The organism is Flagellimonas oceanensis, from assembly GCF_003992595.1.
Taxonomy (GTDB): domain Bacteria; phylum Bacteroidota; class Bacteroidia; order Flavobacteriales; family Flavobacteriaceae; genus Flagellimonas; species Flagellimonas oceanensis.
The window spans coordinates 1-115,343 of record NZ_RZNA01000008.1; the positions used below are offsets into that span (position 1 = coordinate 1).

Here is a 115,343-nt window from a genome sequence, read left to right on the forward strand (position 1 = left end):
CAACGGTCTCCTTTACTTTGAATTTATAAATTGAATAAGAGAAAGAGGAGAACTAAAACGGTCTCTAAGTTAAGCCTTACTAGACGTATCAGTCCTCTTTTCTCCTAAAAGTTGCATAGAACCAATTGGAATACCAGGTGTTGTAGCACCCAATAAAGGAAATAGTTTTTGCAACATAAATTAACTGTCAATTTTAAAATTATGAAAAATTACAAAGAAGCCATTGGTATCGATGTATCAAAGAAGACTTTGGACGTTAGCTGTCATCTATTGGGCAAGCACAAGGTATTTGCGAACGACATAAGGGGGTATCGTTCCATGTTGTCCTGGGTGGGAAAAGAAGTGAAGGAATCCTTTTTTTACTGTTTTGAGAACACGGGGAACTATTCCTTGAAACTGTCCTGCTATTTAAGTGGGCAAGGTGTTGATTATGTAGAGGAGAATCCGTTGAGGATAAAAAGGTCCCTTGGTCTGGTACGGGAAAAGAGCGACAAGGTGGATTCCCGGCTCATAGCAAGATATGCCTGGTTGTGCAGGGAAGAACTGACCATGAGCGAGGCAAAGAGTTTGGTTTATCAGGAGTTGGGGAGGTTATTGGGCCTTCGTGATCAAATGGTACGCAATAGGGCGGGGCTATTGGGCACCTTAAAGGAGATGGAACATTTGTTGGGGAGTCCATCCACGGATATAGGCTGTATTTGCATTAAGAGGACGATAGCTTCACTTGATAAACAGGTCAAGGCCATTGAGGCCAGAATGGATCAGATACTAAGGGAGGATGAGGAATTGTCGGGCAATTACGGACTGTTGCTTTCTTTACGTGGGATTGGTTTTGTGGTGGCGTGCCAGCTGCTCTATCACACCCAAAACTTCCGGCAATTCGATTCATGGAGAAAATTCTCGAGTTATTGTGGTCTGGCTCCCTATGACCACCAATCCGGTAGTGGTTTGAGAAGGAAGAGACAGTGTCATTGGATCGGGGACAGAAAGATGAAGACTTTGTTGAGTATGGCAGGTATATCGGCAATACAACATGATCCGGAGCTCAGGGCGTACTATAAACGAAAAATAGCGGAAGGGAAGCCTAAGATGCTTGCCTTGAACAATGTCAGGAACAAACTTTTGGCAAGGGCATTCTCAGTAGTAAAAAGAGGAACGCCATATGTGGTTTTACAGCAATACGCGGCTTGACAATAAGATCTAAATAAGTTTGGATTTGATCTTGGAATACGGCTATGATTTCGTTGTGGCTGGCGGCTGGCGAGCGACAGCGTGGGCCGGTGCGATTTTCCAGCGAGCCAGGGCCGCTTTACGAAAGCATTCCCGTGGTTTTTGTTTTCTTAAAAGTAGGGAATTTAGATCAAGGCAGGAGGAAACAATGAATTATAGCCAGTGTTAGCAGCTGGCTTTTTTATTCTGTTCGTTTCCTTAATTCTTTTATCTCATTCTCCAAATCCGATTTTGCTCTTAATCTCCATTCTGTTATTTTTCTCTCAATCTCCGATTCCGTTTCTTTTTCATTTGGTAAAGGTGGTTTTGGAGGTTTTGTAGCAGAAATATTGTCTTCAGGACTATTGAGGCTTCGTGTTAGTCCACAATGATTTATTACAACTTGATTCTCATCGTTGAAATTCCCATAAATCAGCCAATTTCCAGTTTTATCAATTATTGGACCGCACATTTGGTCATATGCTCCAGTATAAACCGTACCGTTTTCTTAGCCTTTAAAAGATTCTACAACTTTAAACTGAAACAAACTATTTATAGGGTCAATTTCTATTACCTCTCCAATGAAGATGCATTCTGAATTTTCAAATTCATAATCTTGAATAGCTTTTAAACTTTTTGGGATTGAGCAAGTGCAAGCAATTATGTTAGTTGATGCTAACATTAAAACCCCGATCAATATTTTGATTGTAAATTTCATTTTAAGCTTGCTGCTAACGGTTCTCGGCTATGATTTCGTTGTGGCTGGCCGGTGCGATTTTCCAGCGAGCCAATGCCGCATTACGAAAGCATTCCCGTGGTTAATAGTTTTCTTAAAAATAGGGAATTTAGTTCAAGGCAGGAGGGAACAATGAATTATAGCCAGTGTTGTACACCGTTTTTATAATTTTTCCATTTCTCCAAATCCATAAGTTCGGTCAGATAAATTTGAATAATAGACATAATTTCCGTTTTCTAGAACGTCAATAATTTTGACATCTATTTTTTGTCCAATTAGGTATTTATGTTCAGGTTTTGAAACTTTTAAGTAGGTCAAAACATAATTGCAAGGTGAAATCCACTCGATTTTAAAAACCAATTTCGAGTCCTTTGTTTTTTCAATTTGCTTTCGTTTCCGTCTTTTGATTTTCACATCTCGATATTCGGGATTTATATACCGATATTTTCCCTTTCCAAATTCGGTGAAACAATTTGAATCCGTTTCAGCCATCGATTCATACTTTGAATTCACAATGGTAAAGGGATAGTCGAAACATTGGTTGCTAAATTTACTTTCAGGTAAAAAGTCAATTCCTTTCCGATATTCTATAATTTGTTGAATAACATCTTTGTTTTTATAAGTCGTTCTTTTTGGAATTTCAGTTACAGATGTTGTTTCTCCGTTTTCTCCAATGCAAATTTGGACATATAGATATTCAACGACTTCTACATCATCCACAAAAAAGTATTGTTGAACTTGTGAAAAAGTCAAAGACGATTGTAAAATTAAAATCAGGAATATAATTTTTCGCATAGGTTTTGGTAAAATGGTGTACAACTTGTTTATATACTGAACTTTCTTGTACATATACTACCTATTTGGATGCTGCGCTAAGTTACTATCAATAGGAAACGATAGCAGCGTTCAAATTACAAAATCAATTTGAATTTTTTCTGAAAGATACCTTTCGCAGGCGCATTGGCCAACAAAATGAAGCTATTACAGGTCCTTCACATAGGTACGCCTACGTTTGATGACCTTGGGGTCAAAATGCTTCCACATTTGCTGTATGGCGATATTGTCCTCCAATTCCGGGGTACGAATACAGTTGACCACCCCACGCTTTTTAAAGGTATGATAGAACTCGTTGAAAATAATGGAAGTAACCCCTTTGTTTTGATACTTCGGATGGATGCCGATCAGATAAAAAATAGCATCCTTGCTATGCTTTCGGGCATGTAACAAATGAAAAATCCCAAATGGGAACAATTTACCGTTCGCCTTTTGCAACGCTTCGGAAAAAGAGGGCATCACAATGGCGAAGGCAACCAGATTATCCTCTGCATCCACCACAAATTTGATGTATTCCGGATTGATGAAGCTGATATATTTCTTTTTGAAATACTCCTTCTGGATATCCGTGATCTTCACAAAAGAGGATAGCTTGGCATAGGTGTCATTAAAAAGGTCGAACATCTTGTCCACCCAGGGCATGATCTCGGAACTCTTTTCAAAGTTCATCTCGCGGAGCCCATAGCGTTTCTTGATCAGTAAATTGGCCTTCGCGAACAGTTTTGGGTCAGCATTGGCGGCTAAGAACTTGCTTTCGCGGTATTCTTTTTCCTTGGTAAAGCCGTGTTGCTCAAAATGTGACTGATAATAGGGGTGGTTGTACCAGGTAACCATGGTTCCAATATGGTCAAAACCTTCGGTAAGTACGCCAACCTTATCCAAATTGGAAAAGCCTACGGGCCCTTCCATATATTCAAGCTGGTGTTCCTTTCCAATCTCACGGACTTTGTCCAACAAGGCTTTGGAAACCTCAAGGTCGTCCACAAAATCGAACCAACCGAACCGCATTTTTTTAAGGCCTTGTTCCTTTACTTCCAACCAGTTGATGATGGCTGCTACGCGTCCCACGATTTTACCGTCTTTGTAGGCCAAAAAGAATTGGGCCTCCGCCGATTTAAAAACAGGGTTTTCGTCCTTGTCAAAAGAAGCCATTTCATCTTTGATGATAGGGGGTACCCAATAGGGGGAATCCTTGTAGAGCGAAAATGGAAATTTCACAAATCGCTTAAGGTCGGATTTGGACTGAACCTGTTTAACGGAAACCATACGTGCAAATTAATGCCCAATATTATGAATATTACTTGCAGTAGAAAAATGAAGTTGATGCAAAACTTAAAAATCTATGGTGCCACCTTTGTTTTTCTTTCGTTTTCTCGATTTTTTTCGGTTGGCGTTCTTTTTGATTTTTCCATTCACACCGGATTGCTGTTCGTTGATAGGAATAAGTTCATCCTTATGAAAGTCCAATCGGTAAGAAAAACCCAGCACCACAAACAATCGGGATGGGTCATTTTTAAAGCCGGAACCCAAATGAAAATCAGCCTGGAAATTCGGATTGATCAAACGGGCAACCCCGGTTCTCAAGATAATATCCGAATAGCGGTCCCCGGAAATGCCTTGTCCTTCAAAAAAGACACTCCATCTAGGATCACGGAAAGAATGGGTAACGGATAGGGCGTAGCGCCATTCCGGAAAATCGGTGGTAATGCGGTCGTAGGCAATATTGGAAATCAACACGAACCTTGGCGAAAGCCTGCTCTGTGTCTGAATACCACCACGGTAGGAGACTGTAGGCTCATTGGGGTAAAATGGATTGTCGCCCAATACAAAATTGGCTCCACCATACACTGATACGGCAGGAATCAGATTTTTCCATTGGAATACATTGTTGGCCCTCCAGCTGTACAAATTCGGTTTGTTGCGTTCCGGATTTTTGAACGGGTCAAAAACCAAATATTTTAAACCTACGCGGTTTCGTGAAAAATTCGTCAGGTTGCCCTCAATGCCCAAATCGGGATACGTGATATTTTGTGTGATGAAAGATCCTTCGGCAATCACTTCCAGTTCCTCAAAAAGCAATCCGTACCTAAACGCATAATCCGCCCCAAAAATGTTGGAGTCGGAATTCAAATCGGCATTGTCTTGCTGTTCGTACAACATTCCCACCTCGGCCTGAATCACGTTTTTACCAACAGCGTAAGCACTCGCGGCCCTTCCGGGTCGGTTGGAATTGATCACATCGGTATATTGCGCAAAAATGAAGGTTGGGAATAGAACGAAAAGAAAAAAAGACTTTTTGATCATGGAAATGTCCATATAACTGGGTTTTTAATACTATTTTAAGATACGTTTGATGGGTTTACGCTACTAACAGTGTAAATTTGATTCAATAACTAAGGTTATATGGTTTTACTACAAACGATTTTAATTGTCATATTAGTATACTACGGGCTCAAATTCCTTATGAAGTGGTTGGCCCCGAAACTACTGAATTATGCAGTGAAGAAGACAAACGAACGTTTTTCACAGCAGTTTGGAAACGCTCAAGATTTTGGCAATGAAGCACCTAAGGAAGGGGAGACCTCCATTTCCAAAAAACCGCCCCGCAAATCCAATCCCTCAAAAAAAGTTGGAGAATACATAGATTTTGAGGAAATTGATTAATATTTGCCGAATCAAAACCTATCCATGAATCTTTCTCCAAAAGCCATTATCACCCATATTTGTGTTATTGCTTTATTTATCCTTGCCTCGCTGGTCTATTTTTATCCAGTTTTGCAAGGAAAAGCCATTTATCAATCCGACATAGCCCAATACAAGGGCATGGCCCAAGAACGTGATGCCTACAAAGATGTAACGGGCGAGGAATCCTACTGGACCAATAGTGCTTTCGGCGGAATGCCCACGTATCAGTTGGGAGCCAATTATCCGCACAACTACGTAAAGGAGCTGGACCGTTTGATTCGGTTTTTGCCACGACCTGCCGATTATCTGTTCTTATATTTGATAGGGTTTTACATACTGCTTTTATGTTTGAAGGTGGATTTTAGATTGGCCGCTCTGGGAGCTATTGCTTTCGGCTTCTCTACCTACATGATCATTATTCTTGGCGTGGGACACAATGCCAAGGCACATGCGCTGGGGTACATTCCCATGGTGTTGGGAGGCATTGTGCTCGTGTTTCGAAAAAAATATATTCTGGGATTCATACTGACCGCATTGGCCATGGCGCTTGAAATCAGTGCCAATCACTACCAAATGACTTATTATTTTATGCTTTTGGTGCTGGTGATGGGTTTGGTGTATCTCATTTATGCCATCAAAGAAAAAGAGCTCAAACATTTCTTCGCTTCGGTGGGTATTTTGGTCGTAGCGGTTGTACTGTCCATCTTTACCAATGCCACAAGTCTTTTGGCCACTAAGGAATATGCGGATTGGAGTACCCGTGGTAAATCAGAACTTACGGTAAACCCAGATGGAAGTGAAAAAGAGATTTCCACAGGGCTGGAGAAAGAATACATAACACAATACAGCTACGGAATCGCAGAATCCCTGAACCTGTTTGCACCCCGACTGTTCGGAGGCTCGGGAGGTGAGGATTTGGGCAAGGATTCCAAAGCCTACGAATATTTGACCAATCAAGGGCTATCGTCCACCAAGGCCATGGAATTTTCGAGCAGTTTGCCTTTATATTGGGGAGATCAACCCATTGTGGCCGCACCTGCCTACGTTGGGGCCATTGTATTTTTCCTGTTTATGTTGGGTGTTTTTCTGGTGGATGGTAAAAAGAAATGGTGGTTGTTATCCGGAGCTATTTTATCGTTAGTGCTCTCTTGGGGTAAAAACTTCCCCTTGCTTACCAATTTTATGATTGATTATTTCCCTCTCTACAACAAATTCAGGGCGGTTTCTTCCATTCAAGTGGTGTTGGAGCTTTGTTTGCCGGTGTTAGGGATTCTTGGAATTCGGGAACTGTTCAAATCATCGGTTGACCAAAAGGAAAAACTAAAAGCATTAAAACTGAGTTTCTTTGTTTCGGTAGGACTTGGCATCGTCATTTTCCTGCTGAAAGGTTTCTTTGACTTTGAGGGTATGCGCGACGAAATGTACCGCGGCTACTTTGGCGATGAATTGATGACCATGATCCAGCGAGATCGTGAAGCGGTCTACGTGAACGACACCATCCGTTCGTTGATTTACGTAGCCTTGGCCGCTGCCGCTTTATGGTTTTTTATCAAAGATAAAATCAACAAAAATATATTGGTCTTCGCTTTGGGTGCCCTGATCCTGTTTGATTTGGTCGGTGTGGACCTCCGATATGTCAATGAGGACGATTTTGTACGTCAGCGTCAAGTAAACGAACCTTTTCAAGCGAATCAGATAGATCAGATGATTCAACAGGATGATTCCATTTTTCGGGTTTTCGACCCACAAGAAGGCTTGAACGGTGCCCGAACTTCTTACTTTCATAAATCTGTGGGCGGGTATCACGCCGCCAAACCTAGGGCACTTCAAAATTTGTTCGAGTACCATCTGTACCAGAACAATCTTCAGGTCATGAACATGTTGAATGTGAAATACGTCATTCAACAAGATGAGGAAGGGAACAGTTATCCTGCTGTAAACCCCGATGCCAACGGTAACGCATGGTTTGTGAATCAGTTGATACCTGTTGCATCTGCCAACGAGGAAATTTTGAAACTCAAGGATTTCAATTCCAAAACCCAAGCGGTGGTCAATACCAAGGAGTATCCAGAATTGACCAAGTTACGGTATTCGGTGGATTCTACCGCAAGCATCGATTTGGTGGAGTATCGTCCCGATTATTTAAAATATAGTGCCAACAATGCCAATGATGGTTTTGCGGTATTCTCCGAAATGCATTACCCATCGGGTTGGAATGCCTTTATTGATGGGGAGCCACAGGAACATTACAAGGTGGATTATGCCCTACGTGGTATGAAAGTACCTGCCGGTCAGCACGAAATCGAGTTCAAATTTGAGCCCGAAGTGGTGGAAACGGGAAGCCAGATTACGTTGGCATCCAATATTCTTTTGGGATTGATTATTGTTGGGGGATTGGGCTTTACCCTGTTCCGCGGTAAAAAGGAAGAATCCTAATGCGAAAAATCTTGGTCATAGCGTACTATTGGCCTCCAGCAGGGGGACCAGGGGTACAGCGTTGGCTTAAGTTCACGAAATACTTACCGGAGTTTGGCTTGGAACCCATCGTTTATGTTCCAGAAAATCCAAGCTATCCCTTGGTGGATGAAAAATTGGTAGCGGAAGTTCCGTCCTCGATCAAAGTCCTGAAACAACCCATAAAAGAACCGTATGCTTGGGCTTCTTTGCTCTCCAAAAAGAAAACGAAGACCATTAGTTCGGGAATCATAAAAGAGAAAAATCCTTCTTTCATAGAAAAGGTGCTGCTTTGGATTCGTGGTAATTTTTTTATTCCCGATGCGCGGAAACTTTGGGTAAGACCATCCATTTCTTACTTGGCAAAAGTGATTGCGGAGGAAGGCATTGAAACCATTATAACCACAGGCCCACCACACAGCCTGCATTTGATCGGGCTTGGCCTTAAAAAGAAGTACCATATTCAATGGATTGCCGATTTTCGGGATCCTTGGACCTCCATAGGTTATCATAAAAAATTACGTTTGACGGAATACGCCAGGTTAAAGCACAAAGCTTTGGAAAAAGGCGTGCTGTTGAAGGCTGACAAAATTGTGGTGACCAGCAACACGACCAAAACTGAATTCGAGGCAATCACTCCAAAACCCATAAAGGTGATCACCAATGGTTTTGATGAAGAATTATCCCCAACGGAACTGGATTCTAAATTTACTGTTTCGCACATAGGCTCCTTGCTAACAGGAAGAAACCCTTTAGGGTTTTGGCAAGCATTACAGGAATTAATTGCAGAAAACGAAGTGTTTGGAAAAGCACTAAAAGTACAATTGGCGGGCGTAGTGGGGGAGGAAGTGCTGCATTCCATTAAAGATTTTGGACTGGATGCTCATGTGGAACAGTTGGGCTACCTCTCACACGATAAGGTCTTGGAAACCCAGCAAAAGTCGCAGGTGCTATTGTTATTGGAAATTGATTCCGAAGAAACACAAGGCATCATCCCAGGAAAATTATTCGAATATTTGAATGCAAAGCGCCCCATTCTGGCCATTGGCCCAAAAGGGTGGGAGGCAGGCGCCATGGTGGAAGAACACCATGCAGGCACGATGTGTTTACATACCGAGGTTGCGCACATAAAAAGAGTACTTTTGAAAGCATTCCACCAATACGAAAACGGTACATTGGTCTGCAATTCGGAAGGTGTGGAGCAATACCATAGAAAAGCATTAACGGAATCTTTGGCTAAATTTATCTAATGGGCGTTGTTCTAAAACAATCCATACAGAATACTGTGGTAACGTATTTAGGGTTCTTTTTTGGGGCCATAAATACATTGTTCCTCTACACCAAAATTTTACCTGATGAATATTATGGACTGGTCACGTTTATTTTGGCATCGGGTGCCATCCTTATGCCTTTAATGGCTTTTGGTGTGCACAACACCATGGTAAAATATTATAGCAACCATCAGGAAGTGGAAAAAGACGGTTTTTTTACGTTGATGTTGTTGATTCCTTTATTGGGGATTTTGCCGGTAGCCTTGGTCGGCTTTATTTGGTACGATTCCATTGGTGATTGGGTGTCACAAGTAAATCCTATGGTAAAGGACTACTTGTGGTATGTCTTTTTTGTGGGATTGGCCATGGGCTATTTTGAGGTATTCTATTCGTGGGCCAAGGTGCATTTAAAGTCCGTTTTCGGAAATTTTATGAAGGAGGTTTTCGCTAGGATAGGGGTATCCATTTTGCTTGTCCTTTTTTATTTTGATGTGATTTCGTTGGATACGTTCTTCAAATGTTTGGTGGGATTGTATTTGTTGCGGACTGTTATTATCAAAATATATGCGTTTACCCTAAGGATGCCCAAATTGGATTTTAAGTTTCCGCCCTTTACCAAGGAAATACTGTCCTATTCCTTCTTGATTATCTTAGGCGGCTCAGCAGCATTGATTTTGCTGGAAATCGATAAGGTCATGCTGAATCAGTTCATCAGTATTGAAAATGTGGCGTACTATGGTGTTTCGGTGTATATTGCCACGGTAATTATCGTGCCCTCCCGTGCCATGCACCAAATTACCTATCCTTTAACGGCGGAGCTGCTGAACACCCATAATGATGCCGGGCTCGATAAATTGTACAAAAAGAGCTCGCTGACCCTGTTTATTGCCTCGGGCATCCTGTTTGTGCTGATTATCCTCAACCTGAACGACTTGTATTTAATGTTGCCGGAGAATTATAGAAATGGTTTTGTTATCGTATTCTTGATCGGCTTGGCCAAAGTGATGGATTCGTTGTTGGGGAACATCAATTCCATTCTGTACAATTCCCACTATTATAAAACGGTTTTGATTTTCGGGGTGTGCTTGGCCGCGTTGACCATTCTCCTGAATTATATATTGATTCCGAAATTTGGTCTTGAGGGTGCCGCATTCGCCAGTTTTGTCTCCATTTTTATCTTCAATTTGGTAAAACTGATTTTTGTGAAGATAAAGTTTGGTATTATGCCCTTTACTGCGGCTACTTTTAAGGTGTTCGCTACCTTGGTGCTGTTGGCTGTTCTTTTTGATTTGGTGCAGTTTCAATTTCATCCCATCATCAATATTGGCCTAAAGTCATTTCTCATTGTGGTCATGTACGTGGGCATTCTGTACCGCTTTAATATTTCTGAAGATGTGACCGGTTTCTTATCCAAATGGCTCAAAAAAAATACCCCGTAGCGAATAAATTCAACTACGGGGTAAACAACTAACCAACCTAAAAAAATCTATCTAATTATTTCTCCTGGAAGAACCTCTAGAACTTCTTGAGGTTCTAGCACTACTTTTTCTAGCACTTGAACTTCTGCTTACGCTAGGTCTAGAACTGCTCTTTCTGCTTACAGAGCTTTTGCGCACGCTTGGCCTAGAGCTTCTGGAAACGGCTTTCCTTGAAGAGCTTCCTCTGCTTACCGTGGACCTACTTGGTGTTCTCGATGTAGTCTGCGGTTTTCTATAGGTACTTTGCGCAGAACGTTTTACGGTTCTACTGCTTGTACGCGGAGTCGCTTTTCTGGCATTGGAACTTCTATTGTTCGAAGCTCTTTGTGCCTTGTTATTGGAAGCCGTTGTTCTTCCAGATCTTGTTACATTATTTGACTTTCTATTATTATTGCTTCTAGAATCCCTGGAAACAACTTTTGGTCCTCTTACGGAATTACTTGAACGGTTTACAGTACTATTTCCTCTTCTTGAAGAATTTTTAGCCACTGTTGCATTGCTTCTTCCGTAATCTGCTCTTCTTGCTCGGTTGTCTCTCACCGAAACTCTTCTATCATTTCTATAGATGTTTTCCCTTCTATATCTATTATTGTTGTTTCTGTACACCTTACCCAATCTGGCATAAGCCCTTCTGGTATTTTGTCTGTAAGGAGCATAATAGGTATATCGGATAGGGCTGTAATACCTTCTATATGGTCTTGCGTATACATTACAGAAACCTACGGCGGGTCTAACAAAATACCTGTGGAATGGTCTGTACACATATCTTCTATTATATATGTTGATATATCCAGTATAGTGACTAAAAACACCACCATTATAGTAAATATTCAATCCACCGACTCTTCGAACCCTACCATTGTTGTACCAGATATCCACGCTACCAATTTGAGATACGCGACCGTAATAGTCATAATAAATAGGGGTGTTCTCAACTTGGATTACGGCACCGTAATCATCGTACTGAACAAAGGGGTTATAGTTGTACCCTGAATTAAAGGTGATGCCAACGTTTCCGATTTGTGCACCAACACCTACATTAACCCTGTTGTCCATATAAAAATCGAACTCACCATCAGGGTATACGGAAAATGTTACACCACCTTCTACAAAGATGAAAGAATTTCCATATCGGTAATTTGTGGCGGTGGCCACTGTATTGGTTGTTTCTGCTTGGATACTTGGTATTCCGAAAACAACCGCTGCTATAATGAGTACTAACTTTTTCATACTACAAGGTTTTAAGTTCTAGATGCAACTATTTACATCCACCCTATAATAAGCAATCAGCGTGCCAAAAATTGTAAAACACTGATTATCAGCATAAAAAAACTAGATAGAACTACTTATTTAATGATAAACATAGATCTTCGGTTCAATTGATGGGCCTCTTTTGAGCAGTTTACTCCATTACTGAAATTGTTGATCAACTGTGATTCTCCATACCCTTTTGAGGATAATCGATCTCTATCGATACCTTTTTCAACCAACCATTCAAGGGTGGATTTTGCCCTTCTCTCGGACAATCGCATGTTGTAGGCATCGTTCCCTCTAGAATCGGTATGGGATTCAATATGAATATTCAATTGTGGGTATTCCTTCATGGCCTCCAATATTTTGGCCAGTTCCACTTCAGCGTCAGGTCTGATGTTGTGCTTGTCAAAATCAAAATAGATAGGTTGTAAATCCAATCTACAGCCAAGGTCATCAACTGGACAATCGGGTGGGGTAAGGGCCAAGTCCACCTGAAGCATCATAGTTCCTTCTGGGGTCATCACAACTTTTTCAAGTGGTTCGTATTCCTTCTCTTCGTTGGAAGCCCTGACTACATATTGTTTTTCACAATCCATATCGTCCTCAAATCGGTAGTTGCCGTTTGCTAGGGTAATTTTTTGGGATATCACTTGATTGTTTTCATCCATTAAATAAACCATTGAACCTTCCAAGGGTTCTCCGGTTTTTGCATTGGTAATAGCACCATAGATGACAGGATTGCAGTTTTCGGTCAAGAGATAGATATCATCTGAACTACTACCGCCTCCCCCGTCTCTATTGGAGGACAGATATCCGATTTTTTCTTTTTCTTTCACGATAAATCCAAAGTCATCTTGATTGGAATTGATGGGTTGTTCCAGATTGGTTACTGCATAAAACCCTTCGGAATTGTTGTGTGAGGCCCTGAAAATGTCCAAACCTCTAAGTCCCACATGGCCATCGCTTGAGAAGAACAATCCGTTTCTATCGCTTATAAATGGAAATGTTTCTCTTTCCGCAGTATTGATGACTGGCCCGAGATTAACCGGTTGGCCATACGTATCGTTTTACAAAATATCTATATACCAAATATCGGATTCGCCCAATGTTCCCTCCATGTTTGAGGAAAATTACAATCTTGTTTCTTCCAGGTTCAGAGCTGGGTGGGCCACAGAGTAGGAGTCATCGTTGAAAGGGAGTTCCTTCACGTTGTCCCAAGTTCCATCGTCGTTTTTGGTGTCGGTTCCATCAACAGGTCCAGGCACCTCGCCACCAAGGAGTTCGTCCTCCAAGGTAATTTCGTTAATGTCAACGCTTCCTGTGTTGGTCAATGTGAAGGTGTACAGAATACTTTCAATACATCCATCGCCATTGATGTCCACGGCTTGTCCGACTTTGATCAAACCAATATCTGCTCCTGAGCAAAATGATAGATCAATGATAGTTGGGACATCCTCCAGTACACTATCATCATCGGATAGGTCTATGGCCATTTGATTCAGTCCTTGAATATCTGCCGATACAATTGCTTGATTCTCAAAAAAGCCATTGTTAATGTCTTCTTGTGTAATATTGTATTGGGCAGTGTAACGCCACACTTCGTTCAAATCAAGGAATCCATCATAGTTGTCATCCCCTTCAAAAGGACCAGCAATTACACCTCCCAATAAAGGGTCATTAAGAACAACATTCCCCAGAATGTTCTCTCCTTCGTTGGTAACTGTAAATTCATATAGTATTAAGTTACATCCTGGGCCTTGTTCTATCCCTTCGATTGCTGCACCTGCTTTAACCACAGCTATATAATCTTTAGATGGACAAGAGGGCAATGATACTGCAGTAGGGTCATTTTCCGATACACTGTCATCATCGGATAAATCAAGAACCAGAGGGTTGGGGTCCCCTTGAATGTTTGCAGTTACAACCGCCTGATTGATAACCTCTTCATTGAACTTATCCAGTATGGTTGTATTATAGGGAACGGTAATAGGTCCATTCTTCACCATCTTCCAGTAAACTGTTGTTGTTTGGATCTGAGACAGCATCGGGAGCTCCAAGGTCCCCGCCCAATAAAGGGTCCGTGAGTACTACATTTCTAACGTATTTCCTCCTTCGCTGGTTACCGTAAATTGGCAGATTATTAAGTTACATCCTTGTGCTCCACTATCAATACTCCCTAGGGGGTTACCTGTCTTTACCACGGCTATTTCCGAACTTAAAGGGCATGAGTCCAAGGCGACGGTTGTGGCATCGTCATCGTTGACATTTTCGTCAAATTGACCTACAACATTCGCAGTGACCGATGTCAGTGTTTCCATTTGATCATCTATTTTTTCTTGTGGTGTTGTAACATGGGCAGCGCTATAGGTCCATACTTCCCCAATTTCCAGAATATTATCAGGATTGAGACTTTCCGTAGGGCCCCTAATGATTCCCTCCAACAAAGCATCGCTGACCACAACATTTTCCAAGTCATCCGTACCTGTATTGGTTACAGTAATCTCATACAATACGAGATTACACCCAGGGCTACCTTCCAAACCGTCCAAAGGGGTGCCATCCACGGTAATGGAAATTCCTGGCGCAAAAGGCATATCCCCGAATGAATTGAAAATTTCATTTTTGGTAGAATGATTGATAATCTCTGCAAAACAGCTGTGAGTAATTAGTAAGGCAAAAATGGGAATTAAACTTCCCTTGATAATGTTCTTCAGTGAGTTTGGGAGGGTAGTATTGTTCATGTGGAATGGTTTAATACAAAAACATAGAAAGTGTTTCGTTATATGGAGGATTACAGAAAACCCCTTTAAAAGCCAATGGAACTGATTTAAAACTTTTGGTAGTCAGTACTTTATAAGAGTAATTTTCATTGTATTATGGGTCCAAATATCTACTTAAACATTTTTATATGTTGTCCTGAATTGACGAACGGGTGGATTCAATTGACGTAGAGTGGATATGAATTCACGAATGGTTTTTACGGAAAGTTATAAAAGGCGATATTTTCCGTTAATCTGAAAATAACAGTAAGAAAAAAGACACCTATTTCACTTAAATGGGTGTCTTTTTTTTAATTGTCGAAATGGTAATTAAAGACTGTTCTTTAAATAATTAGCGGTGTAGGATTTTGAATTTTTGACGATTTCCTCAGGAGTACCCTCTACCACCAAATTTCCTCCCTTTTCACCGCCTTCAGGACCGAGGTCGATAATATAGTCTGCACATTTGACCAGTTCCATATTGTGTTCGATAACAATTACCGAATGGCCTTTGTCAATGAGCTCATCAAAGGATTTTAGCAGTTTTTTGATGTCGTGGAAGTGAAGCCCTGTCGTAGGTTCATCAAAGATGAACAACGCTTTTTCCTTTGTATGACCTTTTACCAAAAATGAAGCAAGCTTTATGCGTTGTGCCTCACCACCGGAAAGGGTAGAGGAGGACTGCCCAAGCGCTACGTAGCCTAATCCGACATCTTGCAAAGGCTTTAGTTTGGTTACGATTTTATCCTGCTTGTGGGTTGAAAAGTGCTCAATGGCATCATCAATGGTCATGTTAAGAATATCATCGATGTTCTTTCCTTCAAACTGTACTTCGAGGATATCTTTTTTGAATCGTTTGCCGTCACAAGCATCACATTCCAAATGCACATCGGCCATAAATTGCATCTCTACAGTGATTTCACCTTCGCCCTTACATTTTTCACAGCGCCCACCATCCACATTAAAAGAAAAGTGTTTGGCCTTGTAGCCACGAAGCTTGCTCAGTTTTTGTGATGCAAATAGACTACGGATATCATCGTAGGCCTTTATATAGGTAACGGGATTGGAGCGTGAGGAACGTCCAATGGGGTTTTGATCCACAAACTCTACGTGTTTAATGTGAGCATACTTGCCTTCCATTGCCGAGAACTGACCGGCCTTTTCACCATAACCTCCTGTTTCCTTTAAGATGGACGGATACAGTATTTTTCTGACCAAGGTACTTTTTCCACTCCCTGATACGCCCGTTACCACGGTAAGCACATTCAATGGGAATGTGACATCTATATTTTTAAGGTTGTTTTCACGGGCGCCCTTGATTTGAATGTAATGTTTGGAATTTCTTCGCTCTTTGGGCACCGGAATTTTCATGGTCCCATTAAGGTACGATGCTGTAAGTGAATCAGCTTGGAGGATGGTTTCCCAATCTCCAGTGGCCACAACGTTTCCGCCCAAGGTCCCTGCTTCTGGACCAATATCGATAATTTCATCGGCAGCTTTCATAATGTCTTCATCATGTTCGACTACGATTACGGTATTGCCCAAATCACGAAGCGATTTTAAGACTTCGATCAAATTCTCGGTGTCTCGAGGGTGCAATCCAATACTGGGCTCGTCCAAGATGTACATGGAGCCAACCAAACTGCTTCCCAATGATGTAGCCAAGTTTATCCGTTGACTTTCTCCGCCAGATAGCGTATTGGATTTTCTATTTAAGGTAAGGTAGCTCAAACCAACCTTGTCCAAAAAGTCCAAGCGCGTAGTAATTTCCTTCAAAAGTCTTTTAGAGACTGAGGTGTCATGCTCGGAAAGTTGCAATGCTTCAAAAAATGGCATCAACTGGTTGATGGGCAGTTCTATCAAATCTGAAATGGACTTTCCGCCGACTTTCACATAATCTGCTTCTTTTCGCAGTCGCTTTCCTTTACATACAGAACATCTGGTTTTACCACGGTAACGGGAAAGCATCACCCTGTTCTGGATTTTATAACTTTTCTCCTCTAGCTGCTCAAAAAACTTATGGATTCCTATAAAATGTTCGTTTCCGTCCCAGACCAATTGTTTTTGTTCTTCGGAAAGTTCAAACCAAGGTTTGTGGATTGGAAAATCAAACTTGTAGGCAGCATTTACCAATTGATCTCGGTACCAGCTCATACTTTCGCCACGCCAAGGAAAAACGGCATTCTCGTAAACCGATAAGGCTGTGTTGGGAATCACCAAATCCGCATCAATACCGATTACATCGCCATAGCCTTCACATTTTGGGCAGGCTCCATATGGATTGTTAAAGCTGAACAAGTGGACATTTGGTTCCAGAAACTTCATCCCATCCAGCTCAAACTGGTTACTAAAGGTTTTGATCTCATCTGTTTGAAGATTCTCGATGGAGCATTGCCCTTTGCCTTCAAAAAAAGCATTGTCTACCGCATTGGCCAAACGATTGTAAAAGTCTTCATCATCCTTTACAATGATACGATCTACCACCAAATCAAATTCCCTACCAATATCTTCAGGAGCTTGATCAATTCGAATGACTTCTCCTTTATATTTAATACGGGCATAACCTTGCTTGGAGAAAAGCTCCAAGGATTTCAACGGTTCACGTTCTTCGCTGATGGTTATGGGAGCCAATAATAAGAGCTTGTCCCTTTCGTTGAGTTCCTTTATATAATTAATGACGTCGGTAACGGTATGCTTTTTCACTTCCTTGCCCGAAATAGGGGATAGGGTCTTCCCGATTCTCGCATACAACAACTTTAGGTAATCGTAGATTTCCGTAGTGGTCCCGACCGTAGATCGTGGATTGGTGGAATTTACTTTTTGTTCTATGGCAATTGCGGGGGCTATACCTTTAATATAGTCAACCTTGGGTTTGTCTAGCTTTCCCAAAAACTGGCGTGCGTAGGAGGAAAGACTTTCCACATACCTACGCTGTCCTTCGGCGTACAGTGTATCAAAAGCTAAACTGGACTTCCCTGAACCTGATAAACCCGTGATAACCACCAATTTATTCCTCGGGATAACAACATCTATATTTTTAAGGTTATGCAGTTTGGCACCCTTTATGATAATATTCTGCTTGGGATCTACGTTGATATTGATTGCCATCTGTTAAAATTAGGGTCTCAAAGATACGATACACAACACTTAATACGTATATTGCATCAGTTAACATATAAAAATCGTCAACTCACAACATAGATTTTAGGTCGCCTACCTGTTTATCTATATTTGGTGTGTAATTAAAATCCTGATAGGCCTATACAGAATAATTACTTTTTAAAGATTAAAAACTGAATAACTAAAGTCTTTCTTGGTAAAGGGAGGACTGTGATTTTAACCCAAAAAAGTAATTTGTATGGAACAACTACAGATTAAAGACTCGATTTTAGTAAGGAACTACATTGACGGAGACGAAAAAGCTCTTGAAATCCTGATCAACAGGCACAACCAAAGAATCACCAGCTTCATTTATAGCAAAGTTTTGGACAGGGATGTTGCAGAGGACATTTTCCAGGACACTTTCATCAAGGTGATCAAAACCCTTAAAAAAGGAAAATACAGCGAAGAAGGTAAATTTTTACCCTGGGTAATGCGTATAGCGCACAACCTGGTAATAGACCACTTCCGTAAGAACAAAAGAATGCCCAAATTCGAGGGTAGCGATGATTTCAATATATTCTCCGTAATTAAGGACGAGAAATTGAATGCCGAAAAGCAAATCATCAAAGATCAGATTGAAAGTGACCTTACCCTTTTGATCGATGAATTGCCAGACGATCAAAGAGAAGTGTTGATTATGCGTATTTATAAGGATATGAGCTTCAAGGAGATATCCGAAAACACCAACGTGAGCATCAATACAGCTTTGGGAAGAATGCGATATGCCCTTATCAACCTTAGAAAAATCGTAGAGCGTAGAAATATCGTTTTAACGAATTAATTGGCATTACGTCGAAGCCAACAATATTTCCAATCTAGTGCCGTTATATAATGGAAACAATTACTTACGCTAGAATATGGAAAACATTTACTCTGAAGAACAAAAATCCGTTAGAACGGTAAAAGCGAGTCAGAAAACAGTAGATTTCTTACTTAGCTTTTCAAAATCGATTCATGTAGTTGACTACAAAAAACACCAGTTTGAAGTAACATTGAATTAATTTAAGGATCAAACTGATGAAAAGAGCCGCAATTAGCGGCTCTTTTTGTTTTTATAGTATTCGTTGATCACTGATTTGCGTCCAATGGTCTTGGTAATAACATCTTTTTCCAAGTCCCAGCCCCTTGCAGGGGAATATTCCCTACCGTACCATATAATTTGGAGATGCAAACGATTCCAAATCTCTTCAGGGAACAATCGTTTGGCATCACGTTCCGTTTGCACCACGTTTTTACCACTACTGAATCCCCAACGGTACATCAACCGGTGAATATGGGTGTCCACAGGGAATGCAGGGATTCCAAAAGCTTGTGAAACCACTACACTGGCCGTTTTATGTCCTACGGCAGGTAATTCCTCAAGTAAAGCTATGTTCCGAGGTACCTCGCCGTTATACTTTTCAATCAATATTTTGGAGAGCCCGTAAATTCCTTTGGATTTCATAGGGGAGAGCCCCACGGGTTTGATGATTTCCCGAATTTCCTCCTCTGAAAGTTTGACCATATCAAAGGGATTATCCGCTTTCTCAAATAATAATGGTGTAATCTGATTGACCCGAACATCGGTACTTTGAGCTGATAACAAGACAGCAATCAACAAAGTATAGGGGTCTTTATGGTCAAGTGGAATGGGTATGGTCGGATAGAGTTCATCCAGAGTTTTTATAGCAAAATCAACCTTTTCTTGTTTGGTCATATTTGTTTAACTTTGATAAAGTAAATATTAAACAATTAATTCAAGAGCAACGCACATGAATATGTTAAAAGTAGGGGATAAAGTACCTGATTTTTCAGCAAAAGACCAAGACGGCAACACAATTAATCTAAGCGATTACAAAGGCAAAAAATTGGTTGTATTCTTCTATCCCAAGGCAAATACCCCAGGTTGTACGGCCGAAGCTTGCAATTTACGGGACAATTATAAGGAATTGCAAGACCAAGGTTATGAACTTTTGGGTGTTAGCGCCGATTCGGAAAAAAAGCAATCCAATTTTAAGAACAAATATGAGTTCCCTTTTCCATTACTGGCCGATGAAGACCATACGGTAATCAACACCTTTGGTGTTTGGGGACCGAAGAAGTTCATGGGCAGGGAATACGACGGCATCCACCGAACCACTTTCGTTGTTGATGGTGATGGTAAAGTGGAAAATGTGATTGAAAAAGTAAAGACAAAAGATCACGCAGCGCAGATATTGTCTTAATATACTATTTGTCACATCGAGCTCAGTTGAGATGTCTTAAAACAGGAAGCATTTTAAAGTTTTTGACTATGCTCGAACTGACAATTTTAAATAAAAAAGGCGCTGATTCAGCGCCTTTCTTTATTTCTATTCTTTTTCTTCCAGAACTTTTCTGGTAAATAAGTCCTTTTCCTTGATGATTTCAGCAATACCCTCGGGAAGTTCTTTTTCCCATCCTTCATCTTTGTTGATGATTTGCTTGAGTACATCCCTCGAGAAAATATGGAGAATATCAGGATCATAATCAATAATGTCCATTACCTTGCCATTGTACTTGAAGAATTTGTACAACTCCTTCATTCTTGGATGAACTTTTACATTGTTGCTCGTAAGGATTTGTCCGGTTTCAGGATCTTTCATCGGATAGAGATACACCTTCAAATCCTTAAAGAACAATTTACCGAATGCCTCCAATATACCACCACTTAAGTGACGATAGTATTTCTCATCAAATACATCCACCAAGTTGTTGACACCCATTGTCAATCCAATCTTGGCCTTGGTATAATTATTAAAGTATTCTACAAGTTTATAGTACTCCTGGAATTTGGATATCAGTACCGTATGGCCTAGGGAACAAAGTAGTTCTGCCCTGTCCATAAAATCCTGCTCATCAATCTCCCCAGCTGCTTTTAAGTTGGACAAGGTAATCTCAAAAACCACAATGGCATTTTCCATATCCACCGTTTGCTCCCTAACAAAGATGTCGTATGATTTCTGGAACATGTCCATATTCACCTTGGTAACCGGTCTAAAACTACCGCGCAATGCCAAGATATTTTTCTTGTAAAGAACAGCTGCAGGAAGCAAGTTATTTCCATCCGGGCCGAACATTACGGCATCCGTCATGTCATTTTTAATCAGCTGAAGGCTCATCAAACGGTTATCGACGTCGGCAAAATTAGGCCCCGTAAAGTTGATCATATCAATCTCCAAAGTATCATGGTCGATATGATCGTAGAGGTATTTCAAAAGCTTTTTGGGCTTATGGAACTTGAAAAAAGCCCCATACATCAAGTTAACCCCTAAAATACCTAAAGTTTCTTGCTGTAACCTAGCTTCATTTTGCTTAAAACGGATATGTAGAACAATCTCATCATACTCTTTTTGATCAGGATCCAACTGAAAACGAAGTCCTACCCAACCATGTCCCTTGTATCTTTTGGAGAAATCTATGGTGGCCACGGTGTTGGCAAAACTGAAAAACAGATAATCAGGATTACTTTCCCTGCTGATTCGCTCCTCGACCAATTTCATTTCGTGGTCCAGCATCTTTTTCAAACGTGACTGCGTAACGTAGCGTCCATCTTCCTCAATACCATAAATAGCATCACTAAAAGATTTGTCATATGCGCTCATCGCCTTTGCAATGGTCCCGGAAGCTCCTCCAGCTCTAAAGAAATGTCTGGCGGTTTCCTGCCCAGCACCAATCTCGGCAAAGGTTCCGTAAATATCACGGTTCAAGTTTATCCGAAGGGTTTTCGCCTTGATGGAAGGAATATTCTCAAAAGCATTTTCTTTGCTTGGTAAGCTAGGCATGTCCGTTTTTTTAATGTGAAGCAAAGTTACACTCTTCACGCAATCTATTAAATAAATAAGTTATAATTTTGGATTTAATGGATGATAAGATGACCATTACTTTTTTGGGCACGGGAACTTCACAAGGAATACCGGTAATCGGAAGCAACCATCCCGTTTGCCTCAGTAAAGACCCCAAAGACAAAAGACTTCGCGTATCCATGTTGATTTCATGGAAAGATTACAATTATGTAATTGATTGTGGCCCAGATTTCAGACAGCAAATGCTGACCAATCCCATAGATAAATTGGATGGGATTCTGTTTACCCACGAGCACGCCGATCACACCGCGGGGATTGATGACATTCGCCCTTTTTTCTTTCGACAAGGAGACATTCCCATCTATGCACATCCAAGGGTGCTGGATTCCCTCAGAAGACGTTTTGACTACATTTTTGCAGATGAAGACCGTTATCCAGGAGCACCAGCCGTACAAGTGCACGAAGTTTCAAAGAACGAGAACATTCCTTTGGGCGATTTGGATGTGGTACCTATTGAAGCTTATCACAACAGATTACAGGTCTTCGGGTATCGTTTTGGTGAGTTCATCTACATGACCGATGTGAAACGGGTAGAGGAGGAGGAAATCAAAAAAATGAAAGGAGCCAAAGTATTGGTAATAAATGCGCTTCGGCTCGAGCCCCATCACTCCCACTTTAATTTAGAGGAAGCTTTGGAATTTGCTGAAAAAGTGGGGGCAGAGCAAACGTATTTTACCCATATCAGTGCTTTGTTGGGATTTCATGAAGAAGTGGAAAAAAGTCTTCCCAAAAACATACATTTGGCCTACGATAATCTAAAGATAAAAATATAGAAGTTCTTAATTCGTTATGATAACATATTACAAAGTGTTGGATTGTCATCTTGCGCCCAGTCGAAAGAAAGACAAAACATCTCGACTGCGCTCGATGTGACATTAATTGGAATTAAGGATTTATAAAATTTTCAAATCCATGAAAAAAAACATATTTCTATACCTATTTGTTTTTGCCGCTTTGTTGGCCCTTTTTCAATATGTAACGGGAAACAATATGCAAAAAGCATTGACTTCAGATGTAAAACAGCTTGAGGAAGAGGTGGTGGAATTGAAGGATTCACTCCAAACCATGCATTTAAAGGTTTTGGATATACAATACTTCACTTTGGATAACAATGATGATGCTTTGGCGTATTATGATCATTTAAACTTGGAAAATCCATCGCTCTACATTCAAGATAAATTGTTGGAAACCAATGAGCAAAAAGGAGATAATCCTTTGATTCCCTACGAAGGAATGGAAAGTGATTTTAAAATCAATAAAATCAAAGTACTCAACCATAAATGGATATTGGCCGATTTCTCTGACGGTAAATATTGGGGCGACCTGATTATAAAGTATGAGTTGAAGGATGATTTGAGTGTTGACTTTACTCTGGTAGACCACCTACTTTATACACGTAGCAATTGATTTTTTTGACATTCGAAATTGCTAGCTCTTAAAAAAGGATTCTTCAGTCCTACACACCTTCAGAATAACAAAGTGGGTTTCAAGTTCAATATCACAACAACAAAATAACTTAATAACAGAGTAACTTTAGCATCGATTGTTATCATTCACTCAAGTTTCACGAATTTTTGCTCTTGAACTTTAAACTCAAGTCAAACACGTTCCTCCAACCACTTTTTAAAGGAAAAGAAATTCTGTTGTGACACACCGTGCCCCACGGGAAACTCTTCATAAGTAGTCGGAATATTCAGTTTTTTCAGGAATTCCGGGGATTTCTCGGCCCATTCCAAAGGAATTACTTGATCCACTTGCCCGTGTGATACATAAAAATTAAGATTACTGTGGTCTTTATCAACATAGCCTTCCACCAAAATATTTTCGTTGATGTAACCGCTCAATGCCACTACATTCTTCACTTTCTCTGGATAAGACAATGCCACAGCATAACTCAAAATGGTTCCTTGGCTGAAGCCTAACAGGGTTATGTTCTCCTCATCAAGATTGTACGCTTCGGTAGCTTCATCGATAAAAGCCACAATCTTTTCCCTAGACTCCTTGGCCTGTTCATCATCACTCCATTTTCCTTGTTCCGCATCAAAATTAATGGCATACCATGCATGGCCAAAGGGCTCTAAGTTATACGGTGCCTTTACGGAAATTACCATTAACTCACCAGGCAATTCCGATGCAAATGAAAAAAGGTCTTCTTCATTACTGCCATAACCATGAAACATGAAAAGAGCTGGGATTTTCCCAGAAACTTTGGATGATGGTCGAAGTAAGTATTCTAGTGATAAGGATTTTAGGGACATTGTATTAGTTTATGATATGAATGTAAACCATTTTTGAAAGTATTTACCCAAAACGGGCAATGGTTTTGTTTTTTCGTTTAGCGCCTGTAAGAAGCCGAATACCCATATAACTATATAAAAAAGATAAACCGGAACAGCAAGGGATGCATATCCAGCATAGGTCATCAAAATCGCCAATGCATGAAAAAGGACGTGAATGCCAAATGCCTGCCGAATATGGAAACGAGCAAACGCATTTTTAGGTTCAATATTCATGGTTATTGCAATTAAGCAACCGACTATGGTTATGTAAGCCACAACTGCGGTCGTTTTTCCAGGGGTGGAATTACTCATTATAATGTACTTTGATTATTGTTGATGACTCCGTAAACTTTTCCTTTTAATTCAGCACCTACGAACATGCTGTTTTTTGATGTGGAAAGAATGTGTTTTGTATCAAAAGTATACTCCCCATCAGGATTGAATAGGGTAAGACAAGCTTTGGCACCCTCTTCCAATTTTGGGGAATCGATTTGATATCGTTCTCGTCCCTTGGTCAATAAGGTGATGGTTTCATCCAGTTCAAAAATGGTGTTCAAACTGCCAAAAGCGGATTCCAATCCAAGGCTGCCACTTTTTGCATTATCGAATTCCACTCGTTTGTGCTCAATATCCATGGGAATGTGGTCCGAAGTCACAAAATCAATGGTCCCGTTTTTTACCCCTTTGATCAATGCCTTACTATCGGTTTTTGTGCGCAGGGGAGGGGACACCTTAAAATGGGTATCAAAACCTACTAAAGTCTCATCCGAAAAAAAGAGATTATGCACAGCGACACTACAGGTTACATCCAATCCTTTTTTCTTGGCATCTGCAATCAGTTTTACCGAGCCAGCCGATGAAATGGTGGGAATATGAAGTTTTCCACCTGTGTATTCCAATACGAACAAATCCCTTGCAATCTGAAGTTCTTCAGACAAAGCGGGGATACCTTTCAGTCCCAGTTTTGTGGACACCTCGCCTTCGTGCGCAACCCCTTTTCCTTTGATGTCGCCGTCCTGAGGAAAGGAATACACCAATCCGTCAAAGTTTTGGGCATACAACAATGCTATTTTCAGCAGATTGGGGTTGGAAATCTGTTTTTTGAAATCATAAAAGGCAACCGCACCGGCATTTTTCATATCAAAAAGCTCAGCAAGGGCTTCGCCATCAGAATTTGTGGTCAGGGAGCCTATCGGATGGACTTTCGTAGCCTTTCCTTGTCCGCGTTCCTTTAAAAACACCACATCGGAACTTGTATCTGGAACTGGATGGGTATTGGGATTGAGAACAATATCGGTAAAACCACTTTTCCCTGCCGTAAGCAATCCATTGGCAATCGTTTCACGTTCCTCAAACCCAGGTTCGCCGAAACTCACGCTGCTATCAAACCATCCCAAAGAAACATGCAGATTGTCTTTCTCCACGACCTTACTGTTACTGGGAGCTTCCACAGAGGCACCAATTTTTTCAATAATTCCTTTTTTGATAAGGATATCCCGCTTTTTCAAGTGTAGTTCCTTGTTCTCTGGGCATACAATTTTTGCAGACTTCAGCAGAATGTTCATGTAACAAATTTTTGAATGAGTACCTCTATAAGCGCCAGAAGCAATGCTAAAATAACAAACCATTTCCAATATGCGGTAATGTTGTTCTCTGCTTCCAAATATTCGAATAACTCCGGTATGGAGTCCATGTTGTTTACATTTTCCAAAGTTCCAATATCCAGATATTTAAGCTGGCTTTCCGTTCTTGGGTAGTTGAAACTAATATTTTGTAATACTTGATCGTTCTGTACAATCGTGTAAATCCCATCTTCGGTAGGGTTTTGGTCAAAAGTTAGGCGAACTCGATTGGGAAACGTTTGTTGGAGCGGAATAAACTCATAGCCTTCTTTGGCGACTTTCAATATATCGTCCGTTCCGATTTCTGCTGAAATATCTACCGTAGTGACAGTTCCAAGTGTCTGGTATGACTTGGGAATCTGTAAACTCGATAGCGCCATATTATAAAAAGTAGGTACAATCAACGGAGAGTTGATGAAATTTGAGTTTTCCAATTCCAATGGAGCGGTAAACACGTACAAGCCGTCATCACCGACTAAAAAGGCATTACCACCATCCATGGACAGCGCAACAGAAAGACCAGTCTGTAGGTTAAAATGCTCTTTTACTGATGGATACTGAAAATTTGTTACTTCTTGCTCAAACACATTACGGTACAACGGATGGGAAAAGCTTATGGTGGTTAATTGTTGGTCGGCAACAATCTTTTCGGAAAACTGGGTGGCAGATAATGCGGACAACAAGCTGTTGTAGGATGAAATATCGCTATTGCTATCAGGTACTACAATCAGAGTGCCACCATCATTCTTGAATGTTCGCAGGATATTCTGGAGACTGCTCGGTATTGATAGTTGAGTGTCCAAGATCACCACATTTTGGTTGCCCAAGTTGCTATAATCCAATTGATTTAAACGGTACTTTTGAAATTCAAACTCTTCTCCCCGAAACAAGCGGTTTAAATAATCGCTATCCGATTCGCTAATGGCCAATACCTTGATCTTCTCTTTGGAATTGATATTGAAGTAAAAACGATTATCATACCCCAAAGCATTATCGATGATGCTCAAACGCCCGTTCAAGGCTTCATTGGCAGGTATGGTAAATTCGACCGTTCCCTCTCCATCCGATTTAAATTTTGCCGCTGTTTTAGCAATTAATTCATCCCCATCGTACAGTGAGATTGGTAATGCCTCCTCTTGATTGCCACCAGAAAGAAAAACCTGTAGGGTAGCCTGATCATTTACATTGGCTTCCACAAAAACAGAATCGATGGAAATGTTTTGAACTTCCCGCGCTTGCATGGGAACAAAATACGTCGATAGTGTGGAATCCAAACCGGTATCTCCCGCAGCTATCCGTTCTTGAAAATCTGAGATTACGATTAGATTTTTGACGGTGCCATTATTTTGGGAGAACATGCTTTTGGCCTTTAGGCCAATCTCATTAAGATTGAGTTGTTTATACGAATAGGGTAGGGACAACAACGTATTTTGGATGTCAGATTTCCTGACATTGGAAAATGTTTTTTCATTGGTAAACAGACTGAATTCAGATTCCCCATCCATATTCTTGATCAAATCCTGAACGGCTTTCTCCAACAGGGCGATGCCATTGTTTTTGGCCTGCATACTAAAGGAGTCGTCCAAATACACTACGGTTTCTTTTTCTTGAAGTGCTGTGTTGGCCGAAGAAAAAGGTTGCGCGAATGCAACAATAATAGCAGCTAGCAGTAGCAAACGTGTAAGCAATAGCAGCCATTTTTTAAGAGTGTTGCTTTTTCTTGACTCAGAAACCACCTTTTGGAGCATGGCCACATTGGTAAATGGGGTCTTGGTAAAGCGGCGTAACTGGAATAAATGAATTAAAATGGGTATGACTAGAAGAAAAAGTGCCCAAAGAATTTCTGGATGTTTAAACTGCATTCCCAACGTTGCTTGATCAAAGATAGGCATTAAAACATTCTGATTTCAAACTTCATTTATCAATTGTCAATGACCAATTAACAATTAGCAATGAACAATTATTATCAACCTGTTGTAATTTTGGCGAAAGTAATTCATCTTTTTTGACAGGTATTTTACGAATGCGTCGAATTTAACTTGTTGTTATTTCGAGCTGCTAACCTGAGCGGAGTCGAAGGGCAGTCGAGAAATCTATTTTAAAGAAGCGTTGAATCAACAAAAAAAGAAATAATCCTGCATTGGGGATTGGCCCAACTCGGTAAAATAGCTTCGAATTTCGTTTTGCGCATCTTCGTTGGCCACGGTAATGATACTTTGGGGCTTTTCTAAGTTCTGCAAAGCCTCAAAATGAACCAGTTCTTTACCGTAGATTTTTTTACCGATTTTCTTTGGATTGTCGCATAGCCAAACAAAGTCCAAACCATGCTTTTTTAGTCCTTTGGCAATCTTTTTGCCTTTAAAACCTGCACCCCACACCACTAGAGGTCGATTGATATCGTGATTTAGTTTAAGAAAATAATGCAGTTTAATATCCAAAAAATAGTTCTGGGCATAGTGCTCATGCGTTCTAGAGGTGCGGGTGTCGTAATCGCGCCAAAGATGCAGCACTTGATCGCAGGGGATAATTTTTAGTTCGTGCTCATAAAATCGAAACGTGAGGTCATAATCTTCAGGATAGCGCTGGGGCTCAAAACCTTTGCATTTTTCAAAATCATCACGATGGGCCATCCAGCATGGAGAGGGGATGACACATTCCTTATATATCTCATCAAAATTGCTCCCTGTTGATGTCAAACGGTTCAGCCATTCCTCGTACCTTTCGTAGCCATTGCTGATACCTCGGCTCGAAAAATACTTTACTTGCCCCACGGCAATGTGACCGATGCCTTTTTCTTGTAAAGCATTGACCATTGCTTCCAAACGATTGGATTTCATGATATCATCCGAATCCATCCGAGTCACAAAGTCTCCACTACTTTGAGCATAGCCCGTTTGAAGTGCAGGAATGATTCCGTTTCCCTTATTTTGAAAAACTTTGATGCGTTCATCTTTTTGGGAATAGGAGGTAAGAAGTTCAAAGCTATTATCTGATGAATGGTCGTTCACGGCCAAAACTTCCCAATCGGAATAGGTTTGATTCACAATGGAATCCAGACATTCGGGCAAATAATGTGCGGTGTTTTTAAAGGGAATAATGATACTGACCTTGCCTTTTTGCATACCGCAATGTAACTAAATTCGCAACAAGCCACTTAAGTGAAAGGAAGCAAATCGGGCTCCAAATACGTTGTTTTTGCTTTTGGGTCAGCAATCACTTTATTATCATAATGTTGAAGTAGTAATTCTTTGAATGATGTGATCAATCTTGGATACTCCGCGACAAATTCATCAAATGTAGCTGCATTTGATTTTTGCCTGAAATGGTGAACCACTTTTACCGCAGCCACTGTCAATGTAGTATGGTACTTGGTGCCATCCCCGTGAAGTTTATCAAAATCTTTGATGGCTACACATGTTTTGGAAATGGCAGTTTCTTCATCAAAGAAATTCAGGTATACCCAAGCTAATTTTATATGCGCTTTGTGGTCGAACGCTTCAGGTGGAAATTTCCCGCTTTCAAAAGCCTTTATAAAATCAGCGTCGTTCATTCTACTCGTTTTTGTGAACTTTAGCAATGGCGTCTTTCACCATCTCTTCCATGACTGCGTATCCGGCTTTGGTCACATGCACTTCGTCTGTGGTCAATTCTGATGGAAGTCCATTTCTGTCATCTGCCATTTCAGAGAAGTAGTCCAAGTACAACACATTCTGATCTTCGGTCATATCCTTGAGCATTTTGTTCAGTTTTGGAATTTTGATATTGGGTTCTAAACCAGGTCTCCAAGGATAATCGTAAGCAGGAAGCACAGAACAAACAATCGGCTTAATGCCGTTGGCTTTTGCTAGTTCTACCATGGATAAAATATTATCATGGATTTGCTCCAACGTCATAGGGCCTGTGTTTCCCGCAATATCATTGGTTCCGGCCAAAATCACCACCACTTTGGGGTTTAGGTCAATAACATCTTGGCGAAAACGTAACAACATTTGTGGTGTGGTCTGTCCGCCAATGCCACGGTTTACATATGGATTTTCAGCAAAAAATTCTGGATGGGTACCTATCCACATTTCTGTAATGGAATTTCCCATGAACACTACTCGGTCCTCTCCATCTGCAGGGGCAGACAGTTCTGCATTAGCATCTTTATACTTTTCCAAATTGGGCCAATCTTGGGCATTGATTTTTGAAGTGCTCGATAATCCGAGGAACGATAGCATAATCCAGAGTATGGTTTGTTTTCTCACGATGTGTGGTTTTTGTTAAAAATAGAAAATTATCATAGCACAAAAAGTAAATACACTATAAAAAAGAGTAGTATCGTGGTTATAATGGCATAAAACATTATCCTCTTTTCCTTTTCTTTCTGGATGAACATCATTTTACGAATACGAGCTATATCGCGTGGGGTGGACTTTTTAAAGTGTAATTTTGTGACACTTTTTTTGCCATAAACTTCATCCTTGGATTTAGGCTCTCTTTTTTTTAAAAGTCCCCGATTAAATTTATCTGCTATTTTTCCGTGAAAACCAAAGCCCATATCAAATGATAAGTGCACAAAATTCATAATTTGTTACAAAAAAAGCGGCATAACCTAAAAAGTCATACCGCTCTGATAAGAATAAATATTATGTGAATCAATACTTGGCGCTCTTCCCGTTAGCTTGGGTTCTTAGGATAAACGCTCTAATATCTTCATTGGCTGTTTTTAAGTCTTCTTTGCGCAAATACATCATGTGCCCGGAACGATAGCCCTTCCACTCGAATCTATCCTTCATTTTACCGCTCGGGTCTACTTGTGACATGGTATACTTAGCTGCAAAATAGGTACACGCACCATCATAATAACCGGATTGAATCAAAACGTTCAAATATGGATTCTGTGCCATGGCTTGACGTAAATCATCCCTAACATTGTCATTGCTATCATCCCAAGGGTGGACAGGACCAAACATATTGTATTTGATATCGGTTTTAAAATCAAGCTCTTCCTGAAGGTAATAGTTGATGGCTGGGGTAAAGCTGTGCAACCAAGAGGTCAATTCTGGAGAGTAATCCGGTCGGGTACCTGCCAAGGTTTTGTCGATTCCCAAATAGCGGCTATCCAAACGCCCAATGGTATATCCGCTTTTGTCCCTTAACAATGCTTTCCAGAAAAATTGTGTAGGCACATCCAAGTTGTGATCTATGATGTCCTTGGCTTCCAATCCAGAATAGCGAGCCATTTTATTGGCAATGGCCTTACGTTCAGCATCTGGGATAAAGCCACCTTTGGCAAGAGCGGGCAATAATTCATTGATGGTAAACTCTTCTACTTCGGGCAGTACCTCAAGTAAGTCTTTGCTTTGCAAATCAGAAGGTAGAGCTTTGTGGTGCCATGCCGTAGCGGCAAAATAGGGCAGGTTCAATGCACTCGAAACAGGGTCGTTGTCCCGGAACACCTTGTAATCAGCAGGAGAAACCATGATGACACCGTTCAGGTACATCCATTGTTGGTTCTGAAGCGCCAATGAAAGCCCCATTACTCGAGTACCTCCATAACTTTCTCCCACAATATACTTTGGGGAATTCCAACGGTTGTTTCTGGATACAAAGGTGTTCAACCATTCAGCCAAATATTTGGTATCGGCATTGATTCCGAAGAATTTTTTACGATCTACTTCTTTTCCTGTTTCTGGAATAGTTCGTGAGTAGCCTGTGTTTACTGGGTTTACATACACAATATCAGTCACATCCAAAACGGAATAAGGATTTTCCTTGGCACCATAAGGCTGCACAGGATATCCTTCGTCATCGATTTTAAGGATACGCGGACCTGTGTAGGCCAGATGCATCCAAACAGAACCGGAACCTGGGCCTCCGTTGAAAGAAATCAATAAGGGTCTGGACGATCGGTCCTTTACATCATTTTTAGTATAATAGGTGTAATGCAATGATGCGATGGGTTCTCCCAATTCGTCCCAAACGGGCTGTGTTCCTGTGGTTGCGGTATAATCGATTCGTGAACCGTTGATGGTCACGGAATGTTGTGTGGTCACAGTAGTGTCAACTGGGAGCTTTCGTTTTTGGGCAAAGGTCAATGAGGTACAAAGTACTATCCCCAGTAGTAAGAGTTTTTTCATTATATAGAGTTGAATTAGTAGTTCATAAAAATAAGGAATTTGAGAATTCCTGTTCCACTAAAAGGAATACAAATGATGTTGTTAAGGTATTTATCGTTATTTTTAAGTTCATACGCTAAATCCATTTTCCATGAAGAGTTTTACCCGAAGAAAATTCAATAATCTAACCGTAAAAGGAATAGGGGGAGCCGCCTTGATGTCCTCTATGCCGTTTGCCTGTGCCATGGGTGCTGGCCAAGACAAGAAAAAATTGGGTATTGCTTTAGTGGGACTAGGCAGTTACAGTACTTATCAATTGGCACCTGCTCTGCAGGACACACAACATTGCTATCTGGCGGGCATTGTCACAGGAACCCCTGAAAAGGAGAAGATTTGGGCGGATAAGTACGGAATCCCCAAAAAGAACATCTACAACTATCAAAATTTTGATGATATCGCCAACAACGAGGATATTGATGTAGTATATGTGGTACTTCCCAACAGTATGCACGCCGAATTCAGTATTCGTGCTGCACAATCAGGCAAACATGTTATTTGTGAAAAGCCGATGGGTATCAGTGTAGCTGAGTGCACGGCCATCATTGATGCTTGTGATAAAGCTGGTGTAAAATTGGGAATGGGCTACAGATTACATTCCGAACCCTACACACAACAGGTCAAAGAATTCGTGAAAGAAAAGACCTTTGGTGATATCTTGTTTGTATCAGCGGATGCTGCCTACCGTTCCACAGGCAATCCAAACCAGTGGCGTTTGAATAAAAATCTTTCAGGAGGGGGTGCTTTAATGAATATGGGGGTGTATGCCCTGCAAAGTACCATTTATGGTACGGGCGAAAATCCAATTTCTGTTGCGGCGCAGGAATTCAGTACCCGACCGGAATATTTTAAAGATACCGACGAGACCATAACGGCACAATTTGAGTTTCCGAGTGGGGCAGTGGGCAATATTTCCACTTCGCATAATTTCAATGCCAATGCAATGTACGCTTCGGGAAGTTCAGGCTGGTTTCGGTTGCAGCCTGCGAACAATTATGGTCCGTTGAGCGGAGTGACCTCCAATGGGGATGAAATCAAGTTTCCGCACGAGAGTCAGCAGAAATTGCAAATGGATGATTTTGCACGGCACGTGTTATTTGATGAGCCCAACAAAGCTCCGGGGGAAATGGGCAAACGCGATATGATGATCGTGGAAACCATATACAAGTCCATCGCGAACGGGGGAGAGACTATTGCCTTGGATTTTGAACCTGGTTATGGGTTTGGTGGATGATTTACTTTGGGGATAATCCAAACGTTTTTGTCCAAGTCAACTTTGCCTGACGCTTCTTCAGAAACAAACTTATCAATGATAGTTATTCCTTTTTCCGCCATACTTTCAAACGTATCTATGCCATTATCAGGGAAGTTTTGCCTCGTTCTATGAATGTTGTACTTGTTTGAGAAACCTCTTCTGAATGCTTTTTCAACACCATCTTTTCCTAGCATAAATCCTAGCAACCCACCCCAAGTTGCAGTTGGATTGTCCGAATCCCAACCTGTTAATGTCCCGATTTTTATGGTTTCTTTGATGTCCCCCTCTCCATAGAACAAACTGACTAAACTTGCAGCAAAATTGATTCCGGCAGCAAAACAACCGTTGCAGTACAAATTCTTTGAAGTAATATCGTAACCATCTTGCTGATTTACTTGGTAGCGTACATAAATGGAATCCCTGGTTTGTTCCCACGGAATTCCGGATTCATATAATCGCTGCGTGTAATCAAACATTTTGGCAGGGTAGGTATCATCAGGAAGTACTAATCTGGCTTGGTTTGCCATCCAGTTTATCTGCTGTTTAATACTTTGTTCCTTGTTTACCGAACTGGCCAAGGAATACATGTAAACATAAAATTTTGAAATCTGTTCCGACTCGTTCCGTGCAGTGGTTTTAATGGGTAAGTCGGCCATTTTCAATGCAATATCAGGTCTACCGGGCGAGAACAGTCCAAAAATCTCCGTAGTCAGTTGTGCATCAATCATTTCATAATGCTCGTTGTTTTCAGGATTGCCCGTTTCCGGTGGAAGAACTCCTTCTTGCATTAAATCAAATGCTCTTTGGTTGGAGACCCATAAATAGTTTTCTTCTTCAGATTTGATATGCTTTAACCAACCGTCACGGATTTGTTCCGGTGTCAAAATACTGGTTTTGTTTTCGTAAAGAAGATATTGGTAGATATACTCGATATCGGTATCATCGTCCGAGCCCCATATTTCAGTGGATTCTTTAAAAACAAAATCAATAGTTTCCGAAAGCTCGCTGGGCACACCTTCTCCCCAAATGCTTGGTTGATCCGGTTGCCCCCAATCTTTTCGAGTGTAAAAATTACCAGCTTGTATTTCGCCAACATTTCCGATTTTATCCATTTCGGTGACCAAGCCCGTCCAATTTGCTATACACTGACCCAGCCAAAACCCATACAATTGAGAGCGGTATTTTTCCCTTGAGATTATTAACTGTTCTTGTTCTGTGTCATTTCGAACATTTTGTTTTTTAATGTCCGGTCCACACGAAAGACAAGTGAGGATACAGAAAAAAATAAAGGCAATTTTCATTTAAATAGATTGTACTTTTAATATGAACAACAATATAAGTGTATTTGTCCTCTTACATTGAAGAAAACTCAGTTCAATCCCTAAAACCTTTCAAAAACCCCCAACCCAAATAGCGCAAAATCATATTTTACGGGGTCGGTAGCATCCAGTTTTCTTAAGTTTTTGTCCAGTTCCTGTAGGGCTTTGGCATCGTTCTGTTTGCGTTTGAGTAGTTTGAGCTTGCGGGCCACATTGCCGGAATGCACATCCAACGGACAAGAGAGCTTGGCGGTGTCAATATCTTTCCACAGTCCAAAATCCACGCCCGTGCTATTGTCGCGAACCATCCATCGTAAAAACATATTGATGCGCTTGGCTGCGGAACCTTTATTGGGGTCGGACACATGCTTTTGCGTTCGGCTTTGATGCGGCAATTCAAAAAACAGTTCTTTGAACCTGGAAATGGCAGGCTGCATAGAATCTTTGGTTTGATGCTCGGTAAAAACAGCCTCCAGACCACCGTGATTTTCATAGATATTCTGCAGACTGGTTATAAAGTAACCAAGGTCGATACTATTAAAGGTGCGGTGCACAAAAGGGGAGAAGCGCTCCAGATCATCTTCAGAATGGTTCATGACAAAGTCGTGTGGCGTGTTTCCCATCAACCCCATAAGTTTTGTGGCATTGTTGATGATGCTCTTTCGGTTGCCCCAGGCAATGGTAGCCGTTAGAAATGCGCTGATTTCAATATCGGCTTTCTGCGTGAACAAATGTGGAATCTGCAAAGGGTCATCCTCTAAAAACTTGGGATGGTTATATTCCGACACTTTGACATCCAAAAATTCTTTGAGCTCCGCCTTGGTCATATCAGTCCTTGGAAACGATCAATCCATCCACCATGGTGAGCTTTCGGTCCGCCATATCGGCCAGTTCAAGGTTGTGCGTTACCAGAACAAAGGTTTGCCCAAACTCATCCCGCAATTGAAAAAACAGCTTATGCAAATTATCCGCACTTTCGGAATCCAAATTTCCGCTGGGCTCATCGGCCAAAACCACAGAAGGGTTGTTCATCAAGGAACGAGCCACGGCCACACGTTGTTGTTCTCCTCCTGATAAGGCATTCGGTTTATGGTCGTAGCGATCTTTCAACCCTAAAAAATCCAATAATTCCTTGGCACGCTTTTCAGCTTCAGCTTTTGGAGTTTTTTTAATAAAAGCTGGAATACAGACATTCTCCAAAGCTGTAAACTCGGGTAGCAACTGATGAAACTGAAAAATAAACCCAATATGCTCGTTTCGGAATTGAGCCAAACTCTTGTCATTGAGCTGGTTGACGTCCGTATCATTGATCAATAAAGTGCTTTCCCCTTTGTTGGTAGGTGTATCCAGAGTTCCTAAAATTTGTAATAAGGTGGTTTTGCCTGCACCTGAGGCTCCTACTATGGAAACTACCTCTCCTTTTTTTATTTCCAGATCTACCCCTTGTAAAACCTTGAGGTCTCCGTAACTTTTCTGAATATTTGTGGCCTTTATCATAAGTACAACTTCGCAGGTCGAAGATAATCATTACTGTGGTATCGCAAAGATTGTATTTTCAGAATATAAATGAAGTAAAGGCTTTATGTATAATTTCGACCAAACATCATATAAAGTTTTGTTAGAATTAATTTTACCAATTAAATATTGTTTAACTTTGAACTCAAATGAATAAACAAAATAATTCATCATTGGAAACCGCTATTTTTGCCGGGGGATGTTTTTGGTGTACCGAAGCTGTTTTCCAACGGCTTGATGGGGTTGAGGAAGTAGTATCCGGCTATACTGGCGGAACCATTAAAAATCCTTCTTACCGAGAGATTTGCACTGGACGAACCGGTCACGCTGAAGGCGTTAAAATCACTTTTGATCCATCAATTATATCCTATGCAGAGTTATTGGAGGTGTTTTTCGCGACCCATGACCCCACAACACTGAACCGACAGGGCAATGATGTAGGTACACAATATCGTAGCGAGATTTTCTACACCAATCCTGAACAGCGGCAATTGGCCGAAGACTTCATCAAACTATTGGAAAAGGAAAACATATTCAATTCCCCCATTGTAACTGCCTTATCTCCCGAAAAACCCTTTTATTTGGCGGAGGAAGCACATCATAATTATTATAATGAAAACCGGGAGCAACCGTATTGCCAGATTATAATTGATCCCAAAATCAAAAAACTGAACAACTCTTTTTCAAAAAAATTAAAGCATGGCACCATATAGAAACCTCGAGGAATACAACATTGAAATTACCAATGAGGTAAAAGAACATTTCTCCAAAATTGTGGACGATATTGGGGAAGACGTTACCCGGGAAGGACTGATAAAAACCCCAGAGCGTGCTGCCAAAGCTATGCTTTTCCTTACCCAAGGTTACAAACAGAATGCAGAGGAAATCCTGAAGGGGGCCATGTTTGCCGAGGATTACGACGATATGGTCATTATCAAGGATATTGAGCTGTATTCCCTTTGTGAGCACCACATGTTACCATTTTTTGGAAAAGCACACGTTGCTTACATTCCCAATGGACATATTGTTGGGTTGAGCAAAATACCTCGCGTAGTTGATGTATTTGCCCGTAGATTGCAGGTGCAAGAACGATTGACGCATGATATTTTGGAGTGCATCAACAAAACATTGAAACCCAAAGGTGTTGCTGTGGTCATAGAAGCGGCCCATATGTGCATGATGATGCGTGGAGTACAAAAACAAAACTCTGTTACCACAACTTCTGGATTTCGTGGACAGTTTGAAAAAATCGAAACCCGAAATGAATTTTTGAAGCTGATCAGCGCCGATTTGTCCTAAACCTCTTTCCCATTTAAGTTGGAATTGCTATTTTTCCCCTATGGCAGAAGAAAAAGATAACAAGTACCGCAATCTCTTATTGGGTTTGTTGTTAGATTGTATTGGTATGCTATCCTTTGTGATTCCAGGCATTGGTGAGTTTTCGGATGTTATTTGGGCCCCTGTTGCAGGTTGGCTTATGACGCGCTTGTACAAGGGCAGGGTAGGGCAAGCAGCAGGCTTGATTACGTTTACCGAAGAGTTGGTGCCTGGTATGGACGTAATTCCCACCTTTACCCTTACTTGGATTTACACCTATTTATTGAGCAAGAAAAAAGGTCAACCTATAAAAGATTGACCTTGATTTTATGTTGATAAACTTTCCGTTTGCTATAATGGCACATTCAAATTAAAAGAAATATTCCTTCCAATATTGGCAATGCCATCTGCCTTTAATCTAGATAGGTGCGAGATATAGTTCTTGTCAAAAAGGTTGTTTCCGGTAATGGAATACCCCACTTTTTGATTGAAGATTTTCATATCACCACCAACGCCTACATTAAATAGGTTATATCGACCAGTTGGTGTTTCAAAATCGGCCACTTTGTTCTGGTCAAAATGCGTTTGAAGCGTCACGAATGCATAGCATTTGTAATCTTGGTTCCTTTTTTTCCATTCCACTCTAAACGTGTTTGTCCAGCGGTTGGCAGGAATCAGAGGCAAGTTGGAATTGTCTTCCAATTCACCAAAAACAATGTCGTAGCTACTTTCCAAGTGCAACCAATCAATCGGGTGGGGGTGTAAGTGAAATCCAAACTCTCCACCATACAGAATCGCATTTTGTTGTTGGAAATCATAAATCGGGTCCATTTCCCTAAACTCTCCGGTCGGCTCAAGATAAATGTAATCGTTTACAATATTGTAGAACGAGTTGATATAGGCTTCAAGGTGCTTGTTCCCATATTCAAGAGCCAAATCAACCTGAAAATTTTGCTCACTATCCAAATCCGGGTTACCGATTTCCACGCGGTTGGCCCCACTGTGCAATCCGTTGGAAGATAATTCAGATAAGTTAGGAGCCCTGAATCCCGTGGCCAAGTTCAAACGGCCCATAATATTTTGGGTCAAATCCATACGGTATCCCACTGCTGCATTGAAACTATTGAAATTCTTGTCCAAAGCAGGAATGTATTCTTCATCCCCTTCAATACCACTTGCTTCGCCGTTTATGGATCTGAGGTCATACCGCAATCCAATTTGAAGGTCACTTTTATCAAAATGAATGTGTGAGGTAGCCAACACTCCAAAATCGTTGGTTATGGCATTTGGCACCAATACTTCTTCCCCAAAGTTTTCATTGGTTTGATGCATCCCTTGCACACCAAAAATGGTTGTCATTTTACCCCATTGTGGGTTGAACTGGATGTTGTAATTGAACGTGCTCAGTCTCATGTCCAAGGCAGCACCTTCGTGCCCCTCTTCTTCATGATGTTCTTCTTCCTCAGCATGTTCCTCGCCTTCTTCGTGCTCGTGCTCTTCCTCTTCTTCATGGTGGTGCTCTTCAAACTCTTTTCTGTTATTTACCGTATAACCAAAAGTGGCCTCCAAACTCGATTTTTTGAAAAAGAAGTTGTTCTTGGAGCTCAAAATATGAGTGGATAACTCTTGATAGGGCATCAAGGGGTCACGGTCGTTGTTCTGAACTCCTATTTCTTCGGGTATGCCTAATTCTGAAGTGTTGTAGTTGTAGCGCAGCTCCGTTTTAAATGTAGAAGCTTGATACGCCAAGCCTGTTTTCAAATCGGCTTCGTTGAATCTGGAGTTGGTAACGCTTGTTCCATCCCCAGTTTCGTAATCTGCATTGGAAGCATAGGCGCCACGCACCAAAAATTTAAGCTTTTCCCCTGATGTTTTGAAGCCAGCATTGGCATTGTAGCCCAAGGTATTGGTAAAATACCTCATATTTACATCGCCCGAAGTTTCTCCTGCAGTTTCAAATTTCTCGGGATTCAAATAGAGTACTCCACCCAAGGCATCAGAACCATAAAGTAAGGATGCAGGTCCTTTGATAACCTCTACGCTGGAGACACCGGCATCGTTGATGCCCAAACCGTGTTCGCCTCCATATTGTTGGTTTTCCAAGCGAACACCTTGTGTGTACACCAATACACGGTTAAAACTCAAACCACGGATAACGGGCTTTCCAATTCCCACACCTGTAGAAACGGAGGATACCCCTGGAATGTTGGTAATTCCTTCGGATAGTGTTATCCCTCCTTGTTGTTTGAGTTCTTCTATGGATTTTTGTTCCACCTTCATCACGTTTTCGCGCTGTAATTTGTGGAATGGGGTAGAGAGGACCACTTCATCCATTTCTATGGCCGATGGAGCCATCTGATAATCGAATGAATTGCTTCCAGCATTGATTTCGATGGATGTGGAATAGGTTTCAAATCCTATATAGGAAACAACCAGTTTATAATTTCCCTCAGGTAAATTTTTCAAGGTAAAATTACCATCCATGTCGGTTATGGTTCCGTTTTCCAATTGTGGAATATAGACTGAAACCTGTTCTAAGGGTTCGCCTGTTTCGGCATCGGAAATGTTTCCTGATAGGGTGTTTTGTGAATAAGTATAAATAGATGTCAATGCCAAAAGCATTGAAATATAAAATTGTTTCATTGTAAAAAATAAATGGTTTAAAAGACTTAAATCAATCGGTAATTACTATGAAACTGAGGGAGGACCGCGTAACGCCCGGAAAGAAACTTCTTTGGGCTTATAAATAAAGGTGTAGACTGATGTCGTGTACCTTATTTCCGGTATTTCGACGGGAAGGTAAGTGAACGATGAGTTGAAAAGTACTTTATTGGCAAGAGTGAAATCATGGAAATCACAATCCAAATTGCCATCGTGAATATGATTTGTACCATACGCAATACATTTCTCCTCTTGATTGTGCTCATATAGAGCGTGCCCTAGTTTTATAATGGAAGGAGCCAATATGGCTACCGTCATTAATAGGGAACTTAATATGAGTATGCGTTTGTGGAGGTTGGTAATCATACTTTCGCAAAGTAACCAAGCTTACCTCTCTTTTTATGTTAAAAAAACCATAAACTATCTAAGGAAAGCCCCTAAACCCATACGTTTCAACATCTTTTTCTCAAAAGTCCAGAAAAATTGATATTGTCCGAATAACCAGCCAATACATACAAGTAAAATTTGGTAAATGGGGAAAATAAGAAGAATCCGGAGTGTCCAATAAATTGCTGCATGAACATTTTCACTATCCAGCCCAATCCAATGAACAAGAGGGCCTGCCAACTTTCCAGCAGCACTCCCGGTCAATGCAAAAACGATGAAAATGGCTATCATTTCCCATTTGTAGTCCACTTTCCATTTGTTTTCCACCTTTTTGAAGCACCAAAGAAAAAACTTAACCAATATAAAATAAAGGGCAACAGTACCACCAATAGTGAAAATCCATTCAAAAACGGAATTGTTCAGACCGAAAAAATGTAAAAAGCTTCTAGATATCGTGTAGGCAGTAAATACAACCAATAGTGCTCCTAAAATAGGAAAGATGGTTTGCCAGTTCTTTTGGATTTCCCAGCGCTGTTTTAATTTTTGCATTGCTCAAAGGTAATTGCTGCAAAAATAGCATATTAAATTCTTGGGAGAAAAGGACCTAAGCGTTGATTGTATTTTCTTTGAAAATAAATGAAGTAATTATAAAGCTTATAGTTGACCTCATAACCGTAATCAATGCTGGGGTCATAATTGATTTGCATTTCGTACAGGTTGGGATTCCATCTGAGCGGTTGCATTGCTCTTTGGTTCCAAGTCGTTACCATTATAGCATTTCTATTTTCCAAGAATGATTGTGAATAATATCCCTCTGGGCGAGCAATCGAATTTAGCCAGGTATTGAAGCCTGGTTCTATGATAATGATTTCATATTCCGTTTCATCATCAGCAATCTCAACGGGTTCTTCATCACTGGAATCAAAAAGGGCTTTTTCCTCGCTGGACACATCCAATGCTGCTTTTTGTGAAGTACAGGAAACCAGTCCAAAGCAAAGCATCAAACCAAAAAGCAACGGATTTATAAGTTTCTTTTTCATAATCTTAAAATACAAAAAAAGCCACTTGAATTTTCAAGTGGCTCTGTTAAATATCGTTAAGCTGATGTTTTTACTTCCCAAAAAGACCGCCCAGCACTCCGCCAAGACCACTTTTTTTCTGACCACCGCCATTCAATACCATACCTGCCAAATCATCGATGACGCTACCGTCTCCATCACTATCCAAAAAGGTCTCGACCAAGGATTGTTGCTTAGCAGCGGCTTTGTTGCCTCCCATCAATCCACCCAATAATCCGTTTAGGCCTTCGGGACTGCTTACATTTTGTTGTCTGGTCTGTTTGCCCAAATATCCCAAAAGGATAGGTGCGGCAATTTTCAGAATCTGAGCAATGGACCCTGCATCAATTCCTGATTTGGTACTCAAAGCATTTTCTACTTGTGGTTGTTTGGAGCCCAGCACATGACCGAGAATTCCAGCACCATCATCCATTACGTTTTGGTCAACACCTCCGCCAAAGAGTCCGCCTAAATCATCCAAAATACCACCATCGTGTTTGGAGGATAGGGCATTCATAAGACCTTGCGCACCACCTGGCGTGGATGCGTTCTTTTTCATGGCGCCCATCAACAGGGGCATGGCCATACTCAAAACTTCTGCTGTTTTATTTTCGGGTTGCCCTGTTTGCCCAGCAACTCCGCTGACCAACTGTTTGCCCACAGGGCTGTTGATCAAGTCTAATAATCCTGACATTGTGTTAGTGTTAAGGTTAAAGCGACAATGTACGAAAAAGTGGGTTTTGAAAGTAGCAACAAGCTTAAAAAACCTATGGTTTTAGCAATTTGATAACCTTCTCGGCCAATTCCACTCCAATGCGTTGTTGTGCCTCAATAGTGGAGCCACCAACATGCGGGCTGAGTGATATTTTGGGATTCATCAATATTTTGATTTCTGGATTGGGCTCGGATTCGTACACATCCAATCCCGCAAAGGCCAGATGGTCTGTGTCCAGAGCCTCGACCAGGGCCACTTCATCCAAAACACCTCCTCGAGAGGTATTGATGATGCCAGCGCCCGGTTTCATCAAGCCCAATTCCTTTTTACCAATAACGTATTTGTCTTGTGATGGGACATGTAAGCTTACAAAGTCTGAATTTGCCAACACTTCGTTCAATGCAACGCTTTTCAATGTAAAGTCAACGGATTGTCCATCAAAAAATGAAAGGGTTAAATTGACTTCTTTGTTTTGATGGTCGGTAAAAATAACCTCCATACCCAAAGCCAATGCCATTTTTGCTGTCGCTTGACCAATTCTTCCAAACCCAACAATCCCCAAGGTTTTGCCTCGAAGTTCTACGCCACCAGCGTAACTTTTCTTAAGCTGTTTAAATTGGCTGTCTCCTTCCAACGGCATATTTCTGTTGGAATCGTGCAAAAACCGGACGCCATTCAACAAGTGTGCAAAAACCAATTCAGCTACGGATTCCGATGAGGCCTCGGGTGTATTGAAGACATTTATTCCTTTGGATTCAGCATGTTTTACATCTATATTGTCCAAACCAACCCCACCACGACCAATCAATTTTAAGCTAGGGCAACTATCAATAAGTTTTTTATCGACTTTGGTTGCGCTACGCACCAATAATCCCTCAATATTGTTTTTGTTTATATAATTGGCCAATTGTTCCTCGGCAACACGGGTATTTTTAACTTCGAAGCCTTCTTTTTCAAGCAGGTCTATTCCTTCTTGAGCAATTCCGTCGTTTGCTAAAATCCTTCCCATTAAGTTATCCTTTCTTTTCAAGTTCACTCATAATATCCACCAATGCGCCAACACTTTCCAAAGGAAGTGCATTGTACATGGAAGCTCGGTATCCACCAACGGACCTATGCCCATTTATTCCACTGATTCCTGCTTCTTTGCACATATCGTCGAATACGTCCTTTAGTTCGTCATCTGTAATGTTGAAGGTCGCGTTCATGTTGGAACGGTCTTCCTTAGCGGCAATCCCAGAGAAAACCGGGTTGAGTTCAATTTCGGAATAGATCAAGTTGGCTTTGCGCTCGTTGATTTCCTCAATGGCAGCAATTCCTCCTAAATCTTTTAACCATTGCATCGTAAGCATGGAAACATACACAGCGAAAACCGGAGGCGTATTGAACATGCTGTCTTTGGCCACATGAACCGAGTAATCCATCATGGAAGGTATTTTACGGGATACCTTTCCTAAAATGTCCTCTTTTACCACCACAAGTGTAGCTCCTGCGGGACCCATATTTTTTTGGGCTCCAGCGTAGATCAAATCAAATTGAGAAAAGTCCATTTGCCTGGAAAAGATATCCGAGCTCATATCGCAAACCAATGGCACATCGGTTTTTGGGAATTCCTTGAACTGTGTTCCGTAAATGGTATTGTTGGAGGTAAGGTGCAGATAATCCAAATCTGATGGAATATCGAAACCTTTGGGGATGTATTTAAAATTATCTTCTTGCGAAGAAGCCACTTCGATAATATCGCCGAACAACCGCGCCTCTTTGATTGCTTTTTGGCTCCAAGTCCCCGTATTTACGTATCCTGCTTTCTTATCCAATAGGTTAAAGGCGGTCATTAAAAACTGCATACTGGCACCACCTTGAAGAAATAAGGCTTGATATCCTTTGCCTTCCAGCCCCAAAAGCTCAAGAGCAAGGGAACGTGCCTTTTCCATAATGGCGACAAATTCTTTGCTACGGTGCGAGATTTCTATAAGTGAAAGTCCAATACCGTCCAATTCGACAACGGCTTCGGATGCCTTTTGCATGACCTCTTTGGGCAATATGCAAGGGCCTGCGCTAAAATTGTGCTTTTTCATTGACTAGGTTTAAGGAGTAAAGGTCTTAAAAAATGTTGGATCTATAAACGATTCCGATGGTTAGGATTATCTTAAAGTTTCAATAGGAATTCCATGGTGTCGATTCCGTCCGCATAGTCGCTTAAACTGGGTTTTTGAGTGTCTCCGAAATTGATATCACTCTCTTTGATGGAAACCACACATTGAATTTGCTCTTCCATGTGTTGCAATTTTTCTCTTAAGGTCGATTCATCGTCATAATACGAATAGAACAAAGCGGAAATAGGGGAGGTTAGTGCCTCATCTTCTTTCAAAATCAAAAAGCCGTTATCCAAAATCTTGAATTCACTCATCAAATAAACAGCTTTGTTGTAATCGTAATTATTGGCGTATTTATGCTGATGGATAATATCCTTGTAATGAAAGAGCGCATTGAACAAGGTATCAAATTCATAACCCTTCGGCACATAGATCTTGGACACATTGCGGCAACCCAACCCATAATACCTGAAAATATCTTCTCCGAGCGCCTTTAATTCTTCTTCGCTCTCATTTCCGGTAAGTACGGCTACGGAATTTCTGTTTTTTCTGATAATATTCGGTTTCTTTCCAAAATAGTACTCGAAATAACGACTGGTGTTGTTGCTACCGGTGGCAATTACCGCATCAAAGTTTTCGAGTTTTTCATCCACAAATTCGATTTTATCCGACAGCGATGGTTGTTGTCCCATCAAATATTTAGATAGATAGGGCAGTAGTACTTTATCATTGGAAGATAGTTTGGCCAATACCTTATTCCCCGAAAGCAACACCGATATAAAGTCGTGAAAGCCCACCAATGGAATGTTCCCAGCCATAACGATGCCGACGGTTTTTGATGAGCCATCATGACTAAAAGAATAGTTATCCAACCAATCCTTTATATTTTTCTCCGTTAGCAAATCGCCCCATTGTTGTAGCGAAAACAGAATGTTATCTTCGGTAAACCATCCGTTGTGATGACCTGCCCGCGCTATAATTTCCTTTAAATCTTGATCAACTTCCGGGTCGTTGGAATAACATTTATCACAAAAATCCGTTAGGTATTTTCCAAGTTTAACAAAAGCATCTATGGTATTTCTATCTGGTGCCATTAAATTTGTACACTAATTTACTAGGGTTTATTTTTGTCAAAAGTAAGCATGCTGATAAAAATCAGCCCAAAAGGAAAAGAAAATTATGGCAATTATTATAACTGATGAGTGCATAAATTGTGGTGCTTGCGAGCCAGAATGCCCCAACACAGCAATTTATGAAGGTGCAGATGAATGGAAATACAGCGAAGGAACTTCGTTGACCGGTGATGTGGTTTTGCCCAACGGTAAAGAGGTGAATGCGGATGAAATTCAAGAACCTGTTAGCGATGAACTTTATTATATAGTTCCAGATAAGTGCACCGAGTGCAAAGGATTTCATGAAGAACCACAATGTGCGGCGGTATGCCCAGTGGATTGTTGCGTTCCCGATGAAGACCATGAAGAAACCGAGGAAGAACTATTGGGTAAGCAAAAGTTTATGCACCCCGATGGTTAGGCAATAAAAAACATTTAATTTAGCCCCGAACCAATGTTCGGGGTTTTTTTATGCAAGAAAAAGAGAGAGCATACAACGGTATTTGGAAGCAGGCGGGATGCATACTGTCCCTGATCGCAATTTTAGGCATCATTGCCCTAGTGGTTATGGGTTTCTATTTATTGATTCAAGGATATTAGTCCCCAGTACCAAAACTTCAACTTATATTTGCAGCCTCAAAACACAAAGAATTAGATGAAAGCAGGTATTGTAGGATTACCAAACGTAGGAAAATCAACACTTTTCAACTGTTTATCCAACGCAAAGGCACAAAGTGCCAACTTCCCCTTTTGTACTATTGAACCCAATATTGGCGTGGTAAACGTGCCTGACCAACGTTTGGAAAAATTGGAAGAATTGGTAAATCCCGAACGTGTCCTTCCTGCTACCGTAGAGATTGTTGATATCGCAGGTCTTGTAAAAGGAGCCAGTAAAGGAGAAGGGCTTGGGAACCAATTTTTGGGAAATATCCGGGAAACCGACGCCATTCTTCACGTACTTCGCTGTTTTGACAATGACAATGTGGTTCATGTTGATGGTTCCGTAGACCCCATCAGGGACAAGGAAACCATTGATATGGAATTGCAGCTAAAGGATTTGGAAAGCGTTGAGAAAAAGCTTGATAAAGTAAAACGTGCTGCCAAAACTGGTAATAAAGAAGCCCAAAAAGAAGAAGCTGTTCTTTCTGCTCTGAAAGAGGGATTGGAAGCTGGTAAATCCGTTAGGGCCATACAAGTAGGCAAAGACGACTATGAAGAGTTCGTAAAGCCACTCCAATTGATTACGGACAAACCCGTAATGTATGTTTGCAATGTGGACGAAGCTGCAGCGGTCGACGGCAATGCTTATGTTGAAAAAGTAAAAGAAGCTGTATCCGATGAAAATGCCGAGGTTATATTTTTGGCCGTTGGCACAGAAGCAGACATTACCGAATTGGAAACCTACGAAGAGCGTCAGATGTTCTTGGAAGACTTAGGACTTTCTGAGCCAGGGTCTGCCAAATTGATTCGTGGCGCTTACAAATTACTTGACCTCGAAACTTACTTTACGGCAGGGGAAAAGGAAGTCCGTGCTTGGACCATTCCCGTTGGTGCAACCGCTCCGCAAGCTGCAGGTGTTATCCATACCGATTTTGAAAAAGGCTTTATCCGCGCCGAAGTCATCTCCTACGATGATTACGTAAAATATGGCAGCGAAGCCAAAGTCAAAGAAGCGGGCCGTATGCGTGTGGAAGGCAAGGAATACATTGTTAAAGACGGTGATGTGATGCACTTTAGGTTCAACGTGTAACCACTGGGCATTGTAATCCATATACCTTATGATTTTCCAATTTCTGGATATAAAATAGCTTTGTTCTATGTCCAGTAAAAGTTTGGGGATTTTATACGGAGTCTTGGGAGTAGTGCTATTCTCCTCTAAGGCCGTAATGGTAAAATTGGCGTACCGCTACAATGTCGATACGCTCGATTTGTTACTTTTTCGAATGTTGTTTTCACTTCCATTTTACATTTTTATCTTATTCCTAATTCGAAAAAAATCATCAAAAGCAGCGATTGAAACCAAAGATTTTGCTTGGCTCTTTCTTTTTGGCTTTGTGGGCTATTATCTGGCCAGTTATTTTGATTTTTTGGGCTTGAACTACATCAAAGCAGGATTGGAACGTATCATTCTTTTCGTGTACCCGACCATTGTGGTATTCCTTAGCTGGTTGATTTTTAGGCAAAAGATAACCAGAGTACAATTTGTTGCTATTCTCATAACGTATGTTGGCGTTCTCATTACCTTTTGGGATGAATTGGATGTCTCGGGCAACGAGGTCTTGTTGGGTGGATTTTTGGTTTTGCTGAGTGCAATTACCTATGCATCCTATTTAGTGGGCAGTGGCTGGTTGATTCCCGAGTTTGGCGTGCTTCGATTCACTTGCTACGCCATGATCGTATCCACCATCTGCATAGTGATGCATTATTTGGTGTCGGGCGATTGGGGATACATGGATTATCCTTGGCCGGTATATGCCTACGGTTTGGCCATGGCCATTTTTGCAACACTGATTCCATCTTTTTTGGTATCGGCCGCCATCGAACGATTGGGCGCTTCCAACTTTTCAATTTTGGGAAGCTTGGGACCTATTTCCACAATTTTGCTCGCCTTTGTGTTTTTGGACGAAAAACTCACATATTGGCAGTTGGTTGGAATGTTGGTTGTTATTTTTGGGGTGACATACCTGTCAATCCAAGGCAAAAAGCGGGCTAAAGGCTGATATATATTAACAATTATTGTTTTTCATTGTTGATTACTTTCTACCGTACACCCTTTTATTTTTGCTCCTAAATTTTATATTGCAATGATTAACCCTTAACTCATGGCAGATACCCAATATACTGAGGATAATATCCGTTCGCTGGACTGGAAGGAGCATATTCGTATGCGTCCGGGGATGTACATCGGAAAATTGGGCGACGGATCCTCCGCTGATGATGGTATTTACATTCTTTTAAAAGAAGTACTCGATAACTCCATCGACGAATTTGTGATGGGGTCGGGGAAGACCATCGAAATCAACATCAAGGAAAACACGGTACATGTTCGCGATTACGGTCGTGGTATTCCGCTTGGAAAAGTGGTGGATGTTGTATCCAAGATGAACACAGGTGGTAAATATGACACCCGTGCCTTTAAAAAATCCGTAGGATTGAACGGGGTGGGTACCAAAGCGGTAAATGCCCTTTCCACCTATTTTAGAGTGGAATCCAATAGGGATGGACAGTCCAAGTCAGCAGAGTTTGAAACGGGGAACTTGGTCAACGAAGAACTTTTGGAGGAATCATCCCGTAGAAAAGGGACCAAGGTAAGTTTCACACCTGATGAATCCATCTTCAAAAAATATAAATACCGCAATGAGTATGTGGAACGCATGCTCAAAAATTATGTCTACTTAAATCCCGGCTTGACGATTGTTTTCAATGGTGAAAAATTCCATTCCGAAAACGGTCTGAAGGATTTATTGGAGGACAATAACAACAACGAGGATTTTCTGTACCCTATCATCCACCTAAAAGGGAATGACATCGAGGTGGCGATGACCCATAGCAAAACCCAATACAGTGAGGAGTACCATTCCTTTGTGAACGGACAGCACACCACTCAGGGTGGAACACATCAATCTGCATTTAGAGAAGCTATCGTGAAAACCGTCCGTGATTTTTACGGGAAAAACTACGACGCTTCGGATATTCGAAAATCCATCATATCTGCAGTTTCCATTAAAGTGATGGAACCTGTTTTTGAGAGTCAGACCAAGACCAAACTCGGTTCTACCGATATGGGAGGCGACCTGCCAACGGTGCGTACCTACATCAATGATTTTATCGGTACGCAATTGGACAACTATCTCCATAAGAACCCTCAGACTGCGGAGGCGCTTCAAAAGAAAATTGTTCAGGCTGAGAAAGAACGGAAAGAACTCTCTGGAATACGAAAACTGGCGAGGGACCGCGCAAAAAAAGCGAGTCTTCACAATAAAAAACTACGCGATTGCCGTGTGCATTTGCAGGACATGAAAAAGGACCGTCGATTGGAAACCACACTCTTCATTACCGAGGGGGATTCCGCATCGGGCTCCATTACAAAATCCAGAGACGTGAATACACAAGCGGTGTTCAGTTTGCGAGGAAAACCGTTGAACTCCTACGGCATGTCCAAGAAAATCGTTTACGAGAACGAAGAATTCAACCTGTTGCAAGCTGCACTCAATATTGAGGACTCCATGGAGGACCTTCGCTATAACAATATTGTGATCGCAACGGATGCCGATGTGGACGGAATGCACATTCGTTTATTGCTGATTACTTTCTTTTTGCAATTTTTCCCGGAATTGATCAAAGAGAATCACTTATATATTCTTCAAACCCCATTGTTCCGGGTACGCAATAAAAAAGAGACCATTTATTGCTATAGTGATGAAGAAAGAAAACAAGCTATCGAAAAACTTTCCGGAAAACCAGAAATCACTCGATTTAAGGGATTGGGTGAAATTTCTCCGGATGAGTTCAAAAACTTTATCGGTGATGATATCCGCTTGGAGCCCGTGATGCTGGACAAAGCCATGAGTATCGATGCCCTGTTGAAGTTTTACATGGGCAAGAATACCCCGGATAGGCAGGAATTCATCATCAACAACCTTAAAGTGGAGCTTGATCTTGTCGAAGAAAACCAACTACAACCCAAATAAATGCCGCCTTTCTAAATGGAAGAGAACGAAGAACTGAACGATGAAAGTTTAGAAAACCAAGACGAGTCCCAAGATAGCCTGGTAAAGGTAACGGGGATGTACAAGGATTGGTTTTTGGATTACGCTTCTTATGTTATTTTGGAGCGTGCCGTACCCGCTATCGAAGATGGATTCAAGCCTGTGCAGCGAAGAATCATGCACTCGCTCAAAGAGCTGGACGATGGTCGCTATAATAAAGTGGCGAATGTGGTAGGGCACACCATGCAATACCACCCCCACGGTGATGCCAGTATTGCCGATGCCATGGTCCAAATCGGCCAAAAGGATTTGCTTATCGATACCCAAGGGAACTGGGGGAATATCCTTACCGGCGACGGAGCAGCGGCACCACGTTATATCGAGGCAAGATTGTCCAAATTCGCTCTGGAAGTAATTTATAGCCCAAAAATTACGGAGTGGCAACTTTCCTATGATGGTAGAAAAAAGGAACCTGTTAATTTACCCGTTAAGTTCCCGCTTTTGCTTGCACAAGGAGCAGAGGGAATTGCGGTTGGACTTTCGACCAAAATATTGCCGCACAACTTTAATGAACTCATCGACGCCTCGATAAAACATTTAAAAGGGAAGCGATTTACCTTGGTGCCGGATTTCCCCACGGCCGGTATCATTGATGTGACCAACTACAACGATGGTATGCGTGGCGGTAAAATCCGAGTAAGGGCGAAAATTTCAACCTTGGATAAGAATACCTTGGTCATCAACGAAATACCCTACGGAACCAACACCTCCTCTTTAATTGACTCCATCTTAAAGGCTAACGATAAGGGGAAAATCAAAATAAAAAAGATTGAAGATAACACGGCTGCGGAGGTAGAGATTCTGGTGCATTTGCCTAATGGAATTTCTCCAGACAAAACCATTGATGCGCTTTATGCATTCACAGCTTGCGAATCTTCTATTTCTCCATTGGGATGTGTCATCGAGGACAACAAACCATTATTCATCGGTGTCAAGGAAATGCTGGAAAGATCCACAGATAATACCGTGGAGTTACTTAAAGCAGAACTTCAGATTCAGTTGGATGAACTAGAAGAGCAATGGCACTTTTCTTCCTTGGAACGAATTTTCATTGAGAACCGAATCTACCGTGAAATAGAAGAGGAGGAAACTTGGGAAGGTGTAATAGAGGCCATTGACAAAGGCTTGAAGCCACATATTTCCCATTTAAAAAGGGAAGTGACCAAGGATGACATTGTCCGGTTGACCGAAATCCGGATCAAACGTATTTCAAAGTTTGATTTAGACAAGGCACAACAACTTATCGAAAGTTTGGAAGATAGAATTGCACAAACCAAGCATCACTTGGAGCATTTGGTGGATTTTGCCATCGACTATTTTAAAGAACTTAAAAAGAAATACGGAGCAGGACGGGAGCGTAAATCAGAAATAAGGATTTTCGACGAAATCGAAGCCACCAAGGTGGTCATCAGGAATACCAAACTTTACGTAAACCGTAAAGAAGGGTTCATCGGGACTTCCTTGAAAAGAGATGAATACGTTACCGATTGCAGCGACATAGACGACATCATCGTTTTTACCCAAAAAGGGGAAATGATGGTCACCAAAGTAGATTCCAAGGTTTTTATTGGTAAAAACATTATCCACGTCGCCGTCTTTAAAAAGAAGGACAAGCGCACGACCTACAATATGATCTACAAGAGCATGAAGGGTGGTCCGAGTTACGTGAAACGTTTCAATGTCACCAGTATGACGCGGGACAAGATTTATGATCTTGCAGGTGACAAAGGATCATCAGAAGTACTGTATTTCTCTGCAAATCCCAATGGCGAAGCAGAAGTGGTCACAGTAATGCTGCGTCAATCAGGAAGCATCAAAAAACTGAAGTGGGACCTTGATTTCTCCGATGTATTGATCAAAGGACGAAGCTCCAAAGGGAATCTGGTTACCAAATATCCGGTCAAACGCATCGAACTGAAAGAAAAAGGCGTATCCACTTTGAAACCGCGTAAAATTTGGTTTGATGATGTGGTCAGCCGACTGAATGTCGACGGAAGAGGGGAGTTGCTCGGTGAGTTCAAGGGGGACGACCTACTATTGGTCATCGATCAAAAAGGAATTGTAAAAACCATTCCGCCCGATTTACTGACTCGCTTCAGCGATGATATGATTGTCTTGGAAAAGTGGAATCCGGACAAACCGATTTCAGTAGTACATTATGTGGGCGACAAAGAACGCTTTTACCTCAAAAGGTTTTTAATAGAGAATCCCAACAAGGAAGAAGTGGTTATTGATGAGGATTCCAGATCCTACATGGAATTGGTTTCCACGGACTGGAGGCCACAATTGGAAATCGAGTTTGTAAAACCTCGCGGGAAGGATCCCAAGCCAAATTTAGAGGTGGATGTTGAGGAATTTATAGCCATCAAAGGAATCAAAGCGCTTGGAAATCAACTTACTCCCGAAAAGGTGAAAAACATCAATGTTTTGGATCCACTTCCTTATGAAGAACCCGAGGAACAAGAGACCGAGGACATTGAAGTTTTTGATGAAGAAGAAATAGACAGTGATGATAATGATATAGGAACAAAGAATGATAGTTCTGACCAAACCACTTTGTTTTAAAGGTTTTTATGTCTAATTTGCCCAATTGAGTTACACACCAAAAAAAAGCAGACTGCTTAACATATCTTTATGGATTTCACAAACCCCCTGGTATATGGCGTGCCAGTTTTCATTGCCTTTATTTTATTGGAATTGACCTACAGCAAAACCCACGATCATGAAAAACATGATTTATACAACTGGAAAGATTTAGCTGCAAGCGGTTTTATGGGCATTGGTTCCGCAATTCTTGGTCCTTTGTTCAAGGTAGCTTTTGCGATTCTCCTTTTTGAAGGCACCTATGAACTTTTCAACCCTTTGGTGGATGGAGTAAGAACCAATATTATGGGGTATGCATCCTTTGGATATGCTTGGTATGTTTGGATTTTGTGTCAATTAGCGGATGATTTTACGTATTACTGGTTCCACAGAGCCAATCACGAAGTGCGTATTTTGTGGGCCGCTCACATTGTCCATCACTCTTCGGATAATTTCAACTTAGGAACCGCTATTAGAAATGGTTGGTTTACGATTTTGTACAAACCCTTCTTTTATATTTGGATGCCAGCTATTGGGTTTCCACCAGAAATGGTATTGGTATGTTTGGGCATTGAAGCTTTATGGCAATTCCAATTGCATACGGTATATGTGCCAAAACTTGGGTTTTTGGAAAAAATATTCAATACACACACCATGCACCAAGTGCACCACGCACAAAATGTGGAGTATTTGGATAAAAACCATGGGGGCTTTCTCAACATCTTTGACAAAATGTTCGGAACCTGGAAAGAATTGGATGATGATGTCGATGTCAAATATGGCGTGATTCACGCACCAAACTCCTATAATCCCGTGGTCATACTCACCCATGAGTTCAAGGACATTTGGAACGATGTAAAGAAATCGAAAAAACTCTCACATAAATTAATGTACATCTTTGGACCACCAGGATGGAGCCACGATGGGAGCACGCTTACCGTAAAACAACAACAACGATTGTTCAAAAAGCAAAAGGAAACCAGTCCGGAACTGGCGTACCAGAGGCCTAATTAGTCAGTCACTTTATTTAATGACTGAATAACGATCAGTCAACTTTTTTTGCAGTTCCTTTAAATTTCTTGTTATCACCAACGATATTGTATTCAAAGGTGTATGAAGATTCAGAGGTGGTAAGTATTTTAATGTGAATTGGTTTTTCCTCTGCTTTGTTCTTTGGGTTCAAATTCTTGAGCACATACTCACAGTCATTTATCCACCGAATGGACGAGGAATCCACTTTGCCTTCGTATTCATCGACCTCCAATTCCAAAGTTCTATGAAAGGTGGTTTTTTTCTCCTCGCCATTTATTGTAGCGGTAAAAGAGAATTTACCTGTTTTAAAATCTTCGCAATTGCGTTGTGGCGGTTGGCCACAGGCGAAAAATAACAGTACAACGAGTCCGAAAAAGAAGTATTTTATCATACCTGCAAAGTAACGGAAACTACCTGAAAGGGTCAATCCTTTTTTGGCTGGAATGCCTCAAATGTACCATCGGAATAAAACATAACTATTTTATAAGGCTCCTTGGATAATTTTGAGTTTTTGAGGTGTTTTACTGAATAACTTTCAGACAAGGATTCCGTAGTGTTTTCTTCTAGCTTCTCCTCAACAATGGAAGCTGGAGCATCCTCGATTTGATTTGCTTCCTTTGGAAAACTCCCTTTTCCTTTCAGTAACCAATAGAGGTCAACCTCGGGGTAGGTGTCCACCAATTTCATCACGAAATCAAGACTTGGTTTATTCCTTCCATTCAGTAAATGTGACATACTTGAACGCTGTACACCAATCTCATCAGCGAAGGCGGAGACAGATATTTCCAGATGATCCACAACGGTTTGAATACGTGATACAATTCCTTTATTCACAAATGTAAATTTACTTGCTACTAAGTTAATGATTTGTGTGGAAATTTATGGGGAAATAATGAACCAGACACACGTATATATAATCTAATACTTTATATAAAAACATATATCTTATTGAATAATAACAATATACTAGTATCGGTTAAATTATTATTCACAAATCTGAATATTCAAACTAAATAGGGTGCAAATCAATTACAAATGTATACAAGATGTATTTTGAATTAGTTTACATTTGTAAAAACATGTATAGTTACTTTTGTAAACTTTAATCAGAATCTTACATGCCCAACTATTCATTATATAAGGAAGAATCCATTCAAGGACGATATATTAACAGGGATGCCATTCAACCATGTTTTGACAAACTTTCCACACCTATAAACTCTATTGGGAAATCTGTAGAGAATGTTGACATCAATGCTTTTGAAATGGGCCACGGAAATAAAAAAGTGCTCATGTGGTCGCAGATGCACGGCAACGAATCCACAACAACCAAAGCGGTTTGGGATCTTGTGAATTTCTTGCAATCGGAAGATGAGTTGGCCAAAGCCATTTTAAAAGAATGTAGGCTTACCATTATACCCATGTTGAACCCTGATGGGGCAAAAGCGTACACCCGGGTCAATAGTAATGAGATAGACCTTAACCGTGATGCTAAAAATTTGACGCAGCCCGAAAGTGTTGCTTTTCGAAAACTGTTTGATGCATTCCAACCGGATTTCTGTTTTAATCTTCACGATCAGCGTACCTTATTCAGCGCGGGTAAGACCAATAAACCTGCAACGGTTTCCTTTTTGTCCCCTGCAAGCAATAAGGAAAGGCATATTACGCCGTCCAGAGAGGTTGCCATGAAGTTGATCGTGGCCATGAACCGCATGCTTCAAGAACGTATACCCGGCCAAGTTGGTCGATATGATGATGGTTTTAATGACAACTGTATTGGCGATACGCTTCAAATGTTGGGCGTACCCACTATTTTGTTTGAATCTGGGCATTACCCGAACGATTATCAAAGGGAACAAACACGGGAATTGATTTTCTTTTCGATAGTGGAGGCTTTGAAGACCATTGCACTGGATAAAATCGATGACTATAAAACTGGCGATTATTTCTCCATTCCAAATAACGACAAATTGTTTTTTGACATTCTGGTAAAGCATCCAGAGGTGGTGAACAAGGAGTTTGAAGCCGGACATTCTGTCGGAATCCGATATAAGGAAGTATTGATCGATAAAAAAATAACATTTCAGCCTGAGGTCGCTGAAATTGGGCCGCTTGAAGGTTTTTATGGGCACATGACCATAGAATGCGTTGATTCCAAGGATTTTGGCTTTACATCCAATCAAAGGGAAGTTCTTGATTTACTCCTGAATTTCAATAATTAAGGGTCATTTTTCAGAGGTTCTTGCATATTATTTAAAAAAGAACCATTTTTATTACGTAAATTTCCTTTTTTAACTACTTTTGCTGCAAAATTCAATGTAATGAACAAAGTAAAGCTAGACGAGATAGATCACCAGATATTGGATATGTTAATCGATAACACCCGTACACCATTTACGGACATCGCAAAAAAGTTGCTGATTTCCGCAGGTACGGTTCATGTCCGAGTCAAAAAAATGGAAGAGTCAGGAATCATTAAAGGTTCTTCCCTTACCCTAGACTATGTAAAACTAGGCTACTCCTTTATAGCCTATGTCGGTATATTCTTGGAAAAAACCCACCAGACCAAATTTGTTTTGGAAAGGTTGAGCCAGATTCCTTATGTAACCGTGGCCCACATCACTACAGGTAAATTCAATATTTTCTGTAAAATCAGGGCAAGGGATACCACTCACGCGAAGAACATCATTTTTAAAATAGATGATATTGAAGGTATCAGCAGAACGGAAACCATGATTTCCTTGGAAGAGAGCATCAACGACAAGCGACGTTTGATGCACACCATCTTCAACGAGCTGTAATTCTTTAGACATATATGGTACTTTCAGAACTTCCGTCTTCTGAATACAATCCATTCTACCAGACCTATATCATGGCCTTGGGCGATGTGGAATTGATAGAAGAATTGAAAAATGGAAGAAAGGTTCTTTTGTCCCTTTTTGAAGAAATCCCAGAAGAAAAACTCAATTATGCTTACGCCGAGGGCAAATGGTCCTTGGCGGAAGCATTGGTGCATATGATAGATACCGAACGTATTTTTCAGTATCGTGCGCTTTGTATTGCCAGGAACGATAAAACCCCCTTGCCCGGGTTTGATCAAGATAATTACGTGCCGTTCTCCAATGCGGCCAACCGTTCCAAAAAAGACTTGACCGAAGAATACAGGGCCGTAAGGGATGCCACAATAACACTGTTCAACTCTTTTGATGACGAAGCCATTAATAGAATCGGTATTGCCAGTGGTTCAAAAATGAGTGTTCGTGCCCTTGGATTTATCATAAGCGGGCACCAAGCCCATCATGTACGCGTATTGAAGGAGCGGTATTTAGCCTAAATCAATATTGGTCATCTTCTTCCGCATCCTCCGAAGAAGATTCAAGCCCTTCAAAAGAGTCTTCCTCAAATTCAGAAGCCACTAGTTCTTTGTCAAGTTCCTTTTCTATGGTTTCCTCAAAATTGGCTATGAAATTGGAGAGACTCTTACTGATTTTTACCATGTAGATGGTATCCGTTGTTTTTACTTCAACAGCCTCAATCACTTCCCCGCTCGGTTTTTTTATGGTCAATATATCATCATCCCCATAGCCATCTGGATAGGAGTCTATTAATTTGGCGGCCACCTTGTGGTCCACCTTTTTGTAGTCTATCAGAATTCGTTTCATAATGGTTAGTTATTAAAGTCATTCCTAAACTAGAAATTTTTACAACCAGTGGGGCTAAAGAGTTGTAAACGGAAAAAATAAGTATGCGAACCTGTTATTCGCTGTAGTAAGCAAAGGCTTTTTGGAACAGTTCCTCCGGAATTTTAATATCCGTGACAGCATCACCAATTTCCTGAAGCAACACGAAGTTTACGTTGCCATGTGAGTTCTTTTTGTCATACTTGAGCAATTGTAGGATGTCATCGATATCATTTGCTGTAAAGTCTACTTTGTCAAAATGTTGAGAGAACCCTTTTTTGATTTCATCCACCGATAATTTGGATAGTCCACGCATCTCGTGAGATAAATACCCTTCCAAAATCATACCCGCAGCAATGGCTTCTCCATGTAGCAAGGTCTTTTTGTCGTGATTGTCCAAACAGTAGGATTCAATGGCATGACCTAAAGTATGCCCAAAATTCAAAATTTTGCGCAGTCCTTGTTCTGTAGGGTCCTGGAGCACCACTTCATTTTTTATGGCAATCGAGTGTTGAATACAGGCTGGGTCGGTAAAATTTCCTTTTTCGACAAGGACGTTCCAATAATCCCTATCCTGTATAAGACCATGTTTCAGCATTTCAGCATATCCGCTTTTTGTTTGCCGCGGGTCCAATGTTTTCAAAAACTCAGGGAAAATCAGTACCATTTGTGGTTGATTGATTATACCAATCTGATTTTTCAAGGAACCCAAATCCACGCCTGTTTTTCCTCCAATGGAAGCATCCACCATGGAAAGTAGGGTAGTGGGTATGTTGATGAAATCAATACCTCTTTTAAATGTAGAGGCCACGAATCCTCCCATATCGGTAAGTACGCCACCGCCTAGGTTGATGAGCAAACTTTTGCGATCACCATCCAAATTGGATAGATCTTCCCAAAGCTGCAAGCACGTATGAATATGTTTATTCTTCTCGCCAGATTCAATCTCTAATAAGGAATCAATGGGGAAATCGATTATTTTATTGAAAATGGGCAAACAATGTGCTTTGGTGTTTTCATCGACCAAAAGAAATATTTTGGAATAGCTTTTTTTAGCAATATGCTGATTAAGAGAAGCTTTTGCCAATTCATTGATGTGTACCTCGTAATGCTGTGATTTTACCGACTCCATAATATAATTTACGTTGCTAAGTAAAGACTATTTTTTGTTTTAGGGTTCCTGAGGTTGCGATTTCCATGAAATCCTCAATAGTTGACTCTTTTTTTATTGATTCTGTTATATCCAGAACAAAAGATTCGTGATGAAACTAAAGGCAAGTGCTGGATGTTCTAATTACTAAAATAATTTGTTTTTTACATTGGGGCACCATCAGAAGATTTGATTCACTCCATCAATCTGGCTAAACTTAATGTATTCCGTCAATTTTTATCTTTTTAAACACAAAAATATAACGCAGCCGTCATTATATTTGACCCTGTGAATGCATTGGTATGGCTGGTTGTGCCGGTCTTATGGAATGTATTCTAAAAACAAAAAAAATACTGTTCTGGTTTTCAGTCCTTTGAGTTGAAAAAAATAGGATGAGTCTAAAATTTCAACTATCAAGAGCGCTAGCAAAGCATTGGGAATCGGGAGAATTAGAAATATTGACCTTGGGTCTTAATGCTTAGTTTTGAATGCGACCAAATTTTGAGAACACTGAAATAGCTTTTGAGCTAAAAACAGACGCCCAATTAGAGCGTGCTTACTTCCTTTTTAAAATGATTTCCATTGAACCGCTGGTTCGTATTGGTACAGCCTTGACAAATATCGCCATCAAGGCACATCTGCCTGTGGAAGGGCTTATTAGGACTACTGTATTCGACCACTTTTGTGGTGGGGTAAATGAGAAGGACTGTCTTCCCATAATCGACAATATGTATGGAAATGGGGTCTGCTCGGTCTTGGATTACTCTGCTGAGGGCAAATCTGTGGACAATCAACTTGATTTTGCCATGGAAAAGACCTTGGAGATTTTGGATTTCGTAAAGGAAAAGGATGCCATGCCTTTTGCTGTCTTTAAACCAACAGGCTTTGGACGATTCAAATTGTATGAAAAAGTATCTGCTGGGGTCAAACTAACAGAAAAAGAACAAGCTGAATGGGGCAGAATTGTTAACCGGTTTGAGAAAGTTTGTCAAAAAGCGCACAAACTCGATGTGGCTCTTTTGATTGATGCTGAGGAAAGTTGGATGCAGGATGCCGCAGATGACCTAGTATTGGAAATGATGCGCAAATACAACAAAGAGAAAGCCATCGTGTTCAATACCTTTCAAATGTATCGCTGGGACAGGATGGGATACATTGTTAAATTGTTCAAGCAAGCTGAAGAGGAAGGTTTCAAAATCGGGGCCAAGGTGGTTCGTGGAGCCTATATGGAAAAAGAGAACGACAGGGCAGAAGACAAAGGGTACAAAAGCCCTATTTGCGAAAACAAAAAACTCACGGATGAAAACTTTGATGCCGCCATCGACTACATGATGGACCATATAGACTATTTTACCATATTCGCTGGCACCCATAATGAGAAAAGTACACTTCGGCTAGTGGATTTAATGGAAGAAAGGGGCATCGCTTCCGATGATGGCAGAATTTGGTTTGGTCAATTATTCGGTATGAGCGACCACATTACCTATAACTTGGCAGCCCATGGTTTTAACACCGTAAAATATGTGCCATACGGTCCTGTTCGGGATGTGATGCCTTATTTGATCAGAAGGGCAGAGGAAAATACTTCGGTTGCTGGGCAAACGTCAAGGGAACTTACCTTGATTACCAAAGAACGAAAGCGAAGGAAGTTGGGGGGTTAATTCTCTGGGGTTATTTTTTCCACAGTAATTCCTTCCTCACAATTCATAGCTTTTAGTTCCAACTCTTCTCCATTGTATTCGTGCGAGATAAAATACGTTTTGCATGGTTCGGATTTGGTATCACTTTTGCCAAAATCCACATTGCCATCTTCCAAAAACGATTGAATCATAAGGGTGTCTCGGTATTCTTCCGGTAGGGATTCAGAAAAAGTCAATGGTTTGGAACGCATATCCTTAAGCACCCTGCAATTGGGCAAATAGCAAAAATCAATGCCCTCTTCACCTGATTTTTTTTTCAGGATAAAAACCAAAAAAATCAATCCTATGGACAGTCCAACCAAGTACCATCCCAATCGTTTCAAAAATGCCATTTACTTTAAAAAATAAGAAAGTTAATATCGTTATAACTCAGCCCAAACCAATCGCCCACCGATTTATTGGTCAAAATGCCGTGGTACATGTAAAGCCCGTTGCGCAAACCTTTGTCAAACCGAAGGGAATGCTCCAAACCACCTTCTTCGCCAATTTTCAATAAGTAAGGCGTAAATATGTTACTAATGGAAATGGAGGATGTTCGTGGGTATCTGGATGGAATATTAGGAACACCATAATGGATTACCCCATATTTCTCAAAAGTGGGTTTTCTGTGGGTAGTCACTTCCGAAGTTTCAAAACAGCCGCCCATATCAATGCTCACATCAATGATGACAGATCCTTTTTTCATGTTTTCCACCATGGAGCTGGAAACCACTACTGGAGAACGGTCTTTACCTCTCGTTGCACCGATGGCCACATCACAGCGTTTTAAGGATTTGATCAAATTCTTGGGCTGTACGGTTGACGTGTACAAGGTTTGGTTCAAACTGGTCTGAAGACTCCTTAATTTACTAATGGAATTATCAAACACCTTTACATTGGCACCTAGTCCCAGGGCAGACCGTGCAGCAAATTCGCCGACGGTTCCTGCTCCTATGATCACAACTTCCACAGGAGGGACTCCACTGATGTTTCCAAACATCAATCCATTGCCGGTGTTGGGGTTCGACATTAATTCCGAAGCGATCAAAATAGAGGAAATTCCTGCAATTTCACTCAAAGAGCGAACGGCTGGATAATTGCCGTCATCATCCCGGATATATTCAAAGGCAATGGCCGTCAATCGCTTCTTGGCCATAATCTCAAAATACTCCTTGTTCTGGGTCTTTATCTGCAGAGCAGAAATAACAATGGTCTGTGGATTAAGCAAATCTATCTCCGAAAGGGTAGGGGGTTCCACCTTCAATATAATGGGGCAGGAGAATACTTTTTTGGTGTCCCTGGTTATTTCGGCTCCTGCATTGGTGTAGTCGAGGTCGGAAAAATTAGCCCCTTCTCCTGCACCCGTTTCCACCAATACCCGGTGTCCGTGGGCTGTAATGGCATTCACGGCATCAGGAGTAAGACAAACACGCTTTTCTTGATATTGGTTTTCCTTTGGAATGCCAATAAACAGTTCTCCCTTCTGTTTTACGATTTCTAGGGTTTCTTCTTGGGGAAGCAGTTGTTGTTTGCTAAATGGGGAGGCAGCGTGGCTCATAAAATGTAAATCTAATCAGGATACCATAAGGTACGGGCAAATTTACATTTTTTTTGAAGCAGTCTTTTGGCGTTGTTCCAATTTCTCTCGCTCCTTTCGTAATTCCTCTTTTTCCTTTAGAATCTGCAGCTCGGTGTCCATAGCCTCCAAATCTATTCCATGAACATGTTTGTCTACGAGTTTTACCCTAATAAAGTAGACCACAGGAACAATAACCATGGTCACGGCAATCACATAAAGTATTTCGTTTTCATCGATTCGTTCGCTATTGGAATAATTTAGTGCCGTAAACAACTGGAAGCTATACATGGAAAGAGGAATCAAGATGGCATGGTACCACCAACTTTTAGAAGTAACGAACCAAATTACCAAAAGCAACAACGGAACGAACTTATTGAAATAGTAATAAACAGCTGTAGACACATCCCCAAAATTGTTTTCGGTTAAAGTAATGCCTAAAAAAGTCCAAGATGTTGCTTCTTGCGGCAAGTACTTGTAACTATAAAACAACAAAGGAGATATAGCAATAAATAGGGCGATAGCCCCTTCGATTATAAAGCGCTTCTTAAATGTAGATTTTTTGCTCATTAGTTTGATAACTCAAAAAACCCAACATTATTGTAAAAAAAATCCCTTTTCGAAAAAAGGGATTTTAGCTCGTGGATAAAAGTCTAAGTTAAATCTTAACTAGTTTAGACTTCTTGATACTAGTTGTTTGATTGCCGTCAATAGTTACTGTAGTTGATACAGCAGTCATTGCCAAAAATGCAACAGCTAGCAATCCAAAAAAAACTTTTTTAGTGTTCATCGTAAAAGAGTTTTTGGTTAATAAATGAATTAATTCACAAAGCAAATGTAGGAAAATATTTCAACTTACCATGCCATTTGTCGATAAAATTGGTTTTTTAACGTAAAAAAATTGCTTTTCATCGAAATCAGCTTGCTCTGTGCAATAATTTCCCTGAAGATAGAGGGATTGCTATTTAAGAAACATTTAACTCGATTGAACGCGTGCTTTCCTCGATAAAGTGCAGGAATACCCCCACAGCATCCTTAGGTAGGAGCGAGGAAATTTTATCGGGCCATTCAATAAAGAGCCATGCATCGGAATTCAAATAATCTTCAAAGCCCATGTCCAAAGCTTCCATTTCATCATTGAGTCTATAAAAATCAAAATGGTAGGCCAAGGGCATATCATTTTCATCGGAATATTCATTCACCAAACCAAAAGTAGGACTGTTGGCTACATCAACGGCTCCAAGCTCTTTTACCAAAGCTTTTACCAGCGTTGTCTTGCCTACGCCCATATCTCCGTATAAACACAGTACCTTGTTCGGAGCATTCGTCAATAGCTCTTGGGCCACTTCGTTGATTTCATCCAATTGAAAAGTTCTCTTCACACCAGTTTTATTTTGGGTCCAAAACTACGAAAGGAACAATCATTTCTTCCAAGGAAACACCGCCATGCTGATACGTGTTGCGATAATAGCTCACATAATGGTTGTAGTTGTTCGGATAAGCAAAGAAGAGGTCGTTCTTCGCAAAAATGAAACTGCTGCTCAAGTTAATGTTCGGTAAATGAATCTCTTGGGGATTTTTGGTGGCCAAGACATCTTTATCTTGATAGGTAAGGCTTCGTCCGGTTTTGTAACGGAGATTCAAGCTGGTTTCTCTATCGCCGATTACTTTTGAAGGTTGCTTCACATTAATGGTGCCGTGGTCGGTGGTCAAAATCAGCTTCATGCCCAAATCCTGTGCCTGCTGGATGATTTCCAACAAAGGGGAGTTCTTGAACCAGCTCAAGGTAAGCGACCGGTATGCCTTATCGTTTGAGGCAAGCTCCTTAACCACTTCCATTTCTGTTTTGGAGTGGGAGAGCATATCCACAAAGTTGTAAACCACCACGGTAAGGTCATTATCCTTTTGAGATTTAAAGTTGGAAGCCAACTGTTTTCCTTGCTTTAGATTACTGATTTTATGGTATTCCCAATTGAGGTCCAATCCCAGTCGTTTCAATTGTTCCCCTAAGAATTCGGACTCATGGAGGTTTTTACCGCCTTCGTCGGTATCGTTTTTCCACCAGTCCGGATAACGTTTTTCCATTTCGGCGGGCATCAGGCCGGAAAACAGTGCGTTACGTGCATATTGGGTGGCCGTTGGCAAAATACTAAAGTAGGCGCACTCCTGTTTCTTTTTATAGTGAACCGACAAGGTCTTCTCAAAAGCCAACCATTGGTCATACCTTAAATTATCAATGACCACCAAAAGGGTCTTGTTGCCTTCCAGTTCTGGCTGGATTTTGTTCTTGAAAAGGGTGTGGGACATCACGGGAGCTTCGCTTTCCTTGAACCAAGCTTTGTAGTTTTTATCCACAAACTTGCCGAACTGCGAATTGGCCTCCACTTTTTGGGATTCCAATATTTCGAACATACCGGAATCTTCGATTTGCTCCAACTCCAATTCCCAGTAAATCAATTTTTTATATAGGTCTACCCATTCCTCTTGGGTATTGATCATGGAAAGATCCATGGCAATCTTCCGAAACTCCTGCTGATAATTGGCGGTGGTTTTTTCCGATACCAAACGGGAGTTGTCCAAGCTCTTTTTTAAAGAGAGCAAAATTTGATTAGGGTTGACAGGCTTTATGAGGTAATCGGCGATTTTAGAGCCAATGGCCTCATCCATAATGTATTCCTCTTCGCTTTTGGTGATCATGACCACGGGTATGGAGCCGTCATACTTCTTTATTTCGGTCAAGGTTTCCAGACCTGAAAGCCCGGGCATGTTTTCATCCAAAAAAACAATGTCGAAAAAGGTATCCTTGATTTCTTCAATGGCATCCTGTCCGCTTTGACTGGTTACTACTTTGTAGCCTTTGCTTTCCAGGAATAATATGTGGGGTTTTAATAGGTCTATCTCATCATCGACCCAAAGAATTGTTATCTTGTTCATATAGTGATTATCTTTGTGGGAATTAAAACAAAAAACTTTGGTAAAAACCAATAAGCTTAATGTTTTCAACGATCCAATTTACGGTTTTATTGGAACTCCCAACGAACTAATTTTTAGTCTTATCTCGCACCCTTACTTTCAAAGGCTGAGACGAATATCCCAAATGGGGCTCTCTTATTTGGTCTATCCCGGTGCACATCATACCCGATTCCACCATGCGCTCGGTAGCATGCATTTAATGACCAAGGCCATTCAGGTTTTAAAATTAAAAAATGTTGAGATCACCGAAGAGGAAGAGAAGGGGCTATTGTGTGCCATTTTGCTTCACGATATCGGCCATGGACCATTTTCACATGCCCTTGAAGGCTTCGTTGCCAAAGAAATCAGTCATGAGCAGATTTCCTTAAAATTCATGTTGGAGCTCAATAAGGAATTTGATGGTCAATTGGATACCGCTATTTCCATTTTCAAAGGAGATTACCAAAAATCGTTTTTAAATCAATTGGTTTCAAGTCAATTGGATATGGACCGCCTGGATTACCTGAAACGGGATAGTTTTTATTCTGGGGTTACCGAAGGTAATATCAACTCAGAGCGATTGATTTCCATGCTCAATGTGGTAGATGGCAACTTGGTCGTAGAGGAAAAGGCCATATATGCCGTAGAAAAGTTTTTGATGGCTCGTAGGTTCATGTACTGGCAGGTATACTTGCACAAGACAGGACTTGTGGCCGAACAGCTTTTGGTCCGCATTATGCAACGGGCAAGATTACTATTGGTTCAAGGAGAAGATTTAACAGGTAGTGGTCCGCTTTTATTTTTTCTGAAGAACAATGGAACTTTGGATTTTGATGCTGAAGTTTTAAAAACTTTTGCCGAACTTGACGACATTGATATTCTTGGTGCTTTGAAGGGTTGGCAATTCCATGAGGATTTTGTGCTCTCCAAGCTCTGCAAGATGTTGCTGGACCGGAGGTTGCTACATGTAAAAGTGAAAAAGAGACCTATTACTCCGGAAAAACTTGATGAAAAGATGAATTGGATGATGCAACAGCATGACCTTTCCGCTGAAGAAGCATCCAATTTCGTTTTTCAAGGGGAGATATCCAACAAGGCTTACAGTAAGGATGAAGCCATAAGAATTTTAAAGAAGAACGGAAAAATTTCAGATGTGCTCAAGGAGTCGGATCAACTTAGCTTAAAAGCTTTGGCCAAAACCGTCACTAAATATTACAGCTGTTATCCGAAGAAAGCCGTTTAACAAATTTTGTTACTTTTGCACCAATGAAATTTACAGCTACCCAAATTGCCGGAATCTTAGAAGGGGAAGTTGAGGGAAATCCTCAAATCGCTGTCCACAAATTATCCAAGATCGAAGAAGGGGAAAAAGGTTCGTTGACCTTTTTGGCCAATCCAAAATATACCTCTTATATCTATTCCACAAAGGCTTCCATTACCATTGTAAATAAGGATTTTGTTCCTGAACAGTCCGTCTCCACCACATTGATAAAGGTGGATGACGCCTATAAATCCTTTTCCAAATTGCTGGAATACTACAATCAGGTAAAAAATAACAAGGTGGGGGTTGAGAACCCTTGCTATATCTCTGAAAGCGCAAGCTACGGAGAGGGTTTTTACCTTGGAGCATTTGCCTATTTGGGAGAGAATGTGAAAATTGGGGACAACGTAAAAGTTTACCCGAACGCCTATATTGGCGATAATGTAAGCATTGGCGATAATGTTATCGTCTTTGCTGGGGCCAAGATATATTCCGAAACCATCATCGGTAACAATTGTGTTATCCACGGAGGAGCTATTATTGGTGCAGATGGATTTGGATTCACACCGAATGCCGAAGGAGAATATAGCAAAGTGCCCCAAACCGGCAATGTGATCATAGAAGATAATGTAGACGTAGGTGCCGGTACCACGATTGATCGCGCCACTTTGGGCTCCACCATTTTACGAAGGGGTGTAAAGCTGGATAATCAAATACAGATAGCGCACAATGTTGAAATAGGTGAACATACCGCCATTGCTGCACAAACCGGCGTGGCAGGTTCTACCAAAATCGGCAAGAACTGCCTGATTGGAGGGCAAGTAGGTATCGTAGGGCACATCACTATTGGTGATAGGGTCCGTATTCAGGCCCAATCCGGTATTGGAAGAAATGTAAAAGATGATGAAGTACTCCAAGGATCTCCAGCATTGAACTACGGAGACTTCAACAAATCATATGTACACTTTAAGAATTTGCCGAAATTGGCAAATCAAATCTCCAACATAGAAAAAAGAGTTGAAGGTGAGCAAACCAAGTAACAAACAACGCACCATAGCCAAAAAAGTAACGCTACAAGGTGTAGGACTACATACAGGCGAGAATGTAACCATGAGTTTTCTTCCAGCGGATGAAAACCATGGTTATGCGTTCAAGAGAATTGATTTGGAAGGGGAACCCATAATCGAGGCAGATGCCAATTATGTGGTGAATACCCAACGTGGAACCAATTTGGAAAAGAACGGAGTGAAAATTCACACCTCGGAACATGTGCTTGCTGCACTAGTGGGGTTGGATATTGACAATGTTTTAATCGAATTGGACGCCCCTGAACCTCCTATTATGGATGGTTCTTCAAAATTTTTCGTAGAAGCGCTGGAAGAAGCAGGCATCGTAGAGCAAGAACAGGAGCGTGAAGAATATGTGGTTAAGGATGTGATTTCCTATAAAGATGAAACCACTGGTAGCGAAATTACCATCATTCCCGCAGATGAATACCAAGTGACCACCATGGTGGATTTTGGAACCAAAGTATTGGGTACCCAGAATGCCACTTTGGAAAAAATGTCCGATTTTAAAGATCAAATTGCCGATTCAAGAACATTTAGCTTTTTGCATGAACTGGAAATGTTGTTGGAAAATGGTCTGATCAAAGGCGGAGACCTAAACAATGCCATTGTGTATGTGGACAAGGAAATTTCCGGATCCACCATGAAGAAGTTGGAAAAAGCATTTGGTAAGGAAAAACTCTCCGTAAAGCCAAACGGTATTTTGGATAATTTGACCCTGCACCATCCCAACGAAGCTGCACGACACAAATTATTGGATGTAATTGGGGATTTGGCCCTGGCCGGAACTCGAATTAGAGGTAAGGTCATCGCTAATAAGCCTGGACACTTTGTAAATACCCAGTTTGCGAAAAAACTGTCCAAAATCATTAAAATAGAGAAAAGAAACAAGGTTCCCAGCTATGATTTGAATCAAGAGCCTTTAATGGACGTGAATGAAATCATGGCAAGGTTGCCGCACCGACCACCATTCTTATTGGTGGATAAAATTTTGGAACTCTCCGACACCCATGTGGTAGGAGTGAAAAACGTGACCATGAACGAACCGTTCTTCGTAGGTCACTTTCCTGGAGCTCCGGTAATGCCCGGTGTTTTGCAAGTGGAGGCCATGGCGCAAACAGGAGGAATACTGGTGTTGAGCACAGTTCCAGATCCCGAAAACTACCTGACCTTTTTCATGAAGATTGACAAGGTAAAGTTCAAGCAACAAGTAGTTCCGGGAGATACTTTAATATTTAAGTGCGATTTGATTTCTCCCATCCGTAGAGGGATTTGCCACATGCAGGCTTATGCTTACGCCAACGGAAAATTGGTATCCGAAGCCGAATTGATGGCCCAGATCGTAAAAACAAAAAATACAGATTCGTAGATGAACCAACCATTAGCATATGTACACCCAGGGGCCAAAATTGCCAAAAATGTGGTCATTGAGCCCTTTACAACAATACACAACAACGTCACTATTGGCGAGGGTACGTGGATTGGTTCTAACGTAACCATCATGGAAGGCGCGCGAATTGGAAAAAACTGTAGTATTTTCCCGGGCGCCGTAATTTCCGCAATGCCGCAAGACTTAAAATATCAAGGCGAGGACACCACTGTTCAAATAGGGGATAACACCACCATTCGTGAATGTGCCACAATTAATAAAGGTACTTCGGACCGTATGAAAACCGTAATCGGCAACAACTGTTTGATTATGGCCTATTGCCACGTAGCGCACGATTGCTTCGTGGGCGATGGCTGCATCTTCAGTAACAACTCTACTTTGGCAGGACACGTAACCATTGGCCAGAATGTGGTTTTGGCTGGAATGGTCGCTGTGCACCAGTTTGTATCCATCGGAAATCACGCCTTTGTAACGGGTGGTTCCTTGGTTCGTAAAGATGTACCTCCCTACGTGAAGGCAGCAAGAGAGCCACTTTCCTATGTGGGCATCAATTCCATAGGATTGCGTAGAAGAGGTTTTGAATCCGACAAGATTCGAGAGATTCAAAATATTTATAGACTACTCTATCAACAAAATTATAATAATTCCCAAGCGGCATCCATTATTGAAGCCGAGATGGAGGCAACTCCCGAGAGAGACGAAATCCTTCAATTTATAAGAGATTCGCAGCGTGGAATTATGAAAGGTTATTTCAGTTCAAATTAAATTTATGGCAAGTACTTCTGATATAAGAAAAGGGTTGTGCATTAGATACAACAACGATATCTACAAGATTGTAGAGTTTCTTCATGTAAAACCAGGTAAAGGACCAGCTTTTGTCCGTACCAAACTAAAAAGTGTGACTACGGGTAAAGTAGTCGACAATACATTTTCAGCAGGTCACAAGATTGAAGATGTTCGTGTGGAGACACGTTCCTATCAATTCTTGTACAATGATGGGGAGACCTATCACTTTATGAACACGGACGATTACACCCAAATTGCTTTGCAAAGAGATGCTCTTGATGCTTACGATTTGATGAAGGAAAGTGAAGTGGTAACCATCATTTTCAATGCAGAGGACAATATGCCCCTTTCCGTTGAGATGCCTGCCAGTGTGGTATTGGAAGTAACACATACCGAACCTGGTGTGAAAGGAAATACCGCTACAAATGCCACCAAACCTGCTACGGTAGAGACTGGAGCAACGGTCAATGTACCGCTTTTCATCAACGAGGGCGACAAAATAAAGATCGACACGGAAAAAGCAGCCTACTTGGAACGTGCCAAAGAGTAGCCTTAGATGAAATTCCCTAAAACCCATACCTTAAAGGAAATATCGGAAATCATCGATGCCGATTTCGTTGGGGATGCTGACTTCCCTGTTTTGGGCATGAACGAAATTCATGTGGTGGAAGAAGGCGACATAGTATTTGTGGACCATCCCAAATATTATGACAAAGCACTACAATCCAAGGCTACGGTTATTCTCATCAACAAAGAAGTGGAATGTCCAGAAGGCAAAGCTTTGCTTGTCTCGGATGACCCCTTTAGGGATTTCAACAAGTTGACCCGTCATTTCAAACCTTTTGAAACAGCGGCATCATCCATTGCTGATTCAGCCGAGATAGGGGAGGGAACCATAATTCAGCCCAATGTTTTTATCGGTAATCATGTGAAAATAGGTGAAAACTGTGTGATTCATCCGAACGTAACCATTTATGATGGATGTATCCTTGGCGACAATGTGACCATTCATGCAGGAACCGTATTAGGAGCGGATGCGTTCTATTACAAAAACAGACCCGAAGGTTTTGATAAATTGCTTTCTGGAGGAAATGTGGTAATCGAGGACAACGTGGATATAGGAGCAGGATGCACCATTGACCGCGGAGTAACAGGTTCAACTACCATAAAAGAAGGAGCCAAATTGGATAACCAGATTCAAGTAGGGCACGATACCGTTATCGGAAAAAAATGTTTGATTGCATCCCACGTAGGTATCGCGGGTTGTTGCATTATTGAGGACGAAGTTACCCTTTGGGGCCAGGTAGGTATCACGAGTGGAGCCACCATCGGTAAAAAAGCGGTTATCTTGGCGCAATCGGGTATTTCAAAATCACTGGAAGGTGGTAAAACCTACTTTGGTTACCCAGCTGAGGAAGCACGGGAAAAACTCAAACAAATCGCATACATCAAAAGGATTCCAGAAATCTTGAAAAAACTGAAAAAGATTTAAGAAATCAATAGAAAAAAACTTTAGTAAACCATATTTTTGTATCTCTACATTAAGTTAAATATATGAGCGTCTTAGTAAACAAGGATTCAAACATAATTGTACAAGGATTTACCGGTAGTGAAGGAACCTTCCATGCCGAACAAATGATTGAATACGGAACCAACGTAGTTGGTGGTGTGACCCCAGGAAAAGGTGGTCAGGAACATTTAGGGAAACCAGTTTTCAACACAGTGGAAGATGCTGTAAAAGAAGTTGGTGCCGACACCACTATTATTTTTGTTCCACCCGCATTTGCTGCGGATGCCATTATGGAAGCTGCCGATGCAGGAATCAAAGTAATCATTACCATTACCGAAGGCATTCCTGTTGCTGACATGGTAAAAGCCAACGATTACATTAAGGATATGGATTGTACATTGATCGGTCCAAACTGTCCGGGTGTAATTACTCCAGGTGAGGCAAAAGTTGGTATTATGCCAGGATTTGTCTTCAAAAAAGGAAAAGTTGGTATCGTTTCAAAATCTGGAACATTGACCTATGAGGCTGCAGACCAAGTAGTTCGTCAGGGATTGGGTATCACTACAGCTATTGGAATCGGTGGTGACCCTATCATCGGAACCACAACCAAAAAAGCTGTTGAGCTTTTAATCAACGACCCGGAAACGGAATGTGTTGTAATGATTGGAGAAATCGGTGGTCAATTGGAAGCCGAAGCAGCAAAATGGTACAAAGAAAGCGGAAGTAAAAAACCAGTTGTAGGTTTTATCGCTGGTGAAACTGCTCCTGCCGGACGTACTATGGGACACGCTGGTGCTATTGTGGGTGGAAGCGATGATACAGCACAAGCCAAGAAAAAGATTATGCGCGACTGTGGTATCCACGTGGTGGATTCCCCTGCAGAAATTGGCGTAAAAGTGAAAGAAGTGGTTGGGTAACCAACCGTTAAAACCATACTAAATCCCGTTTTATGCGGGATTTTTTTTCGTCTAAACATAAAACAACAACTATATTTGGTTAATAACCATTCAAACACCATCATTATATGAAACTTTTGGAAGGGAAAAACGTAATTATAACTGGAGCCAGTAGAGGAATTGGAAAAGGAATTGCCGAAGTATTTGCAAAACACGGAGCAAATGTGGCATTCACGTACAGTTCCAGTGAAGCTCCAGCCTTGGAATTGGAAAAGGAATTGACCGAAATGGGCGTAAAAGCCAAGGCCTATAAAAGTAATGCAGCCAGTTTTGAAGAATCCGAAGCCCTTGTTGCCAAGGTTTTGGAAGATTTTGACGGGAAAATCGATGTGCTGATCAATAATGCTGGAATTACCAAGGACAATTTATTGATGCGCATGGGCGAAGATGATTTTGACAAAGTGATCGAAATCAACCTGAAGTCCGTTTTTAATATGACCAAAGCCGTACAGCGTACCATGTTGAAGCAACGTAAAGGCTCTATCATCAATATGAGTAGCGTTGTGGGCGTAAAAGGTAATGCCGGACAGACCAACTATGCGGCCTCTAAGGCAGGTATGATTGGTTTTACAAAATCCGTAGCCTTGGAATTGGGGTCTAGAAACATCCGTTGCAACGCCATTGCTCCCGGTTTCATCGAAACTGAAATGACCGAGAAATTGGACGAAAAAACGGTTCAAGGTTGGAGGGAAGGCATTCCGTTGAAACGAGGTGGAAGCCCAGAAGATGTTGCCAACGCCTGTGTATTCTTGGCATCCGACCTATCCGACTACGTAACAGGACAGGTATTGAACGTTGATGGTGGAATGTTAACATAGATGAATGGAGTTGAGCACGGTACTTCTTATTGTCTTAGCAGTTGCTGCCGCGCTTACCCTTGTCTATTTTCAATACTTCTATAAAAACCCAAGAAAGGGTTCACTTAAAATAATATTGGCCGCATTGAGGTTTGTTACCTTGTTTTGCGGCCTTTTACTTTTGATTAACCCGAAGTTTGTCAGCAAGGATTATTTTGTTGAGAAAGCGAATTTGATTCTGTTAGTGGATAATTCCACTTCCATGCAAGATGCTTCATCCGAAGCTGATATTTCCCAAGCTATCGAGGAAATTAAGCAGCATGAGGCTTTGCGCGATCGCTTTACCATGCATCAATATGGGTTTGGTAATTCCATTTCCGCCACCGATTCTATTCAATTTGATCAAGGCAATACCGATGTTTCCAATGCGCTGGCTACTTTAAATGATGTTTTTGTGAATGGTAACAACGCCATTTTGCTGTTTTCGGATGGAAATCAGACCCTGGGCAGGGATTATGAATATCTCACATTAAGTGAGAATACATCCGTAAATCCTGTTGTGATAGGGGATACAACGCAGTATGAGGATATTTCCGTTGGACTCATTAACGTGAACAAATTTGCCTTTTTACGAAATAGCTTCCCCATTGAATCCACGATTAGATACCAAGGGAACAGACCAGTATCCAGTACAGTAACTATTTCCATCAACGGGAACAGGGTGCATCAAGAAAGGGTAAACCTCAGTGCAACCAAGAACAGTCAAACGTTGAATACCTTGGTCGAGGCGCAAAGCGTGGGCATCAAAACCATTAAAATTGAAGTGGGAGCTTTTGAAAATGAGCGTAATACCGCTAATAATTCCAAGGAAACAGCCATTGAGGTGATTGATGAAAAAACAAATGTTGCCATCGTTTCCGATATGCTCCATCCGGACATAGGTGCATTGAAAAAGTCTATTGAATCCAATGAACAACGCTCCGTAACCCTTTTAAAACCAAACATCGGTCAATCAGAACTGGAGGATATGGGATTGATTATTCTGTATCAACCCAACCGAAACTTTAGAAACATATTCAAGTTTTTGAATAATTCAGGCGCTAACTATGTTACGATTACCGGAAGCAAAACGGATTGGAACTTTTTAAATCAGATTCAAGAGAGCTTTACCATTTCAGGGAGTCGACAGTCTGAGGATATTCTACCCGTATTGAACAACGCCTTCGGTTTATTTGGGTTGGGCAATTTTGCTGTGGAAGGATTTCCGCCTTTAAAAGGCACCCTTGCTGATATTCAATTGAACAAAGAAAGTGAAATCTTGATGTTCCAACAATTACAGGGCATCAACTTGGAAAAGCCTTTATTTGTGATTTTGACCGAATCCAACATAAAGGAAGCCGTGCTTTTTGGAGAGGATATTTGGCGCTGGCGTGCACAGGTGTACCGAAACGAGCAGAGTTTTGACACTTTTGATGAATTTATCGGGAATTTGATGGTGTATTTGGGCTCCAACAAGCAACGAAATCGTTTGGAGCTGGATTACGAATTGGTTTTTGACAATGCAAGCATGGCTAAAATCAGGGCTTCATATTTTGATGAAAGCTATCAGTTTGATGCCAATGCAAACATTTCCATCACAATTGAAGGAAAGGAAACCGAATTTTCAAGAGTGTCGCCCATGTTATTGAAAGGCTCCTTTTATGAAATTGACTTAAGTGACCTGGAAACAGGAGCGTACGAGTTTACCGTGACCGTTCAGGATGAAAACTTGAGCCAATCTGGAACTTTCAGGATTTTGGATTTTAACCCTGAAAAGCAGCTCATTTCTGCAAACTATAAAAAAATGGAGCGTTTAGCCTCCAAAAATAGAGGGCAGGTCTATTATTTGGACAAGCTGGAAGAACTACAGTCCGATCTATCATCGTCCCAACAGTTTTTACCTGTTCAAAAAAGCAGGGATAATGTTGTATCTTTAATAGATTTCCGTATTTTACTCGGACTCATCATTATTTCGCTCGCAGCGGAATGGTTCATCAGAAAATATAACGGTTTAATATAAATCAAAGTAAATAACATGGATAAATTACCAAAAATTGCATTGCCCGTATTAGCGGGAATCATCATTCTGATCATTTTTATATCTAGGTCCACAGTTACCATTGAAGCTGGTGAGGCCGGGGTACTTTGGAAACGATTTGGTGGTGGTGTTGTAACCGAAGAGCCGCCATTGAGTGAAGGTTTTCATATTGTGGCACCTTGGAACAAGGTATATGTATACGAAGTAAGACAGCAAGAAAAGCTTGAAAAAATGAACGTGCTTTCTTCCAACGGTCTGGATATTAAATTGGAAGCTTCCGTATGGTTCCAGCCTAAATATAATGAGCTTGGAAAGTTGCATCAAGAAAAGAGTGAACAATATATAGAGCGCGTTCTGCTCCCCGCAATCCGTTCCGCGGCCCGTAGTGTTGTTGGTAGATATACTCCGGAACAACTATATTCCAGCAAGCGTGATGCTATTCAACAGGAAATTTTCGAGGAGACCCAAAAAATTGTGGATGACCAATATATTCAACTCAATGAGGTGCTAGTAAGAGATGTGACCTTACCGCCCACCATCAAGGACGCAATCGAACGTAAACTTAAGCAAGAGCAAGAGTCGTTGGAGTATGAATTTAGATTGGTAACTGCCGAGAAAGAAGCCGAAAAAGTTCGAATTGAAGCCCAAGGTAAAGCCGATGCCAACCGTATTTTAAGTGCTTCGTTAACGGACAAAATATTGCAGGACAAGGGTATAGATGCCACATTGAAATTGTCTGAATCTCCCAATGCAAAGACTGTAATTGTAGGTTCAGGAGACAGCGGATTGCCATTAATTTTGGGAAATAACTAAATTCCCCTTTTTTGATAAAAAAATATACCCTACTTTTGAAGCATCATGAGAAACAAAAACACACATCATCATTTTTATACTTGCCCTCAAGCGAGATAGAAATGTATTGTTGTTTTTAAAATATATTCTAACCCGTTTGAGAAATCAAACGGGTTTGTTTTTTGTGCCCATTTGGTTTTTCAGACAAAACGATTGAAAAATGACAAAAATTAGAATTGCTGTTCAAAAAAGTGGCCGTTTAAACGAGGATTCCCTTGCCATTTTAAAAGATTGCGGTATTTCCATCGATAACGGAAAAGACCAATTAAAAGCTACCTCCCGGAATTTCCCATTGGAAGTGTTTTATTTACGTAATGGTGACATCCCCCAATACTTACGGGATGGCGTGGTGGACATTGCCATTATCGGCGAAAATGTTTTGATTGAAAAAGGAAAAGACATTTCCATTGCGGAACGTTTGAATTTTTCCAAATGTCGTGTCTCCCTTGCTGTACCAAAGGGCGTTACCTATAATTCCATCAAGGATTTTGAAGGGAAAAAGATAGCCACTTCGTACCCGAATACAGTGAAAGAGTATTTGGCCTCAAAAGGGGTGACTGCAGATTTGCACATCATCAATGGGTCAGTGGAAATTGCACCCAACATAGGCTTGGCCTACGGGATTTGCGATATCGTATCCAGTGGCAGCACTCTTTTTAAAAACAATTTGAAAGAAGTGGAGGTAATGTTGAAAAGCGAAGCGGTATTGGCCGTATCTCCCACCATTTCCGAAGAGCGCAAAGAACTACTGAAGAAAATTCAGTTCAGGATCAAGTCGGTTTTACAAGCAAGACAGAACAAATACGTGTTGATGAACGCCCCAAACGACAAGCTGGATGAAATTATTTCCATTCTCCCTGGAATGCGCAGTCCCACGGTTTTACCTTTGGCAGAAGAGGGGTGGAGCTCTGTGCACACGGTAATCAATCGTGAAACCTTTTGGGAAGTTATCGATGAGCTTAAGGCAGCTGGTGCCGAAGGAATCTTGGTTTGTCCTATTGAAAAAATGGTATTGTAATGCAGCATATCAATTATCCACAGCGCACCGAATGGGAGCAAATTCTTAAACGTCCCACCCAGACCGTTTCTGACATTGAGGAAATTGTCAACAATATTTTTAAAGAGGTAAAAATTGATGGTGATACTGTCATCAAAAAATATACATCTCAATTTGATAAGGTAAAATTAGATTCCCTTTTTGTATCCGAAAGTGAAATTGAACAAGCAAGCAATGCTGTTTCCGATGCTTTGAAACAGGCTATTGCCCTAGCAAAATCCAATATTGAAAAGTTCCATGCCGCCCAGAAAACATCAAAAGTTGAAATGGAAACACTGCCAGGGGTGGAGTGTTGGCAGGAAAAACGTCCGATTCAAAAAGTGGGATTGTACATTCCAGGAGGCACAGCGCCACTATTTTCTACTATTTTGATGTTGGCCATTCCAGCAAAACTGGCGGGATGCCAAGAAATCGTGCTCTGCAGTCCACCAGACATAAATGGTGATATCAACCCAGCCATTTTATATACGGCCCAATTTTGTGGCGTAACAAAAATTGTTAAGGTTGGAGGCATTCAGGCCATAGCAGGGATGACCTTTGGCACGGAGAGTATTCCAAAAGTGCACAAAATATTTGGACCGGGCAACCAATATGTAACGGTTGCCAAGCAATTGGCTACGAAATATGGTGTGGCCATTGATATGCCGGCCGGGCCTAGTGAATTGCTGGTTGTTGCTGATGATTCTGCTAATCCAGCCTTTGTTGCTTCGGATTTATTGAGTCAGGCCGAACACGGGGTGGACAGTCAGGTAATTCTGGTTTCTACTTCAGAAAAATTGATTGATGCTGTTGAGAAGGAGATAGAAAGTCAAATTCAACAGTTGCCACGGGTGGAGATAGCTCAGAAGTCCGTTGGGAATAGCAGAATGATTTTAGTGGAAAACGACCAAGAAGCGTTGGAACTCATTAACGAGTATGGCCCTGAACATTTTATCGTTTGTGTTGAAAATGAGGGTTTTTATCTGGAAAACATCCAGAATGCCGGTTCTGTTTTTATTGGAAATTACACCCCGGAAAGTGCGGGCGACTATGCTTCCGGAACCAATCATACCCTGCCCACCAACGGTTATGCAAAACAATATAGCGGTGTAAATCTGGACAGTTTTCTGAAAAGTATGACTTTTCAGAAGATATCGGAGAAAGGTATCAAAGGTATCGGAACCGCCATTGAGTTGATGGCTGAGGCAGAAGGATTGCAAGCGCATAAAAATGCCGTAACCCTTAGACTTAAAAGTTTGAAATAATGGAGGGGTTTTTTGTAAATAAATTGGTTAGGGAGTCGGTTAGCAAGCTTCAACCGTACTCTTCGGCACGTGACGAGTATGTTTCCGATGGCTCTGAAATGGTATTTTTGGACGCCAATGAAAATCCTTTCGATAATGGGGTCAACCGCTATCCTGACCCTTATCAACGAAGTTTAAAATCACTGTTGGCGGAGCAAAAAGGAGTATCTGAAAACCAAATATTGCTCGGGAACGGGAGCGACGAGATACTGGATTTAATTTACCGAGCTTTTTGCGAACCGAATCAGGATAATATCATCACTTTACCGCCTACTTACGGTATGTACAAGGTGCTGGCAGGGATTAATGCAGTAGAGAACAAAGAGGTTCTTTTAACTGCTTATTTTGAGCCCAATGTGGATAAAATTCTAAACGTCGTTGACGACAATTCCAAGTTACTTTTTATTTGTTCGCCCAATAACCCCACTGGTAATTCCTTTAAAAAAGATGGGATTGAAAAACTATTGAAATCGTTCAAAGGACTAGTGGTGATTGACGAGGCATACATTGATTTTTCAAAAGATGAAAGTTGGTTGTCACAACTCGACAATTATCCCAATTTAATTGTGACCCAAACCCTATCAAAAGCCTATGGTTTGGCAGGCATTCGCTTGGGTATATGCTATGCATCCGAAGAAATCATCCGTATTTTGAACAAGATTAAACCTCCCTACAATGTCAATCAATTAACGCAGCAAAGAGCATTACAACGCGTTTTAAACCAAGATTTGGTCAACCAAGAAGTACAAAGTATTCTGAACGAAAGAACAGAGCTAATCAAAGCATTGGACAGTTTGGAATTTGTTTCAACATTATATCCCACCGATGCCAATTTTGTATTGGCCAAAGTGGATGATGCCAACAAACGCTACCAACAACTATTGAAAAAACAAGTAGTGGTACGCAACCGAAGTACACAACCACTATGTGAGAACACCCTACGGTTTACCGTGGGTACACCTGAGGAGAATAAAAAATTGATAGCTATCTTAAAAGAATTGAACTAATGGGCAAAAAAGTACTATTCATTGATCGTGATGGAACCATCATCAAGGAAACTGCCGATGAGCAGATAGATGCCTTTGAAAAAATGATTTTTTATCCCAAGGCCTTTACTTATTTGGGTAAAATTGCCAATGAGTTGGATTATGAGTTGGTGATGATTACCAATCAGGATGGGTTGGGCACCGATATTTTTCCAGAAGACACCTTTTGGCCCGTGCACAACTTTATCATTAAATCTTTTGAAAATGAAGGAGTAGTATTCGATAATGTGTTTATCGACAGGACATTCCCAAAAGAGAATGCGGATACTCGAAAGCCCGGCACTGGCATGTTGACCTCTTATTTTTCGGATGAATATGATTTGACGAATTCATTTGTAATTGGTGATAGGTTAACGGATGTGGAGTTGGCCAAAAATCTGGGTGCCAAAGGTATCTTTATTAATGATGAAACTAATTTGGGCACAGGGGAAATCACGGTAAAGCGTGAAGAATTGGATGACCATATCGCTTTGGAAAGTAACGATTGGCAAAAAATTTATGAATTCTTGAAGCTTGAGAACCGCATTGCTGAAATTTCCCGAAAAACCAACGAGACCGATATTCAAATAAAAATCAACCTGGATGGAACTGGGAAAAGTGACATCAACACGGGCTTGGCCTTTTTTGATCATATGTTGGACCAATTGGCTCGACACGGACAAATGGATTTGGATATCAAAGTAGATGGCGATTTAGAAGTGGACGAACATCACACTATTGAAGATACGGCTATTGCTTTGGGTGAATTGTTCTCCAAGGCACTTGGAAACAAACTGGGCATCGAACGCTATGGTTTTGCGTTACCGATGGACGATTGCCTCGCACAAGTGGCCATTGATTTCGGCGGACGAAACTGGTTGGTTTGGGATACCGAATTCAAGCGAGAAAAAGTGGGGGACATGCCTACGGAGATGTTCATGCACTTTTTTAAATCCTTTACAGATGGTGCCAAGGCCAATTTGAACATTAAAGCGGAAGGAACCAACGAACACCATAAAATCGAAGCGATATTCAAGGCCCTTGCCAAGTCCATTAAAATGGCAGTGAAACGAGACGCAGAGAAAATGGTATTGCCATCAACTAAAGGAATGCTTTAAATGAAAATAGTAATAATCGATTACGGTGCCGGAAACATCCAGAGCATCATGTTTGCCATAAAACGGCTAGGTTTTGAGGCTATTTTGAGTCATGATGCTGATGAAATCCGGACTGCCGATAAAGTAATTTTCCCAGGGGTTGGTGAAGCAAGTTCTGCCATGTCAAAGTTAAGAGCCACAGGATTGGACAAGGTAATTCCAACCCTGAAACAGCCTGTTTTGGGTATTTGTTTGGGCATGCAATTGATGTGTCACTCATCCGAAGAGGGGAAAACCGAAGGTTTGGGCATCTTTGATTTGGATGTAGTGAAATTCTCCAACGCTGTCAAAGTCCCTCAAATTGGATGGAACCAGATTTCTGATCTACAAAGTGAGTTGTTCGCAAACATTCCAGAAAAATCCTATATCTACTTGGTGCATAGTTTTTATGCTCCTTTGGGAAAAGAAACCATTGCCACATCCGAATATGATGTGGAATACAGTGCCGCTTTACAGAAAAACAATTTTTATGGGGTACAGTTCCATCCCGAAAAGAGCAGTGATGTGGGCAGTGACATATTGAAGAACTTTTTAACCCTAATCTAAAATGGATTTCTATATTTCAACGGATAAGGGCAAATTGAATAAACAAAAGATTCATGAAGAGGTTTCTTCAACTTATTGGGGAAAGGGGAGGACTTGGGAAGAAACACAGATGACCATTGAGAAAAGTATCTGTTTTGGCATGTTCGATAAGAACGATGAGCAGATTGCCTATGCCAGAATGATGACGGACGGTTTGGTTTTTGCCTATATTATGGATGTAATTGTCTTTGATCCATACAAAGGCAAAGGTCTGGGAAAAAAACTGGTTCAACATATTTTGGACCGGCCCGATGTGAAAAAAGTAAATACAGTTGCTCTTAAAACAATGGACGCCCATAGCTTTTATGAAGCTTTAGGTTTTAAAAATGTAGGGGATTCAAAAATGTGGATGTCCATAGAACGAGTAAAATACGATTAGAACATGAGAATCATTCCAGCCATAGATATTATTGACGGGAAATGTGTCCGCCTTTCAAAAGGCGATTATAGCACCAAAAAGGTGTACAACGAAAACCCGTTGGAAGTTGCCAAGGAATTTGAAGCACACGGTATCAAGCACCTACATTTGGTGGATTTGGACGGGGCTAAGTCCAAGCATATTGTCAATTACAAAGTACTGGAAAACATTGCCTTAAAAACTAGTTTGCAAATTGATTTTGGAGGTGGATTAAAATCGGGGGATGACTTGCACATTGCCTTTCAAAGCGGTGCGTATCAAATTACCGGAGGAAGCATTGCCGTAAAGGATAGGGAAACTTTTTTGAGCTGGTTGTCGACCTATGGTGCCAGAAAAATCATTTTAGGTGCAGATGCCAACAATGAAAAGGTCGCGGTTTCGGGCTGGCAAGAAGAATCTGACCTGGACTTGATTCCTTTTGTTCAGCAATATCAATCTGAAGGCATCGAATATGTGATTTGTACAGATATAAGCAAAGATGGCATGTTACAAGGCCCTGCCTTCCAGTTATACACAAAAATGCTGTCCCAAACCAAAAAAGGCTTAAATTTAATTGCCAGCGGAGGTATATCCACCTTTGACGAACTCCCCAAACTTGCCGAAATAGGTTGTGAAGGCACAATCATTGGAAAAGCCATTTATGAAGGCAAAATCAGTTTAAAGCAATTGGAACATTATATTCTTGAAAATGGATAAGGAAAAAGAACTTCAGGAGGAATTGGTTTGGAACGCGGGGTATCGCATGAACGAAAGCTTGCGTATGATTAAAATTTGTTTGGAACAACTATCGGAAGAGCAAGTTTGGGAAAAACCGAACGAATCGAGTAACAGCATTGCCAATCTTATCCTTCATTTGTGCGGAAACATTACCCAGTACGGAATTGCCTCCATCCAAAATTTAGAGGATGAGCGCAAACGGGATGAGGAATTTTCAACGGAATCAGGTTACACAAAGGATGAACTCATAAAAAAATTGGAAGACACCATATCCGATGCGAAAAGAGCTTTTTACGATGCTCCAATCAAAGAGTTGCTTCGTAAAAGAAATGTTCAGGGTTTCAACTTTTCCGGGGTGGGCAATATCATCCATGTTACGGAGCATTTATCCTATCACACAGGCCAAATAGCACTTTGGACCAAACTATTGCAGAACAAGGACCTAGGGTTTTATGGTGACGTAGACCTGAATGTCAAGAATGAAACAAAGAATTAATGCTGACAAAAAGAATCATACCCTGTCTCGATATTAAAAACGGACGCACCGTAAAAGGAATCAACTTTGTGGATTTACGCGATGCAGGCGACCCAGTGGAATTGGCGTCTATTTATGCCAAAGAAGGCGCCGACGAATTGGTGTTTTTGGATATTTCCGCCACCGAAGAGAAAAGAAAGACCCTTGCCGAACTGGTCTATCACGTAGCAGAGACCATCAATATCCCTTTTACAGTCGGAGGAGGGATTTCGTCTGTGGAAGATGTGGATGTTCTTCTTAAAAACGGTGCCGACAAGGTTTCCATCAACTCATCGGCGGTAAAAAGACCTGAATTGATCAATGAACTGGTCGCCAAATTCGGTTCGCAATGTATCGTTGTGGCCATTGATGCCAAACAAGTTGATGGAAAATGGAAAGTCCATTTGGTAGGAGGGAAGGTACCCACGGAACTGGACCTTTTTGAATGGGCCAAGGAAGTAGAGGAACGTGGGGCAGGTGAAATCTTGTTCACTTCGATGGACCACGATGGCACTAAAAATGGCTTTGCCAATAAAGCTTTGGCTGAATTATCAGAATTGGTGAATATTCCAGTAATAGCATCAGGTGGTGCGGGCACCGTTTCACACTTTACAGATACATTTAAGGATGGAAAGGCTGATGCCGCTTTGGCTGCCAGTGTTTTTCATTTTAAGGAAATCGAAATCAATACACTCAAAGAAGAATTAAAGGAAGAAGGAATTCCTGTTAGAATATGAAATCCACATCTCGATGCCTCGACTGCGCTCAGGATGACATCTCGATGGAACAGCTTAAGAAAAAATCAAAATGCAGATAGACTTCAATAAAAATTCAGACGGACTTGTGCCAGCCATTGTTCAAGATGCAACTACCAAAAATGTATTGATGCTGGGCTACATGAACCAAGAGGCGTTTGATAAAACCCAAGAAACCCAAAAAGTCACATTTTTTAGCCGCTCCAAGCAACGGTTATGGACCAAAGGCGAGGAAAGCGGCAACTTTTTGAACCTTGTCGACATGCAAGTGGATTGCGACAATGACACGCTTTTGGTAAAAGTAAATCCCGTTGGACATACCTGTCACAAGGGAACCGACACCTGCTGGGCCGAGAAAAATGTTCAAGGGTATGGTTTTTTGTCAACATTGGAAGACGTCATCGAATCCAGGAAAAACGACCAAGAAAATCCGGATAGTTATGTAGCCTCCCTTTTCCGAAAAGGCATCAATAAAATTGCTCAAAAAGTAGGCGAAGAGGCTGTGGAAACCGTGATAGAGGCCAAAGACGACAACGAGGAACTTTTCTTGAACGAGAGTGCTGACTTATTGTTTCACTACTTGATTTTACTTCAAGCCAAAGGCTATACCTTGGATGATATTGCCCAAGTGCTCGAAAAGCGTCATTAAACAAATCCGTTAAGTTTTTTCTAAACGTTCAGCCTTTACAGCGAAATACCGTAAATTTATGTAATGGCTATGAACACAAGAAAAGGGTTTCGTTTTACCAATTACGAGGCACCAGACCAAACTCCGTTCGAAAAACTCTTTGAGATTTTTCAGGAACTTGTTACCCATACTTCGGGTGACGTGGAGGAAGCGCTGGATTGGCTCCGTGAATTGGACAAGGAATACGAGCTTACCGACGACGATTACACCATTGATGATTTTATAGAAGACCTCAAGGCCAAAGGATATATCCGTGAGGAATTTGACATGAATGGTCCACAGGGTGGTGAAGGTAAAGAGGGTGATGAGACCGGCGGAGGTGGAAGCCTGTCCGTTACCGCGAAGTTGGAACGCATGCTCCGCCAAAGAGCTTTGGACCAAATCTTCGGGAAAATCAAACGAAGCGGTTCGGGTAATCACAAAACCGGTAAATCGGGTAAAGGTGATGAGCATACAGGAGAATTCCGTGAATACCGTTTTGGGGATTCATTGGAACATATCAGTATGACGGAAAGTCTTAAAAATGCCCAGGTAAACCACGGATTGGATAACTTTTCTTTGAGTGAAGAGGATTTGGTAGTGGAAGATACCATGCACAAAGCTCAGATGAGCACCGTGTTGATGATTGATATCAGCCATAGCATGATTTTATATGGTGAGGACAGAATTACACCGGCCAAAAAAGTAGCAATGGCACTCGCTGAACTGATTACCACGCGTTATCCAAAGGATACCTTGGACATTTTGGTCTTTGGAAACGATGCTTGGCCCATTCCCATAAAGGATTTACCCTATTTAAGAGTCGGACCCTATCACACCAATACGGTTGCGGGATTGCAGCTTGCAATGGATATGCTTCGTAGAAAGCGAAACACCAATAAACAGATTTTTATGATCACGGATGGAAAACCATCGTGTTTACGCCTTCCGAACGGTGACTATTACAAGAATAGCGTGGGTCTGGACGAGTACATCGTTGAAAAATGCTACGCAATGGCTCAGCAGGCCAGAAAACTTCATATTCCCATTACCACCTTTATGATTGCAGAAGACCCCTATCTGATGCAGTTTGTGCGTGAATTTACCAAAGCGAACAAAGGAAAAGCCTTTTATACAGGCCTTAAAGGTTTGGGCGAAATGATATTTGAAGACTACGAACAAAATAGAAAAAGAAGAATAAAAGGATAACACAACATATGAAATTGGACCACACCAAAATATCAACGCTAGGTGAATTGAAATCAGCTGGCTATACAACCAAAAGCATTAAAGACGAGCTCAGGGAAAATCTCTTGGAGAAAATCTCCAAAGGAGAACAGGTGTTCGAAGGTGTCTGGGGGTACGAGAACTCGGTAATTCCAGAATTGGAAAGAGCGATTCTATCCAGACACAACATTAATTTATTGGGATTGAGGGGGCAAGCAAAAACGCGTTTAGCCCGCTTGATGGTGCAACTTTTGGACGAATGGATGCCGATAGTGGAGGGTTCCGAAATCCACGATGACCCATTGGACCCTATTTCGAGATATGCCACGGAACTCATCAAAGAAAAAGGAGATGACACTCCAATTAGTTGGGTGCACAGAAGTGAACGTTTCTATGAAAAATTGGCCACACCAGATGTTACCGTAGCAGATTTAATTGGAGATGTAGATCCGATTAAAGCAGCCAATCTTAAGTTATCCTACGCGGATGACCGTGTGATTCATTTTGGAATGATACCCAGGGCCAACCGTTGTATTTTTGTGATCAATGAGCTCCCAGACCTTCAAGCAAGAATTCAAGTGGCCTTATTTAATATTCTTCAAGAAGGCGACATCCAGATTCGAGGGTTTAAACTGCGTTTGCATCTGGACATTCAATTTGTATTTACTGCAAACCCTGAGGATTATACAAACAGAGGAAGTATTGTAACCCCATTGAAGGATAGAATCGGTTCACAAATTTTGACCCATTATCCGGAAAGCATCGAGATTGCGAAGAAGATTACAAAACAAGAAGCACAGCTGGATAAGCGTCAGTCTGATTTTGTGTATGTACCGGAAATCGCGATGGATTTATTGGAACAAATCAGTTTTGAAGCCCGAAATAGTGAATACGTAGATGCCAAAAGTGGTGTAAGTGCCCGTATGAGCATCACAGCTTTCGAAAATCTATTGAGTACCGCTGAACGTAGGGCCATTGTTGCCGGAGATGAAAAAACTTCTGTTCGTTTGAGTGATTTTATGGGTGTTGTGCCATCCATCACAGGGAAAATTGAGTTGGTTTACGAAGGAGAGCAGGAGGGCGCAGGTTCCGTTGCGGAGAATTTGATAGAAGATGCCGCTAAATCATTATTTCCGAGTTATTTCCCGAAAATTGAAAAGCTTCAGCGTAAAGAAGAGGAAAACGAATATGATGAATTGGTCAGTTGGTTTTTTGATGGCGAGGGTTTTGACCTTTTGGACGACGAAAAAGAAGAGGACTATAAATCCAAACTGGATTCCATCGGCCCGCTCAACAATCTCATGAAAGAATATCAGCCTGAGGTTTCGAAAGAAGATGCTTATTTCCTAAAAGAACTGGTGCTTTGGGGACTGGTTGCCCATAAAAAACTGAGCAAACATCGCTTTGAGCAAGGCTATCAGTTCAAAGATCTCTACGGAAGTTACATCCGAGGGTTGTAGCCTATTGCCAAATATTCAGGTTGTCGTTGTAGTTTTCAAAATTGTAAACGCCCACGTAGCGCTTTCTCAACCAAAAGGTATAAAGTGTTAGGATTGGCAAGATACTGTAAAGTACCACCGAAAGGGTAGCTACTGGTTTAAAAGTAGCTGGAATTACATGTTGTCCATATAGATTTATAGAATTCAAAACGGCGATGCTATCATATATTTTAAAGGCATATACAATCATAATAGCGTAAAGTACGTACTCGATATTTCGCATTTTGGGGTCTGGCAGCTCATCTTCGGTAATTTTAAACCAAACCACATAGAGGTATAGAAAATGAACAGATGTGAGTATGGGAAATATATAGTTATCAGCTTTTAAAAAGTAAAATTGATTGGTGTAAACGCCATAAAAGCTTAATACAATCAAGGTTAACAAAACCGCTGCACTAGCGAGAATATTTCTTTTCCAAGTGATGATTTTTGACAGGGTATTCATATTACTTTGAGAATTTGGGACTTTGATAGCATAAAGAACGGGCATTTTATAAGACTATTTCAAAGAAATCGATGACCCGTAAACAATGTTGGATAATGCGAAAAATCCGACATGAAAGTCCAAAAAACTGATACGTAAATGATTTGTCTACTCAAAAAGATCTGAAGACAGATAGCGGTCCCCTCGATCACAAACAATGGACACAATAGTGCCACTTTCCAAAGTTTCGGCCAAACGTAGGGCAACGGTGGCAGCTCCGCCACTGCTCATACCTGAAAATATACCTTCTTCCTTAGCCAATCGCTTCGCCATTTCCGTGGCATCTTGCTCACTGACCTCCATTACGGTATCCACTTTGGACGGATTAAAGATTTTTGGAAGATATTCTTTCGGCCACTTGCGTATACCTGGTATTTTGGAATCATCGGTAGGCTGTACCCCGACGATTTGAACATTGGGATTCTGCTCTTTCAAATAGGTAGAAGTCCCCATTATGGTTCCCGTAGTCCCCATGCTGGATACAAAATGAGTGATTTTCCCATTGGTATCCCTCCAAATTTCAGGGCCTGTGGTTTTGTAATGTGCCTTCCAATTATCATCATTCGAAAATTGGTTCAGCATTTTAAAGCCTTCTTCTTTTACTTTGGCTTCAGCATAATCCCTGGCACCTTCAATCCCGACATCAGCAGGTGTCAAAGTAACTTTTGCACCATAGGCCTTCATGGTCTGTACCCGCTCCTTGGTAGAGTTTTCAGGCATCACAAGCTCAATATCCAGCCCAAAAAGACCTGCAATCATGGCCAAGCCAATACCTGTATTTCCACTTGTGGCTTCTATTAATTTAGTTTCCTTGGTAAAATCTCCACGTTCCAGCCCACTTTTGATCATATTATAGGCAGGCCTATCTTTCACGCTTCCTCCAGGGTTGTTCCCTTCAAGCTTAAAAAGGATTTTTACATTTGGATTGGTGTTCAATACTTTGGATTCCACCAAAGGGGTGTTTCCGATAAGGTCTAGTATGCTGTTAGACATTTGGGGTTGTCTTTATTTTGATTTCTGGTTTATGATAAACTTTTGAGTTGGGCGGTACGGATTCTGTTATCCAAGCATTACCACCGATGATGGAATTCGCTCCAACTACGGTTTCTCCACCCAAAATAGTAGCATTGGCGTAAATGGTGACATTGTTTTCGATAGTGGGATGTCGCTTGGTTTTCTCCAAATTCTTGGCTACATAGAGCGCTCCCAGAGTAACCCCTTGATAAATTTTCACATTATCATGTATTATGGCAGTTTCCCCGATAACCACACCTGTAGCATGATCGATAAAAAAGGACTTTCCAATCTTTGCGCCAGGGTTGATATCCACACCTGTTTGTCGGTGCGCATATTCGGTCATCATGCGTGGAATCAATGGAACACCTTCCTCATAGAGTTCGTGAGCCAATCTATAAATGGCAATGGCATAAAATCCAGGGTAGGCCATATAAATTTCTTGCAGGGAAAGAGAAGCCGGGTCACAATTCAGTATCGCTTCAGCATCCAGATTCAAGTTTTCAAGGATTTGCGGCAAATGGGCTACATAATTTCCCCAGAGTTCCTCGCTCGGTTTTTCCAGGTCCCAACATGCCATATCCATCAACACATTGAATTTTTTCTCCAACAGTTCCAAGTTGACGGCAACTGGTGTGTTGGCATCGAATAAAGTATAGAATAATGTGTCCGTGAAGTTCTCTGTTTCCTGCTTTAACCGATAATCCAGATAAGGCAGTTTTTTGTGCCTATTGAGTTCGGCAATAATTTTATCCTTGTCCATACTGCTCTGTATTGTCTTAAAATTAGACAAATCCTTACCATGCGAAGGTATAAAAGGCTAACTTTAGTTTAAAAATAACATATTATCGATATATGACATCCAATGTTACAATATCCAAAGAGGTTTTTGATTTTTTGGACGAATTGAAGAACAATAACAATCGGGATTGGTTTGAAGCACATAAACCTGAATTCAAAAAGCGTCAATCTGAGGTCAAAGCATTTCTTGAAGCGGCCAAACTCAATTTGAACCATCATGATGAGATTGAGAAAATGAAGTTGTTTCGTATTTATCGGGATGTTCGTTTTTCCAAAGACAAAACACCGTACAAAACCCATTTTGCTGGATTCTTTTCCAGATTAGGTGCTCACTTAAGGGGTGGTTACTACATTCACATCAAACCAGGGGAGTCATTTTTAGGTGCCGGATTCTGGGCTCCAAACAAGGAAGATTTATTCCGCATACGAAAAGAACTGGAAATGGATGCCGATGAATTCCGCGAAGTCATCAATCAAAAAGAATTGAAAGCCGTTTGGGGAGAATTGAGAGGGGAAGAATTAAAAACCGCTCCAATAGGTTTTGACAAAGAGCATCCAGACATCGACCTCATTCGAAAAAAACAGTTCGTGTTCATGCGTCAACTTTCTGACAAAGAAGTGCTTTCGGCTTCATTTTTAAACGAAGTGGATATGTCATTCAAGGCTATACGCCCTTATTTTGACTTGATGAGCGATATCCTTACCACCAATTTGAACGGGGAATCAGTTTTGGAATAGGGTTTCTTCTTCCAATATTTGAATTTGATCTTTTAGGCGCTCCACCACCATATTCATCATTCTTTTGTTCAAAGCAGAGGAATTGGTAATATAATCGCGGTATTCCTCCACGGTAAACTGGCCAATGATCATTCCCTTTAGGGAATTCCTGAATTTAATATCCTTTTGGATGGCTCGCTCAATGTATTGGAACTTTTTCTCCAAAGAAAGTTCGTAGAAAACTCCCTTATGCTTGTTTGCATAATTCTTGAAAGCCTCTACCAATAAATAGTTTTGGAGTTTAATTACGGGGCGAAGCGTCTTGTTCTGGAAATGCTCATCAAACCCCATTTGGCTGTTAAAATGTGACTCGGGAATGCTTGGACGGATGTCCAATCTACGGTCGGATTGTGAATCCATGGTTGTGATTTTTAATAAAATTACAGAATGATGAATCCCACACTTTTAAATATGGCAATAGTTGTCAACGATGTTATGAACAACCTTTTTGAATTCACTATTTTAGAGCCAAAGTAAGCTGCAAAATGAAATTCGGAAAAGTAGACCACCCAGAACATATAGATTTTAGCATGCCACCCGACCATCCTGATACCTCGGTGGTGTTGTCCAAAACCAAAACAGGTGCAAAGCCCAAAATTCATGTCGGCTGCGCCAAATGGAACCGACAAGACCTTAAGAATTTCTATCCTCGAGGTACAAAGGATGAACTGGAATACTACTCCTCACAATTCAACAGTATTGAGCTGAATGCCACCTTCTATCGCATATTTCCTGGAGAACAGTATGAAAAATGGCGTGACAAAACTCCTGACGGTTTTAAGTTTTTTCCAAAAATGACCAATGAGGTAAGCCATTTGCGCCGAATGAACGATAAGGCACTGGAAGCTGCCGATCGTTACTTGGAAGTGACACCATTACTCGGAGATAAACTGGGCACCATATTTTTACAGATGCACAACAACTTTGGCCCCAAAAATTGGGATAGGGTAGTGCGCTTTGTGGAATACTGGCCCAAAGAGTTTCCGCTGGCCATGGAATTCCGGCACACTGACTGGTTCAACGATGAAAAAGTAGCTCAAGAATTATATCACTTACTCGAAGAAAACAACATTGCCAACATATTAGTGGATACCGCGGGTAGGAGGGACCTCATGCACATGCGATTAACCAAGAATGAAGCTTTTGTTCGCTATGTGGGCGCCAATCACGAATCGGATTATCCTCGCTTGGATGATTGGATTGATCGTTTGTCTTCTTGGATGGATATGGGGTTGGAAAACATTCACTTCTTTGTGCATCAGAATCTTGAGTTAGAGTCTCCTTTGTTATCCGCATACTTCATAAAGCAACTAAATAGCAAATTGGGCTTTGATTTACACATTCCCAAGACCACTTTGCCCTCTCAAAAGGGTTTATTCGATTAAAAGACCACAATTTGATCAAGTTTAAAATCTTGGGCATTTAAAATTATTCACTCAATATTTGGGTTGTAGAAATTATCTCAAATTCGTAATTCGCATCAATTAAGGGGTTTACCGATAAAATCTTCAAAGGATTCCGTTAACTTTGCACTTTAATTATAAAAGTTTCAACTATGCGATTTCATACAAGGAAATGGGTAAAGCCGGAGGATTTGAACGCCAATGGAACACTGTTTGGAGGTAAGGTTTTGGCCTGGATAGACGAAGAAGCCGTTCTTTACAGCATTATACAGCTCGAGAACAAGAAAATTGTGACCAAATATATGTCTGAAATCAATTTTATGAGCACTGCCCACGAGGGAGACATCATAGAAATTGGTATTGAAGTAATAAAATTCGGGGTCACCTCAATTTCGCTTAACTGTGAAGTTAGGAATAAGATGACCCACGAAAGTATTGTTACGGTCGACAATATTATTATGGTCAACCTAGATGAGAACGGTAATCCCAAGGCTCACGGCAAAACGAAAATAGAATACGTTAAGGACCGCTTGGCCAAAAAGGAAAAAGAAGAGGAAAAGGCCGCTTCTTAGTTCAAGGTTTGGGCTATTGCCTGAACTTCGTCCAGAACTCTTAGCAAGTTACCGCCCCATAATTTAGCTATTTCTTCTTCGGTATAGCCTCGCTTTACAAGTTCCAAGGTTACGTTGAAGGTTTCAGAAGCATCTGACCATCCTTCAATACCACCACCTCCGTCAAAATCGGAGCTGATACCTACGTGATCAATTCCAATCAAATCCACCATGTAGTCGATGTGGTCCACAAAGTCGGATACATTCACTGCTGGTGGTACATTGGGGTCTGTTTCGGCCACGCCTTCTCCAATTTCCCTGATTTTACGATAGTTGTCAAAAAATTCTTCACGCTGTTCATCAGTTAGCGTTGAAAACTGGGAACGCTCGTACCACTGTACTCCAAGGGAATCAGCTACTTTTTTGTAAACTTCGCTCATGTATGCGGAACGCGCCTCACTCTTTTCAGTACTTATATAAGAACCCAGAGCTACGGTTTGTACAACACCTCCGTTTTCTTTCATCATCATCAATTGCTCATCATCCATATTTCGGCTGTGACCACAAAGCGCCTTGGCTGAAGAGTGCGAAGCGATAATTGGCGCTTTGGTAAGCTCGATCATCTGCTTCATGGCTTCTTTGGATGGGTGGGACACATCAATCATGATACCCACTCGGTTCATTTCGGCGACGGCCTCTTTGCCTAGGTCACTTAGACCATTGTGAAGCCAAACGCTGTCCCTTTCACCAGTGTTGGAGTCACTGAACTGGCTATGTCCATTGTGTGCCAAGGAGATGTAACGCGCACCACGTTCTTGGTATTCTTCAATTTTTGAAATGTCTTCTCCAATAGGATAGGCATTTTCCACACCGATCATGGCCACTTTTTTTCCGGATGCTACGATACGTCTTACATCATCAGATGTCAAAGCAAGTTCAATCTCTTCTGGGGCAATTTCCTCACAAAGTCTGTGAATTGCCTCAAATTTGGAGATTGCATTCTCCGAAGCTTTGGCATAACCCTCAGGCGTCAATTCACCTTGCCCAGTGTACACGATAAACCATGCCACATCCAGTCCGCCTTCTTTCATTTTAGGGATGTTGACCTGAGTGTCCAAGTTTTGAGTGTAGTTGATGCTGTCCGTGAAGTTCTGGACATTGATATCATCATGCGTATCAATCGTAATCACGGAATCATGAATCCTTTGGGCTTTTTCTTCCAAGGTTTCCGTTTTTTCTGCTTTTTCTTTCTTTTCTCCGCAGGAGATAAATAATGTAATACTAAGGAATAGATAGAAATATTTCATTGGGTTGGTTTTTTACACATACAAATAACGCAATTTGACAACAATATCCGAATACTACGGAACAATAAATTGTAATCCCTCAACTAAATCAACATTTTTAGAGGAATTAATAACCATTACTGTAAAAAATTGGGAACACGTGAATTGTTAACGTACCTGGAAAAGTTGGAAATAGGATTGAGTTCTTTTTCCTACGAAGAATTGGGTGTTGTGGAAGCTGGCGAGCTCAAAAAATCTTTTGAAATTTTTAAAATAGGGCTGGAGAACAAAGTCTTCGGAATTTCGGAAATGAGACAGCTCGAAAGCATCTACGAGAAAGTGGGCATCCAAAGTCCTGAGAGACGTCAATTTAATGAAGTTGACACCTACAAACTTCTTACGTTGCTCAACTCACTGGAAGACACCACATTATCCAACACCCAAAAGAAACTGTTGGAAGAGCTTAGAAAACTAGCGCAACAATCGCAGGAACAACCTCAAGATCAGCATAAAAATACCGACCGTATGTCCACCGATTTTGAATTTATAGAAAAGAGCCTTCAGGCTGGGTTTTCTTCCCAAAACATCGATTTGCAACCCGTTTTGGAAGATTGCATGGGCCAGATGGAGCTATTGGAAGAACTGGTTCGCATGTTCAAGCAAAATATCTGGGAATTCATTGGCAGTGCCAAAGTCAACCTGATGAACGAAGATTTTGCCGCTCTGGAATTGGCATGTCAAAAAATCATACCATCACTTCGAATGATGAAGACCAACGGACTTTTGGAAGTGACCCAACAGGTTTCAAGATTGTGCAAAACTGACAAAGACATGAGGCACCTCAATTTCCTTTATGATCAATTTTTGCAAGAATACCCCCGTATTCAGGAGCAGATAGATTTTGAAATGGAAGTGTTCCGAACAATGTAAAAAACATATACCATGGCGACCAACAAACTTCCCAAGTATCTTCAAAGTATTTTCTATCCGCTATTTCAGCACACTGAGGACCTTGAATGCCGATTACTGTTGATGAACGAAATGTTGGAAGTAGGGGACAGAAAGGAAATTCCTTTTCTTACGGAGTTGGAGTCGCATGACAATCCTATCATCAGCAATAAAGCATTCGAAATCAAGAAAGAACTTCAATCCAAATTAGGCGTAATGTCCGAAACGGAAAGACGACGATTGCCAATGAACCTATGTTTCATCTATGATGAATTCAATATTAGACCCAGTAAAGTAGACAAAGACCTGGATTTTGAAGTGGAACTGGATATTCTGAACATGAAATAAGAAAGCCATTTCACCACCCAAAGTAGGTGTTTCACCACAATTTGAAATGACCATATAATCTTTATATCGAAAGAACGTTATAATCTAAACCCCGAACAAAACCAAAGATTACCATGTTATACGATACCTACGGCGAAGAATACTTGGCTTTTTTACAAGAACTGAACGAAATATTGACCATAAACGAACTTGCCGAACTCGACTATTTATAGTAAACAAACACCCCAAAATTTGTTACCATGAAAAACCAAAACAAAGAAAACACCGCTTACTTGAATTTTATTCAAGATTTGAAAGACATGCTCACTGATTTTGATATTAGTCTATTGAGCAGGTCTTAATTGTTTAAGTGAATATCATGAGAAAGGGGATGTTGAAAATCAACATCCCCTTTTTTATTTGTTTCTGATTACGTGAAGGTTTATCCTAAATAAGACTTCAGAATCTTACTTTTTGAAGTGTGTCGCAACTTTCTGATGGCCTTTTCCCGGATTTGGCGCACACGTTCCCTTGTCAAATCAAAGGTGCTGCCAATTTCTTCCAAGGTCATGGAAGGCTGGTCACCAATACCATAATACAGTCGCACCACATCGGCTTCTCGCGGGGACAAGGTATCCAATGCTCGGTTTATTTCGGTATTTAACGACTGGTGCATCAGCCCTTTATCGGGTTTTGGAGAGTCCCCGGCATTCAACACATCATATAAATTGGAGGTTTCCCCTTCTTTCAAGGGAGCATCCATGGACACGTGACGTCCAGTATTCTTTAATGATTGTTTTACTTCGGAAACCGTCATATCCAGCTCTTTGGCAATCTCTTCCGGAGATGGTGGGCGCTCATGCGCTTGTTCCAAATAAGAGAAGGTCTTTTTTATCTTATTGATGGACCCGATTTTGTTCAACGGCAGTCGAACCACACGGGACTGCTCTGCCAAGGCCTGCAGAATGGACTGTCGAATCCACCAAACCGCATAGGAAATAAATTTAAATCCACGGGTTTCGTCAAATCGTTTAGCAGCTTTTACCAGACCAACGTTACCTTCATTGATCAAATCCGGCAATTTTAGCCCTTGGTTTTGGTACTGTTTTGCCACGGAAACCACAAATCTGAGGTTGGCATTGGTCAATTTTTCCAAAGCAGCTTGGTCACCGGCCCTGATCTTCTGTGCTAGCTCAACTTCTTCCTGCGCGGTGATCAAATCAATCTTACTGATGTCCTGCAAGTATTTGTCAAGGGATTTAGATTCTCGGTTCGTGACCTGTTTGATGATTTTTAGCTGCCTCATTCTTATATCTGGTTTTACTAGTGTTACAAGCTATCATTATACATTATAATCTTCATTTTTCCAAGTCGAAAATGTTATTGTTATCAAAATGTTATGAGCAAATAAGGGATTTGCGAAAAAAAGAGGTCATTTTTTAATTGTTGATACAATTTTGATAGAAAAGCCTCCGAGTATTGGTCTCAAGCACAAAAAACCCCTAATTTTGTAGGGTTTTTTATTTAAGAATCCATAACGCATTTTCCCTTTGGAGGTAAACAAAGCAATCAAGAAGAAAACATTATACGGTTACCAGGAAGAAGACCTGAACAAAATCTTCACCCAGCTGGACAAGCTTCAGGAGGGCACCAATATTTTGTATCAACTGCCCACGGGCGGGGGTAAAACCGTGGTGTTTTCCGAGATTGCCCGGCGGTTTATTGAGCGTACCGGCAAAAAAGTCATGGTACTGACGCATCGCATAGAGCTCAGTAAGCAAACCTCCAAGATGCTCAAAGGATTTGGAGTGGCCAACAAGGTCATCAACAGTGAGGTAAAAGAGCTTTACGACCAGGATGACTACATGTGTTTTGTGGCCATGGTGGAAACCCTGAACAATCGACTGCAAGAGGAAAAGGTCAAAATCAACAATATTGGCTTGGTGATTATTGATGAGGCGCACTACAACTCCTTCCGTAAACTCTTCAAATATTTTGAAAAGTCCACCATTTTGGGGGTAACGGCAACACCGTTGAGTTCCAACATCAAACTCCCGATGAAGGATAATTACAAACACCTGATCATTGGTGAGTCCATACAATCGTTGATCAACAAAAATTTCTTGGCCAAGGCCAATCTATACAATTACGACGTTAGCCTACGCACCTTAAAATTGGGCATCAACGGAGACTACACTGTAAAATCGTCTGACGAGTTTTATAGTGCCCACAGCATGTTGGGCAAACTGTTGTCGGCCTACGAAGAAATAGCCAAAGGCACCAAAACACTCATTTTCAACAACGGTATCAACACTTCCCTCTACGTTTACGAGACCTTTAAAAAGGCTGGCTACAACGTTAGGCATTTGGACAATAAAAACACGGCAACCGAAAGAAAGGAGATTTTGGAGTGGTTCGCCGAGACCCCAGATGCCATTTTGACTTCGGTAAGCATTTTGACCACTGGTTTTGACGAACCTACGGTGGAAAGCATCATATTGAACAGAGCTACACGATCGCTCACTTTGTATTTTCAAATGATTGGAAGGGGGTCCAGGGTACTTCCGGACAAGAATGAGTTCAATGTTATCGATATGGGGAACAACATTGCCCGTTTTGGGCCGTGGGATGCTCCCGTGGATTGGCAGGAAATCTTCCATTTCCCTGATTTCTATCTGGAAAACATTAAAAATGACGAGGAAATCGAGCGTGACTTCGTTTATGAGATGCCCGAGGACCTTAAGGCCAAGTTCAGCAATTCGGACAAGATTACTTTTGATGTGAAGGAGGAATACAAAAAAATATTTGCCCAAGGGAAAAAGTCCAAACTCGTGCTTGAAAAAAGTATAGAACAGCACGCTCAAATCTGTGTGGAAAATAGTGAGGACGTATTCGATGCCCGTATTTTGGCCAAGGAGTTAAAGGATGAAATCCAGTATCGTGTGAAGCAGTATTCCTATTGCATAATGAACAACACCAAAAACTACAAAGAGTGGTTGGAGGAGGATTATGAACGAAAATTGCGTTCCAGTATCTCCAAAATGTTCGCGGCTAAAATGTAAGGCTGAATTGTTACATCATTGGATAGTTCGATTTTTGGATTCATCATTTTGATGCTTTTGCTTGGTTTTGAACTTGTACTTTAGTCGTTCCAACTTCGTACATTTACCCGTATGTCAAAAAAACTCCTTGTCATTGGTTACGTATGGCCAGAGCCCACCACTACAGCTGCGGGATGTCGTATGCAGCAGTTATTGGAAGCGTTTCTAAGCTTTGGTTATCAAATTACTTTTGCCAGTACAGCCAGTAAAACGGAATACAGTCTGGATTTGCAAAAAAAAGGTGTTGACGAAGTCCTTATTCAGCTCAACCATTCCAGTTTTGATGATTTTGTGAAAGAACTTTCGCCGAACCTTGTGCTGTTTGATCGTTTTATGGTCGAAGAGCAATTTGGATGGCGTGTGGCAGAGTTTGCCCCAAGAGCAATTCGTATTTTAAACACCGAAGACCTCCACGCTTTGCGAAAGAGTAGGGAAGAGGCACATAAAAAAGGAAAATCCTTTACGATTGGTGATTGGAAAAGTCATCCTATGACCCTAAGGGAGATGGCCAGCATCTACCGTTGTGATTTGAGTTTGATGATTTCCACCTACGAAATGGAAATTTTAAAGCAAGAACTCCATATGCCATCAAATCTGTTGTTGCATTTACCTTTTATGGTCGATGTTTCTACTATATCAGAAGTAAAACACCCTCCTTTTGAAGCCAGAAACGGTTTTGTGAGTATTGGCAATGGCAAACATGCACCCAATGTTGATGCAGTCAAAATGTTGAAACATGAAATTTGGCCCCGAATACGGAAAAAACTGCCTGATGCCGAAATCCATATCTACGGGGCGTATTTACCCCAACAACTAAATGAAATGCATAACCCCAAAACAGGGTTTTATGTGAAAGGTTGGGCCAAAAATGTAGAAACTGTGCTGGAAAATGCGAGAGTAGTATTGGCTCCTTTGCAGTTTGGTGCAGGCATTAAAGGAAAATTGTTGGATGCCATGCAAGCGGAGACGCCCAGTGTAACAACCACCATTGGAGCAGAGGGAATGCATGGAGAGCAACCGTGGAACGGAACCATTGCGGATGATTGGGAGGGATTTTCCCAAGCTGCGGTGGAATTGCATGAAAGTCAAGAACTATGGGAAAATGCCAAAAAACACGGCATTGAATTACTCAGGATTTTTTATGACAAAACCACTTTACAAAACCAGTTGTTGGAACGGGTAAACCGACTGAGTAAATCATTGGAAGCCCATCGGCAACAAAATTTTATTGGAAAACTACTGCAGCATCAAACCATGACAAGCACCAAGTATATGGCTAAATGGATAGAGGAGAAGAATAGGGGGTAGTCCCGTAACTATAATGCTTTTGGTGCTTTACATACACGGTGGTTCTTCCACCACCTTAAATTTATCCTTGAATTCCTCAGGAACCATGTTGATGGAATATTCCACCACACTACCGTCATAATCCTTCTCTTCCCAAGTCCAATTGGATAGATATGAACTGATTTCCGTTACAATGAAGGTAATTTGGACATCATCTGGCCTAGTTACCGTGACTTTTGTGGTTTTGTCATCAATCGCTACAATCTCTTCAAGTGTGTTTTCCCATCCATCTTGCCCCGTGACTTCGGTAAACTTGTTTTCTCCGTTAGTATCCTCAATAATGAATTCCGTGTTTTGATAATCACAAGGGATAAAAATCACTGCTTCGCCTTCAATTTCCTTGACTTCGTACCAATGGTTAGACAAACGTTGAAAATCAGGGTTTTGCAAAGCAACTTCATGTAAAGCTGTTGGCTCTTGATTAGTTATAAACTTGATTGTTTTTTCACTACTTACCCATGGCGTTGTAACTAGAAGGATTAAAAGAAGTTTGAGAGAATTCATTTATTTGGTTTTGGTTATTCTTTCGTGAAATTTACCGTGGCACCGCGTTGTTTAAAAAGCATGGTGTTCTCCTCGGGATTAAAGGTCATGTTGATGCCTGCCGCTACAAACTCAAACTGATGTTCGTCCACAGCATCTAAGGTAAAGGCTGGTTGTCCCGTAGCTTGCCCTTTCAGCACTCCTTCCTCAACGCTAATGGTAATATCCAAAGGAAATTCCGGAGCGGAATAGACACCTGTGTAAGCCTCCAATTGTTCAGGGGTCACTTCGTAAGTGTTGAATTCGGGCATTTCAAAATCTTCATTATACACCGTACTCAAAACCGCAATGGAGATATCGTTGGTATTCATATTGGCACCATTTGAGGTCATGGCAAAAGTGATATTCCCATCATCAAAATGACCGAAAATAGACGAAAAGCCATCAATTCCACCAGTGTGCCCATAACTGGTACGTCCGCGGAACGGAAAACTAAATAACCCCAGTCCGTAGCCATCTTGAATGTTCTTCATCTGTTCCACATATTCCATATTGAGCAAGTCGCCGCCAAAAAGCGCATGACTGAACTTAATAAGGTCCGTAGGATTGGAAACCACTGCACCTGCGCCGATGGGAATGGACATATCGGTTTCAGGCTGTTCTTGCCAACTATCCAAGCGCATATACGATTTACATTCATTGTCCTTCGCACCAATTTTTCCACCTACGTAGGTGTCGGAAAGTCCCAAAAGCTCAACGATATGTTCTTGTAGGAGTTCGGCATACGATTTTCCCATGCTTTTCTCCAAAATATAGGTCAACAGTACAAAATTGGAGTTACTGTACTGAAACTTGCTGTCCGGTTCAAAGTCACTGCCCGCTTTCACTATGATTTCCAACATTTCTTCTTCCGTTTTCGCCTGCGTCATGTAAGTCATGTACAAATGATCATCGGTAAAATTGTGGATACCACTTCGGTTACCCAACATCTGTTTGATGGTAATGGTCTCCGCATTGGGGACTTCAGGAAAAAAATCATCCAAGGTTTGATTCAATTTCAATTTTCCTTCTGCTACAGCCTTAAAGACCAATACAGCAGTAAATGTTTTGGAAATGGAGCCGATTCGATATCTGGAATCGGAAGTAGCCTTGGATTCTGAAGCCACATCACAATAGCCCACAGACCTTGTATAAATCAATTCCCCATCACGGGAAACGGCAACACTGCCCATAAACTTGTCGTTTACCTCAAGGAGATCAAAATACTGATTAAGTTTGGCGGCATCAAAGTCTTGAGACCAACCCAAGCAACCTATCAACATCCAAACGGATAACATCCAATTTTTCATATTATAAATGATTTAGTGTTTATTCTTTACGATACCCTGGACCGCGGACTACTCGTCCGGGCATATTTCCTGTGTGCTCTCCATCTTTCAAGACCTGAGTGCCGTTCACAAAAACGTGCTGCATCCCTTCGGCGTATTGATGAGGGGCTTCGAAAGTGGCCTTGTCCATGATTGTTTCCTGGTTGAACAAAACAATGTCCGCATAATTTCCTTTGGCAAGGCTGCCTCGCTTTTCTATTTTAAGATTGGAGGCTGGTAATTGGGATAATTTGTGCACCGCCTCTTCTATGGAAATCACTTGTTCGTCACGCACATATTTGCCCAACAGACGGGCAAAATTCCCATAGGCCCTTGGGTGTGTACTCGATTTTAGGAAAACGCCTTCCGTAGCTGGGGAACCGGCATCGGAGCCAAAACTCATCCAAGGCAATGCTATCTGTTTTTTGACATTGTCTTCTGACATCAAAAAATAAATAGTGCCGACGCGACTTCCATCTTGCACCACCAAATCCATTGCGGTCTCTTCGGGCGAAGTACCACGCATTTCCGCTACTTCCTTCAGTGTTTTTCCTGTCAAGTATTTTAAAGAATCTGCTTTAAAGCCAACCAACAGAATTTTACTCGGGTCGCCTGCGGCTTGCATCAAGCTTTCCCATTCGTCTGTAGGAGTGGTCATTTCTTCTTTTACTTTTTTACGAATTTCCGGGTCTTGCAAACGTTCAGCCCATTTATCATATCCGCCTTCCTGTACCCATGGCGGCATGGAGGCGTCCAATCCCGTTGCTCCGGCCACATAATTGTACATATCGGCAGTAATGTGGAGTCCGGCCGCATTGGCAGAGTCCACTTTGGCCACGACATCATCAAACTTGTCCCAATTTTCTTTTCCACTTTGTTTTAAGTGATAAATTTCGGCTCGGATATCGGCCTCATCTGCAATACGAATCAGTTCATCCAAGCTTTCCAATAGGCGTGAACCTTCACTACGCATGTGACTGATGTACATGCCATCATATTCTGAAGCCACCTTACAGAGTTCAATCAATTCCTCGGTACTGGAATAGAAAGCGGGTGCGTAGATTAAGGAAGAACCAACACCCAAGGCACCTTCCTCCATGGCCTGCTTTACCATCAGTTTCATGGAATCCATTTCCTGTGGAGTAGGGGCGCGGTCTTCAAAACCGATTTGATTGATTCGTAAAGTGGTCGCTCCCACAAAAGAAGCCACATTTGGAGAAATTCCTTTGTTGGTCAGGTATTCCAAATATTCGTTCAAGCTATTCCATTCAATGTCATATGTAATGTCTCCCTGACTTTCCTGTTCTTCTTTTTTCATGGCTTCGTTGAGCGGCCCCATGGACCAACCTTCGCCAAAAACTTCGAGAGTCACTCCTTGTTTGATATCGGCCATGGACCTACCGTCCTCAATCAGAGATTCCGTGGCCCAACTCAGCATATTGATAAACCCTGGAGCCACGACCAAGCCTGACGCATCAATTTCTGTGGTTCCCGTAGCATCTCCCAAATCACCAATGGCTGCAATGGTATCTGCATTGATTCCAACGGCACCTGTATATGACGGTTTGCCTGAGCCATCTACAATCTGCCCGTTTTTAATGAGAACATCAAAATTTTGAGGCTGGGAACAGCTAGCCAAAAGAAGAAGTAGGATAAAAACAGGGGTGAGGTTGGCAGATTTCATGGTCAGGTTATTTAGTGAGATAACCAAGTTATGTTATTTTGACCGCATTCCAAAAAGATGAAACTCAAGTGGTGGGACAAAAAAACTCCATCTTTTTACAGATGGAGTCCTTCCTTTTCTTTTTCATAAGATTTTTATGCTTCTAGAACATAAATCCAATACCGGCAGACCAGACAGAATTATGAACATCCACATCCTCGATCATATCAGAGAATCCGTACGTATATCTTCCTTGGATAAAAAATCCTGATGGAAATTTATACTCAAGACCGGCGGCTCCCTGCATATCAAAACTGTTGATGGAATCCGAATCAAAATCACCTGTATCTTCTCCTGGGTCAAAGTCCAGTTCTTCATTTACTTTAAATCCAAATTGTGGACCTGCTTGTATGTTAAGCCCATCTGCGATGTAAAACTTAAGCAGAACGGGAACTTGGATATAATCTACTTGGAACTGTGCATCCGGTGTATCTGGCTCATCGGTAATATCAAAACCTTGTGCGGAATAATATACCTCTGGTTGCAACGATACATGGTCGGACAATGGCGCTTCGGCCAACAGACCCAGATAAAACGAGGTTCTAGAGTCGGGGCTATCAAAATCATCGCCAGCAACAGTGGCAAAATTGGCACCACCACGCACTCCTAGTTGAACATTGTTTGTATTCTGGGCAAAGGAGGTAAGTCCGATGAACAACACTCCTAATAACATTACATTCTTTTTCATGATATTCATGTTTTGGGATTTAACTACCACGAATGTAGAGCGCACTAATTCCAAGCATTGATGCATTACAAGCGAAAATTGACGCTAAAAATTAATGTTTTGATTTTCAATGCTTTAAAATCAATTTCCCAGCATTACACTTTACCCAACTAAGCGTATACTGCCTTCAAGAAATCGGTTATGGATTTGGTTTTTCTGCCCAGCACGGATTCAAGGTCATCTGACTTTTGATTGAACTCTCCATCAGCAATCCCCAAACTGAACATCGTCAACATTTCAATAATGTCTTCGGGCAGTTGATACGAAGCCATGGTCTGCTTAAATTCATCTACTTCGGGAGAGACATATTCGATGGGTTCGCTCAAGGTTTTGGTTAATATTTTGGCCACTTCTTCAAAGCTGATTTGCTCACTACCGTTGAATTCCAATATCTTGTTTTCATATGGTGCGGGATTCGCAAAAATGTTGGCCTCTGCCTCTGCAAAATCCTCTCGTGGCACAAAAGATGTTTTTCCGCTTCCGGTGGGCAAATAAATGGTCTTGGATTGTAGAAGCTGTTCCTTTTCCCCCAAAAACATTGGGATGACCTCAGCGTACAAGTTATGACGAAGAATAGTATAGGTTAAACCAGATTCCTTTATCCATTCTTCTGTTTTTACGTGAGCATCTACGACCAGATGCAGGGGAGCTTCCGATGATTCATCTTTGCGCACCGTACTCGTATACAAAATATGCTTAATGTTTGATGCTTTGGCAGTTTCCACCACGTTCTTGTGCTGCGGCATACGTTTCCCAATATCGCTCGCGGAAACAAAATACAGGATATCTATGCCTTTAAATGCCTCCGCTAAGCTATCCGGATTATCATAATCTCCCAATCGAAGCTCAAAACCTTCACGCGCCAGTGCTTGGGCTTTATCACTTTCTTTGTCACGTACCAAAACAGCAATGTCGCTGGATGTCTTTTTTTCTTTTAAAGATCTTGCGGTAGTGCCACCCAAACCTCCGGTAGCTCCGGTTATCAATATTTTAGCCATTTTATAATTTATTATAGTTATTTAATTACTTTTGGTAAGTCAAAGGTAAAAGGTTAGTTACTTTTCCACAAGAACCGACCTCATCGTCAGAGACTTACCTTTAGGTAATTATTGTTGATTTTAAGCTGGTTATGGAAAATAAAGTGAAAAACTATGCAGACGAAGAACACTGTCCGGTTCGAAATGTCTTAGATCGTTTTGGAGATAAGTGGTCCATGCTGGTCTTGATGTTGTTAAGCGATATGGATGTGTTGCGTTTTAATGAAATCCATAAGTACATCGGAACCATATCCCAAAAAATGCTCACGGTTACCCTTAAAAAACTGGAAGCGGATGGCTTGGTGGAACGGAAAGCATACCCCGAAATACCCCCACGAGTGGAGTACTCGCTGACCAAACGTGCCAAAACACTGATGCCGATTATACAGGACTTAGCACAATGGGCCAATAAGAATATGGCTGACATTCAGGATTCGCGGAGAAGCGTGGTTTAACTACTTCTTTTTGGCAAAAAACCGGATGACCGAACCGGTGCCCACATGACCATCGCCCTCGTTGAGTTGCACGGTCGTTTTTTTAAGCTCCAGAATTTCATAATCTCTAAAATCGGATTGCAGTTCTTCCATAGAGAATAAAGAGTCTAAATTCCCAGGGCCACCCACACTTGGGTTTTTCTTTTTGTATTCCAAATGGTCTTTGCTGAATCCTTCAAAAATGATGGTACCACCTTTTTTTAAGTAGCTGTGCAACAATTTGTGATACCCCGAACGAATAGTGGGAGGGAAATGGGCATAGATCAAGGCAATGGCATCGAACTGTTCTGGTTGATAGCCCAATTTGTCCAATTCCCCTAATATATAGTCAATGGATACCTGCTTTTTCGCTGCCAGTTTCAAGGCTTTTTGTTGACCTGCCTCACTGATGTCAAAAGCTGAGACATCCCAACCAAGTTGGGCAGCATATACAGCATTGCGCCCTTCGCCCTCCGCGGGGAAAAGAATGGAACCTGTTGGAAGGTGCTGTAGTTTGTCCTTTAAATAATCATTGGGTTGGGTACCATAGGCAAACTCCGCTTGCCCAAATTTGGTGTTCCACATCTTAAGCCAATCGTTTGACATAGTTTTTTTATGTAAAGTTAGGGGTTTACAGAAATTCACATGCGATTTTTAATACTAAAGTATTGAAGTATATGAAGTTGTTTAAGGCATCGTACCCTGAGCGGACTCGAAGGGTATGGCATGGAATACCTATAATCCAGAATTTCCGTTATTTTGTAGCATATTAAAATCTATCACTATGGAATCACCCAACTGGCAGACCGCCATGGAATTCGAAGATATTACCTATAAAAAATGTAACGGCGTGGCTCGTATTGCCTTTAACCGTCCTGATATACGGAATGCGTTCCGCCCCAAAACCACCAGCGAACTGTATAAGGCGTTTTATGATGCACAAGAAGACACTTCCATTGGTGTTGTGCTGCTTTCTGGCGAAGGACCTTCTTCTAAGGACGGTAAATGGGCCTTTTGTAGCGGTGGTGATCAAAAGGCACGTGGACACAAAGGTTACGTGGGCGACGATGGCTACCACCGTTTAAATATTCTGGAAGTACAGCGTTTGATTCGTTTTATGCCCAAAGTGGTCATTGCCGTGGTTCCTGGGTGGGCTGTTGGGGGCGGGCATAGCCTTCATGTGGTGTGTGATATGACACTGGCCAGCAAGGAACATGCTATTTTCAAACAAACCGATGCCGATGTGACCAGTTTTGATGGTGGCTACGGCTCCGCCTATCTTGCCAAAATGGTAGGACAGAAGAAAGCCCGCGAGATTTTCTTTTTGGGAAGAAACTATTCCGCACAGGAGGCTTACGAAATGGGCATGGTAAACGCCGTTATCCCTCATGATGAATTGGAGGATACCGCTTACCAATGGGCCCAGGAGGTACTGGCCAAGTCGCCAACTTCCATTAAAATGCTGAAATTCGCCATGAACCTAACCGACGATGGCATGGTGGGGCAACAGGTATTTGCTGGAGAAGCTACTCGCTTGGCCTACATGACGGACGAGGCCAAAGAGGGTAGAAATGCGTTCTTGGAAAAACGTAAGCCCGATTTTGGCAAGGACAAATGGATTCCGTAAGTCAATTTTCAATTAACGGTAATCAATTTACAGTGAGGTCTTATCCTTTTGAAGGAATGAAATGACTTAGGAACACAGATTTCTCGACTACGCTCGAAATGACATTAAGAAACCTCTTCGTTGTCCTAGCTATTGCCTCTTGATTCAATCAGGAGATTCGGCGCTACGCTTAGAATGACATCTATGTTGTCACATCGAGCGCAGTCGAGATGCGACACATTTTATTCAGGATGGACCTAAATAGAAAAGAGCCCTGCCGTTATGGTCAAGACTCTTTTACGAGAACACTATATGAAAATGAAAAAATTACTTTCTGAATTAATTACAATGTAAATGTACCTCGTAACTCCGCTTCAGTGAAATTATTGTTGTGAAGTACCATTTACTTGTTGTCATCTGGATGTTTTTGTGATTCTATACTTATTTATTGGCTTGGCGAGGGCATTATGAAGGATAGTTACTACTGAAGAATTTGGGTTTCTTGAAGAGTTGAGATTCTTCGCTTCGCTCAGAATGACATTAAGCAAAGGATTTTAGTTGTCACATCGAGCGCAGTCGAGATGCGACACATTTAATTCAGGATGGCCCTAAATTGAAAAGAGCCTTGCCGTTATGGTCAAGACTCTTTTACGAGAACACTATATGAAAATGAAAAAATTACTTTCGTTTTTTATTACATGGTAAAACTACCACGAGTGTTCCCGTAAACGAAATTATTGTTGTGAATTGTCCTATTCCTGTGGTTTTTCGGACATTTTAGTATATCTCATCGATTTAAGGTACTGCTTTTACGATGTTTGACAGCACGCCGTTTACATCAAAAAACGGTTCCTCGGCCAATCCGGTCCGTACAACGACCAGGTCTTTGGAAGGAATCATAAACACATGTTGTCCTTCAAATCCATTGCAGGAAAACATATCCTTGGGCACATCGGGATACTTCCCTTCAGCATTCAGCCAAAAATGAGCACCGTAAGTACCATTGGAATTAATCGTTGGTTTGGTAATGTAGTCTATCCAAGAAGCATCGAACAATTGTTCCCCGTTCCAACTTCCCTTATCCAAATGCAATTGACCAAATCGGGCCCAATCCCTTGTACTGGCCCATGCGTAGGAGGAGCCTACGTAGTTCCCAGCAATATCAGCTTCCAAAACCATGGAGTACATGCCTATTTTATCAATTAAAGCGGAGTATGGAAAATCCAAATACTCTTGATGACTTCTAAACTGTTGCCGTAAAATACCAGATAGCAGGTTGGTAGTGCCAGAGGAATAATTCCAAACTTCCGTAGGTTCGGCTATGGCTTTTTTGTCGCGCTGTGCTTGGGTCATATCGCTATCCAAAAACAGCATGCGGGTAACATCGGATATGCCCGTATAATCTTCATCCCAGGCCAAACCGCTTTGCATACGAAGCAAATGGTTCAAGGTAATATCCTTTCTGTCATCGTCTTTCCATTCGGGAATGGGGGCAGGCCAATCCATTTCCAGTTTCCCTTGATGTTCCAGAACTCCGTAACAGCTTGCTAAAACACTTTTGGTCATGGACCAACCCAAGATAGGAGTATCCTTATCAAAACCATCGATATACTTTTCGGCAATCAAATGGCCTTTGTACAAAATAAGCAAAGTCCTTGTTTTTTGGGTCTCCGGTTCAGCAAACGCCATGGCAATCGCTTTGTTGATTTGGTCCATATCCACTTCGGGCAACAGGGTATCCTTAGGAGGCGCTTGTCCATAAGGGTAAGGGATAGTATCAATAGGTTGGCTTCGCTGTGGTCGTATCGTTAATGCTTCGGGGTCGTAATCATCATTGATTAATACCGCACCAAGGCCCTCACGATACACCGCTGTACGCTTCATCAAACCATAAACCGTAGACGAAGCGGATTTTTCACTTGTATTGACTTCGGTGGAGGCCATTTCAATCAAAGGAGCACTATTATCATACTGATTCATGCTCGCTGCCGACCGCTGGGCGACAAAAACACCTGAAGCTACATTTTTAGCAGCATATCCAGAGATGATATTCAATTTGGGGTAATTCAGGTAAACGACCACTCCTATGATTACGAGAAGGAGCAGCAAAACACGCTTAAGTAGTTTCATGGTATAGGATGTATTTGTAACTTTCTGCTTCTAAATATAAACATTTAACGCATGTCCAACATTGGATTGATCATAGAAGAGCGCAGTAGGGATATTGGCGATTTTTTAGTGGGACGACTGATTCCTTTTCGTAAAAAGCGTATGATAGGCCCCTTTATTTTTATAGATCACATGGGACCCACGCAGTTAGGGCCTGAAAAATATATGGATGTGGACCAGCATCCACATATGGGATTGTCCACCCTGACCTTTATGTTGGAAGGAGAGATTATCCACGAAGATAGTTTGGGCACGTATCAACGCATTAAGCCTGGCTCTGTTAACTGGATGACGGCAGGGAAGGGGGTAACTCATACCGAAAGGACACCAAAGGATATGCGGAATGGCCATACTTTTACCGCACACGGCTATCAAATTTGGGTGGCATTGCCCAAAGCACTGGAAGACATGGAACCTCAATTCCACCATATTGATGGTGCGGATATTCCCAAATGGACCGATGGCGATACGGAATTTAAACTGGTCGCAGGTGAAGGCTACGGAAAAACATCCCCTGTTCCCGTGCATTCCAATCTTTTTATGGTCGAAGTAAAAGCCAAGGAAACATATAGCCTCAATGTGAATGGCAATCTAAAAGGTGAAATCGGCATCTGTATCGTTGAGGGAAGCATCGAAGCTTGCGGAGAAACGGTCGAAGAGGGTAATATTTTGGTCTCCAAAGTAGAGGATACCTGTAATATCAAACTACAACCCAATACGCATTTAATGTTGTTCGGTGGCGAACCTTTTCCTGAGGAACGTTATATTTATTGGAATTTCGTTTCATCAAGTAAAGAAAAGTTGGATGAGGCAAAAAAAGCTTGGGCGGATAAAACCTTTATTATGATGGACAATGATAATACTTATGTGCCTTTGCCCAATTAACGCCTTTTCAACCTCGATACCGTAACCAATACATGCCAAACCAACCAACTCTCTTTAACTTCTGTACTTTTTTTGTGCTGCTATTTTTGATGGTGTCATGTAAAAAGGAACAGCCTAAATCCCGAGGCGCACAACTTTACGATACCTATTGTGCCAGTTGCCACATAGCGCCAAAAATTGATGAATTGCCCAAAAATGTCTGGAAAGAATCAGTGCTGCCGGAAATGATGGAGCGCATGGAGGTAGAAGGTTTGGACCAAGACTTCAATTTGAGCTATAACGGTTTGCGTCCCAAAATCACACTGCAAGAGTGGGCTCAACTGGAAACATATATCGTAACCAATGCTCCGGAATATTTGGAAAGTATACAAGTACCCCAGGCCGATACACTACGACAATTTAAAAGCAAATCGTACGCCTTGGATAAACAAAATGGCGGAATGGTTACATACTTGGAGTTCAAGGATAAACAGAACACCATATTTTATGGGGACCTTGCTGGTAATTTGGGGGCGTTTGACTTCACCACCGAACAATCCACACTGATTTATAAAGGAAAAAGCCCTGTGACATGGTACAACAAAAAAGATTCCGTAGCCATAATCACTGAAATTGGAATCATAAGGCCTTCGGAACTGGAAGAAGGGAAACTGATGCTAAAAATGGGCGAAGACACCCTTTCCATACAAAACGGTCTGCACAGACCAGTACATACCCTTATGAATGATCTAAATGACAATGGAAAAAGTGAATTGGTCATAAGCGAGTTTGGTAATCAATCTGGGCGATTGTCACTTTTGTTTGAAAATGAATTGGGAGGTTACAGCAAAAAAGTGTTGTTGAATCTGCCAGGGGCCATCAAAACGGCGGTAAGGGATATGAACAATGACGGCAAAAAGGATATTGTTGCCCTAATGACCCAGAGCACTGAGAGCATCACTGTTTTTTATCAAACAGACAACCTAACCTTTGAGGCTAGAAATATACTTCAATTCAGCCCCGTTTTGGGCACCAGTTGGTTCGAGTTGGTGGATTATAATGGAGATGGCTTGGAGGATATCATCACAGTACATGGCGATAATGCAGACATATCGTACGTGCACAAACCCTATCATGGCATGCGAATTTACCTGAACAATGGAGATAACACTTATTCCGAAGCTTTCTTTTACCCCATGTATGGAGCCACTCGGGTGCTTTCCCGTGATTTTGACCAGGATGGCGATGTGGATTTTGCCTTGATCAGCACGTTTCCCAACTATCAGGAATTTCCCGAACAGTCCTTTATTTATCTGGAAAACAAGGATGCCGACGATTTTGAATTTACCGCAAATATATTGGAAGACCCCTCCTTGGCACGATGGTTTCTTATGGATGCTTCGGATATTGACAACGATGGCGACGAAGATATTGTTTTGAGCTCCTTAACTTTAGGCTTCACTCCGGTTCCCAAAGTATTGACGGACCGTTGGAAGAACAATAATGTAGATATAATGCTTTTGGAAAATTTGTTGCATTGAAAAAGTTGACTCTCATAGCGTTTCTCATGTTGATGGGGTGTTCCCCCAAGGAGAAACCTGTGGAACCACCTGCAAAACACAAATGGTACGGTCATGAAGTAACAGCGTCCGCGTATAATTCCGTTTTTTGGCAAACAGATAGCATCAACCCTTCCGTGGCAGCTTGGGGAGACACCTTAAGACCTGGCATGAAAAGTATCGCTGTCTCTCGCGATCTCATAAAAATGGGGCTCACGCATAACACCATGGTAAAAATAGATACCTTTCCAGACACCTTTTATGTAAAAGACAAAATGCATTATCGATGGCGAAACCGAATCGATATTTACATGGGGAAAGACGTAAAAAAAGCAAGGGAATGGGGCAGAAAAAAATTGATGATCTGCTACGCTGTTCCCATCGATTCAATAAATACCCAGAATGAAGAAAACTAGTTTACTTGTATGGGCCTTGGCCTTGGGAGCATGCTCCACCCAAAAGGAAATTGTGGACATTCCCATAATTTTTGATGAACAACGAATTGAATTAACAAAGGAATACTTGCAAAATAGGTATGAACTGGACCAAGAAACACCCGACATCACTCCAAAAATGGTGGTGTTGCATTGGACCGCCATTCCATCTCTTAAAAAATCCTTTGAGGCCTTTAATCGGTCCACCTTACCCAACTGGCGACCCGACTTAGTGAATGTAAGCGGTTTGAACGTGTCCTCGCACTTTTTGGTAGACCAGGATGGTACCATTTACAGATTGATGCCCGAGACGACCATGGCTCGCCATACCATTGGGTTGAACCATTGTGCCATCGGCATAGAAAATGTTGGGGGTACGGAAGCTATGCCTTTGACCAAAGCGCAGCTCAAATCCAACATCTACTTGGTCAACTATTTGGCATCAAAATATGATATTGATTATGTGATCGGCCACCAAGAGTACACCTTATTTGAAGGTCATCCGCTTTGGTTGGAAGTAGACGATGGATACCGAACAGAAAAAACGGACCCAGGGATGGATTTTGTGAAAAAAGTGAGAAAAGCCACTAAAAAATTTAACTTTAAACCTGTTCCAACAAAAGACCAATGATAAAAAAACTTTGTTTTTTAACCATCACGCTGCTGGTTTGTAATACGCAAGCGCAGGACGAACTGACTTCCAAACTTTACGAAACCTATGATGAATACAAGGAAGCCAGCATAGGTAAACGTAGGATAAAACACGTCGACATTCAACCTTTGATTGAAAAGTTCAAAGCCAATCCGAAATTCGAGGTACAAAAAGTAGGGGAGTCCATTCAAGGTAGGGATTTACATCTCATAAGCATTGGTTCAGGGGAAAGCAACATATTTCTATGGTCTCAGATGCATGGCGACGAACCTACCGCCACCCAAGCGATTTTTGATATTCTGAACTTTTTGGATGCCCCACAATTCAAAGCAGAGAAGGAAGCAATTCTTTCCAAGTTGAAGCTTCACTTTTTGCCCATGCTCAATCCTGATGGGGCAGAGGTATTTACCAGAAGAAATGCTTTGGGAGTGGATATCAATCGGGATGCATTGCGCTTACAATCCCCAGAAAGTCAGACATTAAAACGACTTCGTGATAGTCTGGATGCCGATTTTGGTTTTAACCTTCACGATCAGAGCAGGTATTACAATGCCGAACGCACCGAAAAACCTGCTACCATTTCGTATTTAGCCACAGCGTACAACTACGAGAAGGACATCAACGAAGTACGCGCCAATGCCATGAAAGTCATTGTGTACATGAACAACATCATACAAAACTATGCCCCGGGACAGGTTGGGCGCTACAGCGATGATTTTGAGCCTCGTGCTTTTGGGGATAATATTGCCAAGTGGGGGACCAGCTTGATTTTAATTGAATCTGGCGGATACCCGAATGACCGAGAAAAACAGGAAATTCGAAAACTGAATTACGTATCCATTCTTTCGGCCTTGTACACCATGGCGAATGAATCGTACAAAGAAATCCCCATCGAAAATTATGAAAAAATACCCCGTAACGACCGTAAACTGTTTGATCTCAAAATAGAGCATCTGACTTACGAACTTTTAGGGGAGGAATATATCCTGGATCTCGGTATTTTCAACAATGAAGTCGACCTGGAAGAGCACAATCAATTTTATTACAGAAGTTCGGTCGCTGACCAAGGTGATTTATCAACTTACTATGCCTACAAAACCTTTGATGCCACTGGGTATACTGTGGTTCCACCAAAGGTGGCCAAAGTAAGTCAGATACAAAACCCAATGGACTTATTGAAAGATGGTGTGGCCTACGTTAAAACTGAGCCATCGGGAGAGAACGCCTTCGTGGATTTTCCCTTGATATTGGTCAATGAAAAATTTGAATTGAATGAGTTTAGAGTTCGGCCCGGTATCAATCCCACTTTCTTTTTAAAGAAAGAAGGAAAATTGACCCATGCCTTGATCAATGGTTTTTTGATAGATTTGTCCCAACCTTTGGATGACCAGTATACCGGTAATGGATTGATCAGTGGTAACTAAATCAACATAAAAAGTAAATAACCCTTTAGCATATAAAAATGAAGAAACAAATTTTAGTAGGATTATGCCTTCTGGCAGCACAATTGACGTTCGCACAAGAATCCATTAGCCTTTTCAATGGCGAGAACTTGGATGGATGGGTCAATCACGGAGAAGAAAAATGGTTTGTTGAAGATGGAGAACTCATTTGTGAGAGTGGTCCCAAAGGGGAGTATGGTTATTTGTCCACGGATAAATTCTATAAGGATTTTGAGTTGACCTTGGAATTTAAGCAAGAGGCCGATGGTAACAGTGGCGTGTTTATACGCTCTACTTTTGAAGGCACGAAAGTAAGTGGCTGGCAAGTAGAAGTTGCCCCTCCAGGAAAGGACACGGGCGGTATTTATGAATCCTATGGTCGTGGTTGGTTGATAAAACCTGACCCTGAAAAGGACAAAGCCCTGAAAATGGGGGAGTGGAACACTATGAAAATCCGAGTGGAAGGTCCCAAGGTCACCTCATGGCTGAATGGTGTGCAAATGGTTCATTTGGAAGATGAAAAAATAGGGGAGGGCGAAGGAGCCATTGCCCTGCAAATACACGATGGTGGTGGTATTCGAGTCAAATGGCGAAACATAGAACTTGTTCCTTTGGATTAAAAACAAAAGAAAAGCCCGATCTTAAAATCGGGCTTTCTTATTTTTAATTTTCAACCTTCTAATTCTTCAAAGGAGTGACTTCAAAACTTCTATACTCAATAGGGCCGTGGTCTCCCTGAATCATGAATGGACCTGGTTCACCTTCGTTACTGTCCAAAGCTCCCCCTGTAATTCCGGGAATCGTAGCATCGGAAATCACGGTTTTTCCGTTCAGGGTAACGGTAACTCTTCGCCCAATCAAAGTAATATCATAGGTCTGCCACTCGCCAGCAGGTTTGGAAGCATTTTCATTGGGTTCCAAAAAACCGTAAACACCACCTAGGTAAATATCAGCAGGTTCGTAGCCTTCGCTATCCACAATCTGAACTTCGTAGCGCCCACGAAGGTAGATACCGCTATTGCTTCCTTCTGGGTAGCGGAATTCCACATGCAGCTTGAAATCTTGGAATTTTTCATCTGTAATCAGGTTGGAGCCAGACTCAGGACTGGTCAAAATACCATCTTTTATTACCCATTGGTTCTTTTCGCCATCCACATGCCATCCAGAAAGGTCTTTACTATTGAATACGTCAATGGTTTTTCCCCATTTTGGGTTTTCAGTGTACGCCAATTCCGGTGCTTTTACGCCCGTCCAATGAATGATGGAACCATCCGTATAGATCAGTGTTCCCTTTAATTGTCCATCTTCCAGTTCGCCATGAAAAATCATATCGCTGCCCTTGGGTTCCCATTGGTTGGGAATACTAAAGGTAAACTTGTTGTCTCCATAGGTTTCCACTTCGGCAATGGGTCTTGCGCTACCAAAAGCGAACACAAAACGGCCCAATAGGGTAGCGGTTCCCGAATGCCTGATTTCCAACCAGGAAGGGGAGGTCTTCCCCATAAAATCCATTTCCAAATCCCATCTGCCCTCTAACGGACTGATGTGCTGGGCATAAAGACTGCTGGTAAAACCTAAAAGTAAGGTGCAGATAAAAGTGTAAATCGTTTTTCTTTGGGTAATCATATGTATGTTTAGTTTTATTGCTGAACAAGATACGATTAATCCAAAAATAAGTCAGGCTGATAAAAGCCTTGTTTACTCACAGCCACCCGTGAATCCGTAGGCACTGAACCTGGTCTGTACGGCTCCTTGTAAACCATTATGATTCAATTCGATGACGAGGTTGCTCTCGCCACTGCCATCACGTTTTGGCGTGCAGTATTCAAACAGATAATAACTTCCTGCCTGTTCTTCCACACGTTGGGAGATATCATTGAAAGTGTTTTCCAGCTCTTCGGAATTACTGGCAAAAACACTGGCGGTTTTACCGATTTCCGACAAGACTTCGGTATCGATTTCAGCACCAAGCCCAATGGTAAAGAATGAAATGTTTCTATCGGCTTCCTCTACGACACGTAGGGCATCTGATTCCCTATAACGCGATGCTTGGTCGGTACCATCGGTAAACAATACGACGGATGCGGCATTGATGACATCTGCATTCTCAGTAAGCAAATCTTCTGCAATTTCAGTGGATTTTATCACTGCACCGTACAAATCCGTAGATGGGTCGTTGCTGATATCCGCTGTGATACCATCCACGGAGGATGTCAATTCAGCCACGGAGGATGTCAACGGATTCAATAAATGGAGCTCATCCTCGCCATCAAACCAATAAATGGCCATTCTGAAGGATTCCGACGGTTCTGCGGGCATCACATTATTGATAAAACTGGTGGTCGCTACCTTTAATTCATCCAAGCTGCTTTGCAGAACGCTATTACTCAAATCCAATACCAACAAGGTGTTGTTGTTGAACACTTGCGAGTTGGGGGAAATCCGGGCAAAGGATTCAGAAGAGGAGATAGGTTCAAAACAATCATCGTTTCTACCCTGTTCGTAAATGGAGAATTGCTCTGCGGACAAACCTGAAATGGGATTGCCC

General features: G+C 41.4%; 113 protein-coding genes (1 of these 113 running past the window's edge). 60 read left to right on the forward strand and 53 right to left on the reverse strand.

Annotated elements, in window-relative coordinates:
- Nucleotides 1-201: 201 nt before the first annotated feature.
- A complete protein-coding gene (locus EO132_RS03225; protein WP_127136571.1) occupies nt 202-1,191 on the forward strand; it encodes a transposase in 990 nt (329 codons plus the stop codon).
- A 220-nt stretch (nt 1,192-1,411) separates the two neighbouring features.
- Here the strand turns inward: EO132_RS03225 and EO132_RS03230 are convergent, their stop codons facing one another.
- The 4 genes from EO132_RS03230 to EO132_RS03245 all read right to left on the reverse strand — a co-directional run bounded on the left by EO132_RS03230 (nt 1,412) and on the right by EO132_RS03245 (nt 5,095).
- Nucleotides 1,412-1,681, reverse strand: a complete 270-nt coding sequence (locus EO132_RS03230) for a hypothetical protein (protein WP_127136573.1) — start codon at nt 1,679-1,681, stop codon at nt 1,412-1,414.
- Nucleotides 1,682-2,107: 426 nt separating this feature from the next.
- Nucleotides 2,108-2,794, reverse strand: coding sequence for a hypothetical protein (locus EO132_RS03235; protein WP_235856366.1), 687 nt, complete (start codon nt 2,792-2,794; stop codon nt 2,108-2,110).
- A gap of 132 nt (nt 2,795-2,926) precedes the next feature.
- Nucleotides 2,927-4,045 carry a GTP cyclohydrolase gene (locus EO132_RS03240; protein WP_127136574.1) on the reverse strand — a complete coding sequence of 373 codons (1,119 nt, stop codon included), beginning with the start codon at nt 4,043-4,045 and terminating at the stop codon, nt 2,927-2,929.
- A gap of 66 nt (nt 4,046-4,111) precedes the next feature.
- On the reverse strand, nt 4,112-5,095 hold the full coding sequence (locus EO132_RS03245) for a transporter (protein ID WP_127136575.1): 984 nt from the start codon (nt 5,093-5,095) through the stop codon (nt 4,112-4,114).
- An 87-nt stretch (nt 5,096-5,182) separates the two neighbouring features.
- Between EO132_RS03245 and EO132_RS03250 the strand changes: the two genes are divergently transcribed.
- The 4 genes from EO132_RS03250 to EO132_RS03265 are packed head-to-tail and all read left to right on the forward strand — an operon-like array spanning nt 5,183 to nt 10,628.
- Complete coding sequence (locus tag EO132_RS03250) at nt 5,183-5,443, forward strand: DUF4834 family protein (RefSeq protein ID WP_127136576.1); 261 nt, start codon at nt 5,183-5,185, stop codon at nt 5,441-5,443.
- Between the two features lie 24 nt (nt 5,444-5,467).
- Nucleotides 5,468-7,900 (forward strand): YfhO family protein, encoded by a 2,433-nt coding sequence (locus tag EO132_RS03255; RefSeq protein ID WP_127136577.1) that lies wholly within the window; start codon nt 5,468-5,470, stop codon nt 7,898-7,900.
- Nucleotides 7,900-9,168 (forward strand): glycosyltransferase, encoded by a 1,269-nt coding sequence (locus EO132_RS03260; protein ID WP_127136578.1) that lies wholly within the window; start codon nt 7,900-7,902, stop codon nt 9,166-9,168. The genes EO132_RS03255 and EO132_RS03260 overlap by 1 nt, the downstream gene beginning before the upstream one ends.
- On the forward strand, nt 9,168-10,628 hold the full coding sequence (locus EO132_RS03265) for a lipopolysaccharide biosynthesis protein (protein WP_127136579.1): 1,461 nt from the start codon (nt 9,168-9,170) through the stop codon (nt 10,626-10,628). Before EO132_RS03260 ends, EO132_RS03265 begins: the two co-directional genes overlap by 1 nt.
- Nucleotides 10,629-10,679: 51 nt before the next feature.
- Here EO132_RS03265 and EO132_RS03270 read toward each other — a convergent pair whose 3' ends face one another.
- The 5 genes from EO132_RS03270 to uvrA form a co-directional block, all read right to left on the reverse strand.
- A complete protein-coding gene (locus EO132_RS03270; RefSeq protein WP_127136580.1) occupies nt 10,680-11,897 on the reverse strand; it encodes a hypothetical protein in 1,218 nt (405 codons plus the stop codon).
- A gap of 116 nt (nt 11,898-12,013) precedes the next feature.
- Nucleotides 12,014-12,874: an OmpA family protein gene (locus EO132_RS03275; protein WP_235856367.1), complete on the reverse strand. Its 861-nt coding sequence runs from the start codon at nt 12,872-12,874 to the stop codon at nt 12,014-12,016.
- A gap of 177 nt (nt 12,875-13,051) precedes the next feature.
- Nucleotides 13,052-13,927, reverse strand: a complete 876-nt coding sequence (locus EO132_RS19520; RefSeq protein ID WP_235856368.1) for a DUF7507 domain-containing protein — start codon at nt 13,925-13,927, stop codon at nt 13,052-13,054.
- A gap of 81 nt (nt 13,928-14,008) precedes the next feature.
- Nucleotides 14,009-14,662, reverse strand: coding sequence for a DUF7507 domain-containing protein (locus EO132_RS03280; RefSeq protein ID WP_127136581.1), 654 nt, complete (start codon nt 14,660-14,662; stop codon nt 14,009-14,011).
- 348 nt (nt 14,663-15,010) lie between these two features.
- Nucleotides 15,011-17,788, reverse strand: a complete 2,778-nt coding sequence (uvrA, locus tag EO132_RS03285) for an excinuclease ABC subunit UvrA (RefSeq protein WP_127136582.1) — start codon at nt 17,786-17,788, stop codon at nt 15,011-15,013.
- Between the two features lie 250 nt (nt 17,789-18,038).
- On the opposite strand from uvrA, the gene EO132_RS03290 reads away from it, so the two are divergent.
- A complete protein-coding gene (locus tag EO132_RS03290; RefSeq protein ID WP_127136583.1) occupies nt 18,039-18,623 on the forward strand; it encodes an RNA polymerase sigma factor in 585 nt (194 codons plus the stop codon).
- 252 nt (nt 18,624-18,875) lie between these two features.
- Here EO132_RS03290 and EO132_RS03295 read toward each other — a convergent pair whose 3' ends face one another.
- Complete coding sequence (locus EO132_RS03295; RefSeq protein WP_127136584.1) at nt 18,876-19,538, reverse strand: endonuclease III domain-containing protein; 663 nt, start codon at nt 19,536-19,538, stop codon at nt 18,876-18,878.
- Between the two features lie 55 nt (nt 19,539-19,593).
- Here EO132_RS03295 and bcp point away from each other — a divergent pair, with 55 nt between their 5' ends.
- The gene (gene bcp / locus EO132_RS03300) at nt 19,594-20,046 is read left to right on the forward strand and encodes a thioredoxin-dependent thiol peroxidase (RefSeq protein WP_127136585.1); all 453 of its coding nucleotides are present in this window, start codon (nt 19,594-19,596) and stop codon (nt 20,044-20,046) included.
- A gap of 126 nt (nt 20,047-20,172) precedes the next feature.
- On the opposite strand, the gene EO132_RS03305 is transcribed toward bcp, so the two are convergent.
- Complete coding sequence (locus EO132_RS03305; RefSeq protein WP_127136586.1) at nt 20,173-21,624, reverse strand: TonB-dependent receptor; 1,452 nt, start codon at nt 21,622-21,624, stop codon at nt 20,173-20,175.
- 89 nt (nt 21,625-21,713) lie between these two features.
- Here EO132_RS03305 and EO132_RS03310 point away from each other — a divergent pair, with 89 nt between their 5' ends.
- Together EO132_RS03310 and EO132_RS03315 are read left to right on the forward strand one after the other, a co-directional pair.
- Nucleotides 21,714-22,478: an MBL fold metallo-hydrolase gene (locus EO132_RS03310; protein WP_127136682.1), complete on the forward strand. Its 765-nt coding sequence runs from the start codon at nt 21,714-21,716 to the stop codon at nt 22,476-22,478.
- Nucleotides 22,479-22,617: 139 nt separating this feature from the next.
- Nucleotides 22,618-23,112, forward strand: a complete 495-nt coding sequence (locus tag EO132_RS03315; protein WP_127136587.1) for a hydrolase — start codon at nt 22,618-22,620, stop codon at nt 23,110-23,112.
- A gap of 191 nt (nt 23,113-23,303) precedes the next feature.
- Here EO132_RS03315 and EO132_RS03320 read toward each other — a convergent pair whose 3' ends face one another.
- The 8 genes from EO132_RS03320 to EO132_RS03355 all read right to left on the reverse strand — a co-directional run bounded on the left by EO132_RS03320 (nt 23,304) and on the right by EO132_RS03355 (nt 31,728).
- The gene (locus EO132_RS03320) at nt 23,304-23,963 is read right to left on the reverse strand and encodes an alpha/beta hydrolase (RefSeq protein ID WP_127136588.1); all 660 of its coding nucleotides are present in this window, start codon (nt 23,961-23,963) and stop codon (nt 23,304-23,306) included.
- A 9-nt stretch (nt 23,964-23,972) separates the two neighbouring features.
- Nucleotides 23,973-24,296 carry a hypothetical protein gene (locus EO132_RS03325; protein ID WP_127136589.1) on the reverse strand — a complete coding sequence of 108 codons (324 nt, stop codon included), beginning with the start codon at nt 24,294-24,296 and terminating at the stop codon, nt 23,973-23,975.
- The gene (locus tag EO132_RS03330) at nt 24,296-25,549 is read right to left on the reverse strand and encodes a dihydroorotase (RefSeq protein ID WP_127136590.1); all 1,254 of its coding nucleotides are present in this window, start codon (nt 25,547-25,549) and stop codon (nt 24,296-24,298) included. The genes EO132_RS03325 and EO132_RS03330 overlap by 1 nt, the downstream gene beginning before the upstream one ends.
- On the reverse strand, nt 25,546-27,468 hold the full coding sequence (locus EO132_RS03335; protein WP_235856369.1) for a BatA domain-containing protein: 1,923 nt from the start codon (nt 27,466-27,468) through the stop codon (nt 25,546-25,548). Before EO132_RS03335 ends, EO132_RS03330 begins: the two co-directional genes overlap by 4 nt.
- A gap of 252 nt (nt 27,469-27,720) precedes the next feature.
- The gene (locus tag EO132_RS03340) at nt 27,721-28,728 is read right to left on the reverse strand and encodes a glycosyltransferase family 2 protein (RefSeq protein WP_127136592.1); all 1,008 of its coding nucleotides are present in this window, start codon (nt 28,726-28,728) and stop codon (nt 27,721-27,723) included.
- Between the two features lie 32 nt (nt 28,729-28,760).
- Nucleotides 28,761-29,156, reverse strand: coding sequence for a hypothetical protein (locus EO132_RS03345; RefSeq protein ID WP_127136593.1), 396 nt, complete (start codon nt 29,154-29,156; stop codon nt 28,761-28,763).
- Between the two features lies 1 nt (nt 29,157).
- Nucleotides 29,158-29,853 (reverse strand): SGNH/GDSL hydrolase family protein, encoded by a 696-nt coding sequence (locus EO132_RS03350; RefSeq protein WP_235856370.1) that lies wholly within the window; start codon nt 29,851-29,853, stop codon nt 29,158-29,160.
- 390 nt (nt 29,854-30,243) lie between these two features.
- A complete protein-coding gene (locus EO132_RS03355; protein WP_127136594.1) occupies nt 30,244-31,728 on the reverse strand; it encodes a S10 family peptidase in 1,485 nt (494 codons plus the stop codon).
- A 130-nt stretch (nt 31,729-31,858) separates the two neighbouring features.
- On the opposite strand from EO132_RS03355, the gene EO132_RS03360 reads away from it, so the two are divergent.
- Entirely contained in the window at nt 31,859-32,998 is a 1,140-nt protein-coding gene (locus tag EO132_RS03360) for a Gfo/Idh/MocA family protein (RefSeq protein ID WP_127136595.1), read from the forward strand.
- On the opposite strand, the gene EO132_RS03365 is transcribed toward EO132_RS03360, so the two are convergent.
- From EO132_RS03365 to EO132_RS03375, 3 genes are all read right to left on the reverse strand, one after another.
- Nucleotides 32,980-34,320: an ADP-ribosylglycohydrolase family protein gene (locus tag EO132_RS03365; RefSeq protein WP_127136596.1), complete on the reverse strand. Its 1,341-nt coding sequence runs from the start codon at nt 34,318-34,320 to the stop codon at nt 32,980-32,982. The two genes, EO132_RS03360 and EO132_RS03365, sit on opposite strands and share 19 nt — an antisense overlap.
- 80 nt (nt 34,321-34,400) lie before the next feature.
- On the reverse strand, nt 34,401-35,165 hold the full coding sequence (locus EO132_RS03370) for a TIGR02757 family protein (protein ID WP_127136597.1): 765 nt from the start codon (nt 35,163-35,165) through the stop codon (nt 34,401-34,403).
- Between the two features lies 1 nt (nt 35,166).
- Complete coding sequence (locus EO132_RS03375) at nt 35,167-35,835, reverse strand: ABC transporter ATP-binding protein (protein WP_127136598.1); 669 nt, start codon at nt 35,833-35,835, stop codon at nt 35,167-35,169.
- A 167-nt stretch (nt 35,836-36,002) separates the two neighbouring features.
- On the opposite strand from EO132_RS03375, the gene msrA reads away from it, so the two are divergent.
- The 3 genes from msrA to EO132_RS03390 are packed head-to-tail and all read left to right on the forward strand — an operon-like array spanning nt 36,003 to nt 37,489.
- A complete protein-coding gene (gene msrA / locus EO132_RS03380; RefSeq protein WP_127136599.1) occupies nt 36,003-36,566 on the forward strand; it encodes a peptide-methionine (S)-S-oxide reductase MsrA in 564 nt (187 codons plus the stop codon).
- Nucleotides 36,553-37,152 carry a GTP cyclohydrolase I FolE gene (gene folE, locus EO132_RS03385; protein WP_127136600.1) on the forward strand — a complete coding sequence of 200 codons (600 nt, stop codon included), beginning with the start codon at nt 36,553-36,555 and terminating at the stop codon, nt 37,150-37,152. The genes msrA and folE overlap by 14 nt, the downstream gene beginning before the upstream one ends.
- 40 nt (nt 37,153-37,192) lie before the next feature.
- Nucleotides 37,193-37,489, forward strand: coding sequence for a hypothetical protein (locus EO132_RS03390; protein ID WP_127136601.1), 297 nt, complete (start codon nt 37,193-37,195; stop codon nt 37,487-37,489).
- Between the two features lie 32 nt (nt 37,490-37,521).
- On the opposite strand, the gene EO132_RS03395 is transcribed toward EO132_RS03390, so the two are convergent.
- The 7 genes from EO132_RS03395 to EO132_RS03425 all read right to left on the reverse strand — a co-directional run bounded on the left by EO132_RS03395 (nt 37,522) and on the right by EO132_RS03425 (nt 45,181).
- Entirely contained in the window at nt 37,522-39,813 is a 2,292-nt protein-coding gene (locus tag EO132_RS03395; RefSeq protein ID WP_235856372.1) for a TonB-dependent receptor, read from the reverse strand.
- 438 nt (nt 39,814-40,251) lie between these two features.
- On the reverse strand, nt 40,252-40,767 hold the full coding sequence (locus EO132_RS03400) for a DUF6787 family protein (RefSeq protein ID WP_127136602.1): 516 nt from the start codon (nt 40,765-40,767) through the stop codon (nt 40,252-40,254).
- Nucleotides 40,768-40,799: 32 nt separating this feature from the next.
- A complete protein-coding gene (locus tag EO132_RS03405; protein WP_127136603.1) occupies nt 40,800-41,258 on the reverse strand; it encodes a DUF6146 family protein in 459 nt (152 codons plus the stop codon).
- A gap of 70 nt (nt 41,259-41,328) precedes the next feature.
- The gene (locus tag EO132_RS03410) at nt 41,329-41,970 is read right to left on the reverse strand and encodes a DUF937 domain-containing protein (RefSeq protein ID WP_127136604.1); all 642 of its coding nucleotides are present in this window, start codon (nt 41,968-41,970) and stop codon (nt 41,329-41,331) included.
- A 73-nt stretch (nt 41,971-42,043) separates the two neighbouring features.
- Nucleotides 42,044-43,000, reverse strand: a complete 957-nt coding sequence (locus EO132_RS03415; RefSeq protein WP_127136605.1) for a D-2-hydroxyacid dehydrogenase — start codon at nt 42,998-43,000, stop codon at nt 42,044-42,046.
- 4 nt (nt 43,001-43,004) lie between these two features.
- Nucleotides 43,005-44,069: a 3-phosphoserine/phosphohydroxythreonine transaminase gene (gene serC, locus EO132_RS03420; RefSeq protein ID WP_127136606.1), complete on the reverse strand. Its 1,065-nt coding sequence runs from the start codon at nt 44,067-44,069 to the stop codon at nt 43,005-43,007.
- A gap of 71 nt (nt 44,070-44,140) precedes the next feature.
- On the reverse strand, nt 44,141-45,181 hold the full coding sequence (locus tag EO132_RS03425; protein ID WP_127136607.1) for an acyl-CoA reductase: 1,041 nt from the start codon (nt 45,179-45,181) through the stop codon (nt 44,141-44,143).
- Between the two features lie 85 nt (nt 45,182-45,266).
- Here EO132_RS03425 and EO132_RS03430 point away from each other — a divergent pair, with 85 nt between their 5' ends.
- From EO132_RS03430 to EO132_RS03455, 6 genes are all read left to right on the forward strand, one after another.
- Nucleotides 45,267-45,620, forward strand: coding sequence for a 4Fe-4S dicluster domain-containing protein (locus tag EO132_RS03430; protein WP_127136608.1), 354 nt, complete (start codon nt 45,267-45,269; stop codon nt 45,618-45,620).
- Between the two features lie 234 nt (nt 45,621-45,854).
- A complete protein-coding gene (ychF, locus tag EO132_RS03435) occupies nt 45,855-46,949 on the forward strand; it encodes a redox-regulated ATPase YchF (RefSeq protein WP_127136609.1) in 1,095 nt (364 codons plus the stop codon).
- Nucleotides 46,950-47,016: 67 nt separating this feature from the next.
- A complete protein-coding gene (locus EO132_RS03440; RefSeq protein WP_127136610.1) occupies nt 47,017-47,919 on the forward strand; it encodes a DMT family transporter in 903 nt (300 codons plus the stop codon).
- A gap of 102 nt (nt 47,920-48,021) precedes the next feature.
- Entirely contained in the window at nt 48,022-49,890 is a 1,869-nt protein-coding gene (locus EO132_RS03445; protein WP_127136611.1) for a DNA topoisomerase IV subunit B, read from the forward strand.
- A 15-nt stretch (nt 49,891-49,905) separates the two neighbouring features.
- Nucleotides 49,906-52,533, forward strand: a complete 2,628-nt coding sequence (locus EO132_RS03450) for a DNA gyrase/topoisomerase IV subunit A (protein WP_127136612.1) — start codon at nt 49,906-49,908, stop codon at nt 52,531-52,533.
- Between the two features lie 69 nt (nt 52,534-52,602).
- Complete coding sequence (locus EO132_RS03455; RefSeq protein ID WP_127136613.1) at nt 52,603-53,565, forward strand: sterol desaturase family protein; 963 nt, start codon at nt 52,603-52,605, stop codon at nt 53,563-53,565.
- 31 nt (nt 53,566-53,596) lie between these two features.
- On the opposite strand, the gene EO132_RS03460 is transcribed toward EO132_RS03455, so the two are convergent.
- Both EO132_RS03460 and EO132_RS03465 read right to left on the reverse strand, forming a co-directional pair.
- Entirely contained in the window at nt 53,597-53,974 is a 378-nt protein-coding gene (locus EO132_RS03460; protein ID WP_127136614.1) for a DNA topoisomerase IV, read from the reverse strand.
- Nucleotides 53,975-54,006: 32 nt separating this feature from the next.
- Complete coding sequence (locus EO132_RS03465) at nt 54,007-54,417, reverse strand: helix-turn-helix transcriptional regulator (protein WP_127136615.1); 411 nt, start codon at nt 54,415-54,417, stop codon at nt 54,007-54,009.
- Nucleotides 54,418-54,701: 284 nt separating this feature from the next.
- On the opposite strand from EO132_RS03465, the gene EO132_RS03470 reads away from it, so the two are divergent.
- The 3 genes from EO132_RS03470 to EO132_RS03480 all read left to right on the forward strand — a co-directional run bounded on the left by EO132_RS03470 (nt 54,702) and on the right by EO132_RS03480 (nt 56,917).
- On the forward strand, nt 54,702-55,805 hold the full coding sequence (locus tag EO132_RS03470; RefSeq protein ID WP_127136616.1) for a M14 family metallopeptidase: 1,104 nt from the start codon (nt 54,702-54,704) through the stop codon (nt 55,803-55,805).
- 99 nt (nt 55,806-55,904) lie between these two features.
- Entirely contained in the window at nt 55,905-56,384 is a 480-nt protein-coding gene (locus EO132_RS03475) for an Lrp/AsnC family transcriptional regulator (protein ID WP_108246105.1), read from the forward strand.
- Nucleotides 56,385-56,398: 14 nt separating this feature from the next.
- Complete coding sequence (locus EO132_RS03480; protein WP_127136617.1) at nt 56,399-56,917, forward strand: DinB family protein; 519 nt, start codon at nt 56,399-56,401, stop codon at nt 56,915-56,917.
- Nucleotide 56,918: 1 nt separating this feature from the next.
- Here the strand turns inward: EO132_RS03480 and EO132_RS03485 are convergent, their stop codons facing one another.
- Both EO132_RS03485 and aroB read right to left on the reverse strand, forming a co-directional pair.
- Nucleotides 56,919-57,245, reverse strand: coding sequence for a hypothetical protein (locus tag EO132_RS03485; RefSeq protein ID WP_127136618.1), 327 nt, complete (start codon nt 57,243-57,245; stop codon nt 56,919-56,921).
- Between the two features lie 94 nt (nt 57,246-57,339).
- The gene (gene aroB / locus EO132_RS03490; protein WP_127136619.1) at nt 57,340-58,395 is read right to left on the reverse strand and encodes a 3-dehydroquinate synthase; all 1,056 of its coding nucleotides are present in this window, start codon (nt 58,393-58,395) and stop codon (nt 57,340-57,342) included.
- Nucleotides 58,396-58,901: 506 nt separating this feature from the next.
- Here aroB and EO132_RS03495 point away from each other — a divergent pair.
- Nucleotides 58,902-60,074 carry a proline dehydrogenase family protein gene (locus EO132_RS03495; RefSeq protein ID WP_127136620.1) on the forward strand — a complete coding sequence of 391 codons (1,173 nt, stop codon included), beginning with the start codon at nt 58,902-58,904 and terminating at the stop codon, nt 60,072-60,074.
- Here EO132_RS03495 and EO132_RS03500 read toward each other — a convergent pair.
- The 5 genes from EO132_RS03500 to porX form a co-directional block, all read right to left on the reverse strand.
- Nucleotides 60,071-60,445, reverse strand: coding sequence for a DUF4258 domain-containing protein (locus EO132_RS03500; protein WP_127136621.1), 375 nt, complete (start codon nt 60,443-60,445; stop codon nt 60,071-60,073). The genes EO132_RS03495 and EO132_RS03500 overlap by 4 nt on opposite strands.
- A gap of 5 nt (nt 60,446-60,450) precedes the next feature.
- A complete protein-coding gene (locus EO132_RS03505) occupies nt 60,451-61,650 on the reverse strand; it encodes an alanine dehydrogenase (RefSeq protein WP_127136622.1) in 1,200 nt (399 codons plus the stop codon).
- 42 nt (nt 61,651-61,692) lie between these two features.
- Nucleotides 61,693-62,238 (reverse strand): hypothetical protein, encoded by a 546-nt coding sequence (locus tag EO132_RS03510; RefSeq protein WP_127136623.1) that lies wholly within the window; start codon nt 62,236-62,238, stop codon nt 61,693-61,695.
- Between the two features lie 395 nt (nt 62,239-62,633).
- Nucleotides 62,634-63,050: a tRNA (adenosine(37)-N6)-threonylcarbamoyltransferase complex ATPase subunit type 1 TsaE gene (gene tsaE, locus EO132_RS03515; RefSeq protein WP_127136624.1), complete on the reverse strand. Its 417-nt coding sequence runs from the start codon at nt 63,048-63,050 to the stop codon at nt 62,634-62,636.
- A gap of 7 nt (nt 63,051-63,057) precedes the next feature.
- On the reverse strand, nt 63,058-64,602 hold the full coding sequence (gene porX, locus EO132_RS03520; RefSeq protein WP_127136625.1) for a T9SS response regulator signal transducer PorX: 1,545 nt from the start codon (nt 64,600-64,602) through the stop codon (nt 63,058-63,060).
- A 37-nt stretch (nt 64,603-64,639) separates the two neighbouring features.
- Between porX and EO132_RS03525 the strand changes: the two genes are divergently transcribed.
- The 22 genes from EO132_RS03525 to EO132_RS03630 all read left to right on the forward strand — a co-directional run bounded on the left by EO132_RS03525 (nt 64,640) and on the right by EO132_RS03630 (nt 86,181).
- Nucleotides 64,640-65,863 carry an HD domain-containing protein gene (locus tag EO132_RS03525; RefSeq protein ID WP_127136626.1) on the forward strand — a complete coding sequence of 408 codons (1,224 nt, stop codon included), beginning with the start codon at nt 64,640-64,642 and terminating at the stop codon, nt 65,861-65,863.
- A 23-nt stretch (nt 65,864-65,886) separates the two neighbouring features.
- Nucleotides 65,887-66,921 carry a UDP-3-O-(3-hydroxymyristoyl)glucosamine N-acyltransferase gene (gene lpxD / locus EO132_RS03530; RefSeq protein ID WP_127136627.1) on the forward strand — a complete coding sequence of 345 codons (1,035 nt, stop codon included), beginning with the start codon at nt 65,887-65,889 and terminating at the stop codon, nt 66,919-66,921.
- Complete coding sequence (locus tag EO132_RS03535) at nt 66,905-68,317, forward strand: bifunctional UDP-3-O-[3-hydroxymyristoyl] N-acetylglucosamine deacetylase/3-hydroxyacyl-ACP dehydratase (protein ID WP_127136628.1); 1,413 nt, start codon at nt 66,905-66,907, stop codon at nt 68,315-68,317. The genes lpxD and EO132_RS03535 overlap by 17 nt, the downstream gene beginning before the upstream one ends.
- Nucleotides 68,318-69,103: an acyl-ACP--UDP-N-acetylglucosamine O-acyltransferase gene (gene lpxA, locus EO132_RS03540; RefSeq protein WP_127136629.1), complete on the forward strand. Its 786-nt coding sequence runs from the start codon at nt 68,318-68,320 to the stop codon at nt 69,101-69,103.
- Between the two features lie 4 nt (nt 69,104-69,107).
- Nucleotides 69,108-69,674: an elongation factor P gene (efp, locus tag EO132_RS03545; protein ID WP_127136630.1), complete on the forward strand. Its 567-nt coding sequence runs from the start codon at nt 69,108-69,110 to the stop codon at nt 69,672-69,674.
- Between the two features lie 6 nt (nt 69,675-69,680).
- Nucleotides 69,681-70,616, forward strand: coding sequence for a UDP-3-O-(3-hydroxymyristoyl)glucosamine N-acyltransferase (locus tag EO132_RS03550; protein ID WP_127136631.1), 936 nt, complete (start codon nt 69,681-69,683; stop codon nt 70,614-70,616).
- 62 nt (nt 70,617-70,678) lie between these two features.
- A complete protein-coding gene (sucD, locus tag EO132_RS03555; protein ID WP_127136632.1) occupies nt 70,679-71,551 on the forward strand; it encodes a succinate--CoA ligase subunit alpha in 873 nt (290 codons plus the stop codon).
- A 107-nt stretch (nt 71,552-71,658) separates the two neighbouring features.
- Nucleotides 71,659-72,408: a 3-oxoacyl-[acyl-carrier-protein] reductase gene (fabG, locus tag EO132_RS03560; protein WP_127136633.1), complete on the forward strand. Its 750-nt coding sequence runs from the start codon at nt 71,659-71,661 to the stop codon at nt 72,406-72,408.
- Nucleotides 72,409-72,412: 4 nt separating this feature from the next.
- Nucleotides 72,413-74,446 carry a vWA domain-containing protein gene (locus EO132_RS03565; protein WP_127136634.1) on the forward strand — a complete coding sequence of 678 codons (2,034 nt, stop codon included), beginning with the start codon at nt 72,413-72,415 and terminating at the stop codon, nt 74,444-74,446.
- Between the two features lie 15 nt (nt 74,447-74,461).
- Entirely contained in the window at nt 74,462-75,277 is an 816-nt protein-coding gene (locus tag EO132_RS03570) for a prohibitin family protein (protein ID WP_127136635.1), read from the forward strand.
- Between the two features lie 199 nt (nt 75,278-75,476).
- Nucleotides 75,477-76,334, forward strand: a complete 858-nt coding sequence (hisG, locus tag EO132_RS03575; RefSeq protein WP_127136636.1) for an ATP phosphoribosyltransferase — start codon at nt 75,477-75,479, stop codon at nt 76,332-76,334.
- Complete coding sequence (gene hisD, locus EO132_RS03580) at nt 76,334-77,617, forward strand: histidinol dehydrogenase (RefSeq protein ID WP_127136637.1); 1,284 nt, start codon at nt 76,334-76,336, stop codon at nt 77,615-77,617. Before hisG ends, hisD begins: the two co-directional genes overlap by 1 nt.
- Nucleotides 77,617-78,663: a histidinol-phosphate transaminase gene (gene hisC / locus EO132_RS03585; protein ID WP_127136638.1), complete on the forward strand. Its 1,047-nt coding sequence runs from the start codon at nt 77,617-77,619 to the stop codon at nt 78,661-78,663. The genes hisD and hisC overlap by 1 nt, the downstream gene beginning before the upstream one ends.
- On the forward strand, nt 78,663-79,799 hold the full coding sequence (gene hisB / locus EO132_RS03590) for a bifunctional histidinol-phosphatase/imidazoleglycerol-phosphate dehydratase HisB (protein WP_127136639.1): 1,137 nt from the start codon (nt 78,663-78,665) through the stop codon (nt 79,797-79,799). The genes hisC and hisB overlap by 1 nt, the downstream gene beginning before the upstream one ends.
- Complete coding sequence (gene hisH, locus EO132_RS03595; protein WP_127136640.1) at nt 79,800-80,384, forward strand: imidazole glycerol phosphate synthase subunit HisH; 585 nt, start codon at nt 79,800-79,802, stop codon at nt 80,382-80,384.
- Between the two features lies 1 nt (nt 80,385).
- Nucleotides 80,386-80,802, forward strand: coding sequence for a GNAT family N-acetyltransferase (locus EO132_RS03600; protein ID WP_127136641.1), 417 nt, complete (start codon nt 80,386-80,388; stop codon nt 80,800-80,802).
- A gap of 3 nt (nt 80,803-80,805) precedes the next feature.
- Nucleotides 80,806-81,537 (forward strand): 1-(5-phosphoribosyl)-5-[(5-phosphoribosylamino)methylideneamino]imidazole-4-carboxamide isomerase, encoded by a 732-nt coding sequence (hisA, locus tag EO132_RS03605; RefSeq protein ID WP_127136642.1) that lies wholly within the window; start codon nt 80,806-80,808, stop codon nt 81,535-81,537.
- A complete protein-coding gene (locus tag EO132_RS03610; protein WP_127136643.1) occupies nt 81,530-82,054 on the forward strand; it encodes a DinB family protein in 525 nt (174 codons plus the stop codon). The genes hisA and EO132_RS03610 overlap by 8 nt, the downstream gene beginning before the upstream one ends.
- On the forward strand, nt 82,054-82,809 hold the full coding sequence (hisF, locus tag EO132_RS03615; protein ID WP_127136644.1) for an imidazole glycerol phosphate synthase subunit HisF: 756 nt from the start codon (nt 82,054-82,056) through the stop codon (nt 82,807-82,809). The genes EO132_RS03610 and hisF overlap by 1 nt, the downstream gene beginning before the upstream one ends.
- Nucleotides 82,810-82,879: 70 nt before the next feature.
- Nucleotides 82,880-83,476: a bifunctional phosphoribosyl-AMP cyclohydrolase/phosphoribosyl-ATP diphosphatase HisIE gene (hisIE, locus tag EO132_RS03620; protein WP_127136645.1), complete on the forward strand. Its 597-nt coding sequence runs from the start codon at nt 82,880-82,882 to the stop codon at nt 83,474-83,476.
- Between the two features lie 63 nt (nt 83,477-83,539).
- On the forward strand, nt 83,540-84,703 hold the full coding sequence (locus tag EO132_RS03625; protein WP_127136646.1) for a vWA domain-containing protein: 1,164 nt from the start codon (nt 83,540-83,542) through the stop codon (nt 84,701-84,703).
- 8 nt (nt 84,704-84,711) lie between these two features.
- Nucleotides 84,712-86,181: a magnesium chelatase gene (locus EO132_RS03630; RefSeq protein WP_127136647.1), complete on the forward strand. Its 1,470-nt coding sequence runs from the start codon at nt 84,712-84,714 to the stop codon at nt 86,179-86,181.
- A gap of 1 nt (nt 86,182) precedes the next feature.
- Here EO132_RS03630 and EO132_RS03635 read toward each other — a convergent pair whose 3' ends face one another.
- The 3 genes from EO132_RS03635 to epsC form a co-directional block, all read right to left on the reverse strand.
- Nucleotides 86,183-86,665, reverse strand: coding sequence for a hypothetical protein (locus EO132_RS03635; protein WP_164732266.1), 483 nt, complete (start codon nt 86,663-86,665; stop codon nt 86,183-86,185).
- A gap of 147 nt (nt 86,666-86,812) precedes the next feature.
- Nucleotides 86,813-87,697, reverse strand: coding sequence for a cysteine synthase CysM (gene cysM / locus EO132_RS03640; RefSeq protein WP_127136649.1), 885 nt, complete (start codon nt 87,695-87,697; stop codon nt 86,813-86,815).
- A complete protein-coding gene (gene epsC / locus EO132_RS03645; RefSeq protein ID WP_127136650.1) occupies nt 87,690-88,481 on the reverse strand; it encodes a serine O-acetyltransferase EpsC in 792 nt (263 codons plus the stop codon). Before epsC ends, cysM begins: the two co-directional genes overlap by 8 nt.
- Before the next feature lie 92 nt (nt 88,482-88,573).
- Between epsC and EO132_RS03650 the strand changes: the two genes are divergently transcribed.
- Nucleotides 88,574-89,257 carry a DUF2461 domain-containing protein gene (locus tag EO132_RS03650; RefSeq protein WP_127136651.1) on the forward strand — a complete coding sequence of 228 codons (684 nt, stop codon included), beginning with the start codon at nt 88,574-88,576 and terminating at the stop codon, nt 89,255-89,257.
- Here EO132_RS03650 and EO132_RS03655 read toward each other — a convergent pair.
- Nucleotides 89,243-89,656 (reverse strand): glyoxalase, encoded by a 414-nt coding sequence (locus EO132_RS03655; RefSeq protein ID WP_127136652.1) that lies wholly within the window; start codon nt 89,654-89,656, stop codon nt 89,243-89,245. The genes EO132_RS03650 and EO132_RS03655 overlap by 15 nt on opposite strands.
- 125 nt (nt 89,657-89,781) lie before the next feature.
- Between EO132_RS03655 and EO132_RS03660 the strand changes: the two genes are divergently transcribed.
- Complete coding sequence (locus EO132_RS03660; protein ID WP_127136653.1) at nt 89,782-90,681, forward strand: DUF72 domain-containing protein; 900 nt, start codon at nt 89,782-89,784, stop codon at nt 90,679-90,681.
- A 170-nt stretch (nt 90,682-90,851) separates the two neighbouring features.
- Nucleotides 90,852-91,271, forward strand: coding sequence for an acyl-CoA thioesterase (locus tag EO132_RS03665; RefSeq protein WP_127136654.1), 420 nt, complete (start codon nt 90,852-90,854; stop codon nt 91,269-91,271).
- On the opposite strand, the gene EO132_RS03670 is transcribed toward EO132_RS03665, so the two are convergent.
- Nucleotides 91,268-92,557 (reverse strand): dipeptidase, encoded by a 1,290-nt coding sequence (locus tag EO132_RS03670; RefSeq protein ID WP_127136655.1) that lies wholly within the window; start codon nt 92,555-92,557, stop codon nt 91,268-91,270. The two genes, EO132_RS03665 and EO132_RS03670, sit on opposite strands and share 4 nt — an antisense overlap.
- A 129-nt stretch (nt 92,558-92,686) precedes the next feature.
- On the opposite strand from EO132_RS03670, the gene EO132_RS03675 reads away from it, so the two are divergent.
- Nucleotides 92,687-93,466 carry a hypothetical protein gene (locus EO132_RS03675; protein ID WP_127136656.1) on the forward strand — a complete coding sequence of 260 codons (780 nt, stop codon included), beginning with the start codon at nt 92,687-92,689 and terminating at the stop codon, nt 93,464-93,466.
- 12 nt (nt 93,467-93,478) lie between these two features.
- Entirely contained in the window at nt 93,479-93,832 is a 354-nt protein-coding gene (locus EO132_RS03680; protein WP_127136657.1) for a hypothetical protein, read from the forward strand.
- 421 nt (nt 93,833-94,253) lie between these two features.
- Here EO132_RS03680 and EO132_RS03685 read toward each other — a convergent pair whose 3' ends face one another.
- A complete protein-coding gene (locus EO132_RS03685; protein WP_100818963.1) occupies nt 94,254-95,117 on the reverse strand; it encodes a sigma-70 family RNA polymerase sigma factor in 864 nt (287 codons plus the stop codon).
- Nucleotides 95,118-95,361: 244 nt separating this feature from the next.
- Here EO132_RS03685 and EO132_RS03690 point away from each other — a divergent pair, with 244 nt between their 5' ends.
- Together EO132_RS03690 and EO132_RS03695 are read left to right on the forward strand one after the other, a co-directional pair.
- Nucleotides 95,362-96,873: a DEAD/DEAH box helicase gene (locus EO132_RS03690; protein WP_127136658.1), complete on the forward strand. Its 1,512-nt coding sequence runs from the start codon at nt 95,362-95,364 to the stop codon at nt 96,871-96,873.
- Between the two features lie 111 nt (nt 96,874-96,984).
- On the forward strand, nt 96,985-98,220 hold the full coding sequence (locus EO132_RS03695; protein ID WP_127136659.1) for a glycosyltransferase: 1,236 nt from the start codon (nt 96,985-96,987) through the stop codon (nt 98,218-98,220).
- A 27-nt stretch (nt 98,221-98,247) separates the two neighbouring features.
- On the opposite strand, the gene EO132_RS03700 is transcribed toward EO132_RS03695, so the two are convergent.
- From EO132_RS03700 to EO132_RS03720, 5 genes are all read right to left on the reverse strand, one after another.
- Complete coding sequence (locus EO132_RS03700; protein ID WP_127136660.1) at nt 98,248-98,763, reverse strand: hypothetical protein; 516 nt, start codon at nt 98,761-98,763, stop codon at nt 98,248-98,250.
- A gap of 14 nt (nt 98,764-98,777) precedes the next feature.
- On the reverse strand, nt 98,778-100,091 hold the full coding sequence (locus EO132_RS03705; RefSeq protein WP_127136661.1) for a serine hydrolase domain-containing protein: 1,314 nt from the start codon (nt 100,089-100,091) through the stop codon (nt 98,778-98,780).
- A gap of 19 nt (nt 100,092-100,110) precedes the next feature.
- Nucleotides 100,111-101,793 carry an N-acyl-D-amino-acid deacylase family protein gene (locus EO132_RS03710; protein WP_127136662.1) on the reverse strand — a complete coding sequence of 561 codons (1,683 nt, stop codon included), beginning with the start codon at nt 101,791-101,793 and terminating at the stop codon, nt 100,111-100,113.
- Between the two features lie 142 nt (nt 101,794-101,935).
- Entirely contained in the window at nt 101,936-102,520 is a 585-nt protein-coding gene (locus EO132_RS03715; protein WP_127136663.1) for a porin family protein, read from the reverse strand.
- A gap of 149 nt (nt 102,521-102,669) precedes the next feature.
- Entirely contained in the window at nt 102,670-103,557 is an 888-nt protein-coding gene (locus EO132_RS03720) for an SDR family oxidoreductase (RefSeq protein ID WP_127136664.1), read from the reverse strand.
- Nucleotides 103,558-103,688: 131 nt separating this feature from the next.
- Here EO132_RS03720 and EO132_RS03725 point away from each other — a divergent pair, with 131 nt between their 5' ends.
- A complete protein-coding gene (locus tag EO132_RS03725; protein ID WP_127136665.1) occupies nt 103,689-104,051 on the forward strand; it encodes a winged helix-turn-helix transcriptional regulator in 363 nt (120 codons plus the stop codon).
- Here EO132_RS03725 and EO132_RS03730 read toward each other — a convergent pair whose 3' ends face one another.
- Complete coding sequence (locus EO132_RS03730) at nt 104,052-104,675, reverse strand: class I SAM-dependent methyltransferase (protein ID WP_127136666.1); 624 nt, start codon at nt 104,673-104,675, stop codon at nt 104,052-104,054. It abuts the gene before it with no gap.
- A gap of 178 nt (nt 104,676-104,853) precedes the next feature.
- On the opposite strand from EO132_RS03730, the gene EO132_RS03735 reads away from it, so the two are divergent.
- A complete protein-coding gene (locus EO132_RS03735) occupies nt 104,854-105,696 on the forward strand; it encodes a 1,4-dihydroxy-2-naphthoyl-CoA synthase (protein WP_108246048.1) in 843 nt (280 codons plus the stop codon).
- Nucleotides 105,697-106,470: 774 nt separating this feature from the next.
- Here EO132_RS03735 and EO132_RS03740 read toward each other — a convergent pair.
- The gene (locus EO132_RS03740) at nt 106,471-107,805 is read right to left on the reverse strand and encodes a serine hydrolase domain-containing protein (protein ID WP_127136667.1); all 1,335 of its coding nucleotides are present in this window, start codon (nt 107,803-107,805) and stop codon (nt 106,471-106,473) included.
- A gap of 51 nt (nt 107,806-107,856) precedes the next feature.
- Between EO132_RS03740 and EO132_RS03745 the strand changes: the two genes are divergently transcribed.
- The 6 genes from EO132_RS03745 to EO132_RS03770 all read left to right on the forward strand — a co-directional run bounded on the left by EO132_RS03745 (nt 107,857) and on the right by EO132_RS03770 (nt 113,415).
- Nucleotides 107,857-108,729, forward strand: a complete 873-nt coding sequence (locus tag EO132_RS03745; RefSeq protein ID WP_127136668.1) for a pirin family protein — start codon at nt 107,857-107,859, stop codon at nt 108,727-108,729.
- A gap of 74 nt (nt 108,730-108,803) precedes the next feature.
- Nucleotides 108,804-110,249 (forward strand): FG-GAP-like repeat-containing protein, encoded by a 1,446-nt coding sequence (locus EO132_RS03750; RefSeq protein ID WP_205780307.1) that lies wholly within the window; start codon nt 108,804-108,806, stop codon nt 110,247-110,249.
- Between the two features lie 32 nt (nt 110,250-110,281).
- Nucleotides 110,282-110,683 (forward strand): 3D domain-containing protein, encoded by a 402-nt coding sequence (locus EO132_RS03755; protein ID WP_127136685.1) that lies wholly within the window; start codon nt 110,282-110,284, stop codon nt 110,681-110,683.
- Nucleotides 110,670-111,332, forward strand: coding sequence for a peptidoglycan recognition protein family protein (locus EO132_RS03760; RefSeq protein ID WP_127136670.1), 663 nt, complete (start codon nt 110,670-110,672; stop codon nt 111,330-111,332). Before EO132_RS03755 ends, EO132_RS03760 begins: the two co-directional genes overlap by 14 nt.
- Nucleotides 111,329-112,777 (forward strand): M14 family zinc carboxypeptidase, encoded by a 1,449-nt coding sequence (locus tag EO132_RS03765; RefSeq protein WP_127136671.1) that lies wholly within the window; start codon nt 111,329-111,331, stop codon nt 112,775-112,777. The genes EO132_RS03760 and EO132_RS03765 overlap by 4 nt, the downstream gene beginning before the upstream one ends.
- A 38-nt stretch (nt 112,778-112,815) precedes the next feature.
- A complete protein-coding gene (locus tag EO132_RS03770; RefSeq protein WP_127136672.1) occupies nt 112,816-113,415 on the forward strand; it encodes a 3-keto-disaccharide hydrolase in 600 nt (199 codons plus the stop codon).
- Between the two features lie 58 nt (nt 113,416-113,473).
- On the opposite strand, the gene EO132_RS03775 is transcribed toward EO132_RS03770, so the two are convergent.
- Together EO132_RS03775 and EO132_RS03780 are read right to left on the reverse strand one after the other, a co-directional pair.
- A complete protein-coding gene (locus tag EO132_RS03775) occupies nt 113,474-114,421 on the reverse strand; it encodes a 3-keto-disaccharide hydrolase (protein ID WP_127136673.1) in 948 nt (315 codons plus the stop codon).
- A gap of 72 nt (nt 114,422-114,493) precedes the next feature.
- Nucleotides 114,494-115,343, reverse strand: partial view of a vWA domain-containing protein gene (locus EO132_RS03780; protein WP_127136674.1) — the 3' portion only. It continues 233 nt past the right edge of the window; the window shows 850 of its 1,083 coding nt (coding positions 234-1,083); its start codon lies off the right edge, out of view — the gene reads right to left on this strand; the stop codon is at nt 114,494-114,496.

Coding starts and splice junctions, on each gene's coding strand:
- EO132_RS03225 (WP_127136571.1), top strand. CDS start 202: ATGAAAAATTACAAAGAAGCCATTGGTATCGATGTATCAAAGAAGACT.
- EO132_RS03230 (WP_127136573.1), bottom strand. CDS start 1,681: ATGTGCGGTCCAATAATTGATAAAACTGGAAATTGGCTGATTTATGGG.
- EO132_RS03235 (WP_235856366.1), bottom strand. CDS start 2,794: ATGTACAAGAAAGTTCAGTATATAAACAAGTTGTACACCATTTTACCA.
- EO132_RS03240 (WP_127136574.1), bottom strand. CDS start 4,045: ATGGTTTCCGTTAAACAGGTTCAGTCCAAATCCGACCTTAAGCGATTT.
- EO132_RS03245 (WP_127136575.1), bottom strand. CDS start 5,095: ATGGACATTTCCATGATCAAAAAGTCTTTTTTTCTTTTCGTTCTATTC.
- EO132_RS03250 (WP_127136576.1), top strand. CDS start 5,183: ATGGTTTTACTACAAACGATTTTAATTGTCATATTAGTATACTACGGG.
- EO132_RS03255 (WP_127136577.1), top strand. CDS start 5,468: ATGAATCTTTCTCCAAAAGCCATTATCACCCATATTTGTGTTATTGCT.
- EO132_RS03260 (WP_127136578.1), top strand. CDS start 7,900: ATGCGAAAAATCTTGGTCATAGCGTACTATTGGCCTCCAGCAGGGGGA.
- EO132_RS03265 (WP_127136579.1), top strand. CDS start 9,168: ATGGGCGTTGTTCTAAAACAATCCATACAGAATACTGTGGTAACGTAT.
- EO132_RS03270 (WP_127136580.1), bottom strand. CDS start 11,897: ATGAAAAAGTTAGTACTCATTATAGCAGCGGTTGTTTTCGGAATACCA.
- EO132_RS19520 (WP_235856368.1), bottom strand. CDS start 13,927: ATGGTGAAGAATGGACCTATTACCGTTCCCTATAATACAACCATACTG.
- EO132_RS03280 (WP_127136581.1), bottom strand. CDS start 14,662: ATGAACAATACTACCCTCCCAAACTCACTGAAGAACATTATCAAGGGA.
- uvrA (WP_127136582.1), bottom strand. CDS start 17,788: ATGGCAATCAATATCAACGTAGATCCCAAGCAGAATATTATCATAAAG.
- EO132_RS03290 (WP_127136583.1), top strand. CDS start 18,039: ATGGAACAACTACAGATTAAAGACTCGATTTTAGTAAGGAACTACATT.
- EO132_RS03295 (WP_127136584.1), bottom strand. CDS start 19,538: ATGACCAAACAAGAAAAGGTTGATTTTGCTATAAAAACTCTGGATGAA.
- bcp (WP_127136585.1), top strand. CDS start 19,594: ATGAATATGTTAAAAGTAGGGGATAAAGTACCTGATTTTTCAGCAAAA.
- EO132_RS03305 (WP_127136586.1), bottom strand. CDS start 21,624: ATGCCTAGCTTACCAAGCAAAGAAAATGCTTTTGAGAATATTCCTTCC.
- EO132_RS03310 (WP_127136682.1), top strand. CDS start 21,714: ATGACCATTACTTTTTTGGGCACGGGAACTTCACAAGGAATACCGGTA.
- EO132_RS03315 (WP_127136587.1), top strand. CDS start 22,618: ATGAAAAAAAACATATTTCTATACCTATTTGTTTTTGCCGCTTTGTTG.
- EO132_RS03320 (WP_127136588.1), bottom strand. CDS start 23,963: ATGTCCCTAAAATCCTTATCACTAGAATACTTACTTCGACCATCATCC.
- EO132_RS03325 (WP_127136589.1), bottom strand. CDS start 24,296: ATGAGTAATTCCACCCCTGGAAAAACGACCGCAGTTGTGGCTTACATA.
- EO132_RS03330 (WP_127136590.1), bottom strand. CDS start 25,549: ATGAACATTCTGCTGAAGTCTGCAAAAATTGTATGCCCAGAGAACAAG.
- EO132_RS03335 (WP_235856369.1), bottom strand. CDS start 27,468: ATGCAGTTTAAACATCCAGAAATTCTTTGGGCACTTTTTCTTCTAGTC.
- EO132_RS03340 (WP_127136592.1), bottom strand. CDS start 28,728: ATGCAAAAAGGCAAGGTCAGTATCATTATTCCCTTTAAAAACACCGCA.
- EO132_RS03345 (WP_127136593.1), bottom strand. CDS start 29,156: ATGAACGACGCTGATTTTATAAAGGCTTTTGAAAGCGGGAAATTTCCA.
- EO132_RS03355 (WP_127136594.1), bottom strand. CDS start 31,728: ATGAAAAAACTCTTACTACTGGGGATAGTACTTTGTACCTCATTGACC.
- EO132_RS03360 (WP_127136595.1), top strand. CDS start 31,859: ATGAAGAGTTTTACCCGAAGAAAATTCAATAATCTAACCGTAAAAGGA.
- EO132_RS03365 (WP_127136596.1), bottom strand. CDS start 34,320: ATGAAAATTGCCTTTATTTTTTTCTGTATCCTCACTTGTCTTTCGTGT.
- EO132_RS03370 (WP_127136597.1), bottom strand. CDS start 35,165: ATGACCAAGGCGGAGCTCAAAGAATTTTTGGATGTCAAAGTGTCGGAA.
- EO132_RS03375 (WP_127136598.1), bottom strand. CDS start 35,835: ATGATAAAGGCCACAAATATTCAGAAAAGTTACGGAGACCTCAAGGTT.
- msrA (WP_127136599.1), top strand. CDS start 36,003: ATGAATAAACAAAATAATTCATCATTGGAAACCGCTATTTTTGCCGGG.
- folE (WP_127136600.1), top strand. CDS start 36,553: ATGGCACCATATAGAAACCTCGAGGAATACAACATTGAAATTACCAAT.
- EO132_RS03390 (WP_127136601.1), top strand. CDS start 37,193: ATGGCAGAAGAAAAAGATAACAAGTACCGCAATCTCTTATTGGGTTTG.
- EO132_RS03395 (WP_235856372.1), bottom strand. CDS start 39,813: ATGAAACAATTTTATATTTCAATGCTTTTGGCATTGACATCTATTTAT.
- EO132_RS03400 (WP_127136602.1), bottom strand. CDS start 40,767: ATGCAAAAATTAAAACAGCGCTGGGAAATCCAAAAGAACTGGCAAACC.
- EO132_RS03405 (WP_127136603.1), bottom strand. CDS start 41,258: ATGAAAAAGAAACTTATAAATCCGTTGCTTTTTGGTTTGATGCTTTGC.
- EO132_RS03410 (WP_127136604.1), bottom strand. CDS start 41,970: ATGTCAGGATTATTAGACTTGATCAACAGCCCTGTGGGCAAACAGTTG.
- EO132_RS03415 (WP_127136605.1), bottom strand. CDS start 43,000: ATGGGAAGGATTTTAGCAAACGACGGAATTGCTCAAGAAGGAATAGAC.
- serC (WP_127136606.1), bottom strand. CDS start 44,069: ATGAAAAAGCACAATTTTAGCGCAGGCCCTTGCATATTGCCCAAAGAG.
- EO132_RS03425 (WP_127136607.1), bottom strand. CDS start 45,181: ATGGCACCAGATAGAAATACCATAGATGCTTTTGTTAAACTTGGAAAA.
- EO132_RS03430 (WP_127136608.1), top strand. CDS start 45,267: ATGGCAATTATTATAACTGATGAGTGCATAAATTGTGGTGCTTGCGAG.
- ychF (WP_127136609.1), top strand. CDS start 45,855: ATGAAAGCAGGTATTGTAGGATTACCAAACGTAGGAAAATCAACACTT.
- EO132_RS03440 (WP_127136610.1), top strand. CDS start 47,017: ATGTCCAGTAAAAGTTTGGGGATTTTATACGGAGTCTTGGGAGTAGTG.
- EO132_RS03445 (WP_127136611.1), top strand. CDS start 48,022: ATGGCAGATACCCAATATACTGAGGATAATATCCGTTCGCTGGACTGG.
- EO132_RS03450 (WP_127136612.1), top strand. CDS start 49,906: ATGGAAGAGAACGAAGAACTGAACGATGAAAGTTTAGAAAACCAAGAC.
- EO132_RS03455 (WP_127136613.1), top strand. CDS start 52,603: ATGGATTTCACAAACCCCCTGGTATATGGCGTGCCAGTTTTCATTGCC.
- EO132_RS03460 (WP_127136614.1), bottom strand. CDS start 53,974: ATGATAAAATACTTCTTTTTCGGACTCGTTGTACTGTTATTTTTCGCC.
- EO132_RS03470 (WP_127136616.1), top strand. CDS start 54,702: ATGCCCAACTATTCATTATATAAGGAAGAATCCATTCAAGGACGATAT.
- EO132_RS03475 (WP_108246105.1), top strand. CDS start 55,905: ATGAACAAAGTAAAGCTAGACGAGATAGATCACCAGATATTGGATATG.
- EO132_RS03480 (WP_127136617.1), top strand. CDS start 56,399: ATGGTACTTTCAGAACTTCCGTCTTCTGAATACAATCCATTCTACCAG.
- EO132_RS03485 (WP_127136618.1), bottom strand. CDS start 57,245: ATGAAACGAATTCTGATAGACTACAAAAAGGTGGACCACAAGGTGGCC.
- aroB (WP_127136619.1), bottom strand. CDS start 58,395: ATGGAGTCGGTAAAATCACAGCATTACGAGGTACACATCAATGAATTG.
- EO132_RS03495 (WP_127136620.1), top strand. CDS start 58,902: ATGCGACCAAATTTTGAGAACACTGAAATAGCTTTTGAGCTAAAAACA.
- EO132_RS03500 (WP_127136621.1), bottom strand. CDS start 60,445: ATGGCATTTTTGAAACGATTGGGATGGTACTTGGTTGGACTGTCCATA.
- EO132_RS03505 (WP_127136622.1), bottom strand. CDS start 61,650: ATGAGCCACGCTGCCTCCCCATTTAGCAAACAACAACTGCTTCCCCAA.
- EO132_RS03510 (WP_127136623.1), bottom strand. CDS start 62,238: ATGAGCAAAAAATCTACATTTAAGAAGCGCTTTATAATCGAAGGGGCT.
- porX (WP_127136625.1), bottom strand. CDS start 64,602: ATGAACAAGATAACAATTCTTTGGGTCGATGATGAGATAGACCTATTA.
- lpxD (WP_127136627.1), top strand. CDS start 65,887: ATGAAATTTACAGCTACCCAAATTGCCGGAATCTTAGAAGGGGAAGTT.
- lpxA (WP_127136629.1), top strand. CDS start 68,318: ATGAACCAACCATTAGCATATGTACACCCAGGGGCCAAAATTGCCAAA.
- efp (WP_127136630.1), top strand. CDS start 69,108: ATGGCAAGTACTTCTGATATAAGAAAAGGGTTGTGCATTAGATACAAC.
- EO132_RS03550 (WP_127136631.1), top strand. CDS start 69,681: ATGAAATTCCCTAAAACCCATACCTTAAAGGAAATATCGGAAATCATC.
- sucD (WP_127136632.1), top strand. CDS start 70,679: ATGAGCGTCTTAGTAAACAAGGATTCAAACATAATTGTACAAGGATTT.
- fabG (WP_127136633.1), top strand. CDS start 71,659: ATGAAACTTTTGGAAGGGAAAAACGTAATTATAACTGGAGCCAGTAGA.
- EO132_RS03565 (WP_127136634.1), top strand. CDS start 72,413: ATGGAGTTGAGCACGGTACTTCTTATTGTCTTAGCAGTTGCTGCCGCG.
- EO132_RS03570 (WP_127136635.1), top strand. CDS start 74,462: ATGGATAAATTACCAAAAATTGCATTGCCCGTATTAGCGGGAATCATC.
- hisG (WP_127136636.1), top strand. CDS start 75,477: ATGACAAAAATTAGAATTGCTGTTCAAAAAAGTGGCCGTTTAAACGAG.
- hisD (WP_127136637.1), top strand. CDS start 76,334: ATGCAGCATATCAATTATCCACAGCGCACCGAATGGGAGCAAATTCTT.
- hisC (WP_127136638.1), top strand. CDS start 77,617: ATGGAGGGGTTTTTTGTAAATAAATTGGTTAGGGAGTCGGTTAGCAAG.
- hisB (WP_127136639.1), top strand. CDS start 78,663: ATGGGCAAAAAAGTACTATTCATTGATCGTGATGGAACCATCATCAAG.
- hisH (WP_127136640.1), top strand. CDS start 79,800: ATGAAAATAGTAATAATCGATTACGGTGCCGGAAACATCCAGAGCATC.
- EO132_RS03600 (WP_127136641.1), top strand. CDS start 80,386: ATGGATTTCTATATTTCAACGGATAAGGGCAAATTGAATAAACAAAAG.
- hisA (WP_127136642.1), top strand. CDS start 80,806: ATGAGAATCATTCCAGCCATAGATATTATTGACGGGAAATGTGTCCGC.
- EO132_RS03610 (WP_127136643.1), top strand. CDS start 81,530: ATGGATAAGGAAAAAGAACTTCAGGAGGAATTGGTTTGGAACGCGGGG.
- hisF (WP_127136644.1), top strand. CDS start 82,054: ATGCTGACAAAAAGAATCATACCCTGTCTCGATATTAAAAACGGACGC.
- hisIE (WP_127136645.1), top strand. CDS start 82,880: ATGCAGATAGACTTCAATAAAAATTCAGACGGACTTGTGCCAGCCATT.
- EO132_RS03625 (WP_127136646.1), top strand. CDS start 83,540: ATGGCTATGAACACAAGAAAAGGGTTTCGTTTTACCAATTACGAGGCA.
- EO132_RS03630 (WP_127136647.1), top strand. CDS start 84,712: ATGAAATTGGACCACACCAAAATATCAACGCTAGGTGAATTGAAATCA.
- EO132_RS03635 (WP_164732266.1), bottom strand. CDS start 86,665: ATGAATACCCTGTCAAAAATCATCACTTGGAAAAGAAATATTCTCGCT.
- cysM (WP_127136649.1), bottom strand. CDS start 87,697: ATGTCTAACAGCATACTAGACCTTATCGGAAACACCCCTTTGGTGGAA.
- epsC (WP_127136650.1), bottom strand. CDS start 88,481: ATGGACAAGGATAAAATTATTGCCGAACTCAATAGGCACAAAAAACTG.
- EO132_RS03650 (WP_127136651.1), top strand. CDS start 88,574: ATGACATCCAATGTTACAATATCCAAAGAGGTTTTTGATTTTTTGGAC.
- EO132_RS03655 (WP_127136652.1), bottom strand. CDS start 89,656: ATGGATTCACAATCCGACCGTAGATTGGACATCCGTCCAAGCATTCCC.
- EO132_RS03660 (WP_127136653.1), top strand. CDS start 89,782: ATGAAATTCGGAAAAGTAGACCACCCAGAACATATAGATTTTAGCATG.
- EO132_RS03665 (WP_127136654.1), top strand. CDS start 90,852: ATGCGATTTCATACAAGGAAATGGGTAAAGCCGGAGGATTTGAACGCC.
- EO132_RS03670 (WP_127136655.1), bottom strand. CDS start 92,557: ATGAAATATTTCTATCTATTCCTTAGTATTACATTATTTATCTCCTGC.
- EO132_RS03680 (WP_127136657.1), top strand. CDS start 93,479: ATGGCGACCAACAAACTTCCCAAGTATCTTCAAAGTATTTTCTATCCG.
- EO132_RS03685 (WP_100818963.1), bottom strand. CDS start 95,117: ATGAGGCAGCTAAAAATCATCAAACAGGTCACGAACCGAGAATCTAAA.
- EO132_RS03695 (WP_127136659.1), top strand. CDS start 96,985: ATGTCAAAAAAACTCCTTGTCATTGGTTACGTATGGCCAGAGCCCACC.
- EO132_RS03700 (WP_127136660.1), bottom strand. CDS start 98,763: ATGAATTCTCTCAAACTTCTTTTAATCCTTCTAGTTACAACGCCATGG.
- EO132_RS03705 (WP_127136661.1), bottom strand. CDS start 100,091: ATGAAAAATTGGATGTTATCCGTTTGGATGTTGATAGGTTGCTTGGGT.
- EO132_RS03710 (WP_127136662.1), bottom strand. CDS start 101,793: ATGAAATCTGCCAACCTCACCCCTGTTTTTATCCTACTTCTTCTTTTG.
- EO132_RS03715 (WP_127136663.1), bottom strand. CDS start 102,520: ATGAAAAAGAATGTAATGTTATTAGGAGTGTTGTTCATCGGACTTACC.
- EO132_RS03720 (WP_127136664.1), bottom strand. CDS start 103,557: ATGGCTAAAATATTGATAACCGGAGCTACCGGAGGTTTGGGTGGCACT.
- EO132_RS03725 (WP_127136665.1), top strand. CDS start 103,689: ATGGAAAATAAAGTGAAAAACTATGCAGACGAAGAACACTGTCCGGTT.
- EO132_RS03730 (WP_127136666.1), bottom strand. CDS start 104,675: ATGTCAAACGATTGGCTTAAGATGTGGAACACCAAATTTGGGCAAGCG.
- EO132_RS03735 (WP_108246048.1), top strand. CDS start 104,854: ATGGAATCACCCAACTGGCAGACCGCCATGGAATTCGAAGATATTACC.
- EO132_RS03740 (WP_127136667.1), bottom strand. CDS start 107,805: ATGAAACTACTTAAGCGTGTTTTGCTGCTCCTTCTCGTAATCATAGGA.
- EO132_RS03745 (WP_127136668.1), top strand. CDS start 107,857: ATGTCCAACATTGGATTGATCATAGAAGAGCGCAGTAGGGATATTGGC.
- EO132_RS03755 (WP_127136685.1), top strand. CDS start 110,282: ATGGGGTGTTCCCCCAAGGAGAAACCTGTGGAACCACCTGCAAAACAC.
- EO132_RS03760 (WP_127136670.1), top strand. CDS start 110,670: ATGAAGAAAACTAGTTTACTTGTATGGGCCTTGGCCTTGGGAGCATGC.
- EO132_RS03765 (WP_127136671.1), top strand. CDS start 111,329: ATGATAAAAAAACTTTGTTTTTTAACCATCACGCTGCTGGTTTGTAAT.
- EO132_RS03770 (WP_127136672.1), top strand. CDS start 112,816: ATGAAGAAACAAATTTTAGTAGGATTATGCCTTCTGGCAGCACAATTG.
- EO132_RS03775 (WP_127136673.1), bottom strand. CDS start 114,421: ATGATTACCCAAAGAAAAACGATTTACACTTTTATCTGCACCTTACTT.